Source organism: Saccharopolyspora galaxeae (assembly GCF_016526145.1).
GTDB lineage: Bacteria > Actinomycetota > Actinomycetes > Mycobacteriales > Pseudonocardiaceae > Saccharopolyspora_C > Saccharopolyspora_C galaxeae.
This window is the reverse complement of record NZ_JADDUE010000007.1, coordinates 283,648-384,845: the sequence shown is the minus strand read 5'-3', so window position 1 is coordinate 384,845 and position 101,198 is coordinate 283,648. Positions and strand designations below refer to the sequence as shown.

Here is a 101,198-nt window from a genome sequence, read left to right as displayed (position 1 = left end):
ACCGCGGCTCTGGCGGTCTGGAACGTGCACTACAACTACCATCGGCCACACACTGCCGCCGGAGATCAGCCACCAGCATCCCGGCTCTCCACCGGCGTCACCAACGTCATGGCCTCATACAACTAGCCCCGAGATTCAAACGTTCACACGTTCACCCCATGATGTGAACCGACGATTCGACGCGCTAAGTCGCCACTCACGCAGGTCCGCCATTGCACACCGTGACGCCATGACAAACAGAACAACACCCGCTCTTCCTGCTATCGACGCGCAGTCTCCCGGAGAACCGCGCCCGGAAACTCGAGCCGTGATTTACCTGCGGGTGTCATCGAACCGGCAGGTCGGACGGGACTACGACCCCGAAGGCATCTCGATCCCCGCCCAACGCGAAGCCTGTCATCGCAAGGCCGAACAACTCGGACTGGCAGTGGTGGACGAATACGTCGAGCCCGGCCGGTCGGCCACGGAGATGACCAAGCGCGCCGCATTCCAGCGGATGCTCGCCCGCATCCACGATGTCGGCGACATCGACCACGTGATCGTCTACAAGCTCTCCCGGCTGGCGCGTAACCGCGTTGACGACGCACTCGTCATGGCCGACCTACGACAACGCGGTATTGCGCTGATCTCGGCGACCGAGTCCGTCGACAACACCCCGGTCGGCCAACTGATGCACGGCATCCTCGCCACCTTCAACGAGTACCAGTCCCGCGAATCCGGCACCGACATCGCCTGCAAGATGGGCCAAAAAGCCCGCAATGGCGGCACCATCGGCCGTGCCCCGCTCGGCTACCTCAACCACACCGACCACACCCACGGCCGCGAAATCCGCACCATCATCCTCGACCCCGAACGCGCGCCCCTCGTCCGGCTGGGCTTTGAACTCTTCGCCACCGGCAGCCTCAGCCTCGACCAGCTCTCCCAACAGCTCTACCAGCAAGGTCTGCGCACCCGCCCCACAGCGCGATACCCGGCGCAGCGGATATCTATCAGCAAACTCTCCCGGATGCTGCGCGACCGCTACTACCTCGGCTACATCAGCTACCACGGCACGCAACTCCCCGGCCGTCACCAACCCCTAATCGACGAGCCCCTGTTCGACCGCGTTCAGGCCATCATCGACACCCGCGCCACGCCCGGAAAGCGGCGACGTATACACCACCACTACCTCAAAGGCACCCTCTACTGCGGACACTGCCACCAGGCAGGCACAGCAGGCCGGATGATCATTCAGCACACGATCACCCGACGCGGCGACCAATACACCTACTTCTTCTGCCGGAACCGACAACAAAGGACTTGCTCAGCCCCTTACGTGAAGGTCGCCGTCGCCGAACGCGCCGTCAAGCGCTACTACGCCACCATCACCCGACCCCAGCTCGACGACGCCCTGTCCGCGCCCGACAGCGTCGACGCCGACATCGACACGGCCCTTGCCCCTGTCCAGATCTACGAGCGCTGCACCACCGACGAGCGGCGACATCACCGGTTACGAACCACCAGACGGCGATACACCGGTGCGAGCCACACCAGCCACACCAGCCACAACACCTTAGGGGACTACAACACCGAAACAGGCCCTGACCAGCAAAAACCCTCCCGACCAGACACTGGCCGGGAGGGTTGCTCTGCCATCAAAAGTGCTGGTCAAAGCACCAAAATCGAATTTCCGGTGGAGCTGACGGGATTCGAACCCGTGACCCCTTGACTGCCAGTGGTGCATGCGCAAGCGCGCCACCTGCACAAACGGAGTAACCGCTGCTAGGACGGCGGAGTTCGCCGCAGCATCAAGCAGTCCAACCCAGTTCAATGCCACCACACTCCTCCCAATTTCCTCCCAAAGGACAGCGTCAAAACCCCACGATGCCAAGGAAAACGTGCACTACGTCCGTAGCCGGTGTTGCACCCCCTCGGACGCTCCTGCTCATCAGCTAGTGCGGGAGAAGCGGCGGGCGGCCAACAGCACTGTGGCTACTCCGATCAGGGCGATGATGGTGAGCGCCGAGGTGGTCCACCTGGGCCTGCGTCCTGGACAGAAGGAAACGCGACCACCTCGGTTGGCGGTGATGGTAATCCGGCGCAGGCCGCGCGCATCCGTGCAGCGCGGGAGCACCTCGTAGCTCATGCTGGAAGCGGTCCGGGCAGCGAGAGCACGGCGAGGTTTCGGCCGGTCCCACCAGTATCCGCCGGACGTAGGAGGGGTCTCCAGCGGGATGGGGCAGCACATGATCACGACGCTCGCCGAGCAGGACGAGTTGACGTTCGCGCCCGGCTTCTTCGAAGGCATCAGTCGCGGTGTCGGTGCGATCCTGCTCTACGCGTTCGTCGGCCTCGCGCTGATGATCATCGGCTTCTACGCCATCGACGTGACCACACCGGGCCGGTTGGGCCACTTGGTACGGGAAGGAGCGCCCAACGCGGTCGTGGTGACCGCGCTGGGGCTGGTGAGCATGGCGCTGATCGTCGTGGTGGCGATTTACTCCACCTCCGACCGCCTGCTCGAAGGACTGCTCACATCGATGATCTTCGGCCTGGTCGGAATCGCCGTGCAGGTCCTCGCAGTCCGGCTACTCGAAAAGATCATTGGCATCGACATCGGCCACGTCCTACAGGCCGAGCGGTTCTCCCCGGTCAGCCTGATCGTCGGAGCCGGACACTTCGCCCTGGGACTCGTAGTCGCCATCGCGGTGAGCTGAACGCCGGTAGAGCGCTCGACCAGCCTGTGACGAGCCAGTACGACTCGTCAGGCCCGAGGCCCGAGGCCCGAGACACTGACCGCGCCTTCGGTCACCAACTCGGTGAGCAGGTCAGGACGGAGCTCCTTCTCATGCTGACGCCGCTTACTGCGGCTGACACTCGGCCTTCGGCGAGGGAATGTTAGCCACGAGGTTGGCGGCCCGCGCGATCACGGACTCCTGGTGCGCTCGGGGTTCCGTCTGGCCCGGCCCCCAGCCGCTCGCCGTGCGTGGCCGGGCCGAAGTTCCTTAGCTATCCCATTCCGAGCCTCCTATCGTGGGCAGTACTCGCGTAAGGCAGGAGCTGAAGGGATCCGCCGAGCGCGTAGGGGCAGGTCACCGAGCCGACTAAAAGTCCGCATCGTTCTCTCACGCCTTGTTGAGGATGAACGTTACTGCCGGCCGATTTCAAGTATCCGCGCGAAAGAGGAAAATTATGCGCGTCAAGAGCATTTTCCGCTTCGGCTCCGGCGGCTGGGGCTGGGGCCACGGCGGCGGCTGGGGCTGGGGCTCTGGCTGGGGCTGGGGCTGGTACCGCGGCGGCTGGGGCCGCTGGGGTGGCTGGGGCTGGGGAAGATGGGGCAAGTAGCCCTAATACTTCCTTCGCCTAACCGGCATTAGGTCAAGCTACGGAATATTCTGCATTGCTGAGGTGGCTCTCATCCGCCTGGTTTCCCCCTTCCATTTGCGGATGAGAGCTACTCTGCGGACAGGCTGGTTCAAGTCGCTTAGCAACGTCGCCGCGGTGACCTGCCTGCATTGGGGCCAACTCCCCATACCAGATGCTCGGGAGGTCGCTGTATGCGAACTAAATGATGTCTCGTAACTGATCTTGTGGTTGGTGTGGTGCGGGGTTGCTTCAGCCGGTGAGGGCGAGGTTGCGGAGATGGGCGATTCCGGAGGCGGTGTCGGCGAGGGTGGCCGCGGCGAGTCGGTAGTCGCGGAGGATTTTCCAGGTCTTCATGCCTGCCAGGGCGTGCTCGACGCGGGCGCGGATCTGGCGGTGCTCGCCGTTGATTTTTTCCTGCCATGGCGGCAAATCGTGGTCGCCAGGGTGATTCCGGTAGGGCATGATCACCCCATGGTTGCCGCGGTAGCCGCCGTCGGCCATCACCGGGCGAGCAGCCAATTTCTGGTCCATGCCGGATTCCCGGTAGGCGGTGGTGTCGTTGCGGTTGCCGGGTTGCGGCTCGCTGGTGGCGATGACCAGGCGACTGTCAGCATCGATCGCGACCTGCAGGTTCGTGGAGTACCGGTAGTTCTTCGACGGCGCGGCCACTCGCCGGTCGCGGGTGGGTACCAGGGTGCCGTCCACGATCGCGACCTGATCGGTGCGGCGCTTGCGCACCGGGGCCAGCGCCAGCAACGGGCCGAGGGAGTCGATCACACGGTGGGCAGCCGCGTGCGAGATTCCGAACAGCGGGCCGATCTGGCGCATCGTCAGGTTCGTGCGCCAGTACACCGCCACCAGCAACACCCGGTCCTCCAGCCGCAGCCTCCACTGCCGACCCGGACGTCCATCCGCGATCGCCTCCCCACCACGGGCAGCGACCGTGCCCACCAGCTTCCGGAACTGCCGTGGTTCCAACCCCGTGAACGGGGCAATCCACTCCGACCCAGCCGCCGAGATCACCTGCATCCACCCATGATCAACGATCAGCACACGACCACAACCACCGGGTTACGAGACAACGTTTAGTCCACGGACGGCTCGGTCGAGCCAAGCCAACGAGATCCGGCTCGCTGGTGACTTCACCCAGTACGTGATCGCGGACCGAGCTTGCGGGAGCGTGTTCGCACCGGTGCCGGCAGGTGGGCCTACGCTGGACCTCGATGATGACTTCGCGCAGGATGACCCTGCTCATGATCCGAACGCTCGTGTTCTTCGTGGCGGCTCTCGTCGTCGCCAGCTGGTTCGGCTGGTCATGGGTGAGCGGGTTCGCGGTCATCCTCACCGGAGCGGCCACGGCAATCCAGGCGGTCGGCGCGGTGTGGTTGCGCAGGACTGAACAAGCAACGAGCCCGACTTCGGGAGCGTCCACCGAGAAGATGTGAGGCGATTCGGGACCTCGACCCGCGCTGCCGGGCCGGTAGATCAGCACATAGCTGCTTGGAACAGGCAAGCGTATCCGGAACCGAACTCTGTCGATATCGCTGCGAGAACGAATGGCATGACGACTCCGCCGATGGCCACAAGCAGGGGCACGCCGTTCCCGGCGCGATGCGCGTTCGGAGCCACATGCAGCAGTCGGGTAACGCGAGCTGAGGTGGCTGTTCCTGCAGCGCTGAGTGTTCGTGCGGGGCTCGTTGACGCGGGGGCGCCGAGCTCAAGAAGCGCTTCAGCGAGCGTGAGCGGATCGGTGCGCCGCGAGGCGGCGTCGTCGGCCAGAAATTCGACCAGACGGCCCACCGCATCAGCGGCCTGCCGGGCGGCGGGCAATCGCGGCAGCAACCGCGCAGGCACGGCCCCCAGCGCTACGAGCACGGCGTGTCGACCTCGCAGGTGCGCGCGTTCGTGGGCGAGTACCGCCTGATACTGCGACGGTGATAGCCGAGCAAGGGCCCCCTCGGTGAACACGATTCGCCCGTTTCGCCCCGGAACGCAGTACGCGACCGGACGGTCATCGTTGAGCACGACGATGCCATGACCGCGTTCGGTGGCGCCGAGCAGGCGCAACGCATGCGCGTGCTCGCAGCGGGTCCGGAAGACGCCCCACCACTGCCGGCCGAGCACGTAGGCCAGGCGGACAAAGCCGAGCAACGTTCCCGCGAGACTGAACCCAACCAGAACAGCTGCGGGAAAGCCGGCGGCTCCTGTCAGAGCACTCCGACACAGGGCGAGCGCACGGTAAAGCTCTTCGAACGAACCGGGCACATGCAGGCACAGGCTCACAACAGCGATCGCCACTGCCAGCACGAGCGACCACGACACGGACAGCCATGCAGCCACCCCCCACGACGGGACTCGTTCGGTCCACAGTGCGCGACGAAGCGCCGGCGCGACGAGCACGGCGAGCACCGCAGCGTAAGCCACCAGCAGCAGGGAGGTGATCATGCGGTGTCGTCCCGGTGCCGCTTCGCCTGCTCGATGACGTCTCGGAGCTGGTCGACCTCACCGGAATCCATGGTCTCGACGAAGCGCAGCAGCGCCGCCCCGCGATCCGAACTCGACGCAAGCGCTTGGTCCATGAGCTGGGCGGTGTAGGCGTCGCGGCTCAACGTCGGCGAGTAGCGGTAGGCGCGACCGTGCTTGGCGCGGTCCAGCCAGCCCTTGCGGTAGAGGATGTCCATCACCGTCTGCACGGTGGTGTAGGCCGCCGACCGGTCGCGCTGCAGGGCGTCGACGACCACTCGCACCGTCAATGGCTCCGTTGCCGACCAGACCTGATCCATGATCGCAGCTTCGAGCTCGCCGAAGCGATGCACTCGATCTCCTCCCGCTGGCCTTTCGAGTCCGAGACTAGCCCGCGCTCCGCAGTAACAGGCAGACCGGGGATCAGCCAGGTGGTTCGGCAGCAGTCCTGCGTGGTGGCCGTGAACCGGAGCGATCTGTTGCCGAAGCGAAGGACGCCGCCGGGTACGCCCACACGACGGGGTCCTGCATGCCGAACAACAGTCGCCGGGCTCCACTGCGGCCCACCCTCTCGGCTCGCCTGCCAACAGCGGGGTCCGCTTTCAGTATCCGTAGCGACATGGGCCACCCGTAGTCCCCATGACCATGCGCGGCACTGATCCGCGACGCCCCAACCCACCCTAGCAACGAATCTACTAAGTAGTTTAGGTTTTGGGTTGGATCTGCCGCCGCACGCTCCGGAGAAGCTACATGGCCAGCTCTGTTGTCGAAGTCGATGCGCAACCGTTGAGCAAGCATTGCGTGCAGCCGTGGGAACGACGGGAACACGCGTGCTTGGGGATCAGCCCGTTCAACAGCTACTTCTCGACAGCGCGCATCACCGCGTTGGTCGAGTGGGCACAGGCGCGCTTCGCGCGCGTGCATCTGTTCGTCCCGGATCAAGCCGCTGCATACACGCTGGAAGCGCTGGGCTACTCCCCGGAGCGGGCGGCGCACAAGGCCCACCGCCAGGCGCGGTATCTGCGCAACAAGATCGAGCGCGCGCTGGAGTCGGCAGGGGCACCCGCCGGGCACGACCTCGTGCTCGACACACAGGCCGTCGAGGGCAACGAGCGCTACCGCGCGCTGCGCGAGCAAGCCCGCACGTGGTTCGAGACCGATCCCGTGATCAGACGCGCCTGCCTCGACGCGTCTCACTGGGTGCTGGCATCACGAACCCGCACAACAGCGCCGACCGAGGACCAGCTCCACGCGGCGGCCCGCTATTTCCTCGCGGAGCTCCCGTTCTTCCTGGACACGCCCGGCATTGTCGGCACGGACTCCTCGGTGTTCTGCTACCACCAACCTCCGGAGTTCTTGCGCACCCTCTACGAACGCAAGCTTCCCTGCCCTGTCCACCCAGGCCAGGGCTTCGCCACTGTCATGACGACGCCCTGAGCTCCGCGGAAGCGCCGCCCCCGACGTATTCACCGCGGCCGTGGGCATCCGCGGCCCCTAATACAGCCCGCAGCTGGGTACGACCTAAGTGAGCACCGAATGAGAGGTGGATGACGATGATGGGTGACATGTATCCGGCGATGGGCCTGTGGATGGCGCTGTGGGGCCTGATTTCCTTGGCGATCCTGATCCTCATCGTGGTCGCGATCGTTTGGCTGGTCCGCGCGATGACCCGTCCGAACACTCGCGCGACAGAGCGTCAGGACCACGCCGAGGAGGTTCTCCGCCGCCGCTATGCCGCCGGCGAGATCGACGAAGAGGAATACGAGCGGCGCCGGAGCACGCTCCGCGGACAGTAGCCGACATGCGCTCCCAGCCGGAGATCGACCCGGTCAGCAGGTCCCGAACGGTTTCCCCCGGGTAAGGGTGCACCGGTAGTGGCGACACCCGACGTACCAGTCTGGGAGGCTAGCGCGAAGGCACGAGGATCTTGGTCGACGCCCTGTCGAAGGTTGCGTTGGCCTGGGCACGCAAGCCGGACAGAGCTCCCCCCTACGCGCTGACCTCGAACGAAATAGCGTCCACGAAACACACACTTTGCTAATTCAAGTTTTGCGCCCAGGCACTCCACAGCTGCAGCGATAGCGCCCGAAAGTCGGCGAGGTTAAGCTGCGTCCCCCACCGAGTGACAAAACTCGACCCCGAACCGGAGACGGTTACGAGTGGGCTACAGTGACAGCATGTTGAAGGCGCTGGCCCGGGTGCGCGTCACTCTTGTGCTGCTCGCGCTGTCGTCTTTCTTGGTGTGCGCGCTGCCGCCGCATCATTCACCGTTCCAGCAGGTGTCGAGCGTCGGTCAGGGCATCGAACACTCGTCCCACCCTTCGCCGGACGACCACATGCACGGCTCCGTCGAATCGACGGCCGTCGAGTTGGCGGGTTCAGGCGAACATGATCACGAGTCATACCCGGTTTGGGTGTGCGACGGTGAAAGTCCGCAGGTCATGGGGATGGGGCATGGCACGCTGACGAAACTCCACGCGGATGCCGCGTCCCTGTTCGCAGCCGCACTGGTCATACTTGCCGGGTTCGCCGGGATGCTCCCCGCGCTCCGTTTCTGTCACCGGCCAAGATCGCCTGTTCACCGCCTTTCCGGGTTTCCCCTTCTCCTCTTCCTCGGCGTGTCGCGGACCTGACAGCCCGATCAGGGTTATTCCTCGGACGATCTCTCCCTGAGATTTTCCTGAGAGTTCGGCCCTGACATTCTCAGCGTTATTTAACGCTGCGAGAAGCACGCGCCGCACGACACCGCAGCCTCGCGCGCAATTCGCTTCTCGTTCACTTGCCGCAATGGCGGCATCTCACACTTCCGCGAAACGACACGCTCTGACCCCCGCGCGCCCTTGCCGCGGAGAGCCGGGAGGTACTCATGACATACGACTCTGTCCTGAACTGCGTCGGTTCGACCCCGCTCGTGCGGTTGCAACGGTGCTTTCCACTGCCCGACGTCGAGGTCCTGGCCAAACTGGAGATGCTCAACCCGTGCGGGAGCATGAAGGACCGTCCCGCTCGCCACATCGTCGAGCAGGGCGTTCGGGAAGGCACCTTGCGACCCGGGATGCGCATCGTGGAAAGCACGTCGGGCAACCTCGGCGTCGCGCTCGCGGTCACCGCACGGATGCACAGCCTGTCGTTCACAGCCGTGGTCGACCCGAACACCTCGCCGACGAACCTGCGGCTGCTGGAACTGTTCGGGGCCGACATCGACATGGTCACCGAGCAGGACTCCGCGGGCGGCTACCTGCACACACGGGTGGACCGCGCGCGCGGCCACGCCGAGGCCGCCCCCGACGTGGTGTGGATCAACCAATACGCCAACGAGCGCAACTGGCGCGCCTACTACGAGACCGTCGGAGTCGAGATTCTCCGCGAGGTCGATGGCCCGATCGACTACCTGGTCGGGCCGGTCTCGACGACGGGATCCTTGCACGGCACGGCCCGCCGGCTGCGGGAGGTCCATCCCGAGCTGAAGACGGTGGCCGTGGACGCGGTGGGGTCGGTGATCTTCGGTACTCCACCGAGCAAGCGGCGGATCCCCGGTTTCGGCGCCAGCCGGGTTCCCGAGATCTTCAACGAGGCGGAGATCGACGAGGTCTTCCACATCGCCGATGCCGCCTCCGCCGCAGGCTGCCGTCGACTGGCCGAAACCGAGGGCATCCTGGCCGGCGGCTCCTCCGGTGCGGTCATCTCCGCGATGGGCGATTTCCTCAACGGGGTCGGCGGCCCGGCCAGGGTCGTCGCCCTGCTTCCCGATCGGGGCGAGCGCTACCTCGACTCCGTCTACGACGACTCGTGGGTGGACCAGGTCAAGAGCGACGACGACGCCCCCACTGACGTGGCGGCGGCCCCATGAGCACGGCCCCCGGTCTCCATCGCAGGAACCTGGCGCTGTTGTGGGCGAGCCAATTCATCAACACCGCCGGGTTGATGATGCTCGTTCCGATCATGCCGTTCTACGTCCAGAGCCTGGGCATGCAGGGCATGGCCGCCGTGCAAACCTGGTCCGGGGCCGCGATCGCCGCACCGGCGCTCGCGTTGACCGTGGCGACCCCGCTATGGGGCCGCCTCGGCGACCGGATCGGGCGCCACTGGATGGTGGTGCGCGCCCTGGCCGGGCTGGCCACCGCGATGGTCGTCATGGCTACGGCGGCGAATCCGATCGTGCTCATTCTCGGACGGCTGCTGCAGGGCGGCCTCGGTGGCGTGGTGGAAGCCGCTCAGGCTTTCGCCAGCGCGGCCGGACCACAAGGCAGGCGCGGCTCTTCGTTGGGCAAATCCTTCAGCGCGACCGCTGCCGGCTCGTTGACCGGACCGCTCTTGGGCGGACTGCTGGTCGGCGCCGGCCAGCTCAACGCCTTGATGCTCACCATCGCCGCGCTGGCCGTCCTCCTCGCCGTCGCGTGCGCTGCGGGGCTCCGCGAGGAACCCGCCATCAAGCACTCCACCCCGGCAACAACGCCGACGGCTTCCGACAACGGCGCGAGCCGAATCGGGTTCATGCATGTTCCGGGAGCGATTCCGCTGGCAGTAGCGGCGGTGGCCGTCTACCTCGGCGTCTACGGCTTGATCCCCGTCTTCGCTGCGCACGTGCAGCAGACCTTCGCCAACAGCCAAGCCGAGCTGTGGGTCGGCGTCTTCCACTCGCTCACCTGGGGTGCCACCCTGATCGCCTCGTTCTGGTGGGGTCGGCACAACGACCAGGCCGAGCGTCCGCTACGTGCCCTGGCCTGGGCGTCCGCCGGCTGCGCGGTCAGCATCGCCGCGCAAGCACTCCCGGTGGGCACCGCAGGATTGATCGGCCTGCGCCTGTTGCAAGGAGCCTGTTTCGCTGCACTGGCCCAGTCGTTGTTCTTCCACGTCAGCCGACACGCCCCGCCGCAACGTCGAAGCAGCTACGTCGGCACGGCCAACAGCTTCCTGCTCATCGGGCAATCCGCCGGACCGCTGCTGGCGGGGCCCATGGCCGTGGTCTTCCCGACACCGATCTCGATCGCACTGCTCGGGGCCTCCTGCGCAGTCGCCGGCGTGTGCTGCCTGCGCGCCAGCTCAGCCGAGTCCGCCGCCGTCCACAACGACGAACACACCCTCACCACCGACACCCTGCCTCGGCTGCCCACCAGCATGAGCGGAACTCTTGATCTGCCTTCCGAACAGACCCCTGCCCGACCTCGCGTATTCGGCTGACGGCGCGCAATCAGCCAGCACCCGCCCACGGTCACACAGCGACCGGCCGTGACCTGGCCTCGGCCCATCAAGACCGCCCAACCCCACACCCGAATCGGAGAACCACCATGGCAATCCCCCGCCGCCACCTGTTCGCCACCATGGGAGCACTGGCTTCAGTCGCAGGCGCAACCTCGGCCTGCGCCGCAACACCGCGGACCGAATTGGCCTCGATGACGCTTCCCCAAGGGAAAGATCCCGCTCAAACCGCCGCAGACGAAAGCTTCTGGAAGTCGGTCGCGCAGCAGTACACGCTCACTGACGACTTCGTCAACTTGGAAAACGGGTACTACGGCATCATGCCCGACCCTGTTCGGCGGGCTTTCCACAACAACGTTGACCGGTTGAACGAGCAGAACTCGCACCTGCTGCGCAAAACGTACAAACCCGAATCCGAACAGATCCGGGAACGGATCGCCTCGCTGGTCGGGGCCCGCACGGAAGAGATCGCACTCACGCAGAGCGGCACCGAAGCGCTGCAAAACCTCATCTCGGGCTACAACCAGCTTCACCCAGGAGACTCGGTCATGTACGCCGACCTGGACTACCCGGACATGGTCGATGCCATGGATTGGCTGCGCGACAGGCGCGGGGTCGAGGTCGTTCCCATCGCGCTGCCCGAACCGGCGACACAGCAAGCCGTTCTCGACACCTACGCCGCAGCGCTGCGCAACCACCCGACCGTCAAACTTCTTCTCTTGTCCCATGTCAACAACCGGACGGGACTCGCCACCCCCGCCCGCGAGATCATCGCCATGGCACGCGCCCATGGCGTGGACGTCATCCTCGACGCGGCGCACTCGTGGGGGCAATTGGACTTCACCATCAACGACCTCGACGCCGACTTCGCCGGATTTTCCCTGCACAAGTGGATCGGAGCCCCGTTGGGCACGGGGTTCCTCTACATCAGGCGGACACGACTCGACGCGATCGACCGCACATTCGCCGACGAATCCCATCCCGAAACCGACATCCGCTCAAGGGTCGTCTCAGGGACCCGCGACGTCGCAGGCATGTTATCGGTACCCACCGCATTGGACTTTCATCAGGCGCTGGGCAGTACGGTCAAGCAGGCGCGGCTGCGGTATCTTCGCGACCGCTGGGTCTCGGCCGTCGCCGACCGCACCGACATTCAGATCCTCACTCCCCAAGAGCCGTCGATGTACGGCGCCATCACCAGCTTCCGCATCGCCGGACGGACGAGCAAAGAAGACAACGAGGCCATCGCCAAGTACCTGTTCGACAAACACAGAATCTTCACCGTCGCGCGGGAAGGCCCCGCTCGCGGTAGTTGCGTGCGCGTGACCCCCGCGCTGTTCACCACGCTCGATCACGTCGACCGCTTCGGATCGGCCCTGCGCGAGACAGCCGACCGGTTCCGCACATGAACACGGGCGGCCCCGCCCCGGCGCTTGCCTGACCCGAGCCGTGCAGCCCCGCCTCCATGCGCGAAGCGGCGGGGCTGCACACATGCTGCTTCGACGGATGGTCGGCGGCACTGGGAATCGACTCGGGGCAGTGTTCTATCCGTGCGTTCGTTCGGCCAGTGGCATCCCGCTTCGTAGTTACGCGGTGTAGGCGCCAAGCTCGGCACCGCCCTCGCGCCCAGCGTGACGAGCATGACGGCACGCGCGCCGTTGCGATTTGTACCACCGCATCGCCGTTACCCGCGGTCGCTCGAACACATCGCGGAAGGAAGCTTGCACGACACGGTGGCGCGGTGAGCCGACCGAGCGCTTCTTTCCGAGAAGACGCCGTTCCACGCCGCTACTTCGCGGCGTGATGAGTCCCATGCCGGTAGCCGATCCCGAACCGGCTTTGGCTAGAGTGGGGGCCATGCGGAGAGCAATCAGCCCCCAACGCGGGCGCACCGCGTTCCTGGCGATGTTTGCTCTTTCAGCTTTCCTGCTGTGCATCCTTCCGCTGCACCACTCGCATGTGACGGCAGCGGCACTGTCGGGCCCGGAGAGCGTTTCTGCGGCCACGGCCCAGCCAATGGCGCCGGGACAAACCGGTGATTCCGCGTCGGCGTCGAGCACACCGCAGGATGGCCACTCCGAGCACCACCACCACTCGGCGCCGGTGTGTCACGCCACGAGCACGCACTTCGTGGACGTGGTGAAGCCGCTGCAGGGCATGTTCCCGGGGCTTCCTGCGGCACTGCTGGTCGCTGCGGTGGGCGCCACGCTTCTTGATAGGCAGGCACGTGCTCGGTGGTGGTCCACGCGACCACCTGGTCGCCTTTCCGGTTTTTCGTTGTTGCTCACCCTCGGTGTGTCGCGAACCTGATTCACGTTTCGCAGGCTGATGCCTTCCTGAACTCAGGCTGAACATTTCCTGATCGGCATCGTTTCCTGTTCTTCGGTCCGCCGACGTTTTCGCTGATAGCGGCCGCGTGCAGCGCGGTGTGCGGCGGAGTTCCTTCTTTGTTCACCGTCCGCCCGGCGATGGCGGTCGGTCTCGTTGACGTGGATACGGCGGCGCCCGTGCGTGGCGCGGCCGGGAGGTTGTTGTGGCATACGAATCTGTTCTGGACGCTGTCGGTTCGACCCCACTGGTGCGGTTGCGGCGCTGCTTTCCGCACCGCGACGTGGAGGTGTTGGCCAAGCTCGAGATGCTCAATCCGTGCGGAAGCATGAAGGATCGGCCTGCGCGCTACATCGTTGAGCAGGGCGTGCGCGACGGCGCACTGCGACCGGGGATGCGACTGGTGGAAAGCACCTCGGGCAACCTCGGAGTGGCCTTGGCCGTGGCCGCCCGGATGCACGGGCTGGCGTTCACCGCGGTGGTCGATCCCAACACCTCCGCGACGAACTTGCGGCTGTTGGATCTGTTCGGCGCCGACGTGGACATGGTGACCGAGCCCGACGAGGCGGGTGGCTACCTGCACACCCGCGTGCGTCGTGCCCAGAGCTACGCCGAAACCGACCCCGAGGTGGTCTGGATCAACCAGTACGCCAACGAGCGCAACTGGAAGGCGTACTACGACACGGTCGGCACCGAGCTGCTGCAGCAGGTGCACGGGCCGATCGACTACCTGGTCGGGCCGGTGTCCACGACCGGTTCGCTGCAAGGCACCGCCCGGCGACTGCGCGAGTCGCACCCCGAGCTGCGGGTCGTGGCCGTTGATGCGGTGGGCTCGGTGATCTTCGGTAGTCCGCCGCAGAAGCGGCGCATCCCCGGGTTCGGTGCCAGTCGCGTACCGGAGATCTTCAACCCGGCCGAGATCGACGAGGTCGTCCACGTCGCGGATCTGGCGTCGACCTCGGGCTGCCGGAGGTTGGTCGAAACCGAAGGAATCTTGGCCGGCGGCTCCTCCGGAGCGGTCATCTCAGCGCTCGACGGCCTCATCGAACGCCTGCCCGGCCCAGCGCGGGTGGTCACGCTGCTGCCCGACCGTGGCGAACGCTACCTCGACACGGTCTACGACGACGCGTGGGCCGAGAACCTGAAGGACGAGGTTACCCGAGGCGATCTGGCGGAGGCCCCGTGAGCACTCCGGACCGTGTGCAACAACGCAACCTCGTGCTGTTGTGGGCCAGCCAGTTCATCAACACCGCGGGGTTGATGATGCTGGTGCCGATCATGCCCTTCTACGTGCAGGGCATGGGCGTGCGCGGCACCGCCGAGATCCAAACGTGGGCGGGCGTGGCGATCGCGGCGCCTGCGCTGGCGCTGACCGTGGCGACCCCGCTGTGGGGTCGCCTCGGCGACCGGATCGGGCGGCACTGGATGGTCGTGCGCGCCCTTGTCGGACTCGCCTTGTCGATGCTGGTCATGGCGGTGGCGGGCAACCCGATCATGCTGGTCGTGGGACGATTGCTGCAAGGCAGTCTCGGCGGGGTCGTCGAAGCTGCCCAAGCCTTCGCCGGAGCAGCCGGGCCGGGCAACAAGCGGGGTTCCGCGCTCGGCAAATCGTTTAGCGCCACCGCCGCCGGCTCGCTGACCGGCCCCGTGCTCGGCGGTGCCCTCATCGGCGCAGGCCAGCTCACCGTGCTCATGATCGCCATCGCGGTCATCGCGGCTCTGCTCGCGGGTGCCTGCGCACTCGGGCTCCGCGATCCTCACGCGGGCCAGTCAGAGCCGACTCCCAAGCGCCGTGCGACCACACCGCACGGGCGCTCCCGGCCGGCAGGCTTCTGGGAGGTCCCCGGCGCGGCACCGCTGGCGGTGGCCGCGGTCGCGGCCTACTTCGGCGTCTACGGACTGATCCCGGTCTTCGCCGAGCACGTGCAGCAAGGCTTTCCGCCCGGACAGGCCGGCCTGTGGGTGGGGATCTTCCAGTCCCTGACGTGGGCAGCGACGCTGATCGCCTCGTTCTGGTGGGGACGGCACAACGACCGGGCCCAACAGCCCGTCCGTGCTCTGGCCATCGCCGCAGCAGTGTGCGCGGTGAGCATCGCCGCCCAAGCGCTGCCGCTCGGCATGGCCGGGTTGGTCGTGCTGCGACTCGCGCAAGGGGCCAGCTTCGCCGCCCTGGCCCAGTCGCTGTTCTTCCACTTCAGCCGGCACGCCCCGGAGGAACGCCGCAGCGGTTACGTGGGCATGGCCAACAGCTTCCTGCTCGCGGGCCAATCAGCCGGCCCACTGCTCGCAGGCCCCATGGCCATCGTCTTGCCCACCCCAGCCTCGATCGCGTTGATGGGGACGGTGTGTGCGGTGGCGAGCCTGTGCTGCCTGCGCGCACTCCGGAACGAGCACGCTCACCGGCACCGGGACGAAGCCAGGCCGCACCATCGCGACCAACCCGAAATCCGCTGTCGGATGAGCGGCGAACTCGAACCCCCGGCCGCGCGCACCCTCCCCCTCCACCCCTTACCGAGAACGCTCAGCGGCCAGCTGCCGAGTCCCACCCAACCCGCGAGTACGGCACACAGGGCTGAAAGGACCTTCGCGACTCACCCGGATCCTGGCAACCGCGCTTAGCACCACGCCGGGCCCTCAGTTCGGGACCGGTTGGCTGCTGCGGGCTTGGCCACCGCACGCGGCGAACCGCATCCTGCGCCGACGCTTGACCGCCACCTCCGGGCCCGCGCACGGACACCGTGATCGTGCTGCCGCATCAGCGTCCGGCCGTGGACGTTGACCTCCCGGGTAGTGGTTCATGCACGGCTTGCAACGAGTACCACCAGGCTGGCTGGGATCGACTCGACCGAGACTGCCGACCTCCGCTCCGCTGTCCCGCCGAACCGACCAAGGTTCGGCGGGACAGCCGCCAAAAGCCGAAGTCCTCGTCGCGTTTGCCTACGGCAGCAAGGGTCCGGCACCGAGGGGGAGCACGAGTCCTCCTGCGAGGCCGAGGGCGAGGGAGGCTGTTCCGGCGGTGTAGGCGCCGAGCGCTGCGAACCGTCCGGCCGGAACGAGCGTGTCGTGCTCGCGGTCGGGGGCGGTGAACAGAGCTGGGGCGATCCAGCGCAGGTAGTAGAAGAGGCTGGCGACGGTGTTGATGACCGCGACGACCGCCAGCCACGCGAGGTCACCGTTGATCGTGGCGGTGAACACGACGAGTTTGCCGAGGAACACCGCGGTGGGCGGGGTTCCGACCAGGCCGAGCAGGCACACGACGAGGACGGCGGCTAATCCGGGATGCCGCCTGGCCAAGCCGCGGTAGTCGGCGAGTCGTCTCGCGTCGGGGAGTTCGGCGACGACGGCGAACGCGCCGAGGTTGGTCACGGTGTAGGCGGCTAGGTAGAACAGCAGGGCGGGCAGGGCGAGACTGCTGCGGGTGGCGACCGCAACGGCCATGAGAACGTAGCCGACTTGGCTGATCGTGGAGTAGGCCAGCAGGCGGCGGACATTCTCCTGGAAGAACGCGGCGAGGTTTCCCAGTGTCATCGATGCGGTGGCCAGGATCGCGATCAACAGGGGCCAGTCGAGGCTCACCGCGGGCAGTGCCTCGACGACGAGCCGGTAGGCGGCGGCTAGGCCACCGATCTTGGGCACTGTGGTGACGAACGCGGCGACGGGTGTCGTGGCGCCGTCGGTGACGTCGGGAACCCAGAAGTGCGCGGGCACGCCGCCGATTTTGAACAGCAGCCCGGCGAGGACGGCGAGCACGCCGATCGCGACCGCGGCACGGGAGGTGTCGGGCAGTGTGCGGGCGAGCGTGGCGTAGTCGGTGGCTCCGCCGGTGCCGTAGAGGACGGTGGTCCCGGCGAGCATGAGGACGCCGAACAAGACGCCCATGAGATAGTACTTCAATGCAGCCTCGGTGCCCGGCGCATCCTTGCCGAACCCGGCCAGCGCGTACAGCGGCAAGGAAGCGAGGAGGTAGGCGGCCACGAGCAGCAGCAGGTCGAGTGCGCCGACGAGCATGATCGTGCCGAGTGCGCCCAGTTGCACCAAGGCGTAGAACTCGGTTTCCCGATGGTGGGAGTCGACGGTGTCGATCGACAAACACAGCGTGAGCAGGGTGGCGGCCAGCACGATGAATCGGGCCGCGTTGGTGGCGGTGTCGACGGCGAAGCTGTCACCGAAGACCGTTTCGGGGGCTGTGCGCATTGCGATGACGGTGGCAACCAGGCCGACGACGCACGCGGTGCCCGCAAGCACGCGCACGAGCCACTGCCGATGCCGTGGCAGCCAGGAGCCCAGCAGCAGACCCAGCACGGCTCCGGCGACGAGCGCGAGTTCGGGGATCAGCGCGGCGGGGTTCTCGTTCATGGTCATCGGCTGACCAGACCGATCAGCGTCGTCGAGGCGGGTTCGATCACGTCGAGGAGAAACCGCGGCAGCACGCCGATGACAACGGCCAGCGCCAGCAGAGGCACGATCGCCGTGGTTTCGCTGACTCGCAGATCGGTGAACTCGCGGGCCGCGCCAGGGGAATCGGGCACCCGCAGCTCCCCGAGGAAGATCCGGTGCACGACCCGCAGGAACAGTCCGGCCGTGATCAGGATGCCGAGCAGCGCCAACGCGGTGGCCACGGTGGCTGAAGCGAGGCTTCCGGTGAAGATCTGGAACTCAGCGATGAACCCGGAGAAGCCGGGCAGGCCGAAAGAGGCGAAGGCGACCAGCGCGGTGACACCCGCGAAGACCGGTGCTGGAGCGGCCAAACCGGAGTAGGCGCCCATGTCGTAGGTGCGGCTGCGGTCGTAGAAGACCCCGGCGAGCAGGAACAGCGCGGCGGTGAGCAGACCGTGGCTGACCATCTGGGTCACCGCCCCGGTCACGGCCAACGAGCGGGCTTGCCCGTCACTCCCGGCGAGAATGCCGGCGGCACCGACAGCGAGAACGATGTAGCCCATGTGGTTGACCGAGGTGTAGGCCACCATCCGCTTGAAGTTTTCTTGGGCCAGTGCGACGAGCGCGCCGTAGAGCACCGAGACCACGCCGATGATGACGACGACCGCCGCGTAGTGCCGCCATGTTCCGGGCAGCAGCGGCATTGCGATGCGGACGAAACCGTAGGTGCCCATCTTCAGCAACACCCCGGCCAGGATCGCTGACCCGGCAGCCGGAGCGTCAGTGTGGGCCGGCGGGAGCCAGGTGTGCAGCGGCACGGTCGGGGTTTTGACCGCGAGACCGATGCTGATCGCGAGCAGCACCAGCCCGCCGAAGACACCCCTGCCCGCCAACGGGTTCGCACGGGCGAGGGCGACGAGGTCGAAGGTGTGCGGCTCGGCGGCCAGGTACAGGCCGATGAACCCCAGCAACAGCGCCAGCGAGCCGATGAAGGTGTAGAGGAAGAACTTCAACGCCGACTCGCGGGCGTTGCCGTGCCCCCACCCGGCGATGACGAAGTACATGCCCACAATGGACAGATCGAAGTAGACGAAGAACAGGATCAAATCGAGCGCGGTGAACAATCCCATGCTCACCGTCTGCAGGAAAAGGAACAGCAGCGCGAAGCTCTTGATCCGCTGCGTGTGCCGCAGCGAATGGACCGCGCAGGCCAAGAACAGCAGTGCGGTCATCGCCACCAGCGGCAGCGAGAGCCCGTCGAGACCGACGTGGTAACCGACTCCGGCGCTGGGAATCCACCGCAGATTCTCCTCATACGCGAGTCCGGTCCCGGCTTCGTAGCCGATCCAGGCCGCCACGACCAAGGCGAAATCGGCTGCGGTGATCCCGATCCAGCTCCACACGAACACCCGCCGCCCGGCCGAGGCGGGCACCGCGGCGAGGATCGCCGCGGCCGCCAGCGGCAGGAACACGATCAGCGACAGCACGGGCTACCTCACGAGGATGATCAGCAGGGCGAGCACGGCCAGCACCGTGACGGCTTGGGCGTAGTACTGGTGCAGTTGCCCGGTTTGCGGGCGCCGGGCGAGCCTTCCGAGCCGTCGGGCACCGTGGGCGAGGCCGTGCACGAGACCGTCGACGGGGATTTCCGTGCGCCGGTTGGCGAGCTCGGCCAGCCACATACCGAGTGCGGGCACGGACCGCACAGCCCGGTCGAGGATGCGGTCGTCGAAGACCGCCAGTGCGCGAGCGAGCACCATCGTGGGCCGCACGAGCAGCACCGTGGCAGCGCGCTCGAACCCGAGCCAGTCCCGTGACCATCGCCGTACTGATGCGGTGAGCGGCACCGGTCGATCTCCCCACCACCAAGCCAAAGCCGACCCGCCGACGGCGAGTGCCGCCGACAGCGCAAGCTCCCACACGCGGGGTGCGGCGGCAGGTCCCGCACCCAGCAGACCTCGCGCGCTCTCGGCCACCGACGGCAGGCCGAACACCCCCAAGACCGCAGCCAGGCCGGCCAGCACCACCAGTACCGGCCAGGCAAAGGCGGACACCTCGCGGGAGCCGGGCTGCTCCGTGTCCCACCTGGTCGCGGCGTCGGCGGGTACTGGTTGCCAGACGAACCAGACCGCTTTGACGCTGTACCCGGCGGAAACCACCGCGGCGGCCAGTCCCACCACGTACAAGCCGATCGCGTGTTCTGCCGTCGCGGCCAGCACGGCGTCCTTGGTCACCCACAGCGACAGCGGAGGCAACCCGGCCAGCGTCGCGGCAGCCAGCGCGAACGTCACGCCCACCACCGGATGGCGCCGCGCGGCACCCCGCAAGGAGGGCAGTGCCTTCGTGCCGAGCGCGGTCAGCCACGCTCCGGCGGCCAGGAACAGCGCGGACTTGGTCGCCGCGTGCGCCACCAGTTGCATCGTGCCGGCGGTGATTCCGCCGGTGCCCGCGGCCAGCACCATGAACCCGATCTGCGCACACGTCGAGGCCGCGAGCAACTGCTTGAGGTCGGTTTGCGCGACCGCGACCAGGCCCAGCGCCAGCGCGGTGCTCGCACCGCACCAGGCGACCAAGGGGCCGCCCCAACCGGAGGCGGCCAGTACCGGGTGCAGGCGGAGAAGCAGGTACGCACCAGCGGCGACCATGGTGGCCGAGTGCAGCAGCGCCGAGACCGGGCTCGGACCTTCCATGGCACGCGAAAGCCAGAAGTGGAACGGCACCTGGGCCGATTTGCCCAACGCGGCCAGCACGATCCCCACGGTGAGCACGGTCAGCCAGGGTGACCTCACCGCGGGCAGCTCCGCGAGGGCGAGCGTGCCGACACCTCCGGCGAGCGCCGCCCCGGCCGCGAGGTAGAGACCAAGATCCGCGGCGCGGGTAGTCAGAAACGCAACGTTGGCCGCGTGCACCCGGCGAGGGTCGCGCCACCAGAACCCGATCAAAGCCCAGCTCGTTGCACCCATGACCTCCCAGCCCATAAGCAGCAGGGCGAGGCCGGTGGCGGTGACCGTGACGAGCATGGCTCCCGCGAACAGCAACATCAGCCCGAAAAACCGAGCCCGCGACTCATCCCGGCCGAACTCGCCCACGGCGAAGACCAGCACCGCCAGAGTGACCACCGCGACCGTGACCACCAGGACCGCCGAAAGCCCTTCAACGGCCACACCCGCGTCCATCCCCTGCAGAAAGGGCGCGGTCGCCGCAGGGCGCACCACCGCTGCCAGCACGGCGAGCACGACCGTGATCCCCGCGCCGGCGATTCCGACTACGGGCGCGATCCGATCGCCTCGCCTACCGGTGCACGCCAGCACTGCCCCGGTGCCCAGCGGCACCGCGACCAGCAGCCATGCCAGCGCGCCCATCGGCTACTCCTTGAGATCCGCGGCCATGTCGGTCATGTCCACATCCCGGGCGCGGAAAATCGCCGTCACCACGGCGAAACCGACCGCCATCTCCACCGCCATCGCGGTGATCACCACGATGATCAGAACCTGACCGTCCGAATTGGACGGAGCGACGTAGTGCCAGAATGCCGCCGCCGCAACGGTGATGCCATTGAGCATCAGCTCCAGGCCCATCATCAGCATCACGATCGACTGCTGCGACAACGCTCCGTAGAGGCCGATGGCGAACAGCCCGGCACCGAGCAGCAGGAACAGCTCCAGGCTCACCGCCCGATCCCCCCACGCACCGGATCGTCGGCGCGGACGACGCGCAGGTCGTCGCCCCACCGGTCGTAGCGCCCCCGGTGGGTGGCCAGAACGACGGTGGCGACGATGGTGGCGAACAGCGCCACCCCCAGGGTCATCATGGTCAGCATGTGCGGGCCCATCAGCGCTTCCCCGAGCGCGACCGTCGGGTCCGGCGGCGGCATCCCAGCCCGCTGCGGCCAGTCGACGAGCACGATGCCCACCGCGAGCACGACGAAAGTCCCGACCGAGATCGCCGCGGCGCCGGTCTTGTTGTGTTCCATCGCCATCGGCATCAGCCCGGCGGGATTCATCATGTACATGACCATGAACAAGGCCATGATCACCATTTCCATGACCATCATCAACACGATCACCACGCCGAGGTAGGCCAACCCGAGCAGCACCACTTCCGCGGCCACGAACACGAACGAGGCCAGCAACGCGAACGTCACCCGCGCCATCGAGTTCAACCGAAACACCAAGAACCCGGACACCAGAGCGCCGACCGCGAACAGCCAGAACAACGCAACCGTCACCACGCACCCCTTTTCACCGCACCAGCACCACCAGCGCGACGACCAGCGCCTGCAGGACCGTCAGCGGGACCAGCACCACCCAGGCGAACTCGGCGAACCGCTCCATCCGCACCGTGGGAAACCGGCGACCGACCCACACGACCACGCCCAGCACCGCGGCAGTCTTGAGCACCGTCCACACCCAGCCCGGCAGCCAGGGCCCACCGCCTCCTCCGAGGAACAGCGGCACCGCCATCGCCACCGCGACCACCAGCAGCAACCACCGCCCACCGAGGAACACCAGCCGGTCCACACCGGAGGACTCCCCCGCCGCTCCGCCGGCGAGGTCATGCCCCAGCGGCGCGTCGAACGGGCCCCAGAACGCCATCGCCATCGCACTGAGCAGATAGACGACGAAGGCGACCGGCATCCACACCACGAACCACAACCCGGACTGGGCCTCGACGATCCCGCCCACCCGCAACGTGCCCGCACCGGTGGCCGCCGTGATCAACGCGAACATGTGCGGCAACTCGTAAGCCAACCCCTGGGCCACGAACCGGTACCCACCGACCAGGGACAGCGCCGCATTCGGGCCCCAGCCGGCCATCCACACCGCCGCCCAGGTCAGGATCTCCATCGCGTTGAACCACACGACCCCCACCGCGAGATCCGACACGGCCACCCCGCCCAGCGGCAGCACCGATCCGGCCAGCACCGCCAGGACCGGAACAAGCACCACGCCGGTGCGCCACAGCACCGCGTCAGCTGCCGCGGTCGTCCGCCTTTGCGTGATCAGCAGCCGCACCACCGCACGCAGCGGTGCGCTCAACGCCGCTGACGCCGACACCGGTCGTCCAGCCGCGCGTGCCGCCAAAGACGCATCGAAGACGAGCGCCGCGACCGCACCCGCCCCCAACAACACGGGCAGCACGAGCACGTTCCACACTGGAGCTTCAGCCATCCACCGCTCCCACGTCGACGTGGTCGAGCTCGGCGATATCCGGATCCAAACTGGCCACGATCAACCGCGCCCCGGCCAGCTCGGCCCCCTCCACCAGCCCGGAAAGCACCCCCAGAGCCGCCGCCGAACACCCGCCGGCACCGAGCCGTCCTCGTGGCCCGGAATCGGTGATGGTCAATGGCGCGCCGTCGTCGAATGCGGGCACCGATCGCTCGATCTCGGCCAGCCACGCCTGCCACCGCGCACGCACGTCACCCCCGGCACGAGATGCCATCAAGGTAGGCCCGGTCACCCCTGCGGCCTCGGCCGCCTCCGCGGGCAAGACCCCCAACCCACCGGTGAGCCACCGCAGCGTTCGCGACCGACGCAGCCACCGGACCAACCGGTGCACCAGGCGAGCGACCACCTCGGCAGGCACGCCCGCAAGCACGTCGTCGCGGGCTCGCCGCCCCCGCAGCGCCGCGTCACGCCAGCCCGCCACAGCCAGCAACCTCGCCAGGCTGTCCAGGTGCGCCGCAGCGCGGCGCCGCGCGGCCTCGCCCGCCGTGACGGCCTCACCAGAGGCTGACCGGCGCCATGGCTCGTTCCAGAAATCCGGCACGTCGCCGTAATCGCGAATCACCTCGAGCCGGGCTCTCTGCACGACATCGCCCTGCAGCGTGGTGTGCAGCACGAGACCGGCGGGCCAGTCCGGCAGCACCGGGCCGAGCGGCACATGGAGCTGATCGAGCATCAGTCCATCCCGATCCGGACCACGATCGGCCATGGGCACACCGCCCGGCATGTCCATCCCGCCGCCACCGTGCTGCTCGTGGCCCTGGGACTGGTCATCAGAACGACCGTGCTCAGCGTGGCCCGCACCATCCCGCCCACGCCGCGCCGACATTCCTTCACCAACGGGAGGCGCCTCGCCCTGGTCGGTTAGCAGGCTCGCCGCACGCTGAAGCGCGATGTCGGCCTCGGCCGCGTTGCCGACCTGCACGCGAACCCGGGGCTGCGGAACCTGGTCCCACAGCTGATCGGCGAAGCTCGTCCACTGCGGCCCCGCAGGCCCGACGACGGCCAGGACATCAGCATCCGCCGGATGGGACACCTGCACCCATCCCCATCGGCGCAGCAGTTGCTCAACCGCCAACCGAGACGCGGTACCTCCTGGAGCCTCGGCGACGAGCACCTGGGGCACCCCGGCGGCGAAGCGCCGCAACAGGGCGGTCACGCCCATCGCAACGCCCCTTCCCGCCACGCATACGCCACCCCAGCCAGCAAAATCCCCAGAAACACGAACATTTCGACGACCGCGCTCGTACCCACCGACGAGACGACCAGCGCCCACGGATACATGAACAGCATCTCCATCTCGAACGCCAGATAAATCATCGTCAGCGCATACCACCGCACGTGGAAACGCGAAAACGCATGTTCGGACGGTGCATGACCGGCCAGAAACGGCCTCACTCGGATGCTGCCCGGTCCGATCTGCACCAGCGAGGCCACGCCGTACACGCCGCTGACCACCACCACGACCACGACCAGGACCAACAGCGCCATCGCGAACCCGCTCATGCTCCACGCAGCACAAGCACGTTCGAGCCCACAGACCTCGCGCACCGCGCTTGAAGCGTCAGTGCATCACCCATCGCCACCCCCGAACAGCGAGATCACGGCTTTCCCAGCCTGACCGACTACCCAGCGGAACGCTCGCCGACGCCGACTGCCACCGCGATCGAGAGCGCCGGATCCTAGATCGACACAAGGATGTGTCTCGGCTGCCGGAATACCCCTAGGGGGTAGGGGTGTTAGCGCAAGTGTCAGCTGGTCGAACAATCAAGGACGTGAGAGGACAGCATGATCAACCTTCGCCGCACCGCAGCCGCGTCCGTTCTCGCGCTGGGCCTGGCCGGCGTTGCGGCCTGCTCCCCGGAAGGGCCAGCGCCCCAGGCACCGTCTGCGAGTCCGCCACCACCGCCGGCCGCGAGCGCGCCCGCGCAACCCGGCACCGCGGTGAGCCCGGCACACAACCAGGCCGACGTGCAGTTCGTGAAGATGATGATTCCGCACCACCAGCAAGCGCTGCGGATGGCCGAGATCGTGCTGCCGAAGCAGGGACCGGACCCGCAGGTGCGCCAAATGACCGAGAAGATCCAGCGCGAGCAACGCCTGGAGATCGCCACGATGCAGTCGTGGCTGGGTGCCTGGAACGCCGGGTCCGCGATGTCGCTCGAACAAGCACAGGGCATGCAGGGACTGCTTTCCCCCGACGACCTCGCCGCGCTCGAGCACGCCGACGGCGCGGCTGCCTCCAAGCTGTTCCTGCACCAGATGATCGCCCACCACGAGGGCGCTGTGTCCATGTCGCAGCCCGAGATCCAGGGCGGGGAGAACCCGCAGGCGAAGCAGCTGGCGCACTCGATCGTGCAGTCCCAAAACCAACAGATCCAGCACATGCAGTCGATGCTCAACCACCTGTAAGCACCGCAGATCCCCTTCAGCGCCCCAGCCCGCGAAATCTTGACATACCCCTACCCCCTAATAGTCCCGAGGAGGCTCGCCATGCATGGCTACGCCCAGGACAAGGACGCCTACGCCAAGCGGCTGCGTCGCATCGAAGGCCAGGTCCGCGGGTTGGCAAAGATGATCGACGACGACCAGTACTGCATCGACGTGCTCACCCAGATCGGCGCGACCCCCAAAGCCCTGCAGTCGGTCGCGCTGGGACTGATGGACGAGCACCTCAAACACTGCCTGGCCGAAGCCATGGCCGAAGGCGGCGAGGCCGCCGACGAGAAGGTCCGCGAAGCCAGCGACGCCATCGCCCGCCTGGTGCGCTCCTGACCAAACGCGACGAGCACCGACGCACGGTTCACATCGAGAAGGAAAGAATCGCTATGACCGAGACGACCTACATCGTGACCGGCATGACCTGCGAGCACTGCGCCCGGTCGGTGACCGAAGAGCTCACCGAGATCGACGGCGTGTCCGACGTCGCGGTGAACCTCGCCACCGGTGCGGTGACGGTGACCAGCGCTGAACCGGTCAGCAACGACGACGTGCAAGCCGCCGTCGAAGAAGCCGGCTACCAACTGGCAGCCCGCTAACCACCATCACTGCTCGCCAGCAGGAGCAGTCGACCCCTCCGACGTCCGTGAGCACCGGAGGGACACAGGAGGGCTCCATGACTACCACCACAAATCAGTCCACGGCCTCGCCCAGTCAGGACGTCGAGCTCGCTATCGGCGGCATGACCTGTGCCTCGTGCGCGGCGCGGGTCGAGAAGAAACTGGGCAAGCTCGACGGGGTGGCCGCCACGGTCAACTACGCCACCGAAAAGGCCAAGGTCACCTACCCCGAGGGGCTGGACCCGCAGCAGCTGATCGACCAGGTCGAAGCCGCCGGCTACACCGCCACCCTGCCCCAACCCGCTCGCACGAACACACCGTCCACCAGCGACGGTGACTCCGACGACCCGACGCGGTCGCTGCGGGAACGCCTGATCATTTCCGCCGTGCTGTCCGTGCCGGTCATCGCACTGGCGATGATCCCGCTGTTGCAGTTCACCTACTGGCAGTGGATCTCGCTGACCCTGGCCGCTCCCGTGGTCGTGTGGGGCGCGTGGCCGTTCCACCGCGCCGCGGCCACGAACCTGCGCCACGGCGCGGCCACCATGGACACCCTGATCTCGATGGGCACCCTGGCCGCATTCACGTGGTCGCTGTACGCGCTGCTGTTCGGCACCGCCGGCATGCCCGGCATGACCCACCCGTTCGCCCTGACCGTCCAACCGGGCAGCGGCGACGGGAACATCTACCTCGAAGTCGCCGCCGGGGTCACCACGTTCATCCTCGCCGGCCGCTACTTCGAAGCCCGATCCAAACGACGCTCGGGCGCAGCGTTGCGCGCCCTGCTCGAACTCGGCGCCAAGGACGTCACGGTCCTGCGCAACGGCCACGAACAGCGCATCCCCACCGACCAGCTCGCCGTCGGAGACCACTTTATCGTCCGCCCCGGCGAAAAGATCGCCACCGACGGCGTGATCGAAGACGGCTCCTCGGCGGTCGATGCCAGCATGCTCACCGGCGAATCCGTCCCGGTCGAGGTCGCCCGAGGCGACCTCGTGACCGGCGCGACGGTCAACGCCGGTGGTCGGCTCGTCGTCCGCGCCACCCGAATCGGCTCGGACACCCAGCTGGCCCAGATGGCCAAGCTCGTCGAAGACGCCCAGACCGGCAAGGCCGCCGTCCAGCGCCTGGCCGACCGCATCTCCGCGGTCTTCGTCCCGATCGTCATCGCCCTGGCGCTGGCCACCCTGATCTTCTGGCTCGTCACCGGAGCCGGAGCCACAGCGGCGTTCACCGCCGCCGTCGCCGTACTGATCATCGCCTGCCCCTGCGCACTCGGACTGGCCACCCCCACCGCGCTGCTGGTCGGCACCGGCCGCGGCGCCCAGCTGGGCATCCTGCTCAAGGGCCCCGAGGTCCTCGAATCCACCCGCCGCATCGACACCGTCGTGCTCGACAAGACCGGCACCATCACCAGCGGACAGATGTCCCTAACCGCAGTGCACACCCTCGACAGCGTCGACAAGAACGAAGTACTCCGACTGGCCGGAGCCGCCGAGCACGCCTCGGAGCACCCCATCGCTCAAGCGATCGCGCGCGGCGCGGCCGACCGCGTCGGCGATCTCCCTGAAGTCGAGGAGTTCACCAACATCGAAGGACTCGGCGTGCAAGCCGTCGTCGACGGCCACGCCATCCTGGTCGGCCGGGCGCAGCTGTTGGAGCAATGGAGTATCCGGGTCCCCGAGACGCTGGCGCAGGCCAAACTGGACGCCGAGCGGGACGGCAGTACCGCCGTCGTCGCCGCCGTCGACGGGCAAACCCGCGCTGCGCTGGTGATCGCCGACACCATCAAACCCACCTCGCCGGAGGCGATCCACGGCCTGCGCGGCCTGGGGCTGCGGCCGGTGCTGCTGACCGGCGACAACGAGGCCGTCGCCCAGGCGATCGCCGTGCAGGTCGGCATCGACGAGGTCATCGCCGAGGTCCTGCCCGCCGACAAGGTCGACGTCGTCGCCCGGCTGCAACGAGAGGGCCGCGTGGTGGCCATGGTCGGCGACGGCATCAACGACGCCGCCGCACTGGCCCAAGCCGACCTCGGACTGGCCATGGGCACCGGCACCGACGTTGCCATCGAGGCATCCGATCTCACCCTCGTCCGCGGCGACCTGCGTGCGGCCGTCGACGCGATCCGGCTCGCCCGCCGAACCCTCGGCACCATCAAGGGCAACCTGTTCTGGGCCTTCGCCTACAACGTCGCCGCCCTGCCGCTGGCAGCAGCCGGACTCCTCAACCCCATGATCGCCGGGGCCGCCATGGCGTTCAGCTCCGTGTTCGTCGTCGCCAACAGCCTGCGCCTGCGCCGCTTCCACAGCACCACTACCAACCCACGCCAGCTGGGCACCGAAACACACGACGTGTCCTCACCGCGGCCCAGCGCGACGCGCTCCTAACGGCCGGTACGGCGGGTAGGACCACTGTTCAAGCACGACTTTCCCCTCCCGGTCGGTAAGGCGGAAAGCACATTCCCGGTTGGCGCTGGGCGACAGCACCGTCTCCCCAAGCAGAACGAGTCACGAACTAGGGTGGAATCCGTGGGGTATCGGTCCACGAACGGTTACGGGTGGCTGCTGGCGCTGCTCGCCTTCGGCGTCATGGTCATGCACCATGCGCCGCTGGCCCACGCCAGCGACTCCGCGCCGATGCCGATGCCGCCAGCCCTGGTGCAGCTGCACGGCACGCACGCCGCACAGGCAGCTGACGTCCCCCACGCCCAGGTCGGCCGCTCCGCAGAACCGGCTGCCCATTCGTCACCCGACAGGCAGCCTGCTCATGAGCACGGGTGGCTCCACCTGTGTCTGGCGATCCTGGCCGCAGCGATCGTCCTGTTCGCCGCACACGCCCTCCGCGCCTCGGCACTCCTCCCGAAAGCACCGTTCCGGGCGGCCGCACTCGGCCCAGGTCGAAGCCGGAGTCGCCCCCCGCCCCCGTTACCTCGAAGACTGGCGCAGCTGTGCGTGCTCCGGTTGTGATCTTTCGCCGTTCCGAACGATCCGACGGATCGTTCCTTTTCCTGCAGCAACCAATTCGGAACGACGAAAGTGAATAAACCATGAACACGATGCGCACAGTCGGCGTTGCGTTGGCCATCGCCACCGCAGGTGGCGTCCTTGCCGCGTGTACCGGTTCCGAGCAGGGCATGCCGGGCATGAACCACGCCACCCCGCCGGCAAGCACCTCCCAGCCGCCCGCCGCAGCCGGGCAGCACAATAACGCTGACGTGGCGTTCGCCCAGGGCATGATTCCCCACCACAGCCAGGCCATCGACATGTCCCGACTGGCCGCCGAACGCGCCCAGTCCGACCAGGTCAAGAACCTCGCGCGTCAGATCGAGGTGGCCCAAGGCCCCGAAATCGAGACGCTCAACGGCTGGCTGCGCAGCTGGGGTGTCCCCACACCCCAGCCCGGCATGCCCATGAACCACGGCACCATGCCGGGCATGGAGCGCGAGAATATGCCCGGCATGAACCACGGGAACATGCCCGGCATGATGACCGCCGACGACATGCAAAAGCTGCAGCAGGTCAACGGGCCCGAGTTCGACCGAATGTTCCTCACCATGATGATCAAGCACCACGAAGGAGCGGTGGGCATGGCTCAAACCGAGCTCGCACAGGGCCAGTTCCCCGCCGCCAAGCAGATGGCCCAGCGGATCATCAGTTCCCAACAAGCTGAGATCAACACCATGCACCAGATGCTCAAGCACGGCTGACAGACCACGGCGGCGCTGTTGCCGAACTCGAGCAGCGCCGCCGCAGCCAAACCGGGAAGAAAGCAGCGAGGGGCGGCCCCGCGCTCGGCGGGGCCGCCCTTGGTGATCAGCCGCAGCGGCCGACCCCGGCGGCGGTCAACCCTTCCCTGGTCGGGCCCTGCCCACTCCGGCAGCACTCGGCCAGCTCGCCATCCACGACCACAGCAGGAATCCGGGCAAGGCCATATTCGGCCGCCCGGTCCGCGGCATTCGCGTCGCTGCGCAGGTCGCGCACCGCGACCTCGCAACCAGGTCCGGCCATGTCCTCCACCAGCTCCACCACGGGCGCGCAGCCCGGGCACCCAGTCGTGAACACTTCAACGTGGCGGTTTGCCATCGTCATCACCTCCGAGGCGGCACGCTAAGGTTTCCAGTCGAGTGGAAGGTCAAGTCCGCGGTTCGCTCTCTCGCCGCATGTGGTCGATCAGCGGGCAGGAGGCGGCATCGGCCTCCTCCGTGGCCAACCGATCGGCACGCGCGTCCAACTCCAGCAGCTGCTGCCGCATCCGCTGCAACTCCGCGATCCGCTCATCGATGTCGCCGACATGCTCGTGCAGGACCTGTCGGACATAGCCGCACGGACGCTTGTCCGCGTCCCTGAGCGCCAGTACTTCGCTGATCTCGTCCAACCGCATGCCCAGCCGCTGCGCGGCCTTGATGAAACCCACCCGGTCGGCATCGCTTTCGCTGTACACCCGATAGCCAGCAGCGTTGCGCTCGGCCGCAGGCAGCAGACCGATGCTCTCGTAATAGCGGACGGTCTTGGGATTTACCCGCACCGTCCGGGCCAGTTGCCCGATGTGCACCGCAGCTCCCTGCCGATCGAATCCCTAGTGTTCCCTCAAGAGTGCACCCTCCAGCCGACTGGAAGGTCCAGCCCAAGCCTGCCAACCGAATAGCACGACTGCTGCACACCGCGATCACCACGGCGACCTGCTCCACAGCTGCGCCGGTGTCACACCCCCGCACCAGCAGGGCGGGCGACTCCCGACGGTCGCCCGCCCCGAGTCCCAGCAGGACCTCCAACGTCGCACAGGCATACGCATCTGTGCACGTTCGCGTGAGCACTCGTGCGAACCCGGTTGCTGAGTCAAGCGTTGACCAAACCCGTTGTACCCGGACCGCGATGTGAAGTTCTTTCGGGTGCGGGTTCGGCTACAGTTGCGATCGCCACGATCCCCCTCCGTGGCCTTGGTGGCGCCCGGCCTGTATCTCCCTCCCCCTCGCAGGCCGGGCGTCCGGACGAAACCGGCCCGCCATCCTTTCGGTGAACCCACGCGGCGAGTTCCGGGAGAAAGAGCCCCTGGACGCAGAAGCTGTTCTCATCTCTTCTCGGCAACGACGGACAGCTCGATGCCGGAGACAGGGGACGGCAGGTTGAGAGGTCCGAGGTAGCGTTCGGCGTACTCGCGTGGCCCAGCCCGGTCGATTTCCAGCCAGCCGTATTCGGCCAGGAAGGTCGCGACGTTCTCTGGGTGAATCCCGAAGTGCCACAGCCCGCGTTCGAGGACGTATTCGCGGTAGACTTGCTCGGCTCCATACAAGGCGACGCCATCGAGGAAGTCTTTGCGCACGTAAGTGAATACGAGGCGACTTCCCGGCGGGACGCTCGCGAGCGAGCTGAACATCCATCGTACGGCGTCTTCCGACAAGTATTGGGTCACGGCCTCGCACACGAAGACGGTTCGCCGCGCCGGGTCGAAACCACACGCGACGAGCGCCTTGATCGGACCTCGGGTTTCCAGGTCCGCTGCGACCAGCGTGACGTGATCGGGAACTTCGCCGTACAGCCTGCGGAGGCACTCACGTTTCCCGTCGCAGCTCTCGGCCAGGTCGACCTCGTAGAAGTGGACCGCGGTCGGGTCGGGAACCCGGTAGGCCCGGGTGTCCAGTCCCGCCCCGAGCACGACCGCGACGTCGATGCCGTCGCGCCATGCCGCGCGCAGTTGATCGTCGATATAGCGTTTGCGACACAAGATGCTCGCCCACAGGCCCGGGATCTTCTTCTCCGTAGCTGCGATCAGCTGCCTGCGCACCAGCGCGACGGCGGTGGCAGCGACGGCTGCTTTGCCGGTGGCCGGCAGCATCCGGCACGCGAGCTTGTCGCGAACCACGGGAACGTCCTCGTGCTGGTCAACCGCGACGATCGTCATCGGCCCGAGGGCGGTGTGCTCAGCAGCGTCGTGACGCCGACTCGACATGGCAGTTCCTTCGCACGAGCGAGTGTTCTGTCACGCCGACCAGACTTCCCGGCACACCATCGACTCCCCGGGGGAGCGATACCGCCTACGCTATCCCATCCGCGAGAGCTTATAAAGATCACTACCCGAATGCCGGGGCATCGTCGACGCACGGTTCAACTTGAGGACAACCGTCAAACCCGGTCGCCGCCTGCGGCATCGACCGCCTCGATGCGTCGGTAAGCCCGGTTGCGCAGGGTCAACACCACCGACGCCAGAACGGCAGCGGTCACCGAGCCGACCAGCACCGCCGTCTTCACGTGTTCGTCCCGCGGGCTGCCGACGCCGTAGGCGAGTTCGCCGATCAGCAGCGACACGGTGAATCCGATCCCCGCCAGCAACGACACGCCGAACAGGTCCCACCACGACAGCTCCTCGTCGAGCCGTGCACGTGTGCATGTCGACAGCACGAAACTCGATCCGAATATTGTCCGTGGCGGTAGGGATCGCCCAACCACGCAGCGCATCGCCACCGGCGCCGAGGTTGATCGCCACGAACAGCAGCGCAGGCGCGATCATCCCGCACACCGCCGGCACCACCGGAACCACCGCCCGACTTGGATGGCGTAGATTCCCAACGACGAATTCGCGTTTGAGCTCCAACCCCACGACGAAGAAAAAGATCGCCAACAAGCCGTCAGCGGTCCAGTGCGCCAGGTCCAGGTTCAAGCCGACGATAGCGCCACCCCGCCACGGCACGTACGAACTTATCGATCCATAAGAGCCCCTACACGGCGAATTCACCCACACCAACGCGACGATCGCGGCGAGCACCAGCAGGCCCCCACCCACCGTCTCCGTACACAACAGCTCGGCAAGAGCGCGAGATTCCGCCCGAGACGGACGCTGACACCAACTCCTCTTGTGGCTGCACACCGAGCCTGCGCAGGACGCAATTCGCCGACCCGTTCAATCCCACAATCAATGGGCGCGCAACGGTGGTGAAACCGCGCTGTGCGCCCGCTACTGCCCTACCGACCTGCAACGGGCGTGCGATCGCCAGATTCTTCGGCACCAGCTCACCCAGAACCATCTGCAACACCGTCGCCACCACGAACGCGACCGTGAACGCCGCCGGGGTCGTCGCCTCGCCCGGTCGTGATCCCCAACTGAGCACCCGATAGCTGGGTCGACAGCGAGGTCAGTGCCCCAGCAGCCGTTGCGAACCGCGATCACTGCGCTCGGCTTCTCGCTCCACGGTGGCCCGATCCACTGCCACGAGGCTGAACTGCCCGACCACGCCCAACGGACCACGCAACAGGGCACCCAAAGAGGGCTCCACGATGTAGCCGACAACGAGACTCGTACCCCCGCCGCAGCGCTCGACCACTGCACGACCGTTCATCGAGACGTCCTTGCGACATCAAAGCCGACTCGACCGGTCGCGGCATCCTCACTCTTGACGTGTGCCTTCGTCTCCAGGCGCCTGCTCGTCGGGACCGTTATCGGCACGCGCGTCTCCTTTTCCCAGCCGGTAGCTCTCGCGCATCAGCTCGGCAGGGCTGGGCTCGCGCGGGATCATCAGCGCCATCCGTTCCGCTGCGAGCCCGCGCACCAGCCCGGCACACATGGCGAACAGCACGATGCAGAACGGCAGGCCGGCCAGGATCGAGGCGGTCTGCAACGCGCTCAACGCATCCTCACCGCTGACCACCCCGACCACGAGCAGGACGGCCGCGACCACACCCTCCAGCACGGCCCAGAACAGGCGTTGCTGCCAGCGCGGATGCGGATCGCCGCCGTTGGTGAGGATGTCGACCACCAGCGAGCCCGAATCCGACGACGTGGCGAAGAACAACACCACCACGATGATCGCCAGCACCGACGACAGGGTCGTGAGCACTCCCGGCACCGGCAGTTGGTCGAGCAGGAAGAACATCGCGGTTTCCGAACTCGCCGTGGCCAACGGGTTCGTGGGATCGCTGACCAGCAGGTTTAGTGATGAGTTACCGAACACCGTCAGCCACACCATCGACGCGCCGACCGGTGCGAACAGCGCCCCGGCAATGAACTGTCGGATCGTGCGTCCGTATGAGATCCGTGCGATGAACATCCCCACGAACGGCGACCACGAGATCCACCAGCCCCAGTAAAACAGCGTCCACGAGCTCTGCCATTCCTGAGCAGCACTGTCGCCTGGGTAGGTCTCGAAGCTCGTCAACGGCAGATTCTGCAGATAAAAGCCAACGTTGGCCGCCAGCGCATTGAGCAGATCACGCGAAGACGCCAGGAAGAACACGAACAGCATCAACACCAGAGCAAGCCAGAGGTTGATCAACGACAAGTTGCGGATGCCCTTGTCGATACCCAGCATCACCGAGACCACCGCGACCGCTGTGATCGCCAGGATCAGCACCACCTGCAACGTCCCGCTGTTCGGGATGCCGAACAACGTCTCAAGTCCCGCTCCGACCTGCTGGCCGCCGAGCCCGAGCGAGGTCGCCAGCCCGAACAAGGTCCCGAACACCGCCAAGATGTCGACGAGGTGCCCGAGCCACCCGTAGATGCGGTCTCCGATCAGTGGGTAAAAGGCGGCGTCGGGCCGCAGGGGTAGTCCCCTGCGGAAGGTGAAGTACCCCAGCGACAGTCCGAGCACGATGTAGATCGCCCACGGGTGCAACCCCCAGTGGAAGAAGGTCAGATTCATCGCGTTCGACGCGGCCGCATCCGTTCCCCCAGGCCCCACCGGGGGTTCGAGGAAGTGCGCCACCGGCTCGCTCACCGCGAAGTACACCAACCCGATTCCCATCCCGGCCGTGAACAACATCGCGAACCACGCCAGGTTGCCGTACTCCGGCCGGGAATCCGAAGGGCCGAGACGCACGTTTCCGTACCTGCTCACCATCAGCGCGATCACGAAAACCAGGAAGAACGTGGCCGCGATGATGTAGAGCCACTCGAAGTTCGTGGTGATGAAAGTGTTCACCGAACTGGCTACGGCGGCGACGTTTCCGGGCGCGATGACTCCCCACAGCACGAAGCCCACGATCACGATCGCCGAGACGACGAACACGGGTGGATTCGTATGCTTCTTCAAGTACCGCTGCATCATCACGCCCACCTCCCCTCCTGCGGATCCCTTAGCTACCGGGCGGCGTCCACTCGCCTCGCCAAGGCCGGAGCTAGAGTCGCGACCAAAGAACTTGGTTCGCGTTAGCGTGGCGGGAATACCGAGAGCTCATCAAGTTGCGCCTCAAGGGTTTGCCAGAAAACCGTAGAATCAGGCAGGCGCACCACAGCGCCCGCGGATTCGGTAGCGGTCAAACCCTGTTCCTGTTTTTGTAGTTCAAAACGTCCTACCCTGCCATTCAGCAACCGCTGGAATGGTCGCGCAACGGTCCGTGACGGCACGGTAGGACCCCAGCCCCACCGCTCGAGTTCGGCAGAACACCTGGCATCGTCACACGGGGCAGGCAGTCCGGCCAGAGCTACCGCAGCAGCGGCGCCTGGACATCGCCGCTACGAGAGCACCCCCGCTTCCCAGGCGCGCTCAGCTGTGTTGGTTCGGGCGGGCATCGCGAGCCGGGACACCGGAATTGCGCTCCTGAGTAGAGCCGTCGGTGGTAAGCCGTTCGATCGCGCCGCAAGGTAACTGACGACCGCCCGGCGCACGCCCCCGGAAGTAGGCGCCGCCATCTCGCCCGCCCGACTCCTGTTGCAGGCCAGCGTTGATGTAGCGATCGCGGGTCCGGTAGACCCAGATCAACAAGGCGACCACGATGATCAAAATTAGCTCGCCCATCACCACCCCACCCCCGGTCGAAGATCGAATCTTTACCGTCGACACGTTCTCGCAGTATCGGCCGAGCGTTCGGTGGTCACCAGTTCGCGCCGCAGCACGAATCAGCTGAACACCGCAACCCCACAGTGCACGCCTGCAACAGACGAAATAGCAGTAGATCCATCGGTTAGTTAATGCACGGGACGCCGTCGGCGGTGATGGCGTCGTCGCTGGGTGCAGGGGGTTGCTCACGTTGTGCGCCGTCGAGTTGGAGCGGTTTTTGGGAGGCGAAGTTTTGTTCGTTTCCTGGACCGTCGTAATCGTCGGCGAGCAGTACGTTCAGTTGTCCACTCCCGAGTTCGGGATCGCGTCGTACGGGCAGGCCGTTAAGCTGCTCGGCGATATAGCGGGCGATCTCACCGTGGCCGGGCGCGTAACTCACCCTTGAGGTATTGCGGGGAGTGGCATTCTCCGCTGTGCCGGTCGGGATGTCGTCGGAAGCCAGTTCATCGAGCACACCGGACGCAAGTCCGCTGGTGTCAGTCGCGTTGCGTACGTCAACAGTGGTTGACGCGAGACCGGGCGGCTGCGGTGGCTCGGGCGGCAAGCCCTGGTTGACTCTTTGGATGGTGGTCCGCACCTCGTAGGGATCGACTTGAATGGCTTCGCCGTCGGGAGTGTCGTAGGCGGGATCTTCCACGGGAATCGTGTCGAACGCGAGGTTGCCGCCGGCCAGGTTTTGCATTTGCCCGGCGAAGGTCAGAACATCCCAGTCCTGGTCGAGCACCACGGACTTTTGCAGCGAATCGAACAGCCCGCTGAGCTTGCTCGGAGACGCGAGTGTTCCGGTGGACAGGATCGAACGGGCGAGTCCGGCGAGGAAAGCTTGCTGGCGGACCACCCGGTCAAGATCGCCGCGCGGCAAGCCGTGGCGTTGCCGGACGAATGCGAGCGCGTCTGAACCGGAAATGGTTTGCGGCCCGGCGGAGAAATCGGCTCCGGAGTACGAGTCGTCGACGGCATCGTTCAGGCAGACGTCAACACCACCGACGGCTTTCGTGAGCTGGTAGAAGCCGAGGAGGTTCACCTCGGCGTAATGGTCGATACCCACACCGGTGAGGTCTTCGACGGTGCTCAGCAAGAGTTTGCGCCCCGCCTCGGACGAACGGCGCTCCAGCTCAGCGGAACCGGACACACCTTGTTGTTGTAGCTCGCTTTCGGCTTCGGACTTGCCCCGACCGAAGGCGGAATTGATCTTATGTTTGCCATGGCCATCGGGGATTCTGGTATAGGTGTCCCGCGGCAGCGAGTAGGCGACCGCACGTGACCGATCCTTCGGGATGTGCAGCAAGATCAGGGTGTCGGTCAGGTTGGCTTCGTTGTCGCCAGCGCCGAGACGTTCCAGGACGTCATCAGGAAGCGGATTGCCTTGTGCGTCGGTGCGGCTGTCCATGCCGACGAGCAGTACATCGAGGGAACCGTCGGCGCTCGCACCGGCGGTGACATCGCTGGTCGACAAGCCGCTTTCGAGGTCGCTCACGGTCATCCAGCCATACCCCGTCAAGGCGAATACGAGAGCGGAGACCGCAGCCGTGGCGGTGCGGGCCGCGGATCGCCACGGACGTCGCTGCGCTTGCTGCGGCACCGGCGCAGGAGGGGCGGCTGGAATCGGGACCGTGCGATCGACACGCTCGCTTTGTCGCGGCTGACGGGAATCCAGACGTCTGGACGGACGCTGATGCGATCCCGGACTCTCGCCTCGACCCACGCGAACTCCTTCCTGCTTGCGATGTCTCGGTCGCGGTCGCTGTGCCAGCGTCAGGATACGCAAATACCTGGCGTGGCTGGTGCCTGTGCCCACCGTGCGACCGCACGAATGCTCGGTCGGCTAGGTATCGTCGTGTCGTTCGTGCGTACATACCGATCCAGCACGAGGATGTGCTGGTGAGGAGGCTGGTTGATGCTCATCGAGGAGCCGCTGTCCGCATTGGCGCAACTGCCGACGCCTTTGGTCATCGCGGCTGCAGGCGGGCTCGCTCTCGCGGAGTGCACCCTCGGCCTGGGCTTTGTTGTCCCCGGTGAGAGCGGCTTGCTCATCGCTGCAGCCGCGGTCACCAATCCCGCGATTTTCGTCATCATGGTCAGCGTCGTCGCCGCCTGCGCCACTGTCGGCGACACCCTCGGATTCTGGCTCGGGCACCGGTTCGGCCACCGGCTGCGCGAGACCCGAATCGTGGAGAAGATCGGCAGCCAGCACTGGGACCGTGCTGCCGACCTTCTTCACAGACGCGGCGTCGGCGCGGTTTTCGTCGGGCGCTTCCTGCCCGTTGTCCGCACTTTGACACCTGCTGCGGCCGGCGCCTCGGACCTCGAATTCAAGCGATTCTTGCCGGCTTCGGCACTCGGTGCGTTGTGCTGGTCAACGTTGCACGTGGGCATCGGCGCCAGTGCGGGCGCATCGGCGCGCTACATCGAAGACGTCCTCGGGCGCGCAAGCTGGATCGTTCTCACCGTCGCCGTCATGGTTGTCGGCGGCGTCATCCTGTGGCGGCGCTTCCGCACGCGCGACTCCAGCCCGCAGAAGCCGTTAGAACGCGCTCGCTGAGCCGATGTCTCAAGGACCTATCGCACACGGTGCTCGCTTTCAGCATCCGACGATCTAGTCGACGTGGGTGGTGTCGCGCACGGTGCCGACGTATTCCTCGACGAGGTCCTCCAGCGCGACGACGCCGACTGGGCGGCCGGTGCTGTCGACGGCTGTGGCGAGATGGCTGCCCGCCCGCCGCAGGACCGCGAGGGCGTCGTGCAGCCGGGAGTCCGCGCGAACCGTGGGCAGTGCGCGTACTCGCGAAGAGGCGATCAGCGTGGACGGTTCGTTGCCAACGAGATCGAGCACGTCCTTGAGGTGCAGGTAACCGGGAAGATTTCCGTCGGCGGCGCGGATCGGGAAGCGCGAGAAGCCGGTATCGGCGACGACGCGTTCGACGTCTCGGAGCGCGGGTTCGGCCGGCAGCGTCGTCAACTCCGGCAGAGGGACGTACACGTCGCCAACGGTGTTCTCCACCGAGGACAGCGTTTGGGCGAGCCTGCGGTGCTCGGACTGCTCCAGCAACCCTTCCCGGCGGGATTCCACCAGCAGCTCCGCGAGCTCGGCTGAGGTGTAGGCGGTGTCGAGTTCGTCTTTGGGCTCCACCCGCAGCAGCCGCAGCACGCCGTTGGCCATCATGTTGAACAGCGCGATCAACGGCCGCGCCAGTTTGACGAATCCGACCAGGGCCGGGACCAGCCACAGCGCGAGTCGTTCCGGCTCGGCGATGGCCAGATTCTTCGGCACCATCTCGCCGACCAGCACGTGCAGCGCCACCACGATGGCCAACGCCAGTGTGAATGCCACGACGTGCAGCACCGCCTCGGGGATTCCCAGCGCGGCGAAGGGGATTTCCAGCTGATGCGCCACGGCGGGCTCGCCAAGACGACCGAGGCCCAGCGAGCACAGGGTGATGCCCAGCTGGGCGCTGGTGAGCATCAACGAGCCTTCCTGACTCGCCTTGATAACCACTCTTGCTCGCGTCTTACCTTGTGCCAGCAACGCTTCCAGGCGGTCCCGGCGCGAGGACAGCAGTGCGAACTCCGCGCCGACGAAGAACGCGTTGAGCACGAGCAGGACGATGCCGAGCAGCATCGCGACACCGTCACTCATCAGGACACCTCTCCATCGCCGTCGGCGCTATCGGATTGCTGAGTGACGCGGAGTTCGTCAACGCGTTTGCGATCCATGCGTGTCACCGTCAGGACCCAACCGTCCACGGCCACCTGGTCGCCAGCTTCAGGGATGCGGCTGAGCCGGGACAGCACGAACCCGGCGGCGGTCTCGTAGTCGCCCTCGGTCAAGGTGAGCCCGGTGGCTTCGGCCAGCTCATCCAGGCGCAGCAGTCCGGAGATCAACCACGAGGTGTCGTCGACCTGCCGCACGGCGATGGATTCGCCGCGATCGTGTTCGTCGCGAACGTCGCCGATGATCTCTTCGACGAGGTCTTCGAGCGTGACGATCCCGGCGGTGCCGCCGTACTCGTCGATGACCATGGCCAGTTGCAGTCCTGACCGGCGCAACTGCTCCAACAGGGCGTCGCCGTCCAAGGTCTCCGGCACCGTCGGCACCGGCTGGATCAGCGAGCGCACGGGGATGCGCTCCCGTTCCTCCGCAGCGATTCCGAATGCCTGCTTGATGTGCACGACACCCTGCACATCATCGAGATCACCCCCGTGCACCAAGAACCGCGAGTGCCCGCTTCGCCGGGCGAGGTCGACCACCTCCGCCACCGTCGCCCCTGACAACAGGGATTCCACCTGCACCCGCGGTGTCATCAGCTCGTCGGCGGTGCGATCACCGAACCGCAGCGAACGATCCAGCAGCTGCGCGGTCGCGGTGTCCAACGTGCCGTGTTCGGCACTGGAACGCACGATCATGCCGAGCTCGTCGGCCGACCGGGCCGAGCGCAGCTCCTCCTGAGGTTCGATCCCGAAGCGGCGCACCACCCAGTTCGCGCTGTTGTTCATCGCATCGATCAACCAGCGGAATGTCTGTGAGAATCCCGAGTGGTAGCCCGACACCGTCCGCGCCGTCGGCAACGGACGCGCGATCGCCAAGTTCTTCGGCACCATCTCGCCGAACACCATCGACACCGTCGTGGCCAGCAGGATCGCCAACGTCAACGACGCCGCGGCGGCAGCCGCTCCGGGCAGCCCCACACCCGCCAAGCCCGGCCGAATCAACTCACCGATCAGCGGCTCGGCCACGTAACCAGTCACCAGTGTGGTCAGGGTGATGGCGACCTGAGCACCGGACAGCTGGAATGACAGCGAACGATGCGCCTTCTGCACCGACCGAGCACGACGATCACCGACCTGACGCACATGCGCATCAACGGTGCTGCGCTCCAGAGAAGTCAGGGAAAACTCCGCAGCGACCGCGAGACCGGTGCCTAGCGTGAGGACTCCGACGAACAGCAGGCCGGCAACGGCGATCAGGATGTCCATCACCGATCACCTCGTCGCAAGATGTCGGCCGAATGGCGCAGCGGGCCCGAGCCCCGATCGGGCTCCGCAGGGTCGCCCGGGGACAGTGTTTCAAGCACGAACGGGTTCACCCCTCGTCACAAAGCGGAAAAATCGGACGCACATCGTATCTCCAACGGCGGAGCGCCAAGCCGATCGGCGCCCCTCCGTGGACACCGTGCTCCACCCCCCACGTCCGCCCAAGCACAACCTCGTCGGCGAGGTCCGGATCACCGGCGGATCGCCTTTCGCACAGCAACCGACGCGAAACTGGGTCCACCTGGTGCGAAGCAAAGCTGGAGACCGGGAGGTCGAAGGAGACATCGGCGAACCGAATGACTCCGGGGCGGGCGACCCGGAACCGGCACCGGTCGGCAACGACGTGCCGCGCACGATGCACCATCGACGCGGGCGGGTCGATGTCGACGATCGCGCCACAGGTCCTCCCGGCGCGGGCGCCGCTGACCGCGACGATCCGGTCGAAGATGCGTAGCTGCCCGAAGAAGTTCCCTACGGACACGGCTTCGTAAAGCCCGTGGGCAGCCGATAAGGTCACCACCGCCTTATGGTGCGGGTTCCGATAGGTCGCTTGCCCAGTCCATGGCGCTGCCTCCTCGATGCGCTAGCGGTGATGGGACAGTTGGGCGTGCGGGTCCTCGCCGGAGGTGACTGCGGGATCGATGTGCACGGTCGCGCGCCCGAGTCTCGGCAAGACGTGCAGCAGGTGGTGTTCGGCGTCCGCGGCGATCGAATGCGCCTCGATGACGGACAGGGCCGAATCGACGACGAGATCGGTCTCGGCCTGTAGGTCGTGCCCGACCCAGCGCATCCGCAACGAGTCGACACGCAACACACCAGGGGTGACCCGCAACGCGGTCTCGGCTTGCTCGACCAGGCACGGGTCGACGGCGTCGAGCATCCGGGCAAAAACCTCCTTGGCCGCGCCGACGAGCACGGACAGGATCGCCGCGGTAATCAGTATTCCCGCCAGCGGGTCGACCCACCACCAGCCTAGCCACGCGCCACCGGCGGCAAGCAGCACTCCCAGCGACGTGAACCCGTCGGTGCGCGCGTGCAGCCCGTCGGCGACCAACGCCGCCGAACCGATACGGCGACCGACCGTGGTGCGGTAGCGAGCTACTACCTCGTTGCCGGCGAAACCGACAAGGCCCGCGGCCGCCACCCACCCGACATGGCTGATGTCCTGCGGATGAAGCAACCGATCGATCGCCGTCCACGCAGCCAGCACCGCCGAAGCCGACATAACCAGCAAGATCACCAGACCTGCCAGGTCCTCGCCGCGTCCGAGCCCGTAGGTGAACCGTCGCGAAGCCGCCCGCCGACCGAGTACGAACGCGATCGCCAGCGGCACCGCAGTGAGGGCATCGGCGAAGTTGTGCAGAGTGTCGCCCAACAACGCCACCGAGTCGGTGAACGACACCAAAACCAACTGAGCCAAAGCCGTCGCCATCAACACCGCGAACGAGATCCACAAAGCTCGCATCCCGGCACGGCTGGCACGCAACGTCGAATCCACAAGCTCATTGCTGTCATGGCTGTGTGGAGTCAGCGCGTGCTTGATCTGCGACCACAGGCCCGCCCACGCGCTGCCACCGTGGCCGTGGGGATGCTGCACGTCAGACATCGGTCCGAGACAGTGCGAATCGGGTGCGGACTCGTCGTTCATGCGACCTCGCTCCCGGTGGTGGACAGCGGCACCGAAGTAGCACGACCATATGTGCTCATGTACGCACGCGACAACGTTGCAGCTGCCAACGAGGAGCAACAACAACTGCCCAGCGAGGGCCAGGTGGAGACGGCAGTAACCGCGCTGCGCATGTTGGCCGACCCCACACGGCTGCGGATCGTGTGGCTGCTACGCGACACCGAAATGGACGTGGCCAGTCTCGCGACGGCCGTCGGCGCAGCACGCCCCGCGGTCTCGCAGCACTTGGCCAAGCTCCGCCTGGCCGGATTGGTGCGAACGCGCCGCCACGGGCGCCATGCCGTGTCCGCCGCCCGCGGCGGCCATGTGCGACACCTGGTCGAAGAGGTGTTCTCTGCCGCCGAACACCACCGCACCGGGGCACCCGACCACGACTGAACCGACCCCGGCGAAGTTCCACGCACCGGGCCTCAGCGGGATGCCGATACACCGCCACTCGCGCCAACGGCAGTTCACTGTGGCACCGCTGCCGACGGGCAGCCTTTCGCCCGGCACTGAGCGGGCGAGCTCGAACACGACGCCCGCCCTCAGCGACGAGTGTCGGCCGCAATGCCCTGGCGGAGGCGCCCGGACGAGAACTCTTCGGACAGCCACCGACGCACGCCCGCACCATCGGCAGGCTCGTGGAAACGCTGGTGTATCAAGCGCCGATCACCGGCAAGGCGCTGCCCATCGTGTCTCCGGACCGGACCATTCTGGAGAGCCGGAGCCGTATCACCAGTGAGGCGCGGGCGACGAGCCCGCCCGAACTCCGCTGCACGTCGGCGACTGCGACCACGGCATGGGGCCATGTTCGCGAGGCAGCATTGCCGAACCCGGCCACCAAGGGGGACGCCGACGAGGACATCGACCTGGTGGGGATGGTGGGACCAAGACGGTGACCTCTGAGCCTGCCGCCACTCCACAACCACCCGGCACGGCGAGCCCTCCCGGACTCCCACGGCGGTACTGTCGATGAGATCATCGAAACCGCGCGTTATCGACGGGAAGGGACGCCGATGGCCGAACGGAAGCCACCCGAAGTTCTCGCCGGGGTGGACTTGGAGCGCCCCAACCCGGGACGGATCTACGACTGGTTCCTCGGCGGCAACTCCAACTGGGCCATCGACCGCGTCTTCGGCGAACGCCTGCTGGGCATGTGGCCGCAGATCGCAGGCGTGGCCCGGCAGAACCGCGCCTTCCTGCAACGCGTCGTCGTGGACGCTCTGGACGCGGGCATCCGCCAATTCCTCGATCTCGGTTCGGGTATCCCGACCGTGGGCAACGTGCACGAAATCGTCCAACAGCACACCAACGACCCGGCCAGCGTCGTCTACGTCGACTGCGAACCGGTCGCCACCGCCCACTCGCGCGTGAAACTGGAGCACACCGACTGGGCAGGGGTCGTCCAAGCCGACCTCATGCACTCCCACGAGGTCCTCACCCACGCCACGACCAAGCACCTCCTCGACCGCAACGAACCGGTGTGCCTGCTCGCCGTCGCCGCCCTCCAGTTCGTCGCTCCCGACCGCGGCATCCCGGCGGTGCTGCGCCGCTACGGCACGAAACTCGCCACCGGCTCCCGGGTAGCCGTGTCGCACTTCGCCTCCGACGTGCCCGACCCGGATGCACGCGCCGCCATGGAACGGTTCCGCACCGAATGCGACGTCACCCCTAACCCGCTGTATCTCCGCGACCGCGACACGATCATTAGCTGGCTGGACGGACTCGGGCACGACTGGACACTGCTGTCCCCGGGAGTAACCCAGTTACCGGACTGGCGACCCGAGCAGATCGCCCCGAATGCCAAAGCTGAAGCCGAGAAGATGCGGCCCTTCGCATGGTGCGGCGTCGCCGAGAAACACTAACGAGCAGTCGGCGATGCGCGGCGTCGGCGAAGGGACTAAATTTCCTCTCTTCTTGCCTCTCTCATCGCCCGCGTTGGTTTCTCGCCTTCTCCCCTGTTATCGCCTTCTTGTCCAGCGTGGGGCACTCGATGCCACCATCGCTTTAGGGTTACCCCAAGCATAAAGGGAAGCGCATGAAGCGGACCATCGGAATCATCTCGGCTACGACGGCCATTGCTCTGTCCTTGGCAGGGTGCGGCCCCGGAGCGTCATCTTCTGAAGAACAATGGACTGACGAGATTAAGGCCGCCGGCGTCGAAGCGCAGAACGGGGCTTCCTACCAAGGATTGTACGACCGGACACGACTACTCTGCGAGAGCGGCAGCAAGGAATCGATCACGTCTCTCCTTCGCCTCTCGTTGTCAGGGAGCAATAGTACCCAGCCGGACGCGGAACTGGCCGCTCCCGATAGAAATCCGAAACGGGCAGCGGAAACGTATGCGGACGCTACATGGAAATACGTTTGCGCCAGGTAGTTGAGATAATCTCACTGCGGCGAGCGCACGGAAGCCAGCCGGCTTTTGGAGGGTCCCTTGCTTCTTCGAAGTGCAGCCCGATGCGCTGACCATGAACCTTCGCTGCTAAAGATTTTCTACCGCACGGGGAAGAATGCGTCAGAGGGCCACCCAAAGGATACGTCTACAAACCTTGCGGCGTGCCGCGCACTCAGCGCTGTAGTCCGTGCTCCACCCACACGATAGGTCACAGTATGATCACGGAAAGTGACGCCGGCAACCATGCGTGATGCGGGAGCGTCTGTACCAGTGGATCGCACACCGTTTTTACGGAGGTTGGGTATGCACTCAGGACGGTCGACGCTCCACGCGGGGAGCTTGGGCTTGGCGGTCACGGCGCTCGTGGTTTCGTTGGTAGGTATGCCTGCTACGGCAGTAGCGGAGACGAAAGCAGAACCTTCCCTCGCACCTCCCGGGTGCGGAAGCAGATGTGAACAAGTCTTCAGCAAACAATTGGGATATGACGCGCATGTTGAGGGCTGGCGGAACACTCCCGACCCGTCGGGACACAGCGTGCTTGCGTACTACATTGACGGCCAGTTGCGGGATACCGCCACGCTTGACTACGAGTACGTGGAACAGGCGTCGTGTGGGTGGGAAGGCGACGCACAACGGTGCGCCGTGTCGTACTTCACCGGAGCCCACAGCAGCGGCGCCAAGTCTGTGTTCTTCAGCGCTGATGCCGGCATCGAGATTACCGACGACATTCTCGGCGGGGCACCGGGCACCATGCCGACCTACCTGGACGGCAACGGACGCGCTGATGTAGCGCTTCGCCAAAGCACCTATGATCCCAACTACGCTGAAGCGCCTCAATACTGGGAAACCTACCTCGAGTTCGGAGGCGAGTTCGTGCGGACGGGCTGCACCGCTCCGGAATATACAAACTCGCCTGCCCCGACCGAACCCGCGTACAGGAGCTGCGACTACATCTGACCACGAGCTCCACGGTGAGCGGGGCTGTAGTTAGTCGGCTCCCGTTCCCATCGAACGCTCGTGTCCTGCCGCCGTCGGGGTGTGCGCCGCGGGCTGGCGCGGCGCACACCGCGGTCATATCTCGAGATCGTCCATGCCGCGGCCGCCGCCACCTGAGCCGAGGGCGCGTTCCATCGTGCCGGGCTGGCGCGTCTCGCTTCGGGTCGCCATTCGCGCCATCGCCTGCGGATCATCAGACGAGGCACGTTCGGACGCGGGCACAGTCTGGCTCATTTCGTCGAGCACACGGCGACGCTGCTCGGGGGTGAGCTTGGCGAAGGCCTCGACATGCGCCTGCTCGACGGTCCCTGGTGGCGCGGTGCGCTGCATGTAGCGGTACCGCTCGACCGCCACCTCGTCGCGTAGGTCGCCTTCCCGCACCTGCGGCACTCAACGCGACAACATAGGTTCCGCCTCTACGTTTAAGAAATTGTCGATCTGGGCCGACCTCAGGTGTCATCCCAATGCCGAAGGGCTGACGATGGCGGCGACGGCGACGAAGACCGCAACAGCGAGGACGATGTAGGAGAACCAGCGGCGCACGGTGGGCGAGCGCAGCCTCGTCGACATCCGAGCGGCCACAATGGACACCACCAGTGATGTGCCAGCGAACAGTAGTAGCACTGGGTAGTCGATGCTCCTTGCCGCGCCAGCGTGGGCAACAAGCCCTGCCGCCGAGTTGATCAGCACCACCACCAGGGAGGTGGCGACTGCCTGCTGCGCTCCCAGGCCCAGCAACAGGCTCAGAGCAGGAACGATCACGAAGCCGCCGCCTACGCCGAACAAGCCGGTGAGCAATCCGACGAGTGCACCAGCGACCACTGACTTGGGCAGGCAGGTGCGCCAGTTGACCCCGCCCTCCTGGGTACGGCAGGCGCCGGCGTGGCTGTCCCCGCCGCGAAGCATCCGCACCGCGACGACGACCATGAGCGCGGCGAAAGCCAGCAGCAGCCAGCGTTGCGGGAAGAGCTTCCCGAGCGCGGCGCCGCCGAAGGCGGCCGGGGTGCCGGCCATGCCGAAGACCAGCGCGACCGGCCACCGCACCGCGGTGCGCCGCTCGCGGGGCACCAGGCCCCCCAGCGAGGACAGTGCGACTACGGCCAGCGAGGTGGGGATCGCTGTCTGCAAGGGCTGCCCAACGCCGTAGACCAGGGCCGGCACGGCGAGGATCGAGCCACCCGCACCGAGCAAGCCCAGTGCCAGGCCGATCACTGCACCGAACACCACTGCCAAGTACAACGAAACCACCTATCCCGGCAGCGGGCGCACCGTGCGCCACCGCTGTCGTTGGTCGTGCCCGTGCTCAGTGGGGCTTACTGCCCCTGATCTTTTGCGCTGGTAAGGGCATCGAGAAGGGTTCGACCATCCGTGGTGGATGTGCGGTTGTGCGGCAGCAGCCCAAGCGCCCGGGACATGGCGCAGGTGTTGGTCACCGCAGCGAAGGTCAGGCCCGCGCCGACGAACCCGGCGATCCACTTCAGCGGGTCGAAGACCGTGCTGGCCACCACGCCGGTGAGCACGAGCAGGCCGGCCACCAGCCGCACTTGCCGTTCCATGGCCCAAGTGCCTCGACCCCGGTTGAGCTCGCCGTTTTCCTGTTCCCAGCCGGTGATGCCGCCGCGGAGCACGCTGAGCCGGTCCAACCCGGCGGTCTCCAGCAGGGTGCGGGCTTGCTCGGCACGAGCGCCCGAGGCACACACCAGCACCACCGGGTCGCCGTGCTGCGCGGTGAGCTCGTCGCGGTGTTCACGCAGCAGGTTCAGCGGGACATTGTCGGAGCCGGGGATGTGGGCCGAGGCGAACTCGCCGGGCATGCGCACGTCGATCAACCTGACTTGCGGGTCGGCCTCGCGGAACTCGCGGACCTGAGCGGTGTCGACAATCTTGGGCAGGGTCTTTGGCATTCTTCGCGTTCCTCCGCGATCGCTTCCGGATGTGGCGTCAGGTTCCATCGGTCATCGGCACGCCGGCCCCGGCGGCGACTCCGAAGTGGTCGTCGATGAGCACGACCGTGCGACCGACTGCTTGCAGCAGTGAGGCCGCTGCGGTCGCGCGGTAGCCACTGCCGCAGTGCACCCACACCACACCGGCCGGGATCTCGCCGAGCCGGTCTTTGACCTCGTAGAGCGGGATGTGCACCGCGTCGGTGACGTGGGAGGCGGCGAACTCGTTGTGGGTGCGCACGTCGAGCACCACCTCCGGCGCGGGCCGCTCGTTGGTGTTGCCGTCCAGCGCCGCGGCCAGGTCCACGAACGTGGCAGTCGGAGTGCTGCGCAGCTGGGCTGCGTCGGCGGCCAGCTCCGCTGGGCTGCCCACGGCCGCCGCCGCGAACTTGTCGATGCCGATCCGGGCGAGCTCGCGTTGGGCCTCGCCGACCTGTTCCCGGGACTCGCCCAGCAGCGTGATGGGAGCGCCCCAGTCGATCATCCAACCGAGCCAGGTCACCATCGGACCGTCCAGACCGAGGCTGACCGTGCCGGCCAGGTGCGAGACCACGTAGGCCTTCCGGGAACGCAGGTCCACCACCCACTCCCCGTGCTCCAGGCGGCGCCGCAGCTCCTCCGGCGAGGCTCGGACCGGCTCGCGCAGGTCGAGCGGTTCCGGCCCCGTCGTGTTCTGCACACCCATGTGCGCGTAGTAGGCCGGGTAGGCATCCAGCCCCGCCAGCGTCTGCTCGACGAAGTCACCCTCGGCCAGCGTCAGCGCCGGATTGATTTTCTTCTGCTCGCCCAGTGTGGCCGAGTCGCCCGAGGCCTGGGTGGCCGAGCAGAAACTGCCGAACCCGTGGGTGGGCCAAATCTGCGCACCGTCCGGCAAGATCGCCGCCAGCTTCTGCGCGGAAGCGTGCTGGTGGCGAGCCAGCTGCTTGCTGTGTTGCTCACCCACCAGGTCGGTGCGCCCGGTAGTGCCAAACAGCAGCGAACCCCCAGTGAACACCCCTACCGGTCCCTGCTCCCCTTCCAGCACGTAGGACAGGTGGTGGTAGGTGTGCCCGGGAGTGGCCACCGACCGCACCTGCATCCGCGCCGACAGCTCCCCCACGTCGCCGTCGGACAACGGGCGCCGGTCGAAGGGCACCTCGTCCGCGGCCGCCAACCCGTACTCCGCCCCGGTCAACCGGGCCAATTCCAGACCACCGGACACGTAATCGTTGTGCACATGCGTTTCCAGCACTAAGGCGATCCGCACGCCGAACCGCCCGGCGGCCGCAATCACTCGATCCACATCCCGCTGCGGATCGACCACCACCGCCACGTCACCGTCACTGGCCATGTAGCTGCGGTCTCCCAGCGAGGACGTCTCGATCACCTCGACCGACAAACCACCGGGCAACCGCTCTTCCTGCTTCACCGCGTTCACTGCCGTCACTGCGCCACACCCCTTTCAATCTCATGCCCGACGTCGATCCACTCCGATGTCCCACCGGACACCGAGACCGCTCGCGCACCGGCTACGTTCATCGCTTCCTCCGCTTTCAGGCTGCGTCCGCCAGACCGGCAGATGACAAGCCACTCCTCTCCCACGAACTGCTGGGGCGAGGCCAACACGTCTTCCAACGGCACGTTCATTGCTCCCGGCACGTGGCCCGACGCGTATTCCTCCTGGAAACGCACATCGACCAGCCGACTTCCGGCGTCTGTTCAGGCAAGAATCCTCCTAATACCCGCGGTGGTATCGATGATTTACACGACCCCGGCAGACGAGGGAGAGACCGCCCTCAGGCGAGCGCGAGGAACAGCCGCTCCAACTCCTGTTCGGTCATCGGCGGCTCGTCACCGTCCTCGCGAGCCTGCTGGCAGTAGCGCATCCCACTGGCCACGACCTTGAACCCTGCACGGTCCAGAGCACGGGAAACAGCGGCCAACTGGGTCAACACCTCGGCGCAGTCGCGCCCTTCCTCCATGGCCTCGATCACACCGCTCAGCTGGCCCCGCGCCCGGCGCAGCCGCGCCAGCGCGTCGCCCACCATCTCCGGCTTCATCTCCACGACGACCATCTCCCTTCGTCCGGACCAACGTAACAAACCCCCGGGGGTATTCCAAGCGAAGCGATTCCGCCGAAGTAGGAGCCGATGTTGCAGCCGTGGGCGAGACGGACGCCGTAGCTCATGAGCAGGCCGTACTGCTGTGGCGAGCACCGTGCGCAGGGGCGTCGTGAGGGCGAAAGATCCGAACGCCACCGCGACGGCCCCAGCACCGGCGGGGATACCGAGGTCGGCACCGTCGTCGTGTCGGCGAGCAGCGGGGCGCGCAAGGACGGCGCGGGAACCCTGCCAGTAGGGCCGAGTCCCCGCGTCCACACCGAAGTCTTGCAGCGCTCTCGCGCACCACAGGGCGACCCCGGAGCTCACACCCAAGGCTTGCCGCGCACGAGCAGCGTCGCGGCGTTGAGCACGGGCGAGGGCAGCGGCGCAGACCAGCAGCGGCCACGAGCCCAGCACCACGACGGACTGGTCATGAGCACCGATCTTTCGACTCCGCTGCCGGGTGCAGGGTGACAGCGACGCGGAGGCAGGTGCCCGCCGACGAGCACAAAGCGGCGCAGGCCTACAGCACCGGCGTCATCGGTAATGGCATTCGCCGGAAAGCGCTGCGCGAGGTCATCATTGTGGACCTCCTTTCCTGTCGGGTTTCTTGCCGACTAGGCGGTGTCAGCTCAGCAGTTGCGGGAGTGCCCTCCACAGCAGGTTCACCGCGGTGGCGAGCAGCAGCGCAGTGATGACGGCGTCCAACCGACGCTTGTCGATGGCGAAGCGGCGGCGGATGACCGTGCCGAGCGCGAGACCGAGCAGCGTGACCAGCGCAATGGTCGAGCCCAGCCAGATCCGGTACTCGGTGAGGACTCCCTGCACCCACATCTGCACGATGCGCTCGCCGATAACCACGGCGAAGAACAGGGACATGCCGCCTATGTAGCGCTGGGCGTTGCGTTCGAAGGTCTGCAGGTAGGCGGGCAGGACAGGCCCCAGATTCACGGCTCCGAGCAGGAATCCCTGCACTAGGCCCACCAGGCTTAGCAGGGCAGGGTGGCCGGCCCGTGGTGTGGTGGCGAAACGGCGGGTGAGCTGGAAGGTGATGTGGGCGAGCAGGATGACCGCGACCAGCACCGACAGCAGCGCCTGGTCCGGTTTAGTGCTCAGCAGTGCTACACCGACCACGGAGCCGAGCAGGCCGAAGGCGAACAGGCTCCAATTCTGCCGCACGTAGGTCCGTCCGGTGCCGGTTTCCCCGACTTGGAACACGTTGAGCATCAACGGTGGGATGGCAAGCACGATCACGGCTAACGTCGGATCGATGATCAGCGCGGCGACCGGGGTCACCAGCAGCGAGTAGCCGAACCCAGAGATCCCTTTCAGGGCCGCGCCAATCACGGCGACCGCTGCGAAAGCCAGTAGGCTCAAGGCGGTGACGTCGTCGCGCAACCCATCCGCGAGGTGATCCACCCCGGGAAATAGCGCGACCGCGGGGACGGCGACCAACAAGACGGCCAAGATCATGGTCAGGTGGCGGTAGCTCAGCCACGGATGGTGCAGGGCTTGCGTGGGGGCAGTGGGCATCGCAGGTTCCGCTCCTTCCGGCGTTTGTGGTTTCAGAACCTGTCTTTCGTCTCGTTCCGCGTTGCTTGCCAAGCGCGCGGAACCTCAGCCGCCGTCTCACTGGAGCATCCCTGGCGAAGTAAGCCGCTCCGCGACATCGGACTCTCCTCGACAGAAAGGGCGCGTCGATGCGAGTTGCTTAAGCGGCGAAAACAGCTGCACGGATCGAAGAGGACGGAGTCGGTCAGGCGCCAGTGCCTCCGGTGGTCCAAAGACACGCTCGGCAACTCAATGTGTCGCGCGTCGCGGGAGCGTTCACGGGTGAATGTAGGCCCAGCCGTTGTGTTGCAGCCGCACCAGTTCGGCCAGCCCAGCTCGCACTAACCGCACGCCGGGTAGCACCTCGACTTCCGGAATCTCCTTGCGGCGCAGGGTGTTCTGACACGCCACTACCTCTACACCGGACTCCAGCGCGGCGCGCACGCCGACGCTGGCGGCAGTCCGGCCGGTGGCGAACTCGATCCCGTCACCATGGGCGATGATGCAGATGGCGACGTCGTCGAGCTCCGCCGTTACATTGCGCACGTTGCGCACGACGGTCTCGTGGAAGCCGGTATCTTCCCGGGGAACCTGAAAAACGACCTGATAAGCGCTCACTTTTAGCTCCTTTTCCTGGTTGGGTCTCTTCACCCGGTGACTGGCCCGAACAACGCTCGCGGTGGGCCAATAACTGCGTGTTTTCAAGACTGCGTACGGATTGCACGCCTGCCGATCAGCCAGCCATCCGGCGAATGGAGTGGGTATCACCGATGTCCTGGTAGTTCTCGACCTTGACGTCCTGGCCCTCGGTCGGTGCGTGCACGATCTTGCCGCCACTGATGTAGATCCCGTTGTGGCTGGCCGAGCTGTAAAAAGAAGATCACGTTCCCGGGTCAGAGCTCGTCCTTGGACACACTGCTGCCCGTCGACACCTGCGACCGGGTGGAGCCGGGCAGGGACTTTGCCCGCCTGCTGGTAAGACCACTGCACCAGGCCGGAGCAGTCGAACTCGTCGAGACCCTTGGCGCCGAACACGTAGGGCGAGCCCTGCTTTCCCAGCGCCGCGTTGACCGCGGCGATCGCCATCCCGCTCCCGGCAATAGGCCCGACGTCGCTGCCGCCACCGGACAACGCGTCCTGCTCGACGGAACTGAGCTGGCTGTACTGCTGCTTGACCTGGGCGATTTGGGCGTCCATCGCTTCCTTGCGGGCGGCGATATCGTGCTGCAACCGGGCGGCGTCGGCCTCGGCCCGAGAGGCACGTGACGTGCCCGCTCGTCCGTCGCTCGCTGTTGGGCGGATTCGGCCTGCCGAGGTGGCGGTGGCCAGTGCGCGCACCGCCTCGTGGCTGTCGTTGGCGAGCGCCTCCGCCGCCGCCGTCGCCCGATCGGAGAAGGACCCGGGCGATTCGCTAGTGAGCAACGTCGGGAGGTGTTCACCCGCGCACCCTGGCAGGAAGCTGCGGTGAGCTCGTCGACCCGGCTGCGGAAGCGCTCTTCCTCGCCGCGGGCCCGCTTGGCGACCAGGTCGGACTGGTGTGCCGCCGCGGTGGACTCGTCGAGTTCTCGCTGCCGCGCGGCGTGGTCGTCCTGGGACTTCTTGACGGTCTCGGTGAGCACCTCCGCTGCCGGGACAGCTCGCGCAGGCGCTTCGCGGCATCGGACGCGGATCCCGGTGGCCGGGCCACGGCGGACACCCCACCGATGAACACAGTGGACAGTGCGGTAGTGGCCACCAGCGCGCTGCGTATCGCGTGCTTGCGGTTGATCGGCATGGTCCCGGCATCACTCCTTCGGTCGGTCCTGCGGGGTGTCGGCCGCCCGAGCGCTCTCCCGGCCACCGGCCGACGACGAGGCGGGGGCGTGGGTGGTCTCCGCGGGTGCTCGCCGGACCGAGCGGCGTGCTGTGATCAGCGCCCAGCCCAGTCCGGCGGCCGTGGCGACGGCCACGACTAGCAGCACAGCTCGGTCCGACACCGAGCCGGCCGCCTGCTGGACCTGTGCCTGCGCGGCGAACTGGGCGTCGAGACCGATAAGACCGCCCAGCGATCCGGTTCCGTCGGTTGCCAGGAACATCGCCCCCAATGCGATGAAGACGAGCCCCGATAGCAGCGTGGTGCTGTGCACCCGGAGCGCTCCTAGACGCACGGGCCGGCCCCGCAGCCACCGACGCCGACCGAGGTCGAACCGATCCCACAACGCGGCGATCAAGAACAGCGGCAGCGCCATGCCCAGGGCATAGATGGCTAGCAGGAGCCCGCCGTAAGCCGGGCTGGCCCCGGTCATCGCCATCGCCAGGACACTGCCCAGGAGCGGACCGGCGCAGAACCCGGCCAGCCCGTACACGCTGCCCAGCAGGTAAACCGACAGCGCTGAGGAGACCCGGATCCGGCCGCTCACCCGTTGCGCCGCACCTGAGCCGAATCCGACCCCGAGGATCTGGGCCGCGCCCAGCGTGATCATGAGCAGCCCGCCCGCCAAGACCACGACGCCGCGGTGCTGGTTGAGCACGGCGCCGAAGGAGCCGGCCGCCACGCCCATCGGCACCAGCGTCGTCGCCAGCCCGAGGTAGAAGATGCCGGTCCGCAGCAGCAAACGCACTCGATCGACGAAGGCGTAGGCGAAGAAGGCCGGGATGAGCAGCGCAGAGCAGGGACTCAGCAGCGACAGCACGCCACCGAGGAAGGCGCCCAGGTAGCCGATGTTCATACTTTGACCCGTTCCGCTTCGATCACCGAAACGAACGACTCCAGCGGTTGGGCCCCCAGAATCGGTTCGGTGTTGACGATGAAAGCGGGCGTGCTGGAGACCCCGAGTTGCTGCCCCTCGGTCGCATCGGCCTGGATCGCCTGCTGGATGGTCGGGTCGGCGCGGTCGGCGTTGAACTTCGCCAGGTCCGGCACACCGGCCTCGCGCGCGACCTCCTGGATGCGTTCCTCGGGGAAGCTGGCCTTCTTTGTCCCGCCGCCCATCGCGTACGCGATGTCGTGGAACTGCCAGAACCTGCCCTGGTGCGCGGCGGCGCGACCCGCCTTGGCCATCTCCACCGACTCCGCGCCGAAGATCGGGAAGTCACGCCACTCGATGCGCAGCACACCGGTCCTGACATACCGCTCGATCAACTGGGGCTCGACGTCGGCGGTGAATTTCGAGCAGAACGGGCAGCGGAAGTCCTCATATTTGATCAACACGACCGGCGCGTCCGTGCGTCCCATCGCGAACGGGTCCCCGGGCTGCCGCCGTTGCAGAGCCCTCAGCTGCTGGGCCATGCCGCTGTCCGGCGCTGCCGCCTGATGCTGCTGACCGCCTTCCGAACCGGTCGGACGGCCGCCGTACGTGCCCCACGCCAGCGCGGCGACCACAACGACCGCCAACGCCACGGCGAACCACAGCACCCGAGCCGAGCCCTTCCCTTCTTTCCTTGCCATCCCCATCACTCCCACCCGTCGGACTGTCTTCTATCGACTATAGTAGACCTTTTATGTTTGATAGTAGGATGGTCTCGTCATCGACAGCACGCCCCTTCCAGGAAGCGAGACGCCGTGCGCAGCTGGACAACACGCCACTGGCTGTGGGCCGCCGCGGCGGCCGTGGTCACGGCAGTGGTCACCGGAACTACGCCCGTTCTCATTCCGAACCCGGTCTTCACGCGCATGGTCGAAGCACCGTGGTGGACCTACCCGGTCTGGATCGCTTCCGCAGTCCTGTCCGGATTGCTGATCGCGACCTACGCGGCCGACCGGTCCTCAGCCGAGCACCGGCAGAGCGAGCGCCGGAGCATCACCGGGGCTGTGCTGTCGTTCCTGGCTGTCGGCTCCCGACGTGCAACAAGCTGGTGGTCCTCGCACTGGGCACCAATGGCGCGCTCGCCTGGTTCGGCCCCTTGCAGCCAGTACTAGCGATTGGATCGCTCGCGCTGCTCGGCTTCGCGCTGCGGGACCGGTTGCGCGTCCCCACCAGCTGCCCAGCCCCCGCCGCAGCGGGACGACCATGACCTACGCTGCTGGCAGAAGGGGGATCAGCTCGATGCGCAATCTCGGTCCGCTGGAATCAGCGGTCATGTCCCTGCTGTGGGACGCCGATGACGTCCTGAGCGTGCGGCAGGTGCTCGACAACCTGCGCGACCGCGACCTCGCCTACACCACGGTGGCCACGGTCCTGGAGAACCTCCACCGCAAGGAATGGGTCGAGCGGCAACGACTCGGCCGGGTGTGGTTCTACCACCCACGCGTGCAATCCAGCGAGCACGCGGCCTCGCAGATGCGGGAGGCACTGGCGGCCAGCAACAGCCCCCGCGCCACGTTCCTCAAGTTTGTCGACGAGATCAGCGACGAAGAGGCCGCGCTGCTGCGCGAGCTACTCTCCGACGCCACGCCATCGGAGGAAAATTGACGCCGCTGTTGCTCGGGTTATCCGCCTACACCGTGGCATTCGCAGTGTTCGGCCCACGGTTGATGCACGCGTGCGAGCTTCGGCAACGCGCCGCGCCGCGGTTCGGCCTCGTGCTGTGGACCGCCCTGCCCACGTCATGGATCATCGCCGTGCTCGCTGTCGGGCTCGCCGCCACAGCGCAGCTCTCCGGCGGTCTTGGTCTCGCCGGACTGCTGCACGCGTGCCTGCGCGCGGTGCAAGTGATCCTCGGCGTGCACCATCCGGCGGACGTCCCGGCCGCCGTCGCCCTGCTCGGATCCCTGACCATCCTGCTACGCCTCGGCGGGGTTGCCACACGGCAGGCCCACCACGACCGGAAGCAGCGGAGGACACACCAGCGCGGAGTGTGCGGTCCGATGAGGACCGCACACCGTGCTGGACAGCGGGTCTCGATCGTCGACAGTCCCACACCGGCCGCATACTGCGTTCCCGGGCGCCGTTCGGCGATCGTCCTGACCACGGGCGCCCTCTGGGGACTGCCGCCGCGGCAACTCGACGCGGTCATCGCCCACGAGCAAGCCCATCTGCGAGGCAGACACCACCTCTACGTGGCATGGGGCTCGATCCTGGCGAAGGCGTTCCCGTTCATCCCCCTGCTGCGCAGCGCCCCGCACGAGCTCGCGCGCCTCGTCGAATGGCTCGCCGACGACTACGCCGGCCGTCGACACGGCAGGCACTCGGTTGCCCGCGCCGTCGCCACAATGGCAACCGGCGTCCCCTCGCCGACCAGCCCGCGGCCCGATGCCGCCCTGACGGCCACCGGATCCGACGTCCTCGACCGCGTCCGACGTCTCATCGAACCTCACACGACTGCGCGAGGCGCCCGCTGGCCGGTCAGCACGGCGATCACGGCACCCGTCCTCGTCCTCGCCGCCGCAACAGCCGTGCTGATACCGGCCGCCACCGCAGATCCCACACCGCTGTGCCAGGACCAACAGCCACCGACCCACGCCCAGCACACGAGAACCTGACCCCGAACAAGCCGGACCGACCGAGCCAAGCTGGATAACAGACTGAGCACGCGCATGCGATCAGCCGCGGCCGCCAAATGGCCGCGCTCTTACCACCGGATCAATCTCGCTGCACGACACCTTAGGTGAACTAGAACCCAAACACAGCTCTGACCAGCGTATTCGCAGGCGCCACGCAGAGGCGCACTGTCTCAACAAGAACCCGCATGGCCGCCTTCTTCACAGGTCAAACCTACTACAAGGGATTCTTGAATGCCTTCCTGAGTGGAGGTTGCGGGAACTTACTCGAACACAAATGCCCAGGTCAGTGCCCTGGAAACACTGCGGACGAAGTTGCCGGACCTGGCTACACAGCCCCAACCGTCACCGAAGCGGGCAAAGCCCGGCCGCACCCGGCGCCTCCCCCTCGACCAAGTGCAGCAACTGATCGAGGGCTACAAGTCCGGCGCCACCGTCTACGAGCTGGGTGATCAGTTCGGCATCGAGCGCCGCACCGTCAGCACGATCCTGCACCGCCACGGTGTCCCGATGCGGCGACGCGGTCTGTCCGAGGAGCAGATCGACGACGCGTCCCGGCTCTACCAACAGGGGTGGTCGCTTGCCCAGATCGCCGGGCGTATGGATGTCGCCGCGGGCACCGTGCGCCAGCGCTTGTATGAGCGTGGCGTCCCGATCCGCGACACCCAGGGACAGCGCCGGGCAGGTGACGCCCGATGACCAGCACACCATCCACATCAAGCGCACCTCCCGATCGATCGCTGCACCTGCAATGATCTGGAACTGGCACAGGTTCGGTTCGGCCGGTGTTGGCTGCTAGCTGCGGCAATCCCGGTCGTGGACTTGGCAGCGATCTTCAAGGTGCAAGTCCATCAGTTTAGGTGACACCTTGATTCTCGCGGTTGATCTAACGTGTGCGACGTGGATCACAGTCTGCGGATCATTCAGGGGCAGTCGGTGGCGGATGCCGAGCTGCCGAGCGATCCAGTGCGGTTCCAGGTCGAGTGCCTGGACGCCTTCGTCGCCTCGTGGACAGCGCGGGGGTTTAGCCCGGTCACGATCACCAACGAGACGGGCGTGCTGGAACGAATGCTGACCGCGCTGGGCAAGCCGGTGTGGGAGGCGAGTCCGGACGATGTCGATCGGGTGCTTGGCGCATTGGCTGCCGAAGGGGTGGGGGCGTCGACTCGGCGCAACTATGTTCAGGCGTTGAAGGCGTTCCATCGGTTCCTGGTGGCCCGGAAATCCGCCGACATCGAGGCCGCGTTTGGCGTGCGCCTGTCCTCTCCGGTGGATGAGTTCAACGCCGCTCGCCATGTCGCCGATGACTCGCCGCGTGAACTGCCGCCTCCCGAGGCCGAACGGGTCGAGGCGTTCTTCGCGTTCTTGCGCAACCGGATCGCCACGGCCCGCAAGTACGCACCAGCAGCCCGGGACTACGCCCTGTTCCGCACGGTGTATCACGTGGGGCTGCGTTCGGAGGAAGCCTCACTGCTGGAGGTCTCGGATGTCCACTTCGGGCGGGGGCCGTTCGGGAAGTTGCATGTGCGCTTCGGCAAAGGAGCGCGAACCTCGGGACCCCGTCCGCGGTGGGTGCCGATGCTCGACGGGCTGGACTTGATCCTGCGCTGGTATTTGGCCGATGTTCGGCCGAAACTGCCGGACTCGCCGGTGCTGTTCTGCGATCAAAGCGGCGGGCCGCTGAGCCGGGGAACGATCCGCAACAGGCTGTCCTATCTGCAAACCGTGGAAGGCTGCGCGACTGGCGACCGGTTCAGCCCGCACGGGCTGCGGAGGGCGTGTGCCACGCACAACTACGAACGCGGTGTCGATCTCGTCGCCATCCAGCAATTGCTCGGTCACTGGACGGTGGGCTCAACGATGCGGTATGTCCGACCGTCGGCGACGTTCATCGAGGACGCCTACCGCAACGCCGTGTCCACGACATTGACCGCACTGCAGCACGAGGATGGGAAGGAGTGAGCATGCGGATTCGGTGGAAGCTGCGGATGGCCGCAGCACAGCGGGAAATCTGGACCGGCACCCAGCTGCGGAGGCTGCTGGCCGAACGCGCCGGACTGCAGCTGTCCTCGGCCTCCGTATCGGCTCTATTCACCAAAGAACCCAGCCAGATCAAGCTGTCCACGCTCATCGCGTTGTGCACCGCACTGGAATGCACGCCCAACGATCTGTTCGAAGTGGACACAACACCGGTAGCGCAACCGGCCACCGCCGAAGGCCAGCACGCGAGGGAGCCACGAGCCGTCAACGCCCAGGGCCGCTCAATGCCCCCGCTGTGACGGGTGTCGGCGAGTGCCATGGGCTACAAACGGTGCGATTGCCTTCGCTGCGGCAAACCGGTCGGGCTTCTCGGCCGGCAGCACTGCACCCGATGCGCCCAGCGGCTCCGCAAGGCCGCCGCCAAGCAACCATGCCCGGACTGCGGCCACGCTCGGCTCCTGGTCACCAAGACCGGGCGGTGCGTGACCTGCTCGCGCCGCTGCACCGAGTGCGGCAAGCCGGTGCGTGCCCGCGGCGCGTCCATCTGCCGTCCCTGCCAGCATCGGGCCGGCCGAGAAGCCGCGAAAGCACCATGCCCACGGTGCGGCAAGCGATACCTCCTACGCGCAGAAACGGGCAGGTGCGGGCGTTGTTCCCACCCAGGCCCAGCCCGGAAACCACCACGCGCCTGCGTGACCTGTGGCCAGGTGCGACGACACGAAGCGCACGGCATGTGCCGGCTTTGCTTCCAACGCGATCCCGACCGCCCCTTCGTCCGTGGCGACAACCTCATCGCCCGGCTCACCGATCCGCCCCGGTGGCTACCTGACTGCGTGGCCTACCTCGCCGAGCACCATTCCGTCGATCGTGCCTGCGACCTGATCACCACGCTCGGCCAGCTGCTCACCGATGGTCACAGCTGCCACCCCCAGCAGCTCTTGGAACGTGCTCGTCAGCCGGGCCGGTCGATGGGGACGCTGGCACGAGCCCTGGAAGACTTCTTCGTCGAGCGCCACCTCGCGCTGCCCACCGATCACGCCGCCCGGCTCGCGGCGGGACGGCGCCAGCGCCGGATCGCCGAGACACCCAAATCGTTGCGCGCGGCCGTCGCGGCCTTCGAGACTGCACTACTGCGGGCGCGACAACGGTCGAGCCGAGCCCGCACCCGCCCCCGAGCCGACAGCACCCTCGACTCCCTGCTGTCCACCGTCCGCGACCTGGCTCGTTTCCTGTTCACACAGCGCGGAAAGCCAGATTGGGCCACAGTGGACATCCATGACATCGAGGCATTCCTGGCCCAGGATTCACAACTGCCCAGACGACGATTGCCCGCGCTGCGGCAGTTCTTCCGTTTCGCTCGCACCCATCGACTCGTGCTCATCGATCCCACCGCTGGGCTATCTACGAAAGCGCCGAACGGATTCATCGGCCAGACGCTGACCATGCAGCAGCAACGCGACCTGTTCCGCCGATGGACCACCGACACCAGTACCCATCCCCATGAGGCTCTGATCGGAATCCTCGCGCTGCTGCACGGCGCTTCCAGCCGCGAAGTCCAGCACCTGCAATGCACCGACATCGACCCCGCCGACCGCACAATCCGGACGGGTCAGCGCCCTCACCCCGTCCCGCTGGACCCAGCAAGCTGGGCCATCCTGCAGCGCTGCCTGACCCACCGGCAGGCCCAGCACACCAGCAATCCCCACCTCGTGGTCAACCACATCACCAGAACCAGGTCGAACCCGGCGTCCGCGAACTACCTCAACTCCCGGCTCCCCGACGGCGTCACCCCACGCACACTTCGCGGCACCCGCCTGCTCGACCTCGTCAACGGCATGGACCCCAAACTCGTGGCCGTCGCCTTCGGGATGCACCCCCAGGCCGCCATGCGCTACCTCGCAGACCACGCCGACGCCGATCACCTCACGTCGACCACCCCGCCGAACCCGTGACGTTTCAGGCACCACCTCGCACACGTCGCCGCGAACCTGTGCGCTTTCGCGTGCACGCTGCTGGTGGCCGTCGGCGCGGCCTACGTCTCCTACCGGCACGGCCGGGAGTTCGCCTTGCGGTTCGGCGCCGACGAGACCACCGCCACCCTCTGGCCTCTTATTGTCGACGGATTGTTGACGATGGCCACCATCGAACTGTGGAAGACCGGCCACCGCCCTCGTGCCACCGGACAGTGGAAGGCGTGGCTGTCGTTCGCCCTCGGAATCGGGTTGTCGCTGTGCGCCAACATCGCCTCCGCACCCGAGCTGAACGCCTTCTCCATCGCCGTGGCTGCCTGCCCACCTCTGGCGCTGCTGCTGTCCGTCGAACTGCTCAACCAGGCTCTCAAGCGGCGCCGCGCGGAGACGGCAGGTGGGGCGGTTCACGAGTCCGACGAGGCCAAATCAGCGCAGCCGCACTCGACGGACTCGGGCGAGTCCAGCCCATCACTGGAGGCTCCCGAGGAGGCTGAGGATGTACCAGCGCTGCGCACGATGGTGAACAACGCGCCTGGTCACAGCGCTAACAGCACGGATGCTGCCCCGGAGGCACCGCACGGTGAGGATGATGATCCGCTGCGCGAGGACGCGTACCGACTCGACGCCGAACACTGGAACCTGCACCAACGTCCGATCTCAGCCGACACACTCCGCCGAAAGCTCAGCATCGGCTCGACCCGAGCCCGTGCCCTCACCCGCCACATCCGCCAGCACCGCCAGCCCGGAGCGGTCCTGGCGGCGGTGGAATAGACTGCCGTGGCCCTTACCCGCGCATCGACGAACTTGCGCGAGTGAGGGCCACGGTTTCGGGTGTGAAGTCAGCGCGCGGTGGCTCCGATCTCGGCGGCGTATCCGCCGCCTGTGTGCTCGGGTGCGACGTGTGCGGCGCTGGTCGCTTCGTGCTCGGCCAGCCAGCGTTCCGCGTCGATGGCTGCCGCACAACCGGTCCCGGCCGCGGTGACCGCCTGGCGGTAAGTCTTGTCCACCAGATCGCCAGCGGCGAAGACGCCGGGGATTCTCGTGTGCGTGGTGGGCTGTTGCACGAGGACGTAGCCCTCGGAGTCGACCTGGAGCTGGTCGCGGACGAGCTGGCTGCGCGGGTCGTGCCCGATGGCGACGAACATGGCGGTCACCGGAAGCTCGGATTCGACGCCGGTGACCGTGTCCTGAAGCTTCAGTCCGGTGACTGCGGTGTCGCCGACGACCTCGGTGACGACGGCGTTGGTGCGCCACTTGATCTTCTCGTTCGCGCGGGCGCGTTCGAGCATGATCTTGGAGGCGCGGAATTCCTCGCGGCGGTGGATGATCGTGACCGAGCGGGCGAAGCGGGTGAGGAAGGTCGCTTCCTCCATCGCCGAATCCCCGCCGCCGACGACGGCGATGTCCTGGTCGCGGAAGAAGAACCCGTCGCAGGTCGCGCAGGAGGACACGCCGCGTCCGAGCAGGCGGTCTTCTCCGGGCACGCCGACGTAGCGGGCGGCGGCGCCCATCGCGAGGATGATGGCCTTGGCGCGGTACTCGACGCCGTTGGCGAGGACTGTTTTCGTCTCGCCACTGAGGGCGATGTTCTCGACGTCCTCGGCCCGGAGGTCGGCGCCGAAGCGCTGGGCTTGGTTGCGCATCTGCTCCATGAGGTCGGGACCCATGATGCCGTCGCGGAAGCCCGGGTAGTTCTCGACCTCGGTGGTGGTCATCAGCGCACCACCGAACTGAGTGCCCTCAAAAACGAGCGGTTCGAGTTCCGCGCGAGCCGCATACACCGCAGCGGTGTATCCGGCCGGGCCAGAGCCCACGATGATCAGGTTGCGGACCTCGCCCGTCACCGCGCGGCCTCCGGTGCCAGCTCGGCCAGCAGTCCGGTGACGCGGCGGTCGATCTCGTCGCGGACGGCGCGGACCTCCTCGACCGACTTACCGGCGGGGTCGTCGAGTTCCCAGTCGAGGTAGCGCTTGCCGGGAAAGACCGGGCACGCGTCCCCGCAGCCCATCGTGATCACGACGTCGGCGGCTTCGACCGCCTCGGTGGTCAGAGGCTTGGGGAATTCCTGGGACAGGTCGAGGTCGAGTTCGGCCATCGCGAGCACCACCGCTGGGTTGATGGTCTCGGCCGGCGCGGAGCCGGCCGAACGGACGGTGACTCGGCCTTGGGCGCGGTGGTGCAGCAGTGCGGCGGCCATCTGGGATCGGCCGGCGTTGTGCACGCAGACGAACAGCACTTCGGGGGTCGAGGACACGAGGGCTCCTTGGTTCTTGGCAATCGAGGTGAGACGTTCGCGGGCGAATCGCGTCGCGAGTGTGGCGAGGTGGGTGTGCACCCGGGCTGTGGCGTTGAGTTGCGTGTAGGTCTCGTCCAATACCGCGCGGATGGTTTCCGGGCCGAAGATCCCCTGGAACTGGGGTTGCAGGTCGGCGGTGGCGCGGTCGAGGAGTTCGGTGACGTGTGGGTCGGTCAGCCGGTATTCCTCGGCGTCGTGGTGGTGCTGGGGTGACGTGGACATGGTCGGCCGCCTGGAGTTCGGTAGGACGATTCTTGGCGCGGGACGCTTCGGCTGGGGCTCGGATCTCCTATCGAGGGATGTTGATGGGACGTCGCGATCGGGTCAGGCACAGGGGCGGCGGATGGCCTGGGCGTGGTGTGCCTGCGCGGCAAGGTTCGCGATACCGACGGTCAGCAGACTCAGCGCTTCCGGGCGCAGCCGATAGTAGGTGTACCGGCCACGCGCCTCGGCGGCCACGAAGCCCGCTTCGCGCAGAACGCGCAGGTGGTGGCTGATGGTGGACTGCCGTGCGCCGGTGTCGTCCACCAGGTGACAGGTACACATCTGCTCACGGGCAAGCAGGCGCACGATCTCCGCGCGGAGCGGATCTCCGAAGAGCTTCACGGCGGCCTCGGCGAGGTCCGGTTGCGCGTCCGCAGCGTTCCCGGAAGCGTCTTCGTCTTCCCCAGCAACGGGTGACATCAACATGGTTCGATGAAAGCATCGATGGACACATCCCGTCAAGTGATGTTCCAGGCGGCGCAAGATACCTGTGCGCTGCTGTTTTGATCCTCGCCTTCGAGGGCAAGACCCTGTCGAAGTCGGCATTCGAATCAGCTTGGTTTGATTCATCAGCGTGAGTCGATGTAACGTCGGCTGCGTAGTGCTCCCAGCGGGAAGGGGTCCGTGATGACGTCTGTCGAGATTTATGACCCGGCGATGTGCTGTTCGACCGGGGTGTGTGGGCCGTCGGTGGACCCGGCGTTGACGCAGTTCGCTGCTGATGTGGAGTGGCTGGGCTCGGCTGGCGTGGAGGTCCACAGGTTCGGCTTGTCGACCGAGCCCGGCAAGTTCGTGGAGAACGCCGAGGTCGGCGCGCTACTGAAGGACAAGAGCGAGGAAGCCCTGCCTGCCGTGTTCGTCGATGGTGCGCTGCGCACCTCGGGGCGGTATCCGACACGGGTGGAACTGGCCGAGTGGACGGGGGTGTCCACCGAGCGCCCCGGACTGCCGGTGGTCGAGCAGTCCGAGTCCGGTGGGTGCTGCGGCGGCGGGGAGTGCTGAACGTGGCCACCGTGCCCACCGATCAGGTCCTCGGCGGTCTACTCCGGGTGCGCACGCCGTTCGTGTTCTTCACCGGCAAGGGCGGCGTGGGCAAGACCTCAACAGCTTCGGCGACGGCGATCGGGCTGGCCGATGCCGGACGCAGCGTCCTGGTGGTCAGCACCGATCCCGCCTCGAACCTCGATGAAGTCCTGGAGACCAGCGCAGGTCGGGATCCGCAGCCGGTACCCGGGGTCGCTGGGTTGTCTGTGATGAACATCGATCCGGGCGTCGCGGCGGCACAGTACCGGGAGAAGGTCCTCGGCCCGTACCGGGACAGCCTGCCCGCCTCGGCCGTGGAGCAGATCGAGGAACAGCTCTCCGGCGCCTGCACGGTTGAGATCGCCGCGTTCAACGAGTTCGTCGCGTTGCTGACCGACCCGGAGATCCGCGAGCGATTCGACCACGTCGTGTTCGACACCGCGCCCACCGGGCACACCCTGCGGTTGCTGAGCCTGCCCAGCGCGTGGTCGGACTTCCTGGCCACCAACCCCGGCGGCGCCTCGTGTCTCGGCCCGCTGGCGGAGATGGGGGCACAGCAGCAGCGCTACGCCGAGGCGATGCACGCGCTGGCCGACGGCGACCAGACCACGCTGGTTCTGGTGACCCGCCCCGAGCAGGGAGCACTGGCAGAGGCCGGACGGGCGTCTGCTGAGCTCCGGGAACTCGGCGTCGACAACCAGCGCTTGATCGTCAACGGCGTGTTCACCGCCACCCGCAACGACGATCCCCTGGCACAAGCGTGGCAGCAGCGCGCCGAGGACGCGCTAGAGCAGATGCCCGAGTCGTTGGCGGAAGTGACCGAGGTCGAGTCCGTGCCCCTGCTGCCGGAGCTGCCACTGGGTGTGCCGGGCTTGCGCGCCATGCTCCGTCCCACGCTGCCAGCACAATCGGTCTCGACAGCCGACACCGTGGTGCCCGCCGGGACGGCTACCGACCTGCGGGAGCTGGTCGACGAGGTCGCCGCCAACGGCCGCGGGCTGGTGATGACGCTGGGCAAGGGCGGCGTCGGCAAGACTACGGTCGCCTCAGCCGTGGCCGTGGCGCTGGCCCAACGGGGGCTTCCGGTCACGCTGACCACGACCGACCCGGCCGCGCACCTCGACACCGCCCTGGGCGACGGGCTTGGTGACCTGGAGGTCACGCGTATCGACCCGGTGGCCGAGACGGCGTCGTATACCGAGGCAGTACTTGCCGAGGCCGGCGCGGAACTGGATGAGCAGGGCCGGGCCTTGCTGGTTGAGGACCTACGGTCGCCCTGCACCGAGGAGATCGCGGTCTTCCACGCGTTCGCCCGCACCGTGGCCGCCGCTCGGGATCGGATCGTGGTAGTCGACACCGCCCCGACCGGGCACACCCTGTTGCTGCTGGATGCCTCCCGTAGCTACCAGCGCCAGTTGTCCCAGCAGACCGGCCAGGCTCCACCGGCCGAAGCCGTGGAACTCCTCGACCGGCTGACCGATCCGGATTACACCCGCGTCGTGCTGGTGAGCCTCCCGGAGGCGACACCCGTGCATGAGGCCGCCGCGCTGCAGGGCGACCTCGCTCGGGCGGGAATCAAGCCGTTCGCCTGGGTGGTCAACCAAAGCTTGGCCGCGGCCTCCCCAGTCGACCCCCTGCTGGTGGCACGCGCCGCCTCAGAACGCCGCTACCTCGCCGAAGTCGCCACTGACCACGCCGAGCGCACTGTGGTGCTGCCCTGGCAGGCCGCAGCACCGGTCGGAGCCGAGCACTTGGTGCGGCTCGCCCACGGCGACTACTTACCCCAACCGGTGGTCACACACGTCCCGGCCACCGACCCCGACTCAGGCTCGACAGGAGAGACGACGACGCCATGACTGTGGCAGCCATTCTGATCTTCCTCGCCACGCTCACCCTGGTGATCTGGCAACCCAAGGGCCTGGGCATCGGCTGGAGCGCGCTCGGCGGTGCGGTCGTCGCCCTGGCCACCACGGTGGTGCACCTCTCCGACGTGCCCACCGTGGTGGGCATCGTCTGGAACGCGACGCTGGCCTTCGTCGCCGTGATCATCATTTCCCTGATCCTCGACGAGTGCGGCTTCTTCGAGTGGGCCGCACTCCACGTCGCCCGCTGGGGGCGCGGCCACGGTCGGGCGCTGTTCGTGTTGATCGTGCTGCTCGGTGCCGCGATCGCCGCGGTGTTCGCCAACGACGGCGCCGCGCTGATCCTGACCCCGATCGTCATGCAGATCATGCTCGCGCTGCGGTTCTCCGCGAAAGCGTCGCTGGGCTTCGTGATGGCCACCGGATTCATCGCCGACACCGGCAGCCTGCCGCTGGTCGTGTCAAACCTGGTCAACATCGTCTCCGCCGACTTCTTCCACATCAGCTTCGCCCGCTTCGCCGCCGTCATGGTCCCGGTCGGGATTGTCTCGGTCGCCGCCAGCCTGGGCGTGCTGCTGCTGTACTTCCGCCGCTCGATCCCCCAGACCTACGACGTCACCGCCCTGCGCCGACCGGCGGAGGCCATCAGCGATCAGGTGACCTTCCGCGCCGGGTGGGTCGTGCTCGCGTTGCTGCTCGTCGGCTACTTCGGCGCCGACCCCGTCGGCGTGCCACTGTCGGTCGTAGCCGGAGCCGGCGCGCTGATCCTCATCGCCGTCGCCGCCCGCAAACCCGCCTTCGCCTTCCCCCAGGCAGTCCGCCCACCGCTTCCCGCGATCGTGGGCGCAGGCAGCACGGAAACCGCAGAACAGCACTCAATGGGCCATCCGCGCAGCACCGCCGACGCGGGCGACCCCGCCGGAGCCTCGGCCACGCCCGACGACGACCGTCCCACCGGACCGCGACGGATTCCGGTCGGCAAGGTCATCCGGGAAGCGCCCTGGCAGATCGTGCTGTTTTCGATCGGCATGTACCTCGTCGTCTACGGCCTGCGCAACCAGGGACTGACCGGTGAACTGGCCAAGCTGTTCGGATTCTTCGCCGACCACGGAGTGCTGGCCGCCGCACTCGGCACCGGCGTCGTGGTCGCGGTGCTGTCCTCGATCATGAACAACATGCCCACGGTGCTCATCGCCGCGCTGGCCATCGGCGCCGTCGGCGCAACCGGGCTCTCCCACGAAGCGATGGTCTACGCCAACGTCATCGGCTCCGACCTCGGACCCAAGATCACCCCGATTGGCAGCCTGGCCACCCTGCTGTGGCTGCACGTGCTCGACCGCAAGGGAATGCACATCGGCTGGGGCCGCTACTTCCGCACCGGCATCGTGCTCACCATCCCCGTCCTGCTCATCACGCTCGCCGCGCTGGCCGGGTGGCTCACCGTCATCGGCACCTAAACCCGGAGTTCCGGGCCGGTTGTCCCGGGCACGCACGGAAGGAGACCGTCATGCACTGCTTCGACTGCGCCGAGCAAAACGTCGACCGGCCGGCCGTGGGGACCTGTATGGACTGCGGCGCGGGGGTGTGCGCCGAGCACGCACGCCCCGAGAGGCGCCCTGTCACCTGTCGGGTGGTCGGTCTGACCGTCGTGAACCACCCGGCACGAGTGGCAGCTCGTATCCTGCGCTGCTCCGCCTGCACCCAGGTCCGTACGACCGTCGCGGCCTGCGAAACACAGGGCGGCCGAGATTGCTAATGATCCCCAGGGCGTTCGAGGGCACGGGAAGCGAGCGGAGGTAGGACATGGCCGACACAGCGGACGTGGTCGTGATCGGTGGCGGGCAAGCCGGCTTGGCCGCCGGGTACTTCCTCCGCCGTGCCCGGCTGAACTTCGTCATCCTGGATGCGCAAGACCGGCCGGGAGGCGCATGGCGGTACGGGTGGGACTCGCTGCGGCTGTTCTCCCCGGCCGAGTACAGCCCGCTGCCCGGCTGGTGGATGCCTCACCAAGAAGGCGAAACCTTCCCCACCGCAGGCCACGTCGCCAGTTACCTGCGCAACTATGAGCAGCGATACGAGCTGCCCGTTCACCGCCCCGTTCACGTGCAGGGTGTCCACGACGCGGGTGCGTGGCTGGCCGTCGACACCGACCACGGGACCTGGCGCACCTCGATCGTCATCAGCGCGACCGGCACCTGGGACTCGCCGTACCTGCCGGACTATCCGGGCGACGACGAGTTCGCGGGAGAACAACTGCACACCGTCGCCTACCGCTCCCCCGAGCAGTTCCGAGGCCAACGGGTAGTGGTCGTGGGAGGCGGCAACTCCGCGGCCCAGATCCTGGCCGAAGTCTCCACCATCGCTGACGCGACCTGGGTAACCCAGAGCCCTCCGCGGTTCATGCCCGACGACGTGGACGGGCGCGTCCTGTTCGACGTGGCCACCCAGCGCGAAGCCGCCCGGCGGGCCGGTACCGACACCGAGGGCGTCTCCGGGTTGGGCGACATCGTGATGGTGCCCAGCGTGCGCGAAGCCCGTGACCGCGGCGTGCTGCACGCCCACCCCATGTTCGACCGCCTCACCCGCGAGGGCATCGCTTGGAACGACGGAACCCACCAGCATTGTGACGCGATCATCTGGTGCACCGGGTTCCGTCCCAGCCTGCACCACCTCGATCCCTTGGGATTGGAGTACCAGAACGGCGTGCCGAAAACCGTAGGCACGCGGTCGGTCGACGAGCCACGGCTATACCTGCTGGGATACGGAGACTGGACCGGCTCCGCCTCGGCCACCCTGATCGGCGCCGGCCGCACCGCGAAGTCGACCATCGCAGACCTCGCCGACCGCCTGCACCCACACGAGAAGACGACGTGACACCACGCGAGCCTCGGTAGGTGTGAACCCGCAAATCGACGCTCCTGAACCATCCGAGCCGTCGTCTTCACGTTGCACAGGTCCTGCCCAGCGATCAGGGAGCCAGGCTCCTGTTCGCCAGATCGCCGAGATCGCGGTGGGTCAACGTCGCGGGCACCCATCGCACGGTGCACATCCGATGGACTGCGGCGTCCACGCTGCGCTGGGATCGTTGATGTGCCAATGCGATGCGATGGTGCCCGTCGTCGACGAAGTACAGCTCACCCAGTTGGATCAAGCGAATAGGGGTCCACGCCCGCGCGTCATGATGCGTCCGGGCAAGCCGGTCGCGGCGTGCCCGCACCTCCGGGTTCAACGGCCGGAAAGCGCGATCGAAGTCGGCAGCCAGAGCGAGCGTTCCCGCGATCCTGGCGAGAGGAACCACATCCGATTGGCTCCGCTTGTCGTTGCAGGCAGCGTCGGGATCGTGCCCGAGGACGGCAAGGGCATCCGCGAGAACCAACAGCGGAGCACGGTTCGCCCGCGAACGAAACCTCGACAAGCCCGCCGTGAACGCACGAAGCCAGGACATCGTCAGGTCTATCAGTTGATCCACCACTACAAAAGCCGATCAGGCGCGGGCTCGGATGAGTCTCGCGGTGACATAGCGGGCATCGCGGCCGACTCCGCGCAGGGTGGCGGAGGCGAAGCTGCGTTGCCATTCCAGCCCGACATAGCCCAGTCCGGGCACGGTGGTCGACAGCCCGCGCTTGTGTCGGGGCAAGCCGTCGGCGGTCAGCGCGCCAGTTCCGTCCAGGTAGGAGAGTTCGGGGCGGTAGCCGGTGGCGAGGATGAGCGTGTCGACGTGTTCGCGGGTGCCGTCCGACCAGATGAGCCGGGTGCCGTCGATGGCGGTGAACATGCGCCGCTGGTCGGGGTTACCCGCCTCGACGGCTCGACGGTAGCGACCGTCATCGTTGACCGGCATCGGCGGCGGATTGCGCACCAGGTGCCCGATCGGCAGGTGGTCAAATCCACTGACCACGGACCAGAAATGCACGTCCCGGCCAAGAAGAAGCTGCGGTGCGAACTTGATCGGATGCCGGGTGGCCAAGGTGACCCGGGCGTGCTCGGCGAGTTCGGCCCCGATCTGCACCGCTGAATTCGCTGCGCCCACCACGACGACCCGCTGCCCGGCGTACTGAGTGGGTTCGCGGTAGTCGGCGGCGTGCAGCACGGTCCCGCTGAAGGAATCCAGGCCGGGGAGATCCGGTTGATAGGGGCGGCCAAAGGCACCGCTCGCCGCGATCACGACCGGCGCCGTCAACACCTCCCCGCCGTGGACGTGTGCCACGAATCGCCTGCCCTCGCAACGAAGGTGCTCGACGCGGTGGTCGGTGCGGATGTCGGCGTCGAGGTTCTTGGCGTAGCGGCGGAGATAGTCGATGACCTCGTCGCGATGCGGGTAGTGCCACGGATCGCCGGGAAAGGCCATACCGGGCAACGTGCTATAGCGGGCCGGGGAGAACAGGGTGAGGCTGTCGTAGTACGACGGCCACGACCCCACCGGTTCGGCACCGGCTTCCAGCAACACCGGCGCGCGGCCGACCTTCCGAAGGGCATGGGCGGCGGCGAGCCCGGACTGCCCACCGCCAATCACCAGAGCATCAACATCAGTCACGGCACGTTCCTTCCAGGGTTCGTGACCAGGGAGAGCAGGGCAGCGGCCACGGTGACCGCCCCCAGGACGAGAAAGGTGGTCGCGTAGCCACCGAGCAGGCCGGCCAGCGCGGCACCGGCGAAGGGGGCCAGCGCCATCGTGATCGTCAACGGCGCGGACAGCAGGCCGGTGAGCTGCCCGTAATACCGGGGTCCCCACCGGTCGGTGACCGCTGTGGCCTGCAACAGCGTGAACACCCCGCGCGCCATGCCCGCCAGGATCGCGGCGACGATCAACGAGGCCATCGAAGTGAGCATCCCGAGCAGCGCGGTGGTCACCGCCATCGCCAGCAGAATCAGCGCGGTACGTGCCCGCACGGTGGTGCGGCGGGTCAGAGTGGTGTAGCCGAGCCGTCCGAGGACCTGGCCCGCCCCACCGAGACCGAGCGCGATCGCGGCGGTACCAGTGCCGATGCCGTGTTCGGCCAGCAACGGCACGAGGTTGATCACGACGGCGAAGGTCGCGAAGGCGGCCACGCTCAACGCGACCGTGAGCGTGACAAACGCCCGACTGCGCGCCACCGTCCCCGGGTCGGCTCGCTCATGCTGGGCTTCGGCATCCGGGCGTTCGGGCCACGGGAGTGCGAGTCCGAACCAGTGTCCAGGAATCGTGATCAGCGCGAGGATGCCTGCCAGCACGAGGTAAGTCGCCCGCCAGTCCAGAACGGCGGCGAGGGCGGCGGTCAGCGGGGCGAACACGGTGCTGGCCAGCCCAGCGGCCAAGGTCAGGATGGTCAGCGCCCGGACCCGGTCGGGGCCGTGCCAGCGGGTCAAGGCTGCGAACGCGGGCGGATACAGCACCGCCCCCATCGCCACCCCGACCAGCAGCCACGCCGCGAGAAACCATGCCAGGTTCTGCGCGGTAGCCACCGCCACCAGGGCTGGCACCGCCAGCACCGAGCCCGCGGTCATCACCCCGCGCGGACCATGGTGATCGAGCCACCGGCCGACCGGGATGCCGACCAGTGCGGCGACGAGTTGGCTGGCCGACAACGCCGCGGTGATCGCCGTGGTCGGCCAGCCCGTCGCCTCCGTGATATCCCCGGCTAGGACGGGAAAGGCGTAGTAGAGCACGCCCCAACTGGTGACCTCAGTGACGCACAAAGTCATCAACGCCCGCCGCAACCCCGCCCGACTCACGACATCCGACTGCGCGAGCGCTTTGAACGCCACCCCGTTGCCCCGCTCAGTGCGCGGCCGGCGTGGACACGGTCAGCGTCTCCGGTTTGCCGGATGCACCGCAGCACCCCTCCGCCTGCTCCTCGGCAGGAGCGTCGAATACCCCGGCACCACCGCACACGCCCGTTTCCGGCAACACCAACTCGACCCGCTCGGCGGACTCCTGGTCACCAGCCAGTGCCGCGGCGATCGAGCGCACCTGCTCGTAGCCGGTCAGGGCCAAAAACGTCGGCGCACGGCCGTAGCTCTTCATCCCAGCCAGGAACACCCCCGGCTCCGGATGAGACAACTCGGTGACCCCGTGGGGGTAAACCGTGCCGCAGGAGTGCACATTCGGGTCGATCAACGGCGCCAACGCCACCGGCGCCTGCAACGTCGCGTCCAGGCCAAGCCGGACTTCTGACAACCAGGACAGGTCCGGGCGGAACCCGGTCAGCACCACCACCTCGTCGACCGACTCAACCCGCGCGCCCGCATCGGATACCAAGGCCAGGCGCTGGTGCTCGTCGCTTTCAACCTCGGCGGTGCGGAACCCGGTGACGACCGCGATCCGCCCAGCCTCGACCGCGGCCTTGGCCCGCTGGCCCAGCGCACCGCGGGCGGGCAACTGATCGGCTTGGCCGCCGCCGAAGGTGTCCCCCACCTCCCCGCGCCGCAGCAGCCACGTGATCCGCGTATCCGGTCGAGGGGTGGCCAGCTCGTCGAAGGCGACCAGGGCCGTCAACGCCGAATGCCCGCTCCCGGCGATCACCACGTGCCGACCCACATACCCCTCCCGCACAGCGGGATCGGTCAGATCGGGCACCTGGTAGGCGATCTTCTCGGCCACGGCCCGCTCGCCCGCAGCCGGCAGCCCGTCCCCACCGAGCGGGTTCGGGTTGTCCCAGGTTCCCGAGGCATCGATCACGGCGCTGGCTGTCACCCGTTCCTCGACGCCCGAATCGGTGCGCAGGTGAACGGTCAACGGCTCGCTGTCGCGCCCGGCGTCGACGACCCGGCCCCGGCCCCGTCGAGCCACCCCAACGACCTCGGCACCGAGCCGCACCCGCGTGCCCAACGCTTCGGCCAGCGGGCGCAGATAGTGCTCGGTCCACTCCCGCCCCGTCGGATAGCTGTCCTCGTCCGGGGACTGCCAACCACGCGTGTCCAACAGCCGACGGGCGGCCGGGTCGATCAGCTCGACCCAACGCGAGAACAAACGCACGTGATGCCACTGCGCCACCGCAGCCCCAGCTCGATCGGCGCGCTCCAGCACGAGCGGTTCCACACCTCGCTCGGCCAACTCGGCAGCCGCTGCCAACCCCACCGGCCCAGCACCGATCACTACCACAGGCGACTCGCTCATCCCTCACTCCATTCCATCGATATAGCTCGATTGAGTTGAGGTGAATGTATCGAGCACACTCGATAGACGCAACCATCGATTCCGGTCGATACACTGACGGTATGGCGATCGCGCTCCGGCAAGCCCAGGTCCTGCCCACCTCCGACGCAGCCACCTACGCCGACTGGTTCGCCTGCCTCGGCGAACCCGTCCGGGTGCGACTGCTGCACGCCGTGGCCACCAGCCCGAATGGCATCACCGTGGGCGCGTTGACCAAGATCCTCGGAACCAGCCAGTCGACTTGCTCATTCCACGTGCGCAAGCTCGCCGACGCGGGCTTCATCCGCCAGGCCAAGGAAGGCACCGCCACGATCGTCACCATCAACGAAGCCTGCTGCACCGGCCTGCCCCATGCCGCCGACGCCGTGATGGGCCTGCTCGGGCCGCAGCCCTGCTGCCCGGACAACCTCCCGCCCGATGTCACCGTCCGCGCCCTCAGCAGCGAGGACTGGATCGCCGTGCGCCGCGTCTACGCCGAAGGCATCGACACCGGCATCGCCACCTTCGAGACCACCGTGCCCAGCAAAGCCAGCCTCGACGCCAAGTGGCTGCCCGACCACCGCTGGGTCGCCGAACTCGACGGCGAGGTCGTCGGCTGGACCGCCGCCAGCCCCGTCTCACCACGCGAGTGCTACGCCGGAGTCGCCGAGACCGCCGTCTACGTCGCTGACGGACACCGCGGACGCGGAGTCGGAAAAGCACTGCTGCATAAGCAAGTCACCGAAGCCGACGCCGCCGGTCTCTGGACCCTGCAAACCGCGATCTTCACCAACAACCGCGCGAGCATCGCCCTGCACCACGCAGCCGGCTACCGCACCGTCGGCATCCGCGAACGCATCGCCCAACGTGACGGCGTCTGGCACGACACCGTGCTCCTGGAACGCCGCTCACCCGTCAACTGACCGACGCGGCAACATCAACGTGAACCGAGCAAGATCCAGGAAGGATTGCTTGCGTGGGTTGCCGCTCTGTCGGGTCAACGGACCTGTCCGAGCCGTCGATGTCGACCGCGGGAGGGTATCCCTCCCGGCAACACCGACGTGACGCAGCCGCACCTCAGCGGCCCGTGGACTCCGCAGGGCCACAGCAGTCCTCGCCCACGCCAGCGGTCGCGCTGCCCTGGCGAGCGAGGCGTCGGATGCTCCACCACCCGTGGAGCAAGAAGAATCCGAGGGTTGCCGTGAGGATCACGGTGGCATACGGGGCGATGGTTTTCATGGTGGCGGTAGCGCCGCTGGCGCCGACACCGAACAGCGCCAGGACGGCAGGGAGCACGGGACTGCAGCACAGGCTGGGCACGAGGCTGGCAAGGAATCCGAGTCCACCGAGTGCGGCCCGGCCTCCGGCAGTGCAGCGTGCCGCGACAGCTTGGCGCAGGGCATAGACCTGCACGGTCAACACGGCGGCCAGCCCCAGGGCCAGCACGATGGCAAAGCCCAGTAGCAGCCCGGTCAGGTACGTCCAGTTGGACAGGCTGAGTTGTCCGCCGGCCTGTTCAGACGGCAACACGGTGGCGTAGACGGCGAAGGTGATGACCGTCAGAGTCGCGAACACGACGCGGGAGGGACGGTCACGGGCCAGTTGAGCCAGCACGGCGCCGCAGGTGGCCGGACGGGGATGGGCGAGGGTGGTCGTGTGAATCGAGGCAGGCATGAACGCTCCTGGTCACAGCGGTGTACGGGCGCGAGGGGCTACGAGGGCCGATCCTCGTCGCGATGCTCGGGTCGCCTGGGCGCATCACAGGTGCTGGAGTGCCTGCTCCGAAGCCGTGTCCCGACCTGCCAGGCCACGACGAGCGCGGCGGCCACGGCGGCACCGATCACCCAGGGGTTGCCCAGCCAGGCGGCGAGAGCGCCGAGTACGCCCGCGGCGATCAGGGCGGGAGCGGCGCAGCACAGCACCAGCAACGCGCCGACGCCGAGCGTGGCTAGCGCTGGCCGCTTGTCCGTGGTGGCCATCGATCCTCCCTCCCCTATGTCCGCCTCGGGGCGCTCTCGGGTGCGTCGATGCGCTCGCAGGCGTCCAGCGCAGTGCAGTTGTCGGCGGCCAGCGCACGGGCGAGCATGACCAACTCGGCCACCCTCGGATCGGTGACCCGGTAGTAGCACCAGCGGCCCTCACGACGAGCCTGGACGTAGCCACAGTCGGCCAGGCACGCCAGGTGGGTGGAGATCCGGCCCTGCGAGAGGCCGATGTGGGCGACGCAGTCGCTCACCGAGTGCTCACCGTCGAGCAGGAACTCCAACAGCCGCAGGCGGCTGGGGTCACCCAAGGCGCGGAAGAACTTCGCCACCGTGCCGACCTCGTCCCCGTCGCCAAGCAACCCGTCGACCGGGGCGATGTTCGCGGCCTCACTCATGCGGGACCACCACCTGCACATATTCGCTAAGGCGGATACTATGACACCAGCATACATCCGGCCAGGCAAATACGATTAGGCGGGCGCGGCGGCTCGCCAGGAAGGGTGCGGAGATGGCCTTCGATCTGGCGATCACCGGCTCCGGGGGTGCGGCGTTCGCGGCGGCGATCGCTGCGCGGCGGGAGAACCACTCGGTGGTGATGATCGAGCGCGGCACCGTCGGGGGTACCTGTGTGAACACCGGCTGCGTGCCCTCGAAAGCGCTGCTGGCTGCCGCCGAGGCGCGGCATATGGCCCTGTCCGCGGAGCGGTTCCCGGGGGTGCGGGCTAGCGTCGAGGAGGTCGCGTTCGCCGAGTTGATCGGCGGGAAGAGCGACCTTGTGACTGCGATGCGGCAGGACAAGTACACGGGATTGGCCGCCGAGTACGGCTGGGAGATCATCGCCGGCCAGGCGCGGTTCGTGGACGGCCCCGCGGTGGAGGTCGACCTCGCCGGGGGTGGGAGCCGCCGGATCGAGGCCGAGCACTATCTCGTCGCCACCGGCTCGGCCCCGCGGATACCCCGGGTGGACGGGCTGGACGAGGTGGACTACCTGACCTCGACCACGGCGATGGAACTCACGGTCCTGCCCGAATCGATGCTGGTCATCGGGGGCAACTATGTCGGCCTGGAACAGGCTCAACTGTTCTCTCGCCTCGGGGTGCGCGTTGAGGTGGTCGAGATGCTGGACCGGCTGGCCCCGGCCGAGGAACCCGAGGTCTCCGACGCACTCGCGCGGGTCTTCGCCGAGGAGGGCATCGGCGTGCGCTCCGGCACCGTCCTGGCGCGGGTGCGACGCGAGAGCGGGCGGGTCGTCGCCGAGCTGCGCGACCCGCAGGGGCACGCTCGCGAGCTGCGGGTCGATGCCCTGTTGATGGCCACCGGGCGCGCACCGGTCACCGACGGATTGGGACTGGACGCCGTCGGCGTACGAACGGGGCAGCACGGCCAGGTCGTCACCGATGAACACCTGCGCACCGACAACCCCCGGATCTGGGCCGCGGGTGACGTGACCGGGCACCCCCAGTTCGTCTACGTCGCGGGCGCGCACGGCGCAGTCGTGGTCGACAACGCCTTCCACCAAGCAGGCCGAACGCTGGAATACCACCACCTGCCGCGGGTGACCTTCACCAGCCCCCAGGTCGCCGCCGCGGGCCTCACCGACGCCGAGGCCCAGCAGCGGGGCTACGACTGCGAATGCCGGGTCCTGTCGCTGGAACACGTGCCGCGCGCCCTGATCAACCGCGACACGCGCGGGCTGATCAAGCTGGTCGCCGAACGCAACACCGGTCGGCTTCTCGGTGCGCACGTGCTCGCCGACGGCGCCGGCGAGGTGATCGCCACCGCCGTCTACGCGCTGCACAACCAGATGAGCGTCTACGAGATGGGCGAGCTGTGGTGCCCGTACCTGACGATGGCCGAAGCCCTCAAACTCGCCGCCCAAACCTTCACCCGCGACATCACCAAACTCTCCTGCTGCGCCGCCTGAGCGAAAAGGAGACGCCAACGATGACTGACAGCACGGGACAGTCCCGGCCGATGACCGTGGGGGAACTGTCCCGCCGTACCGGCGTCCCGATCAAAACGCTGCGCCAGTACACCGACTCCGGCTTGATCTACACCATCGGTCGCAGCGCGGCGAACTACCGACTCTTCGGTGCCGACGCCCTGTGGTGCGTCCACCTGATCGGCCAGCTCCGCAGCCTCGGGCTCACCGTGGCCGAGATCCGCGAGCTGACCGGCACCGCCGATCCGATCGGCCCGCGTCTGGCCTGGTTGCTTCAGCGGTCACGGCAGCGCCTGTCCGCACGGATCGACGAGTTGCATCAGACACTGCGGCGCATCGACGAGTTCGAGGACGCCCACCGCACCGAACTGGCCGGGCGGGGTGGGGTGTGTTGGCCGGGTGACCCCCGCTGCGTCGCGCACGCTTGACCCTCACCCCGGGGTCAGACCCTACGGTCGCGGCAATCCAGCAACTACGCCGTCACCGTGGGAGGTAAGGACCGTGACCAGCGCACATCCCACCCAGACCGTCGCCGAACTCAGCCAGCCAGGCGGCGCCCTCGATCTCGGCCAAGGCCCGGCCCGTCTGCTGATCCGGATGCTCCGCCTGCTCGCCCAAGAGGACCATCCCATCCGCCGTGACCGGGTCCTGGACTCGATCGCGGACCTGGGCATCGAGCACGCGCACGCGGCTGCCCTGCTCGACTCCTGGACCGAACGCGACGACGAGGGCCGAATCGTTGGACTCGGCCTGACCCACAACCCGACCGCTCACCAGGTCATCATCGGCGGCGCCCGGAAATGGACGTGGTGCGCGATGGACACCCTGATCTTCACGATCGTGTTGAACGCTCCGATCACGGTGTCCTCAACCGCCCCCGAATCCGGCACGGTCGTGCGGCTCCAGGTCAGTCCCTCCGGCATCACCGTGGCCGATCCGGTCGAAGCTGCCGTGACGCAGCGCGTGCCCGCTCGTGGCCAATCCGACTTCAGTACGAAGACTGCGATCTGGGGCTCCTTCTGCCATCACAGCTTCTTCTTCCTCAACCGCATTGAGGCCGAGCACTGGGCAGCCGGTCGCGACGACATCGCCACCTTGTCCATTGAGGACGGATTCGACGCAGCGCGGGACATGGCCGCGGCGTTGACGCGATACGAGAAGGACCATGCCGACGAGTGAGCTTGCCGGGCCGAAGACAAATCGAGGACTGATCGACATGACCGAAGAACAGATCCATGCCGGCGCGCGGAAGCTGATTGGCGTCGTCAACGCGAATCTGGCTATGCCTGACCTACTGCCGCACCTGTGGCGGCTGCTCGTTGACCACGGCGAACCCGTTTCTGCAGAGGAGTTGGCCGCCGCTGGCGGCTGGCCGATCGAGGAGGTTCACGCCGAGCTGAGCAGGCAGCCAGGGGTGGACTGGGACGAGCGCGACAAGGTCGCCGGATTCGGGCTGACCCTGCGCCCCACACCGCACGCGTTCACCTTCGACCGCAGGACCGTCTACGGGTGGTGCGCCACCGATACGCTCCAGTTCCCGCGCGGCCTCGGCCGCCCCGGCGTGGTGGACTCCACCTGCCCAGCCACCGGCCAGCACATTCGCATCGAACTCACCCCCAACGGCATCGTCCGCGTCGACCCGCCAGAAGCCGTGGTATCGAAGATGCACCTCACCCGGGCCGTGGCCAACGTGCGCGATCTCTGCGATCTCGGACACTTCTTCAGCTCACGCGAGGTCGCCGCCGACTGGCTAACCGCGCACCCGCAAGGCGAAGTCATCCCGGTCGCCGAGGAATTCGAGGTGGTACGGCGAGCATCAACAGAACTGGGCTGGACGGCGCTGTCGGCACCGAGCCCTCCTGCTTGCTGAGCCGACCGTGAAGGGCCGGGTCGACCTAGCCGGTGATTGGCTGACTGACGAGGCTCTCTATCCAGGTGGCCCGTCGAACTTCCGCTGCACCGGCCGGACGCGCGTCACACCGTGGACGACCTTTTTGGTCGTTCATGGCGGAATGCCGGGAGGGCGACTCCCGCAGCAACCAGCGCGGCGGCCCCGAAAAGGCTGAGAGCCGCGGTGAATCCGGCAGGCAGGAGGACGGCTTGGAAAGCGAGGCTGCCCAGTCCCATACCGGTGAACAAGGTGAAGACGTTGAGGCCCATAGCCAACCCACCGTGGCCAGGCAGGTCTGTGACGATGCCGCCCAGCGGTGGTTGGGTCATGTCGTAGCCCAGCGAGAGGGCGACGATGGTGGCTTGCACGGCCAGCAGCGGCAGTGGGGTGGCCAGTAACAAGGCGCAGACAGCGCCGAGGGCCACGCCTGCGGGGATGATGCGGGCGCGGCCGTAGCGGTCGGCTAGGCGTCCGATGACCGGGCCGAGGAGCAGGCCGGGGATGCCGTAGCCGAGCAGGGTCAGCCCGATGCCGAACTCGCCGAGGCCGAAGCGTTGGGTCAGGTAGACGCTGAGCCAGGTGTAGATGCCGGAGTGCAGCAGCGCGTTGATGAGCACGTAGGTGTAGGTGCGGCGCCCACGGGTCTGGCGCAGCAGGTTCAGGTACCCGGCGGCCACGGTCCGCGGCGCGGGCGGTGCCGCCGACCGCGGGGTCTTCGGTAGGAGTGCCAGTGCCGTGACGAATAGAACCAGCCCGGCCGCGGCGGCGGCCAGGAACAGTCCGGGCCAGCCGACCAGCGGCTCGCCCAGGGCGCCGGTGGTGGCGCCGACGGCGATGCCCCCGGCCATGCCACCGAACAGCCAGCCCAGGGCGTGGCCGCGCCGCTGGTAGGGCACCAGGTCGCCGATGAGTGCCAGGGAGATCGGTACGACGCCGCTGGCGCCGATCGCGGTGGCCAGCCGCATCCCGATGAACGCCCCGGCGCTGACGGCCAACGCGGTTGCGGCGGCCAGCACGGTGAGGGCGGCCAGGGAGCCGAGGATGACCGGGCGGCGCCCGAGGTGTTCGGAGACTGGTCCCCACACCAGCACCATCGCTCCGTAGGGGATCAGGTAGGCGGGCACGGCCAGTCCAACAAGGTCGGGCGAGGTGTGGAAGACCTCGGCCAGCCGCGGGATCAGCGGCGCGACCATGAAGATCTGCGCGAAGATCACAAACGCCGCGGCGGTCAGTAGCGCCAGCATCCCGCGCGGAGCAGCGGGCTTTGTCAGTTGATCAGACACGTCATTTCCTGTGCGACAGGTCCAGGGCGCTGCCCCCGAACCGGTGATGTGCGGTCAAATCCGGTGGTGCCGTGGCCGATCAGGTCACGGTTTGCTCGGAGAACTCCTGGCCTGCTGCGCTGCGGGCGCGACCGACGCTGGCGATGGCGCTGATCAGCAGCGAGGGGCGCGTGCCGAAGGAGTTGAGGAAGATCGTGGTCACGCTGGCGGCCATGGCCACCATGGCCCACACCGGGGAGATCAGCCCGGTGGAGGCCAGCGGGATGCCCAGGCCGTTGAAGGTGAACGCCAAGCCCACGTTGGTGCGGGTGCGCCGGTAGGCCCGGGCACTGATCTCACGAGCATCGAGCACCGCGGTGACCTCGTCGCGCAGCAGGACGATGTCGGCGGATTCCACAGCGATGTCGGTGCCGCCGCCGGCGGCCAGGCCCACGTCGGCCTGCATCAGCGCGGGGGCGTCGTTGATCCCGTCGCCGACCATCGCCACCCGGGTGCCGTCTGCCTGCAACTCGCGCACGATCGCGGCCTTGCCCTCCGGGCGCACCCCGGCATGAACTTCGGTGATGCCGATCTGATCGGCGACGTGGCGTGCGGCGCGCTGGTTGTCGCCGGTGACCAACACCGGCTCCATCCCCGCTCGGCGCATGGCCGTGACCGCCTCGGCGGCGTCGGGCCTTACCTGGTCGCCCAGTGCGATCGCACCCCGCAGCACCTGCTCGGCGGCGACCGCGATCACGGTGTGCCCGGTGGCTTCCTGCTCGGCGATCCAGTCCGACAACCCCGCCAGGTCCACACCGCTGTCGGTGAGCAATCCGGGGCGGCCCACTACGACGTGCTGGCCGTCGACGGTGGCGCGCACGCCGGAGCCGGTCATCGACTCGAAATCGTGCGCCTGCGCCACGGTCACTCCCGCGTCCTCGGCGGCGGCCACGACGGCGCGGGCGAGGGGATGTTCGGAGTGGTGCTCTGCTGCGGCGGCCAGCCCTAGTACGGCGGCCGTGTCGCCGTCGGTGGAGGCGACGGCCCGCACGGTGGGGCGGCCTTCGGTGACGGTGCCCGTCTTGTCCAGCACGATGCGGCGTACCAGCCGGAAGGTCTGGAATGCCTCGCCGGTGCGCATAACGATGCCCCGGTCGGCGGCCAGCCCGGTGCCGCGCACGATCGCCAGCGGCGCGGCGATGCCGACCGCACAGGGGTAGCCCATCACCAGCACCCCGAGTGCGGCGAACACCGCCCGGTGCACGTCCGGTTGCCCGGAGAGCACCCAGCTCGCGCCGAGCCAGGCCAGCAGCGCCACGGCGGCGACGATGAGCACGGCGGGGGTGTAAACGCGCAGCACCCTGTCAACGAGGTGCAGGATGCCGGGCTTGAGCGCCCGGGAGTCCTCCACGTGGCGCACCACCTGAGCCAGGAAGCCTTCCGCTCCAGTAGCGGTGACCTCGATCAGCAGGCTGCCGGTGCCGTTGATCGCCCCGCCCACGACTTCCTCGCCCGGTCCGCGCTCGGCCGGGACCGGTTCCCCGGTGACCAGCGAGAAATCAACCGCTGAGGAGCCGGAGCGGACGCGCCCGTCCAGGGGGATGCGCTCACCCGGCCGCACCCGCACCAGCTGGCCGGTCTCGACCTGCTCGACCGGAACCTCTGACTCGCCGTCGTCGGTGATCAGCCGGGCCAGGTCGGGCTGCAGGTCCAGCAGTTTCTTGATCGACTGACTGGAGCGGGTCTTGACCAGCAGCGACAGCCACTCCGAGAAGATGTGGTAGGTCGCCACGATCGCCGCCACCGCGAAGAACTCCGCGGTCGGATAGTTCGCCAGGACGCCGGTGAGCCCGATGATGCCGCCGGTGATGCCGGCGAACGCGCCGATCTCCAGCAGCACGTGCTGGTTGAGGATGCCGCGGCGCGCGGACTGATACGCCATGGCCAGGATGTGCGGGGCCACCCCGAACACCATCACCCCCGCCAGCACGGCGGCGATCCAGCCATTGACCGGGGGCGCCAGCCACCCGGCGAAGCGGGCGGCCAGGGCCAGCGCACCGGGGGTGGCGACCGCAGCCGCCCAACCGGCAGCCCGGCCCCGCCCGGTGGGGCGCAGGATCGAGAACACCAGCGCCAGCGCCCCGACTAGCAGGGTGGCGCACGCGATCGTCCACCAGCCCTCGGCGATCTGCACCATCGCGGCCAGGCTCACGCCGATCGCGGTGAACAGCCGTTTGCCCTCGCGCAGCAGATCGCGTTCTTCGTCCTCGAAGGCACGCAGCTTGCGTGGGTCGTAGAGTTCGTAGCCGATATCGCGCAGCGTGCCCAGGATCTGTTCGGGCTCAACAATGTCGGGGTCGTAGTCAACGAGGGCCTGCTCGTGGGTCAAGCTCACCGATACAGTGCCGACCCCGTCCATGCGGCCCAGGGCCTTTTCGATCGTGCCTGTGCACAGCGAGCAATGCAGACCCGAGATCCGCGCCCGAATCCGCTGCTGGCCCGGCGTCGTACTCGGCTCCGAGGCCCACAATTGCAGGCGTTCCTCAACGGCGGTACTCACCGGCTCGCCCCGTCGATGACCTCGAAGCCCGCCGCCTCGATCCGCTCAGCCAGCAGCGCACGATCGGCAAGTTCCGGGCCGATACTCACTTCCACGTGGCCGGTGCTGTGGTCTGCGGTCACTTCTCGAACGCCGTCTACACGGTGTAGCACCTTGGCGATGCGCTGTTCGCACCCCGAGCACGACATGCCCGTGACCTGCAACATAACCATGTCCATGGTCGTTGAACTCCCCTGTCCCTGCGGTTGTCCTCGTCTACGTAGACGCTAGAACCTTGCCCCTGGGGTAAGGTCAAGGATGAAAGTTCCGGCCACCGCAGGAGGCTCTGATGGGCATGACCGTGGGCGCGGCGGCCAAGGCCGCCGGGGTCAGCGCCAAGGCGGTGCGACTGTGGGAGTCCAAGGGGTTGCTGCCCCCGGCCGAGCGCACCGAGGCCGGGTACCGCGTCTTCACCGAAGACGATCTCGACGTGCTGCGCTTCATCCGCCAAGCGAAGACTTTGGGCCTGACCCTGCCCGAGATCAAAAAAATCATCGACCTGCAGCGTGACGGTGCCACCCCTTGTGGCCGAGTCACCGAACTGCTCGATACCCACATCGCCGAGATCGACCGCACACTGACCGAACTCCGTCAGCTCCGCCACTCACTGACCACCGCCCGCCAGGCCGCCCGCGACAGCCAACGCCGCGGCGAAGACGCGGTCGTCTGCCACATCATCGAAAACCACACCACCCGTTAACCGATGGCGCTGACAGCCGAAAGCAGCAGACACTGCACGAATGGACAAGCAAGCCGTGCACGATGACATGGAGCGCGCACGCGTCAGCTCCCATCGGCTCCTCAGCGCTGCTACCGATGCCGATCTGCACAAGCCATCGAACGGAACCCGCTGGAACAACAGGCAATTGCTGTTCCACATGCTGCTCGGCTACCTGATCATCCGTGCCTTGGTGATCCTGGTGAAGGTGTTCGACCGGCTACCCTCTGGTGCCGGACGGGGTTTCGCGCGGGCGCTCAATGCTGCGACCACGCCGTTCGACCTTGTGAACTACGCCGGTGCCTACCTCGACGGAACCGTCCTCAACCGCAAGCAGATGGCGTCCCGGGTCGATCGCGTGATCGCGGCACTGCACCGTCGACTGGACGCCGAAACCGAGGCTGACCTCGCCTGCGGCACGCACTATCCCACCCGGTGGGATCCGTGTTTCCAGGAGTTCATGACCCTGGCTGATGTCTACCGCTTTCCCACACAGCACTTCGATTTCCACCGGCGTCAGCTCACACTTGATAACGCAAGCTGACACCGAGTCGCAGGGAAGCCAACCGCGGCGGTCGAGGTAGCTCGGCGGCTCAGTCCCGCACGGTCGCACTGGCCGGGCCGTATCAGCCGCCGACGACAACCGCTCCGTGTCACAAGATCAGTGTCGGTTGGGGTCGTGGCTATCCGTTCGGCTGCCCCAGGCGCCACTCTCCCGAGGAGTAGCCAGCACCCGCCAAGCACCAAGTCCGCCGTGCTGGACCGCGTAGTGCTCCGCCGTCGCTCGATCACCGAACCGCACCTCTTGCGGCCGTGTGGTGTGCACGATCTTGACCGCCACCAAGACCCCCAACCGTATCGAAGTTCACACCTGACCAGATGTTCGCACATCCGTTCGATCAATGCTCGGCGACATCCCCCACCGACATGCCAACAGCATGAGCGTGACCCCCGACAGCCGGTGACCAGCCATGTGTTGTGAGGTGAGCGGCCCGAAGCGAAAGACGGATGGTGCAGGTCTCGACAGCCTCAGCGGTCGTCGCGACTTCCGCTGCCCTGGACGAGAGGGACGGTTAGGCGCACACGGCCATGTCCGTGATGGTGTCCTGGTCGAACTCACCTCGGGCGATGCCATCTAGGAAGGCGACGACCTCGGCTTCGGTGAACTGCAGCTCCGGGTCCGCCCCAGAGGGCTGCGGCACGGTGCTGCGGAAGACGTACGTCCGGCCCGTCCGCCGCGTCATCTCCAGGCAGAGGCCGGTGGTGTTCCCGGAGCGCACCCCAACCAGGAAGGCGTCGAACTGTACATCGGTGAACACGAGACGGTGATCGTTGCGTGCTCCGAAGGCAGTCTTGTCGTCGCGGAGTTCAACCCGGTGGCCTCGACGGGCCACCCGCACACACTGTTTGTCCGGGTTGCTGGCGCTCGCCTTGCGGAAGTCGCGCTCGGCAAAGGCGGGCGGTGAGCTGGTCATCAGCGGTTCTCTCCTCGGGGAACAGTCACTTCGTGAAGTCTTGAAGGACCGTCTTTAGGAACTTTCGGGTCTCATCGAACCGTAGCGCAGCATTCGACAGACGAGCCCACGCTGCCTCGTATGCCTTCAGAGCCTTCTTGTCGTCCAGGTAGCGCACCTCGGCCTCGCCTTCGACGTAGGCCAGCTCCAGTGGCCCGGCTGCACCAGGTGAAGGCACTCGAAGCAGCGTGAACGTGTTCGCGATCGGGGACCGCCGACCTGCTGGCTGATCGAACGGCATGACCTGGAGATGCACGTTTGGCCGGTTGGAGAGCTTGATCAGGTAGTCGATCTGCTCCCGCATGATGTCGGCGTCGCCCCAGACACGCCGGACGCAGGACTCGGAGAGCACGTACTGAACGACCGGCGGTTCGGGCTTGTCAAGGATGTCTTGTCGTGCCAGCCGAGCCTTGATCCGATCTTCCAGCGGTACGCCGTGGTTGTCTGGCTGGTCAGCGTGCATTGCGCGGACGTATGCCTCGCACTGCAGCAAGCCCGGAACAACCTCGACCTCGGCCGCTTGCATCTGGTCGGCGTGCTTCTCCAGATCCACCAGCAGCCGAAAGTCCTCGCCGTAGGCCCTGTTGTAGCCAGTCGTCCAAAAGCCGCGCTTGTGGTTGTCGCGTCGCAGCTCACGCAGCGCCTCCTGGTAACCCTCGTCGTCGAAGCCGAGCTTTGCGGCAAGCAAGACCAGATCACCAGGCGAAATGCTGCTACCACCGTTAATCAGACTCCCGATACGGGATGGACTCGTCTCGATCAGCTGCGCGGCATCCGCCTGGGACAGTCCCGCGCTCTCGATCATGTGGGCGATCTCGTGCCCGAGCAACATCTTCTTAGCTGTACGGACCGTGGCCGGCATGGATACGGGACCTCTCCGTCAACAGGGGCGCGTGTCAAGCGAAGCGACTGTTGCTCCATCCGAAGGATATCGACGGGTTCCAGTCGAATATAGCGCGCCTAAAACTTGTGTTCCAAGCAAACCTGGTCCATGCTTGCCATAGTAAGCTGCCATCGCAAGTTTCATGACGGCAGCTTGAACATAGAAGATGCATCCTGGCGAGGTGAGCACGATGGCCACTCCCATCCACGCCCTGAATAGGCCCGCAGCCAGCAACAATGTCCCTGCCGCCGACGCCGTCGACCGCCCCCGGAGGGTGTCGACCTACCACCGCAGCGACCGCGTTGTGCTGGTAACCCCACCTGGAGAGGCGGCGGTAATGCAGCCCGACGACGCTCGAACCTTGGCCGACCGCCTGTACGAGCACGCGGACGCCGTCGACTCCCGGCCGTCCGGCCGCGTCCTTCGCTTCCCAAGCCGCTAAGACCAGCCCGGCCGGCCCCCGAACCGGCTCGGGCGCATGAGGGCGGGCGGCGCCGCGTCGAGTCACCCCCAGCCGCCGACTCCGCGCGCCGCCCGCTTCCTCACCGAGAGGTGATCCAATGACCACGCCGAGCGAACGGCTGTTCTTCACTTGGTTCCTCAGCGGTACCGACAACCAGGACCACGCCGTCGTCGACGAGGAGTTCGCGCGGGCACTCCATACCGATTCCGGCCTGCGCGAAGCCCTCTGCGGGCACCTCGTTGTACCGCGGTCGCTCACTGTGCCGCCGGGGCCGCGCTGCACCCGATGCCTGATCTTCGTGAGAGCCCGCGCCACGCTGCCCGGCCCCGATCTTCGGATGGCGGACCGACCCCGCCACCGCCATCGCACGCCGACTTTCCTTCGTCGGCTGTTCCGCCGCCCTGTCCGATCCGCCGCGTGCACGGCTGTCCCCCGGGCGGATCGGGCAAGGCCAGACCGCGGCGGCCCCGCCGCTGAAACCCCTCCTTCCGGCGGGGCCGCCGCGCACCACCCCCGACCTCGGACACCGCAACAGACGCCCTCCACCGCCGAAGGGCGCCACAAGCACGGAACGGAGTAACAACATGGCGACCCCGACTTCCGCCGCAACCCGATCCGATTTCGATGAGCCCGACCTCGCCATCGAGGCGAACTTCTTCTCCGAACACATGGACTGGCCCGTCAGCATCGACGTCACACACCAGCGACTAGTTGTGCATACCGGCGACGTACTCGACGCGCTCGTTCTCCCGCGATCCCTGGCCGAGCCGGTAGCGCTGGACCTCTCCTCCAGCTTGATGGCAGGTCCTGTGAGCAGGGACAACCGTGACCGCTGGTGGACCTTCATCACCGAGCCCTGCCAGCGGCAGAACGTCGAGCTTCCCCACGACCTGCGCGCCACACGCGTGCACGCCGTCCCACCCGGAGGCGAACTCGTCATTCCTCCGATCGCTGAGACCACGTCGTGGTGGCAGCAACCCCAGCCCGGCCGGCTGCTGCCGCCGTGGTCAGCAGTCGTGGCTATCGCCCGTCGGGTCATCAATCGCGGCAGGTAACCCCCGATCGTCCTGTCCGATCCGCTGCCCTCACGGCAGTCCCCGAACGGATCGGTCAGGACTCAGCCACGGCGGCCTTGTCGAGGCCCCGACCGTGACCGGGCCGCCGTGGCACCTGAGTCCCCCGGTGAGCGCGCGGTACCCCCTTCCGCCGCCTGCTCCAAGACGACATACTCGAAGGAAGATTGGAGTTGATCGGCCGTGTCGACGGCTGTCGATCCCCCACCCACCTGCCACCCCGATTCCGATTACACCGCGCTGACCTCCCCCTCGGGACACACGTGCACCACGTGGGAACTCGTCCCGAACACCGGCGGTTGGTCCGAGTGCAACTGCGGCCACGTCTGGCCGCCGGCTAACCGCAAGCAGGGAAGTAGTCGGCGGTGACGGCCCCATGCGCACGCCGTCTGCGCCGACTCCGGCTGTCCGTCGCCGGCAGCGAGCCACGGTGAACGCCCCGATCTTCTACGTGGCCAACCCAGGGCAAGACTGGAAGCGCCACTACGCCCAGCTGCGTAACAACCGCATGGTTCAGCTCTGGGACGGAGGCCGCCCGGTGGTATTGACCATGTGTGGCCGGCTGGGCCAGACCTGCACGGAAGTTCGCCACGCCGAGGATTGTGAAGGCTGCAAGCGCGCCCGCGCCGAAGAACAGTCCGCCACCGTCGAGATGCAGCGACCACTGCTGGTTCCCGGAGCGGAACACCTTTCCGACGCCCCCTGTCCGGACGAACAAGAGCCGCACGCCCCTGGTAGGCCACGCGGTTCTGAGTCAGTGGCCTCGTGACCACCCAGTACGGCGAACTGCCCCAGGAAAGCGAGAGCGAAACCACTGGGGTGCTTATTTGCACTGGAAGACGCCTGGAACAACGAAGGGAATCGCGGATGGCGGACCGAGAACTACACCCCATGCCGGTCTCCGAAACCTGCGTGCTCCGCGGCGACCTGGGGCTCGGCGAGTACGCCCGCGGTCAGCTCCTGGTGCTGTACCTGATGTACCTGCGCCGCGTACACGACGCACTGCGCCGCGAACAAGTGGAAGAGAAAGGAACTTCCATGCCCGACGAGCTGCCAGACCTGGACGGTCTCGCTGCCCGCGATGCGCACGACAACATTGTCCATCGCTACATCGGCGTTGCCGTCGACAACGGCGGCCGGGTGCTGTTCGTGCAGCGTCGATCTGACGACGAGTTCCACCCAGGCCGGTGGGAGGTCCCGGTCGCCCGAATCGCTGTCGACGAGCACCCCATGCACGCCATCGACCACGCGCTCACCGAAGCGACCGGCCTGGAGATCGACGAGATCACCGCCTACCTCGGCCACTTCGACTTCATCGACCGCGACGGCCACCTTGCCCGACAACACACCTACGCCGTCTCGGTCTCCAACGTTATGCAACTCGGCGTCGGCGGGAATTACGGCGACCACCGCTGGGAGCTGGCCAACGGAACCACCGAAGTTGTCGATGAATCCGTGGCCGCGCTCGTGGGCAATCAACTCGACGCCCAGCCTCGGCGCGAAATCGAAAGCGAAGAGACGTCGAGGTGACCGACCTGACCGTGCCTGGCGATTTCTGCTCGGAGTGATCGTCGTCCGGAAGATAAGGAATGATACGGCTAAGGACGGAGTGCTGACCATGATCACCAGCACCAACAGACGAGTTGCCGATCACAGTCGTTCGACAGTTGATCTTTCGATCGTCAACTACGCGCATGGTGGCAGCGACTGCGATGCCGACCGTGCCTGCGGAACCTGGGATTACGACGGTCTACGCCGCATCATGCGCGGCCCACGCTGGCCGGACATCCTCATCGTCTTCGAAGGCGAGCGGTGGGCGCTCACCGGAGGCGATGGAGGATGGGGCGCCGCGGTGGCGCTACGCCGTGAACAACGCGAGCTGGGGTTAACCGAACGCCCGTACGTGCCGCTGTTCGGCACTGACCCAGGGGCCGAGGAGCTCGGCGGCACGGACACTGATCACCAATGCGCTCGACCGGCTCTACACGCAGCAGAGCCCGGATGAGCAGTCGAGAACATGAAGACCGATGGTCAGTGCCTACCTCCAGCTCGAACCTCTGCCGGAACACGAGGTATTCCGAACCCGCCTCGGACTGTGCGTGATGGACCACGCCGCAGGCGTTGACCGTGCAGCCGCGCCGAGGTTATTGAGCGGATGGTCCAGGAAGCCGTCGGTACGGTCGACGCCCACCTCGCTTGGGACGTGCTCGCGCACGAGCTGTGCCGGTCCGCTCTCTCGGGGCACGACTTGGACACATTGGTCGAGACCGTGGAGTCCTCCGGACTGCGGAGGGGGACAATGCCATCTCACCTGCTAGACGCGCTCGTTACCTCGGTGAAGGTCGGTGAGGAGCAGTTGAGCGATGCCTTGGCGCAAGAGGTGCACCACGTTCCGGATGTACCTCGTTAACCGGACGACCGTGCCAAGGGGTGACATTTGGAGGATCAACGTTGATCGGATCTATTGACGTTATTGCTAACGGAATCGTCTGCTACGACCAATCCCTGCTCCTAAGCCGCAGAGGAGGGTGGGATTTTTGGACACTCCCTGGAGATTCGGTCAAACCGGGAGAACCGATCGAAGAAGCACTGAAACGCACGCTGCAGACCGCTCTGCGAACTCCCCTTCACAGTCACGATCTTTCCTCCGTCGTAGAGAGCATGGAGTCCGCCGACGGACGCCCGAACCACGAGCTTCACTTCCTCTTTGACGTCGAGCTGGACGAGCCCGTCCAGGACAACGCCGGCAGCGACATCGAGACGAGATGGTTTTGGTGGGGAGACATCGACAGTGTCGATATCCGCCCCTCGGCGCTTGCCAACCAGGTACGTGACCCGGCTTTTGAACAGCGCGTATGGATACCGGCGACCTGTTCGGTAAACGAAGAAGCGGTGAGGTCAGGATGATCTTCGACCTCGCCCCTTGTCGACATGGGGCCTCCGACCTCGGGGCGAGTACAGATCACACGACGATGATCGTTCAGGAGGGGATGAGGATCGCGGCCACAGTGCCGAGCAGCACGGCGGGGCCGTGGGGTAGACCGCTCATTGATCGCTTATGCCCCACCGCGGTTTCGCTCGCGTACAGGAGAGACCCGACCAGCCAGATCGCTAGCAACCCGCCAACGATGGTCGGCCAGCCCTGCCAGCCCAAGACAACGCCGGACACGCCCGCCAGCTTGACGTCACCCCCGCCGAGCTGGCCGCGCAAGAACATGTACAGCGCCCCGTAGAAGAGCAAGAACAACGCCGCTCCCAGCAGCGACCGAACGAGGCGTTCGGGATGCGCGCTCCACAGCGTCGCCGCGAGCAGAGCGCCCAAGGTCACCGCGTAGCTCAGGACCACAAGCCAGTTGGGCAGTTTGCCCATTCGCAGGTCGATCAAGGCAAGCGGCGTGGCGATCACGGCGAACGCGGACAGCACCAGTGCTTCCGGGGTCGCTCCTAATCGCCATACGTCCAGCGCAACGAGGCCGCCCGCACCAAGAACGCCTGTCGCCACATGCGCCGACGGGATCTCCGGTTCGTGCCTTCGGACGAGCATGGCGAACAGCGCGCCGACGACCAGCGCGATCGAGGGCCAGACCAGGATGGCAAGATCCGGAACCGGGATGGCGATCACTCCAACCGTGTTGTCGCTTTCGGGTATCCGTGGCAGTCGCACACACCGTGTGTCTACATGATCACCTGTTGTTACTGCAGGCGTCGTCTACTGCTGCGCCAAATGGGTGATTTTTTCGTTTCGAAGCTATTCGCGGTGATTCTGCCCCAGGTCAGGTTGATGTGACCGCGGCAACCCGGGGTACATGTGGTGGCTCGATCACGCAGTGGATCAGCGACCAGCCCGGGGGAGTTGTATGCGTAGTCCTCTCGTCCCATCGATCTTCCGCCGCGGCGGAGCCCTGCCGGGTGCAGTAATCGTTTGCGCCGTTGGAGTACTCGCGGCGGCTTGCGGTTCGCAAGGACCGGCTCCGGCTCCGCAGGCACACCAACGGCCGAGCGGTGAGTCCACGCCGCCGCCGACCTCGAAAGCGCCCTCTCCGGCCGATGCGGCAGGCCAGCAGGCCAAGACGGCGTACCTCGGCATGTGGGAAGCGATGGCCAAGGCAGGCGAAACATCCGATTGGAAGTCGCCGGAGTTAGGAAAGTTCGCCACCGACAATGCGCTGACCACGATCACGCGAAGCCTGTACACCGACCACTTCAACCGCGTCGTGACTCAGGGGATGCCCAAGAACAATCCGCAGGTCACCTCGGTTGAGCCCCCGAATGCGCCGGCGACGGTGATGCTGTCGGACTGCGGTGACTCCAGCGGCACCGTGAAGGTGTTCGCGGATTCGCGCAAGCCCATCAACGACGAGCCCGGGGGCCGCCGGGCGATCGTCGCTGAGGTGAAGAAGCAGCCCGACGGTGCCTGGCGGGTGACCAGGTTCGCAGTGCAGGGGGTTGGCACATGTTAAGACGTGCAGCGTTCGTTCTTGGCTCAGTGTCCACTTTGGTCCTTGCTGGTTCCTGGACCTCGTCGGCAGACGACATGTGGGGGAATACCACCTGCGGTGAGACGTCCTACGTCGGGTGCGATCTGGGAGCCGGTCAGGGTGGTCAGCCAGGGCGGCCCTCCCCACCGGACAATCCGGGTTCCGGCGACAGCGGAGACTCGGACTCCGGAAGTTCCAACCCTCCGCCACCGCAAGGTGATCAGATCGTGGGTGACGCCAACTTGGCGGACTGTCGCTACGTGCGCAGCGACTACCAGCCACCGGCTGAAGGTACGACGACGATCGCCTACCACCCGCCGAGCGACAGTGGGGCGATCACGGTCACCCCAGCGCTGTACAGGCCGTCTTCGTCGACGCCGAAGGTCCGGTTCGCCCAGCAACAACCGCCGCCGGGGCCATCCGGAGCGTGGTACATGTACCAGTGCTCGGGCGAAGGGTGGCGTGATGCCTTGTACCGGCCGCCGATCTGGATTCCGGACGGACAGCAGCCGGCGCTGTCGCCGGAGCAGTTGGCTCAGCAGGCGTACAGCCAGTTGCGGCTGCCTTCGCCCCAGATTCACGCCTCGCCTGCGGAGACCCAGTTGGTGAATCTGCCGACGTGGTTGTGGATGGACCCTGCGCAGTGGCGTCCGCAGTCGGCGACATCGCAAGGCAAGCCGGGTAACTCGTATCCGGTCGCGGCCGAGGTGAGTTGGACGGTGACCTGGTCGGGAGCGGGAACAGGCGGAACCTTCCCGAACCTGACGACAACCTCGTCCGCCACGTTCGCGGTCGCGGAATCGCAGGCGCTCAACAACGCTCCCAACTAGAAATAGATCGTCCACTGTAGACCAGTAAATCAGCCGAATTCATTCGATCAACGGACACCCCGTCGTTCCGCATGGAATGGGGTGCGGGTACCGCATCTCTTGGAGGCGCCCGATGTCTACATCCACATCGACCACTGAACCCTCTCAGGGGTCACCGGCCCCGTCTCGTTCCTGGGTCGGGCGCAAGCCTGGCGAGCCCGCGCGGATCGCACGGGGAACTGGGAGGCGGCGCAGGGTGCCGTATTTGGTGCTCGGGGTGCTGCTGGTCGTGATCTGTGTGGCGGGTGCGGTGATCACCGTGCTGCAGGTTGGCAATCGGGAGCCGATGCTGAGCCTGGCGCGGCCGGTGCACGTCGGCGATGTGCTGACGCCACAGGACCTGCGGCAAGTTCCGTTGTCCTCGGATTCGGGGGCGGATCTGGTGCCGGCCAGCCAGGCGGCGACGGTGCTGGGGCGTCCGGTCGCGTACTCGCTGCCGGCGGGGACTCTGCTTCCTCGCTCGGCCTTCGGTCGTCCGCAGGTGCCGCCGACGGGCCAGGCGATCGTGGCTGTCGCGGCGAAGCCGGGACAGTTTCCTCCCGACCTGGCGCCGGGCGCCACGGTGTCGGTGATCGTGGTTCCGGGTTCAGGCAGTAGCAGTACGTCTTCGACCCAGAGCCCGGCTTCCGGTGGTCCGTGGTCGGCGGTGGTCACCAGTGTCGGGGCGCCGAGTAGTGATCAGTCCACGGTGGTCTCGTTGCAGTTGCCGGTGACCAGTGCCCGGCAGGTGGCCGCGGTGCCGCCAGGACAGTTGTCGTTGGTCGCCGTTCCGGCTGGGGGTCAGTGATGCTGGTCGGGTTGTGTTCGGTGAAGGGCTCGCCGGGGGTGACCACGGCGGCGTTGGCGATGGCCGCGCGGTGGCCCGACGGTGATCCGGTCGTGGTGGAAGCGGACCCGGCGGGCGGTGATCTCACCGCCCGGTTCCGGCTTCCGGCCACGCCCGGGGTGGTGTCGCTGGCCGCGGCGGCGCGGCGGCAATCGTCGGCAGAGCTGCTGGCGGAGCACTGCCAGCGCCTTCCCGGAGGGCTGCGGGTGGTCGTCGGTCCCGTGGCGGCCGAGCAGGCACGGGCCGCGTTGGGGGTGCTGACTACCCGCGGGCTTCGCGCGCTGCGGGCCGCCGCCCGGTCTCCGGAATCCGCGGTGTTGGTGGATGTCGGACGGTTGGACGCGGCCTCCCCCGCACTGCCGCTGGTGCGCGGGGCGGACGCGCTGATGGTGATGACGCGGCCCCGAGCCGACGAGTTGTCCCACGTCGCGACCCTGCTGGAGTCGGTGTCGACGTGGACCCGCACGCCGGGCCTGGTCTTGATCGGCGATGGCTACAGCCGCGCCGAGGTGGAACGGGAACTGGGAGTCCCGGTCATGGCCTCACTTCCGGACGATCCGCAGGGCGCGGCGGTCCTGTGCGGACAGCCTCGGGGACGAACCCCGGATCGGTCCGCGTTGGGCCGCACCGCTGCTCGCCTAGGCCGCACTCTGCTCCGCCACGTTCAGACGTCGGACACCAGCAGCGACGAACTGGTGACCGCCACGACACCGGCGACAGGGAATGGGGAGGTGCCGTGATGACGACCGACGCGCACCGCTTTCTCGGTGGAACTGGCGAGCCTGGCTGGTCGTCACAGCCGATCAGTCCGGAGACCGGGCACGGGGAGAGCAACGATAGCCACCCCGGAGCGGCGGCGCTGCGGGCACGGGTACGTCAGGCGGTCTCGGAGGGACTGGCCGAACGCATCCGCGCCGATGAACAAGACGGCCGCCCCGCGATGGACTACCCGACCCGGCGCAACCTGGCTGAACAGCTCGCCGCGGACGCCGCCGACGCCTACGCCAACGAGGAGCTGACCCGTCCGAGCGGGGCAGGGTTGGTGCCGGATGAGGTGGAACGCCGGGTCGTGGCGTCGGTGTTGGACGAGATTTTCGGCATGGGTGGCCTGCAGCCGCTGCTGGCCAACGAGGACATCGAGAACATCAACGTCAACGGAGCCGACCGCGTCTTCGTACGGTATGCCGACGGACGACGGGCGCAGATGCCGCCTGTGGCCGACTCCGACGAGGAACTGATCGACCTGGTGCGCTCGCTGGCCGCGCGCTCCGGCGTGGAAGAGCGCCGCTTCGATCGCGGCTCCCCCGGCGTCAACGTGGAGCTGCCGGACGGGTCGCGGATGTTCGCGGTCATGGCCGTCACCGGCCGGCCCAGCGTGTCCATCCGGCGACACCGCTTTCAGCAGGTCACCCTGGCCCAGCTCCGCTCGCTGGGCACGATCGACGCCGGGTTGGAAGCGCTGCTGTCAGCGATGGTGCGCGCCCGGTTCAACGTGCTCGTCGTCGGCGGCACCGCAATCGGGAAGACGACGATGCTGCGCGGATTGGCCTCGGCAATCCCGCCAGCCGAGCGGCTGATCACCATCGAGGACAACTTCGAGCTGGCGCTCGACCGCGACCCGGCCCACCCCGATGTGATCGCCATGCAGGCCCGGGAAGCCAACGTCGAGGGCGAGGGCGCAATCTCGCAGGCCGAGCTGGTGCGGTGGGCTCTGCGCATGTCCCCGGACCGGGTCATCGTCGGCGAGGTCCGCGGCGCCGAGCTGGTGCCGATGGCCAACGCCATGTCCCAGGGCAACGACGGGTCAATGGCCACCTTGCACGCCTCCACCTCGCGCGGGGCGTTCACCAAGCTCGCCACCTACGCCGCCCAAAGCCCGGAACGGCTCGGACTGGAGGCGACCAACCTGCTGATGGCCTCCGCGCTGCACTTCGTGGTGCACCTGGCCGAAGCCCGAGACGACAAGACCCGCGTCGTCAGCTCGATCCGCGAAGTCGTCGACGCCGACGAGAAACAGATCATCTCCAACGAGGTCTACCGCCCCGACCCCACCGGCCGCGCGGTCCCCGGGGTGCCGTTGCGCACCGAAACCGTGGAGCGGCTGGCCGAGGTCGGTTTCGACCCGGACGTGTTGGAGCGCACCGAAGGGTGGTGGCGGCCATGACCGGAACTGTCCTGCTGGCCGCGTTGTGCGGGCTCGGCGTGGCCCTCGGGGGGCTGTTGCTCGTTCTCGGGTTCCGTGGACAGGCTCCCGAGTCGGCCGCCACGCCGTCGCGCTGGCGGGAACATCTTCGTCAGCTCCGGGAAGGTGCCTCGGCGCGGAGAGCAGTGATCAGCCTCGCGGCCGGCCTGCTGGCCGCTCTCGTCACCGGCTGGGTGATCGGGGGTGTGCTGACGGCGGCGGCCGTGTGGGCGCTGCCCCAAGTGCTGGGGCGGGATTCCGAGCAGGCGCGTCGGGTCGCCCGGATTGAAGCAGTGGCCGCGTGGACCGAGATGTTGCGCGACACCCTGTCCGCCGCGGCCGGTTTGGAACAAGCGATCCAGGCCACGGTCGATACCGCCCCGGCAGCGATCCGCGACGACGTCCGCGAGCTGTCGATGCGCATCGAGCGCGGGGACAAGCTCCCCGACGCATTGGCGGGGCTGGCCGACGACCTGGCCGACCCCACCGCGGACCTGGTGATCTCCGCGTTGGTGCTGGCCTCTCAGCATCAGGCTCGCCAGCTCGCGGACCTGCTCGGGGAGCTGGCGATCGAGGCCCGCGAGCAGGTGTCCATGAGGTTGCGGGTCGAAGCCGGACGGGCGCGCACTCGCACCAGCGTTCGTGTGATCGTCGCGACCACGCTGATCTTCGCGGCAGGGCTTGTCGCGCTCAATCGCGGTTACCTCGACCCCTACGACGGGGCATTCGGCCAGATCATGCTGCTGGCCGTTGGCGGGCTGTTCGCCATCGCGTTCTGGTGGCTGGACCGCATCGCTCGGATGCAGGAGCCCGAACGCTTCCTCACCCGACCGACGGCGGCCAGTGCGCGGATGGAGGTGCGCTCGTGATCACCACGGTCGTTCTCCTCGGAGCGGGACTCGGCGTCGGCCTGTGGGCGCTGGTCGTCTGGCTGCTCCCACCAGGCCCGTCGTTGGCCAGTGCGCTGGCCGCCAGCCGCACTACCCCATCGCGCAAGCCCACGATCACCGATACCGACGCCGGCGGATGGGCTGCACGGTGGGGCCGCCCCGCGGTGCGGCCGTTGGCCGCGCTCGGCTTGCCCAGCCCTCGTCAACAGCGTGATCTGCTGGTGCTCGGGCGGGCGCCGGAAGCGCTGCTGGCGGAAAAGGGCGTGCTGGCTGTCGCCGGTGTGCTGCTGCCCAGCCTGGTCCCACTGCTGCTGTGGGCTGTCGGCGTCGGGTTGCCGTGGCAGGTGCCGGCCGTCGTCGGCCTCGCGTGTGCGGCTGGCGGGTTCTTCCTGCCTGACCTGGATCTGCGGCAGCAGGCCGAACGCAGGCGCACGTCGTTTCGCCATGCCCTCGGGGCCTACCTGAACTTGGTCCGGGTCTCGCTGGCCGGGGGAGCCGGGGTCGACGGAGCGCTCACCGACGCCGCCGAGATCGGCCAAGGGTGGGCCTTCGCCCGGATTCGCCGTGCGCTGACCACAGCACGGATGACCCGGGCGACGCCGTGGGAGACGTTGCGGCAGCTCGGCGAGGAACTGGATGTACGCGAGCTGATCGAGTTGTCGTCCTCGGTGTCGCTGGCCGGCACCGAAGGCGCGAAGGTGCGGGCGAGCTTGGCGGCCAAGGCCGCGGCGATGCGCACGCACGAACTCACCGAGGCCGAGGGTGAGGCGCAGGCCGCGACCGAGCGGATGTCGTTGCCGGTGATCTGCCTGTTCGCCGGATTCTTGTTGTTCATCGCCTATCCGGCCGTCGCCACGGTGCTCGGCTCCTTGTAGATCGCGAAGGGAACCGCTGATGCTGAACTACATCCAGCTTGTCATTGCCACCACGCGGGCTCGGATCGACGCGATCCGGGCTGACGAACGTGGGTATTCCACGGAAACCGTTCTCGTGACCGCCCTGTTGGTCGCCGCGGCGATCGCGGTGCTCGCGATCATCGTCGCCGCAGTCACCCGCAAGGCCAACGAGATCGGGGGCAACATGTGATGACCGCACGCCTTGCCCGCCGGTTTCGCGCATCGATACGGCGGTTCCGCCGAGACGAGCGCGGGGCGGTCACCGCCGAGCTGGTGCTGGCGGTCCCGGCGTTGCTGCTGCTGATCCTGCTGATCGCGCAGTTCGCGATCTGGGCGCACGCCACTCACATCGCCCAGGCCGCAGCATCCCAGGCGCTGTCGGCGGCACGTGTTCAGGGAGCCAGCAGTGCCGATGGCCACGCCGAAGCCGCGGCGGTGCTGAGCCAGCTCGGCACCGGGCCACTGAAGAATCCACACGCCACCGTGAATCGGGAATCGGAACAGTCCACTGTGGAGATAACGGGGCAAGCTGCTCCGGTCGTGCCGTTCCTGGACTTGCCGGTGCGGGGCCGCGCGGCCGGCCCGAGCGAACGGTTCGTCGTCCCGGGAGGAAACGGATGAGGTCCCTGCTGCGCCGACTGCATTGCGACGAACGGGGTTCGGTGGCCACCGAACTGACCCTGCTGGTGCCCGTGTTGATTGTCCTGCTGTTGTTCGTGGTCTTCTGCGGGCGGCTGGCTGACTCGCGGCTGCGCGTCGACGACGCCGCACACCAAGCCGTCCGCGCGGCGACCTTGGCCCGGAGCAGTAGCCAGGCCAGCAGTGATGCGCACGCCACTGCGCAGGCCGCACTTGCTCAGGCCGGGGTGCGCTGCCAGAACCTGGGCGTGTCCGCTCACCTCGCTGGTCTGCAGCCCGGCAGCACCGTGACCGTGACCGTGACCTGCGATATCGGGCTGTCGGATTTGGCGATGTTGGGGGTTCCGGGGAGTACCACGGCGGAGTCCACCGCGTCGTCGGTTGTGGACCAGTGGCGCGGGACCGACCCCGGAGGCACGTGATGTTGGAGCGGTGGAAAGCGTTCGCACGCGACGAGCACGGCCGGGTGACGGCGTTCGTGGTCGTGATCACCACGGCCTGTCTGCTGTTCGCTGGTCTCGTTCTGGACGGCGGGCTCGCGTTGGCCGCGAAGACACAGGCGATCGGCCACGCCCAAGAAGCCGCCCGCGCCGGAGCCCAGGAGCTGGATCTCGCCTCCTACCGCGCCGGCGGCGATGCTCGGCTGGACCCGAGCGCGGCCCAGGCCGCCGCGCAGCGCTATCTCGGAGCCGTGGGCGCCACGGGCACCGTCACCGCCGATGCCACCACCGTTCGCGTGCACGTCGATGCACAGCAACGCACCCAAATCCTGGGAGTGATCGGGCTCGGCGAGATCGCCGTGTCCGCCGAGGGCCAAGCCCGCCCCGACCAAGGGGCGTTGGGAGGTGCTGGATGAGGCTGCTCGCCCGCATCACCACCCGACTGCTGCGGCTGGTCGGCGCGCTGGCCGCACTCGCGGCACTAGCCACGCTGCTGGTCGGCGTGCCCTGGGGATTGGTCACGTTCATCGGCTGGCCGTTGCCGGACCATCTGCCGACCGCCGATGAGATCGAAGCCGCCCTGCTCAACCCGCTGTCGGTCACCATGCTGCTGGACCTGTTGGCCTGCATCGCCTGGCCGGTCTGGCTCACCTTCGCCCTCGACGTGGCCCGCTGCGTCCCCGACGCGGTGCGCGGAGTGCGCCCGCCCGCGATCGGGCCGGTCCACGCCCTGGCCGGCCTGCTCGTCGCCGCCGCGGTCTTCGGGCTGCTCCCACCGCGAGCCCCGGTCGCCGCCGCGGGACCTGTTCCTCCGGTTCAGCCTGTCGCGGCGGTCACGGTTGAGCAGCCCGCACCCACTCTGTACTCCACGACACACCAGGTACGGCACACGAACGCGACGAGTGAACCTGGCACCGTGATCGTGCAGCCCCCGCGCGCTGGGGTCTACGACAGCCTGTGGCGAATCGCCGAACGCGAACTCGGCGACGGCCACCGCTGGCCCGACCTCTTCGCCCTCAACCACGGGCGCCCGCAACCCGACGGCGACACGCTCACCGATCCTCACCTCGTCCGCCCCGGATGGGTCCTGCACCTGCCCGAAACAGTCGAGGACGACGCCCCGCCACTACCACCGCCGCAGGAACCCCTGCCGCCACCGGCACCCTCAGTCGATCCTTCGCCGTCCGTACCGGCGCCTCCACCGGCGGAGTCCGTCCCGGACCAGCACCATGCCCCGGCGGACGCCGTCGCTCCGACTTCGGGCACCGCCATCACGCTCACCAGCGGCGGCCTCGTCGCCGCCACGCTGGCCGCCGCGGTGACCCTGGGGATGCTCATCCGGCGGCGACGGCGGATGCGGACCTACCAGCCCGGCAGCGGAGACCGCACCCCACCACCAGCACCCGCACCCGCGGTCCACGCGCTCCGACTGGCCTACGACGAAGCGCACCTGGACAACACCAGCGAACCTGACGAGGCCGACCCGATCGCGCTTCCCTCTGCCGGTATCGACCTGCCCGACGCAGCAGCCGACGAGTCCGAGCCTGATCCGGCCGTGCAGGTCGGCATCCGTGACGACCGCGCCCACGCTCTCGACCTCGCCGCACTCCACGGGCTCGGGCTCACCGGGGCGGGCGCGGAAGCCACCGCCCGGTCGCTGCTGGTGCACCTGCTGGCGACCACCAACGCCACGGTGCTCATCCCCAGCGAGGACGGCCGCGCCTTGCTCGGAGACGAGCCTCCCACCTCGCCCAGGCTGCGCGTCACGACCGGCCTGGACGAGGCCATCACCGTGCTCGCCGACCGCCAGGACCCGGACAGCACCGATGGCCAGGACTCCGCACTGGATATCGTTCTCGTGGCCACCATCGACCGGCCCCACGAACGTCTGCAAGCCGTCCTCGACACCGGGGCCGCCCGCGGGACCGGGGCCATCCTGCTCGGTCACTGGCCCGCCGGCGCCACCGTCCGCGTCCGCGCCGACGGGATCGTCACCGCCGCCAGCCCCACCATCAGCGACCTCCGCGGCGCTCGGCTGTTCCACCTCGATGCCTCCGACACCCGCGACCTCCTCGACCTGCTCACCGACACCACGAGCGGGCCGCCGACAGACACCGTCGAGCCCGCCGAGCACGCCGAGCCGATCCCTGCCAACGACCTCGACGACGAACAGGTCCTCGCTGTCGACCCGCCCGACAGCGACCACTCCGAGCTGGACGAACACGACGTCGACGACGAGCAGGAGCGCGAAGCCACTGCCGGAGACGAAGTCCCGGACGA

At 67.2% G+C, this 101,198-nt stretch carries 109 protein-coding genes and 2 pseudogenes (1 of these 111 running past the window's edge); 59 read left to right on the top strand and 52 right to left on the bottom strand.

The window, feature by feature from the left end:
- The 4 genes and pseudogenes from INP57_RS18580 to INP57_RS18565 form a co-directional block, all read left to right on the top strand.
- Positions 1-126 (top strand): annotated as a pseudogene (locus INP57_RS18580) (IS481 family transposase); the annotation flags it as partial.
- Positions 127-307: 181 nt separating this feature from the next.
- Entirely contained in the window at positions 308-1,708 is a 1,401-nt protein-coding gene (locus tag INP57_RS18575; protein WP_307850156.1) for a recombinase family protein, read from the top strand.
- 517 nt (positions 1,709-2,225) lie between these two features.
- Positions 2,226-2,696 carry a DUF350 domain-containing protein gene (locus INP57_RS18570; protein WP_200071544.1) on the top strand — a complete coding sequence of 157 codons (471 nt, stop codon included), beginning with the start codon at positions 2,226-2,228 and terminating at the stop codon, positions 2,694-2,696.
- A 475-nt stretch (positions 2,697-3,171) separates the two neighbouring features.
- A complete protein-coding gene (locus tag INP57_RS18565; protein WP_200071485.1) occupies positions 3,172-3,324 on the top strand; it encodes a hypothetical protein in 153 nt (50 codons plus the stop codon).
- Between the two features lie 270 nt (positions 3,325-3,594).
- Here INP57_RS18565 and INP57_RS18560 read toward each other — a convergent pair whose 3' ends face one another.
- A complete protein-coding gene (locus INP57_RS18560) occupies positions 3,595-4,374 on the bottom strand; it encodes a transposase family protein (RefSeq protein ID WP_200071484.1) in 780 nt (259 codons plus the stop codon).
- Between the two features lie 224 nt (positions 4,375-4,598).
- Here INP57_RS18560 and INP57_RS18555 point away from each other — a divergent pair, with 224 nt between their 5' ends.
- On the top strand, positions 4,599-4,790 hold the full coding sequence (locus INP57_RS18555) for a hypothetical protein (protein ID WP_200071483.1): 192 nt from the start codon (positions 4,599-4,601) through the stop codon (positions 4,788-4,790).
- 40 nt (positions 4,791-4,830) lie between these two features.
- Here the strand turns inward: INP57_RS18555 and INP57_RS18550 are convergent, their stop codons facing one another.
- Complete coding sequence (locus tag INP57_RS18550) at positions 4,831-5,790, bottom strand: M56 family metallopeptidase (protein ID WP_200071482.1); 960 nt, start codon at positions 5,788-5,790, stop codon at positions 4,831-4,833.
- Positions 5,787-6,161: a BlaI/MecI/CopY family transcriptional regulator gene (locus INP57_RS30375; RefSeq protein WP_200071481.1), complete on the bottom strand. Its 375-nt coding sequence runs from the start codon at positions 6,159-6,161 to the stop codon at positions 5,787-5,789. The genes INP57_RS18550 and INP57_RS30375 overlap by 4 nt, the downstream gene beginning before the upstream one ends.
- A 397-nt stretch (positions 6,162-6,558) precedes the next feature.
- Here INP57_RS30375 and INP57_RS18540 point away from each other — a divergent pair, with 397 nt between their 5' ends.
- The 8 genes from INP57_RS18540 to INP57_RS18505 all read left to right on the top strand — a co-directional run bounded on the left by INP57_RS18540 (position 6,559) and on the right by INP57_RS18505 (position 15,954).
- Positions 6,559-7,245: a tRNA-dependent cyclodipeptide synthase gene (locus tag INP57_RS18540; protein ID WP_200071480.1), complete on the top strand. Its 687-nt coding sequence runs from the start codon at positions 6,559-6,561 to the stop codon at positions 7,243-7,245.
- A gap of 110 nt (positions 7,246-7,355) precedes the next feature.
- Positions 7,356-7,604: an SHOCT domain-containing protein gene (locus tag INP57_RS18535; protein WP_200071479.1), complete on the top strand. Its 249-nt coding sequence runs from the start codon at positions 7,356-7,358 to the stop codon at positions 7,602-7,604.
- 381 nt (positions 7,605-7,985) lie between these two features.
- The gene (locus tag INP57_RS18530) at positions 7,986-8,441 is read left to right on the top strand and encodes a hypothetical protein (protein ID WP_200071478.1); all 456 of its coding nucleotides are present in this window, start codon (positions 7,986-7,988) and stop codon (positions 8,439-8,441) included.
- Positions 8,442-8,674: 233 nt separating this feature from the next.
- A complete protein-coding gene (gene sbnA / locus INP57_RS18525) occupies positions 8,675-9,658 on the top strand; it encodes a 2,3-diaminopropionate biosynthesis protein SbnA (RefSeq protein ID WP_200071477.1) in 984 nt (327 codons plus the stop codon).
- Positions 9,655-10,989, top strand: a complete 1,335-nt coding sequence (locus tag INP57_RS18520; RefSeq protein ID WP_200071476.1) for an MFS transporter — start codon at positions 9,655-9,657, stop codon at positions 10,987-10,989. Before sbnA (INP57_RS18525) ends, INP57_RS18520 begins: the two co-directional genes overlap by 4 nt.
- A 107-nt stretch (positions 10,990-11,096) precedes the next feature.
- On the top strand, positions 11,097-12,416 hold the full coding sequence (locus INP57_RS18515) for an aminotransferase class V-fold PLP-dependent enzyme (RefSeq protein ID WP_200071475.1): 1,320 nt from the start codon (positions 11,097-11,099) through the stop codon (positions 12,414-12,416).
- Between the two features lie 1,124 nt (positions 12,417-13,540).
- Positions 13,541-14,521, top strand: a complete 981-nt coding sequence (gene sbnA, locus INP57_RS18510; protein WP_200071474.1) for a 2,3-diaminopropionate biosynthesis protein SbnA — start codon at positions 13,541-13,543, stop codon at positions 14,519-14,521.
- Positions 14,518-15,954, top strand: a complete 1,437-nt coding sequence (locus INP57_RS18505) for an MFS transporter (protein WP_200071473.1) — start codon at positions 14,518-14,520, stop codon at positions 15,952-15,954. Before sbnA (INP57_RS18510) ends, INP57_RS18505 begins: the two co-directional genes overlap by 4 nt.
- Positions 15,955-16,272: 318 nt before the next feature.
- Here INP57_RS18505 and INP57_RS18500 read toward each other — a convergent pair whose 3' ends face one another.
- The 8 genes from INP57_RS18500 to INP57_RS18465 are packed head-to-tail and all read right to left on the bottom strand — an operon-like array spanning position 16,273 to position 24,446.
- Entirely contained in the window at positions 16,273-17,691 is a 1,419-nt protein-coding gene (locus tag INP57_RS18500; protein WP_200071543.1) for an NADH-quinone oxidoreductase subunit N, read from the bottom strand.
- A gap of 2 nt (positions 17,692-17,693) precedes the next feature.
- Positions 17,694-19,199 carry a complex I subunit 4 family protein gene (locus INP57_RS18495; protein WP_200071472.1) on the bottom strand — a complete coding sequence of 502 codons (1,506 nt, stop codon included), beginning with the start codon at positions 19,197-19,199 and terminating at the stop codon, positions 17,694-17,696.
- Between the two features lie 3 nt (positions 19,200-19,202).
- Complete coding sequence (locus INP57_RS18490; RefSeq protein WP_200071471.1) at positions 19,203-21,074, bottom strand: NADH-quinone oxidoreductase subunit 5 family protein; 1,872 nt, start codon at positions 21,072-21,074, stop codon at positions 19,203-19,205.
- A gap of 3 nt (positions 21,075-21,077) precedes the next feature.
- A complete protein-coding gene (nuoK, locus tag INP57_RS18485) occupies positions 21,078-21,383 on the bottom strand; it encodes an NADH-quinone oxidoreductase subunit NuoK (RefSeq protein WP_200071470.1) in 306 nt (101 codons plus the stop codon).
- On the bottom strand, positions 21,380-21,943 hold the full coding sequence (locus INP57_RS18480) for an NADH-quinone oxidoreductase subunit J (protein WP_200071469.1): 564 nt from the start codon (positions 21,941-21,943) through the stop codon (positions 21,380-21,382). Before INP57_RS18480 ends, nuoK begins: the two co-directional genes overlap by 4 nt.
- 10 nt (positions 21,944-21,953) lie before the next feature.
- Positions 21,954-22,883: an NADH-quinone oxidoreductase subunit H gene (locus tag INP57_RS18475; RefSeq protein ID WP_200071468.1), complete on the bottom strand. Its 930-nt coding sequence runs from the start codon at positions 22,881-22,883 to the stop codon at positions 21,954-21,956.
- Positions 22,876-24,105 (bottom strand): hypothetical protein, encoded by a 1,230-nt coding sequence (locus tag INP57_RS18470; RefSeq protein WP_200071467.1) that lies wholly within the window; start codon positions 24,103-24,105, stop codon positions 22,876-22,878. The genes INP57_RS18475 and INP57_RS18470 overlap by 8 nt, the downstream gene beginning before the upstream one ends.
- Positions 24,096-24,446, bottom strand: coding sequence for an NADH-quinone oxidoreductase subunit A (locus INP57_RS18465; protein ID WP_200071466.1), 351 nt, complete (start codon positions 24,444-24,446; stop codon positions 24,096-24,098). The genes INP57_RS18470 and INP57_RS18465 overlap by 10 nt, the downstream gene beginning before the upstream one ends.
- A gap of 438 nt (positions 24,447-24,884) precedes the next feature.
- Between INP57_RS18465 and INP57_RS30075 the strand changes: the two genes are divergently transcribed.
- The 5 genes from INP57_RS30075 to INP57_RS18440 all read left to right on the top strand — a co-directional run bounded on the left by INP57_RS30075 (position 24,885) and on the right by INP57_RS18440 (position 29,708).
- On the top strand, positions 24,885-25,352 hold the full coding sequence (locus INP57_RS30075; RefSeq protein WP_200071465.1) for a DUF305 domain-containing protein: 468 nt from the start codon (positions 24,885-24,887) through the stop codon (positions 25,350-25,352).
- 81 nt (positions 25,353-25,433) lie between these two features.
- Positions 25,434-25,715 carry a metal-sensitive transcriptional regulator gene (locus INP57_RS18455; protein WP_200071464.1) on the top strand — a complete coding sequence of 94 codons (282 nt, stop codon included), beginning with the start codon at positions 25,434-25,436 and terminating at the stop codon, positions 25,713-25,715.
- A gap of 53 nt (positions 25,716-25,768) precedes the next feature.
- Positions 25,769-25,978 carry a heavy-metal-associated domain-containing protein gene (locus INP57_RS18450; protein ID WP_200071463.1) on the top strand — a complete coding sequence of 70 codons (210 nt, stop codon included), beginning with the start codon at positions 25,769-25,771 and terminating at the stop codon, positions 25,976-25,978.
- Positions 25,979-26,055: 77 nt separating this feature from the next.
- Positions 26,056-28,389 carry a heavy metal translocating P-type ATPase gene (locus INP57_RS18445; RefSeq protein WP_200071462.1) on the top strand — a complete coding sequence of 778 codons (2,334 nt, stop codon included), beginning with the start codon at positions 26,056-26,058 and terminating at the stop codon, positions 28,387-28,389.
- A 659-nt stretch (positions 28,390-29,048) separates the two neighbouring features.
- Positions 29,049-29,708, top strand: coding sequence for a DUF305 domain-containing protein (locus INP57_RS18440; protein WP_233627774.1), 660 nt, complete (start codon positions 29,049-29,051; stop codon positions 29,706-29,708).
- Between the two features lie 106 nt (positions 29,709-29,814).
- Here the strand turns inward: INP57_RS18440 and INP57_RS18435 are convergent, their stop codons facing one another.
- The 10 genes and pseudogenes from INP57_RS18435 to INP57_RS18400 form a co-directional block, all read right to left on the bottom strand.
- Entirely contained in the window at positions 29,815-30,084 is a 270-nt protein-coding gene (locus INP57_RS18435; protein WP_200071461.1) for a thioredoxin family protein, read from the bottom strand.
- Positions 30,085-30,133: 49 nt separating this feature from the next.
- Entirely contained in the window at positions 30,134-30,553 is a 420-nt protein-coding gene (locus tag INP57_RS18430) for a heavy metal-responsive transcriptional regulator (protein ID WP_200071460.1), read from the bottom strand.
- 516 nt (positions 30,554-31,069) lie between these two features.
- Positions 31,070-31,948, bottom strand: a complete 879-nt coding sequence (locus tag INP57_RS18425; RefSeq protein ID WP_200071459.1) for an SAM-dependent methyltransferase — start codon at positions 31,946-31,948, stop codon at positions 31,070-31,072.
- Positions 31,949-32,121: 173 nt separating this feature from the next.
- Positions 32,122-32,454, bottom strand: coding sequence for a Na+/H+ antiporter NhaA (locus tag INP57_RS30635; RefSeq protein ID WP_233627864.1), 333 nt, complete (start codon positions 32,452-32,454; stop codon positions 32,122-32,124).
- Positions 32,417-32,797: pseudogene (locus INP57_RS30630) on the bottom strand (Na+/H+ antiporter NhaA); the annotation flags it as partial. The pseudogene INP57_RS30630 and the gene INP57_RS30635, both read right to left, overlap by 38 nt.
- The gene (locus tag INP57_RS29655; RefSeq protein WP_233627863.1) at positions 32,715-33,020 is read right to left on the bottom strand and encodes a CNNM domain-containing protein; all 306 of its coding nucleotides are present in this window, start codon (positions 33,018-33,020) and stop codon (positions 32,715-32,717) included. The gene INP57_RS29655 and the pseudogene INP57_RS30630, both read right to left, overlap by 83 nt.
- Positions 33,021-33,128: 108 nt before the next feature.
- Positions 33,129-33,332 carry a hypothetical protein gene (locus tag INP57_RS18415; protein ID WP_200071545.1) on the bottom strand — a complete coding sequence of 68 codons (204 nt, stop codon included), beginning with the start codon at positions 33,330-33,332 and terminating at the stop codon, positions 33,129-33,131.
- A gap of 48 nt (positions 33,333-33,380) precedes the next feature.
- Positions 33,381-35,039, bottom strand: coding sequence for a BCCT family transporter (locus tag INP57_RS18410; protein ID WP_200071541.1), 1,659 nt, complete (start codon positions 35,037-35,039; stop codon positions 33,381-33,383).
- Between the two features lie 438 nt (positions 35,040-35,477).
- On the bottom strand, positions 35,478-35,729 hold the full coding sequence (locus INP57_RS18405; protein WP_200071458.1) for a hypothetical protein: 252 nt from the start codon (positions 35,727-35,729) through the stop codon (positions 35,478-35,480).
- A gap of 166 nt (positions 35,730-35,895) precedes the next feature.
- Complete coding sequence (locus INP57_RS18400) at positions 35,896-37,254, bottom strand: LCP family protein (RefSeq protein WP_200071457.1); 1,359 nt, start codon at positions 37,252-37,254, stop codon at positions 35,896-35,898.
- Positions 37,255-37,668: 414 nt separating this feature from the next.
- On the opposite strand from INP57_RS18400, the gene INP57_RS18395 reads away from it, so the two are divergent.
- Positions 37,669-38,313, top strand: a complete 645-nt coding sequence (locus INP57_RS18395) for a DedA family protein (protein WP_200071456.1) — start codon at positions 37,669-37,671, stop codon at positions 38,311-38,313.
- 54 nt (positions 38,314-38,367) lie between these two features.
- On the opposite strand, the gene INP57_RS18390 is transcribed toward INP57_RS18395, so the two are convergent.
- The 4 genes from INP57_RS18390 to INP57_RS18375 form a co-directional block, all read right to left on the bottom strand.
- A complete protein-coding gene (locus INP57_RS18390) occupies positions 38,368-39,408 on the bottom strand; it encodes a hemolysin family protein (protein ID WP_200071455.1) in 1,041 nt (346 codons plus the stop codon).
- Positions 39,408-40,745: a hemolysin family protein gene (locus tag INP57_RS18385; RefSeq protein WP_200071454.1), complete on the bottom strand. Its 1,338-nt coding sequence runs from the start codon at positions 40,743-40,745 to the stop codon at positions 39,408-39,410. The genes INP57_RS18390 and INP57_RS18385 overlap by 1 nt, the downstream gene beginning before the upstream one ends.
- A gap of 106 nt (positions 40,746-40,851) precedes the next feature.
- A complete protein-coding gene (locus INP57_RS18380) occupies positions 40,852-41,322 on the bottom strand; it encodes a hypothetical protein (protein ID WP_200071453.1) in 471 nt (156 codons plus the stop codon).
- 63 nt (positions 41,323-41,385) lie between these two features.
- Complete coding sequence (locus INP57_RS18375) at positions 41,386-42,450, bottom strand: cation diffusion facilitator family transporter (RefSeq protein ID WP_233627772.1); 1,065 nt, start codon at positions 42,448-42,450, stop codon at positions 41,386-41,388.
- A gap of 57 nt (positions 42,451-42,507) precedes the next feature.
- Between INP57_RS18375 and INP57_RS18370 the strand changes: the two genes are divergently transcribed.
- The 4 genes from INP57_RS18370 to INP57_RS18355 all read left to right on the top strand — a co-directional run bounded on the left by INP57_RS18370 (position 42,508) and on the right by INP57_RS18355 (position 45,826).
- Positions 42,508-42,867 (top strand): ArsR/SmtB family transcription factor, encoded by a 360-nt coding sequence (locus INP57_RS18370; protein ID WP_200071452.1) that lies wholly within the window; start codon positions 42,508-42,510, stop codon positions 42,865-42,867.
- 245 nt (positions 42,868-43,112) lie between these two features.
- On the top strand, positions 43,113-43,370 hold the full coding sequence (locus INP57_RS18365) for a hypothetical protein (protein ID WP_200071451.1): 258 nt from the start codon (positions 43,113-43,115) through the stop codon (positions 43,368-43,370).
- Positions 43,371-43,487: 117 nt separating this feature from the next.
- Positions 43,488-44,336 carry an SAM-dependent methyltransferase gene (locus tag INP57_RS18360; RefSeq protein ID WP_200071450.1) on the top strand — a complete coding sequence of 283 codons (849 nt, stop codon included), beginning with the start codon at positions 43,488-43,490 and terminating at the stop codon, positions 44,334-44,336.
- Positions 44,337-45,403: 1,067 nt separating this feature from the next.
- Entirely contained in the window at positions 45,404-45,826 is a 423-nt protein-coding gene (locus INP57_RS18355; protein WP_200071449.1) for a hypothetical protein, read from the top strand.
- A 114-nt stretch (positions 45,827-45,940) separates the two neighbouring features.
- On the opposite strand, the gene INP57_RS18350 is transcribed toward INP57_RS18355, so the two are convergent.
- From INP57_RS18350 to INP57_RS18295, 11 genes are all read right to left on the bottom strand, one after another.
- Positions 45,941-46,255 carry a hypothetical protein gene (locus INP57_RS18350; protein ID WP_200071448.1) on the bottom strand — a complete coding sequence of 105 codons (315 nt, stop codon included), beginning with the start codon at positions 46,253-46,255 and terminating at the stop codon, positions 45,941-45,943.
- 66 nt (positions 46,256-46,321) lie between these two features.
- Complete coding sequence (locus INP57_RS18345) at positions 46,322-47,104, bottom strand: sulfite exporter TauE/SafE family protein (RefSeq protein ID WP_200071447.1); 783 nt, start codon at positions 47,102-47,104, stop codon at positions 46,322-46,324.
- A gap of 74 nt (positions 47,105-47,178) precedes the next feature.
- Positions 47,179-47,769, bottom strand: a complete 591-nt coding sequence (locus tag INP57_RS18340; RefSeq protein WP_200071446.1) for a rhodanese-like domain-containing protein — start codon at positions 47,767-47,769, stop codon at positions 47,179-47,181.
- Between the two features lie 37 nt (positions 47,770-47,806).
- Positions 47,807-49,234, bottom strand: a complete 1,428-nt coding sequence (locus INP57_RS18335) for an MBL fold metallo-hydrolase (RefSeq protein ID WP_200071445.1) — start codon at positions 49,232-49,234, stop codon at positions 47,807-47,809.
- A complete protein-coding gene (locus INP57_RS18330) occupies positions 49,231-49,488 on the bottom strand; it encodes a rhodanese-like domain-containing protein (protein ID WP_200071539.1) in 258 nt (85 codons plus the stop codon). Before INP57_RS18330 ends, INP57_RS18335 begins: the two co-directional genes overlap by 4 nt.
- Positions 49,489-49,583: 95 nt before the next feature.
- Positions 49,584-49,853 (bottom strand): metal-sensitive transcriptional regulator, encoded by a 270-nt coding sequence (locus INP57_RS18325; RefSeq protein ID WP_445326514.1) that lies wholly within the window; start codon positions 49,851-49,853, stop codon positions 49,584-49,586.
- Positions 49,844-49,975: a YeeE/YedE thiosulfate transporter family protein gene (locus tag INP57_RS30530; RefSeq protein ID WP_200071444.1), complete on the bottom strand. Its 132-nt coding sequence runs from the start codon at positions 49,973-49,975 to the stop codon at positions 49,844-49,846. Before INP57_RS30530 ends, INP57_RS18325 begins: the two co-directional genes overlap by 10 nt.
- Positions 49,976-50,516: 541 nt before the next feature.
- Positions 50,517-51,422 carry a sulfite exporter TauE/SafE family protein gene (locus INP57_RS18315; RefSeq protein WP_200071443.1) on the bottom strand — a complete coding sequence of 302 codons (906 nt, stop codon included), beginning with the start codon at positions 51,420-51,422 and terminating at the stop codon, positions 50,517-50,519.
- Positions 51,423-51,716: 294 nt separating this feature from the next.
- Complete coding sequence (locus INP57_RS29650; protein ID WP_307850160.1) at positions 51,717-52,475, bottom strand: DsrE family protein; 759 nt, start codon at positions 52,473-52,475, stop codon at positions 51,717-51,719.
- Between the two features lie 749 nt (positions 52,476-53,224).
- Positions 53,225-54,148 carry a cytochrome c biogenesis CcdA family protein gene (locus INP57_RS18300; RefSeq protein ID WP_200071441.1) on the bottom strand — a complete coding sequence of 308 codons (924 nt, stop codon included), beginning with the start codon at positions 54,146-54,148 and terminating at the stop codon, positions 53,225-53,227.
- Positions 54,145-54,801: a DsbA family protein gene (locus INP57_RS18295; RefSeq protein WP_307850151.1), complete on the bottom strand. Its 657-nt coding sequence runs from the start codon at positions 54,799-54,801 to the stop codon at positions 54,145-54,147. The genes INP57_RS18300 and INP57_RS18295 overlap by 4 nt, the downstream gene beginning before the upstream one ends.
- A 180-nt stretch (positions 54,802-54,981) precedes the next feature.
- Here INP57_RS18295 and INP57_RS18290 point away from each other — a divergent pair, with 180 nt between their 5' ends.
- The 8 genes from INP57_RS18290 (at position 54,982) to INP57_RS18255 (ending at position 61,580) form a co-directional block, all read left to right on the top strand.
- Complete coding sequence (locus tag INP57_RS18290) at positions 54,982-55,338, top strand: hypothetical protein (RefSeq protein ID WP_200071439.1); 357 nt, start codon at positions 54,982-54,984, stop codon at positions 55,336-55,338.
- Positions 55,339-55,465: 127 nt separating this feature from the next.
- Positions 55,466-55,831: a BlaI/MecI/CopY family transcriptional regulator gene (locus tag INP57_RS18285; RefSeq protein ID WP_200071438.1), complete on the top strand. Its 366-nt coding sequence runs from the start codon at positions 55,466-55,468 to the stop codon at positions 55,829-55,831.
- Entirely contained in the window at positions 55,828-56,841 is a 1,014-nt protein-coding gene (locus tag INP57_RS18280) for a M56 family metallopeptidase (protein ID WP_200071437.1), read from the top strand. Before INP57_RS18285 ends, INP57_RS18280 begins: the two co-directional genes overlap by 4 nt.
- A 414-nt stretch (positions 56,842-57,255) precedes the next feature.
- On the top strand, positions 57,256-57,558 hold the full coding sequence (locus INP57_RS29645; protein WP_307850150.1) for a helix-turn-helix domain-containing protein: 303 nt from the start codon (positions 57,256-57,258) through the stop codon (positions 57,556-57,558).
- A 192-nt stretch (positions 57,559-57,750) separates the two neighbouring features.
- Positions 57,751-58,821 (top strand): tyrosine-type recombinase/integrase, encoded by a 1,071-nt coding sequence (locus INP57_RS18270; protein WP_307850149.1) that lies wholly within the window; start codon positions 57,751-57,753, stop codon positions 58,819-58,821.
- Positions 58,822-58,823: 2 nt separating this feature from the next.
- Positions 58,824-59,138: a helix-turn-helix domain-containing protein gene (locus INP57_RS18265; protein ID WP_200071435.1), complete on the top strand. Its 315-nt coding sequence runs from the start codon at positions 58,824-58,826 to the stop codon at positions 59,136-59,138.
- 408 nt (positions 59,139-59,546) lie between these two features.
- Positions 59,547-60,791 (top strand): tyrosine-type recombinase/integrase, encoded by a 1,245-nt coding sequence (locus INP57_RS18260; RefSeq protein ID WP_233627771.1) that lies wholly within the window; start codon positions 59,547-59,549, stop codon positions 60,789-60,791.
- A gap of 36 nt (positions 60,792-60,827) precedes the next feature.
- Complete coding sequence (locus tag INP57_RS18255) at positions 60,828-61,580, top strand: DUF2637 domain-containing protein (RefSeq protein WP_200071536.1); 753 nt, start codon at positions 60,828-60,830, stop codon at positions 61,578-61,580.
- Positions 61,581-61,648: 68 nt separating this feature from the next.
- On the opposite strand, the gene trxB is transcribed toward INP57_RS18255, so the two are convergent.
- The 3 genes from trxB to INP57_RS18240 form a co-directional block, all read right to left on the bottom strand.
- Positions 61,649-62,653: a thioredoxin-disulfide reductase gene (gene trxB / locus INP57_RS18250; RefSeq protein WP_200071433.1), complete on the bottom strand. Its 1,005-nt coding sequence runs from the start codon at positions 62,651-62,653 to the stop codon at positions 61,649-61,651.
- Positions 62,650-63,327, bottom strand: a complete 678-nt coding sequence (locus INP57_RS29640) for an arsenate reductase ArsC (RefSeq protein WP_233627770.1) — start codon at positions 63,325-63,327, stop codon at positions 62,650-62,652. The genes trxB and INP57_RS29640 overlap by 4 nt, the downstream gene beginning before the upstream one ends.
- A 102-nt stretch (positions 63,328-63,429) precedes the next feature.
- Entirely contained in the window at positions 63,430-63,795 is a 366-nt protein-coding gene (locus INP57_RS18240) for an ArsR/SmtB family transcription factor (protein WP_233627769.1), read from the bottom strand.
- A 201-nt stretch (positions 63,796-63,996) separates the two neighbouring features.
- Between INP57_RS18240 and arsD the strand changes: the two genes are divergently transcribed.
- Genes arsD through INP57_RS18215 form a run of 5 tightly spaced genes read left to right on the top strand, consistent with a single transcriptional unit; the run spans position 63,997 to position 69,128 of the window.
- The gene (arsD, locus tag INP57_RS18235; RefSeq protein WP_200071432.1) at positions 63,997-64,371 is read left to right on the top strand and encodes an arsenite efflux transporter metallochaperone ArsD; all 375 of its coding nucleotides are present in this window, start codon (positions 63,997-63,999) and stop codon (positions 64,369-64,371) included.
- A 2-nt stretch (positions 64,372-64,373) separates the two neighbouring features.
- Entirely contained in the window at positions 64,374-66,248 is a 1,875-nt protein-coding gene (gene arsA / locus INP57_RS18230) for an arsenical pump-driving ATPase (protein WP_307850148.1), read from the top strand.
- Positions 66,245-67,711, top strand: coding sequence for an arsenic transporter (locus tag INP57_RS18225; RefSeq protein WP_200071431.1), 1,467 nt, complete (start codon positions 66,245-66,247; stop codon positions 67,709-67,711). The genes arsA and INP57_RS18225 overlap by 4 nt, the downstream gene beginning before the upstream one ends.
- Positions 67,712-67,761: 50 nt before the next feature.
- Complete coding sequence (locus INP57_RS30070; protein WP_200071430.1) at positions 67,762-68,010, top strand: DUF2180 family protein; 249 nt, start codon at positions 67,762-67,764, stop codon at positions 68,008-68,010.
- Between the two features lie 47 nt (positions 68,011-68,057).
- Positions 68,058-69,128 carry an ArsO family NAD(P)H-dependent flavin-containing monooxygenase gene (locus INP57_RS18215; RefSeq protein WP_200071429.1) on the top strand — a complete coding sequence of 357 codons (1,071 nt, stop codon included), beginning with the start codon at positions 68,058-68,060 and terminating at the stop codon, positions 69,126-69,128.
- A gap of 94 nt (positions 69,129-69,222) precedes the next feature.
- On the opposite strand, the gene INP57_RS18210 is transcribed toward INP57_RS18215, so the two are convergent.
- From INP57_RS18210 to INP57_RS18195, 4 genes are read right to left on the bottom strand one after another with little or no spacing between them, the layout of a single operon-like run.
- On the bottom strand, positions 69,223-69,726 hold the full coding sequence (locus INP57_RS18210) for a hypothetical protein (RefSeq protein WP_200071428.1): 504 nt from the start codon (positions 69,724-69,726) through the stop codon (positions 69,223-69,225).
- Positions 69,727-69,738: 12 nt separating this feature from the next.
- Positions 69,739-70,788, bottom strand: a complete 1,050-nt coding sequence (locus INP57_RS18205) for a flavin-containing monooxygenase (protein ID WP_200071427.1) — start codon at positions 70,786-70,788, stop codon at positions 69,739-69,741.
- The gene (locus tag INP57_RS18200) at positions 70,785-71,999 is read right to left on the bottom strand and encodes an MFS transporter (RefSeq protein WP_200071426.1); all 1,215 of its coding nucleotides are present in this window, start codon (positions 71,997-71,999) and stop codon (positions 70,785-70,787) included. Before INP57_RS18200 ends, INP57_RS18205 begins: the two co-directional genes overlap by 4 nt.
- A 13-nt stretch (positions 72,000-72,012) precedes the next feature.
- On the bottom strand, positions 72,013-73,350 hold the full coding sequence (locus tag INP57_RS18195) for an FAD-dependent oxidoreductase (protein WP_200071425.1): 1,338 nt from the start codon (positions 73,348-73,350) through the stop codon (positions 72,013-72,015).
- Positions 73,351-73,451: 101 nt separating this feature from the next.
- Between INP57_RS18195 and INP57_RS18190 the strand changes: the two genes are divergently transcribed.
- Positions 73,452-74,291, top strand: coding sequence for a helix-turn-helix domain-containing GNAT family N-acetyltransferase (locus INP57_RS18190; protein ID WP_200071424.1), 840 nt, complete (start codon positions 73,452-73,454; stop codon positions 74,289-74,291).
- A gap of 154 nt (positions 74,292-74,445) precedes the next feature.
- Here INP57_RS18190 and INP57_RS18185 read toward each other — a convergent pair whose 3' ends face one another.
- Genes INP57_RS18185 through INP57_RS18175 form a run of 3 tightly spaced genes read right to left on the bottom strand, consistent with a single transcriptional unit; the run spans position 74,446 to position 75,748 of the window.
- On the bottom strand, positions 74,446-75,042 hold the full coding sequence (locus tag INP57_RS18185; RefSeq protein WP_200071423.1) for a hypothetical protein: 597 nt from the start codon (positions 75,040-75,042) through the stop codon (positions 74,446-74,448).
- Between the two features lie 38 nt (positions 75,043-75,080).
- Complete coding sequence (merT, locus tag INP57_RS18180; RefSeq protein WP_200071422.1) at positions 75,081-75,347, bottom strand: mercuric ion transporter MerT; 267 nt, start codon at positions 75,345-75,347, stop codon at positions 75,081-75,083.
- A gap of 14 nt (positions 75,348-75,361) precedes the next feature.
- Positions 75,362-75,748: an ArsR/SmtB family transcription factor gene (locus INP57_RS18175; protein WP_200071421.1), complete on the bottom strand. Its 387-nt coding sequence runs from the start codon at positions 75,746-75,748 to the stop codon at positions 75,362-75,364.
- A 113-nt stretch (positions 75,749-75,861) separates the two neighbouring features.
- Here INP57_RS18175 and merA point away from each other — a divergent pair, with 113 nt between their 5' ends.
- The 4 genes from merA (at position 75,862) to merB (INP57_RS18155) (ending at position 79,165) form a co-directional block, all read left to right on the top strand.
- The gene (gene merA, locus INP57_RS18170) at positions 75,862-77,277 is read left to right on the top strand and encodes a mercury(II) reductase (RefSeq protein WP_200071420.1); all 1,416 of its coding nucleotides are present in this window, start codon (positions 75,862-75,864) and stop codon (positions 77,275-77,277) included.
- A gap of 50 nt (positions 77,278-77,327) precedes the next feature.
- Positions 77,328-77,723: a MerR family transcriptional regulator gene (locus tag INP57_RS18165; RefSeq protein ID WP_200071419.1), complete on the top strand. Its 396-nt coding sequence runs from the start codon at positions 77,328-77,330 to the stop codon at positions 77,721-77,723.
- 73 nt (positions 77,724-77,796) lie between these two features.
- Entirely contained in the window at positions 77,797-78,474 is a 678-nt protein-coding gene (gene merB / locus INP57_RS18160) for an organomercurial lyase (protein ID WP_200071418.1), read from the top strand.
- Positions 78,475-78,511: 37 nt separating this feature from the next.
- Positions 78,512-79,165 carry an organomercurial lyase MerB gene (gene merB / locus INP57_RS18155; RefSeq protein WP_200071417.1) on the top strand — a complete coding sequence of 218 codons (654 nt, stop codon included), beginning with the start codon at positions 78,512-78,514 and terminating at the stop codon, positions 79,163-79,165.
- 104 nt (positions 79,166-79,269) lie between these two features.
- On the opposite strand, the gene INP57_RS18150 is transcribed toward merB (INP57_RS18155), so the two are convergent.
- The 3 genes from INP57_RS18150 to INP57_RS18140 form a co-directional block, all read right to left on the bottom strand.
- A complete protein-coding gene (locus tag INP57_RS18150) occupies positions 79,270-80,469 on the bottom strand; it encodes an MFS transporter (RefSeq protein ID WP_307850147.1) in 1,200 nt (399 codons plus the stop codon).
- Positions 80,470-80,548: 79 nt separating this feature from the next.
- Positions 80,549-83,008, bottom strand: a complete 2,460-nt coding sequence (locus INP57_RS18145) for a heavy metal translocating P-type ATPase (protein ID WP_200071416.1) — start codon at positions 83,006-83,008, stop codon at positions 80,549-80,551.
- On the bottom strand, positions 83,005-83,226 hold the full coding sequence (locus INP57_RS18140; RefSeq protein WP_200071415.1) for a heavy-metal-associated domain-containing protein: 222 nt from the start codon (positions 83,224-83,226) through the stop codon (positions 83,005-83,007). Before INP57_RS18140 ends, INP57_RS18145 begins: the two co-directional genes overlap by 4 nt.
- Positions 83,227-83,336: 110 nt before the next feature.
- Here INP57_RS18140 and INP57_RS18135 point away from each other — a divergent pair, with 110 nt between their 5' ends.
- Together INP57_RS18135 and INP57_RS18130 are read left to right on the top strand one after the other, a co-directional pair.
- A complete protein-coding gene (locus INP57_RS18135) occupies positions 83,337-83,747 on the top strand; it encodes a MerR family transcriptional regulator (protein ID WP_200071414.1) in 411 nt (136 codons plus the stop codon).
- A gap of 40 nt (positions 83,748-83,787) precedes the next feature.
- The gene (locus INP57_RS18130; protein ID WP_200071413.1) at positions 83,788-84,309 is read left to right on the top strand and encodes a DinB family protein; all 522 of its coding nucleotides are present in this window, start codon (positions 83,788-83,790) and stop codon (positions 84,307-84,309) included.
- A 529-nt stretch (positions 84,310-84,838) separates the two neighbouring features.
- Here INP57_RS18130 and INP57_RS18125 read toward each other — a convergent pair.
- Positions 84,839-85,240, bottom strand: coding sequence for a DUF397 domain-containing protein (locus INP57_RS18125; protein ID WP_200071412.1), 402 nt, complete (start codon positions 85,238-85,240; stop codon positions 84,839-84,841).
- Positions 85,241-85,265: 25 nt separating this feature from the next.
- Complete coding sequence (locus INP57_RS18120) at positions 85,266-86,141, bottom strand: helix-turn-helix domain-containing protein (RefSeq protein ID WP_200071411.1); 876 nt, start codon at positions 86,139-86,141, stop codon at positions 85,266-85,268.
- A 1,068-nt stretch (positions 86,142-87,209) separates the two neighbouring features.
- On the opposite strand from INP57_RS18120, the gene INP57_RS18115 reads away from it, so the two are divergent.
- The 4 genes from INP57_RS18115 to INP57_RS18100 all read left to right on the top strand — a co-directional run bounded on the left by INP57_RS18115 (position 87,210) and on the right by INP57_RS18100 (position 90,605).
- Positions 87,210-87,680 (top strand): hypothetical protein, encoded by a 471-nt coding sequence (locus tag INP57_RS18115; RefSeq protein WP_200071410.1) that lies wholly within the window; start codon positions 87,210-87,212, stop codon positions 87,678-87,680.
- Positions 87,681-88,463: 783 nt separating this feature from the next.
- Positions 88,464-89,228 carry an NUDIX hydrolase gene (locus INP57_RS18110; protein ID WP_200071409.1) on the top strand — a complete coding sequence of 255 codons (765 nt, stop codon included), beginning with the start codon at positions 88,464-88,466 and terminating at the stop codon, positions 89,226-89,228.
- 88 nt (positions 89,229-89,316) lie between these two features.
- Positions 89,317-89,703 carry a hypothetical protein gene (locus tag INP57_RS18105; protein WP_200071408.1) on the top strand — a complete coding sequence of 129 codons (387 nt, stop codon included), beginning with the start codon at positions 89,317-89,319 and terminating at the stop codon, positions 89,701-89,703.
- Between the two features lie 446 nt (positions 89,704-90,149).
- Positions 90,150-90,605 carry an NUDIX domain-containing protein gene (locus tag INP57_RS18100; RefSeq protein ID WP_200071407.1) on the top strand — a complete coding sequence of 152 codons (456 nt, stop codon included), beginning with the start codon at positions 90,150-90,152 and terminating at the stop codon, positions 90,603-90,605.
- Between the two features lie 73 nt (positions 90,606-90,678).
- Here the strand turns inward: INP57_RS18100 and INP57_RS29635 are convergent, their stop codons facing one another.
- Entirely contained in the window at positions 90,679-91,320 is a 642-nt protein-coding gene (locus INP57_RS29635) for a prepilin peptidase (RefSeq protein ID WP_200071406.1), read from the bottom strand.
- A gap of 475 nt (positions 91,321-91,795) precedes the next feature.
- On the opposite strand from INP57_RS29635, the gene INP57_RS18090 reads away from it, so the two are divergent.
- The 12 genes from INP57_RS18090 to INP57_RS18035 all read left to right on the top strand — a co-directional run.
- A complete protein-coding gene (locus INP57_RS18090; protein ID WP_233627767.1) occupies positions 91,796-92,158 on the top strand; it encodes a hypothetical protein in 363 nt (120 codons plus the stop codon).
- A 245-nt stretch (positions 92,159-92,403) separates the two neighbouring features.
- Entirely contained in the window at positions 92,404-93,006 is a 603-nt protein-coding gene (locus INP57_RS18085) for a hypothetical protein (RefSeq protein WP_233627766.1), read from the top strand.
- A gap of 247 nt (positions 93,007-93,253) precedes the next feature.
- A complete protein-coding gene (locus INP57_RS18080; RefSeq protein WP_307850146.1) occupies positions 93,254-93,832 on the top strand; it encodes a hypothetical protein in 579 nt (192 codons plus the stop codon).
- A gap of 20 nt (positions 93,833-93,852) precedes the next feature.
- Positions 93,853-94,611, top strand: a complete 759-nt coding sequence (locus tag INP57_RS18075; protein ID WP_307850145.1) for a MinD/ParA family ATP-binding protein — start codon at positions 93,853-93,855, stop codon at positions 94,609-94,611.
- Positions 94,611-96,035: a TadA family conjugal transfer-associated ATPase gene (locus INP57_RS18070; protein WP_200071402.1), complete on the top strand. Its 1,425-nt coding sequence runs from the start codon at positions 94,611-94,613 to the stop codon at positions 96,033-96,035. Before INP57_RS18075 ends, INP57_RS18070 begins: the two co-directional genes overlap by 1 nt.
- Positions 96,032-96,922, top strand: a complete 891-nt coding sequence (locus INP57_RS18065) for a type II secretion system F family protein (RefSeq protein ID WP_200071401.1) — start codon at positions 96,032-96,034, stop codon at positions 96,920-96,922. The genes INP57_RS18070 and INP57_RS18065 overlap by 4 nt, the downstream gene beginning before the upstream one ends.
- Positions 96,922-97,818 (top strand): type II secretion system F family protein, encoded by an 897-nt coding sequence (locus tag INP57_RS18060; RefSeq protein WP_200071531.1) that lies wholly within the window; start codon positions 96,922-96,924, stop codon positions 97,816-97,818. Before INP57_RS18065 ends, INP57_RS18060 begins: the two co-directional genes overlap by 1 nt.
- Before the next feature lie 19 nt (positions 97,819-97,837).
- A complete protein-coding gene (locus tag INP57_RS18055; protein WP_200071400.1) occupies positions 97,838-98,029 on the top strand; it encodes a hypothetical protein in 192 nt (63 codons plus the stop codon).
- Positions 98,029-98,460, top strand: a complete 432-nt coding sequence (locus tag INP57_RS18050; RefSeq protein ID WP_200071399.1) for a TadE/TadG family type IV pilus assembly protein — start codon at positions 98,029-98,031, stop codon at positions 98,458-98,460. The genes INP57_RS18055 and INP57_RS18050 overlap by 1 nt, the downstream gene beginning before the upstream one ends.
- The gene (locus INP57_RS18045; RefSeq protein WP_200071398.1) at positions 98,457-98,900 is read left to right on the top strand and encodes a TadE/TadG family type IV pilus assembly protein; all 444 of its coding nucleotides are present in this window, start codon (positions 98,457-98,459) and stop codon (positions 98,898-98,900) included. The genes INP57_RS18050 and INP57_RS18045 overlap by 4 nt, the downstream gene beginning before the upstream one ends.
- Positions 98,900-99,334, top strand: a complete 435-nt coding sequence (locus INP57_RS18040) for a pilus assembly protein TadG-related protein (RefSeq protein WP_200071397.1) — start codon at positions 98,900-98,902, stop codon at positions 99,332-99,334. Before INP57_RS18045 ends, INP57_RS18040 begins: the two co-directional genes overlap by 1 nt.
- Positions 99,331-101,198, top strand: partial view of an AfsR/SARP family transcriptional regulator gene (locus tag INP57_RS18035; RefSeq protein WP_200071396.1) — the 5' portion only. The gene runs 886 nt beyond the window's last position; 1,868 of the gene's 2,754 nt are visible here — the first part of the coding sequence; the start codon lies at positions 99,331-99,333; its stop codon lies beyond the right edge, outside the window. Before INP57_RS18040 ends, INP57_RS18035 begins: the two co-directional genes overlap by 4 nt.

Coding starts and splice junctions, on each gene's coding strand:
- INP57_RS18520 (WP_200071476.1), top strand. CDS start 9,655: ATGAGCACGGCCCCCGGTCTCCATCGCAGGAACCTGGCGCTGTTGTGG.
- arsD (WP_200071432.1), top strand. CDS start 63,997: ATGACGTCTGTCGAGATTTATGACCCGGCGATGTGCTGTTCGACCGGG.
- INP57_RS18040 (WP_200071397.1), top strand. CDS start 98,900: ATGTTGGAGCGGTGGAAAGCGTTCGCACGCGACGAGCACGGCCGGGTG.
- INP57_RS18410 (WP_200071541.1), bottom strand. CDS start 35,039: ATGATGCAGCGGTACTTGAAGAAGCATACGAATCCACCCGTGTTCGTC.
- INP57_RS18315 (WP_200071443.1), bottom strand. CDS start 51,422: ATGCCCACTGCCCCCACGCAAGCCCTGCACCATCCGTGGCTGAGCTAC.
- INP57_RS18425 (WP_200071459.1), bottom strand. CDS start 31,948: ATGTCGAGTCGGCGTCACGACGCTGCTGAGCACACCGCCCTCGGGCCG.
- INP57_RS18140 (WP_200071415.1), bottom strand. CDS start 83,226: ATGGACATGGTTATGTTGCAGGTCACGGGCATGTCGTGCTCGGGGTGC.
- INP57_RS18470 (WP_200071467.1), bottom strand. CDS start 24,105: ATGGGCGTGACCGCCCTGTTGCGGCGCTTCGCCGCCGGGGTGCCCCAG.
- INP57_RS18240 (WP_233627769.1), bottom strand. CDS start 63,795: ATGTTGATGTCACCCGTTGCTGGGGAAGACGAAGACGCTTCCGGGAAC.
- INP57_RS18530 (WP_200071478.1), top strand. CDS start 7,986: ATGTTGAAGGCGCTGGCCCGGGTGCGCGTCACTCTTGTGCTGCTCGCG.
- INP57_RS18090 (WP_233627767.1), top strand. CDS start 91,796: ATGGCCAAGGCAGGCGAAACATCCGATTGGAAGTCGCCGGAGTTAGGA.
- INP57_RS18555 (WP_200071483.1), top strand. CDS start 4,599: ATGATCCGAACGCTCGTGTTCTTCGTGGCGGCTCTCGTCGTCGCCAGC.
- INP57_RS18135 (WP_200071414.1), top strand. CDS start 83,337: ATGGGCATGACCGTGGGCGCGGCGGCCAAGGCCGCCGGGGTCAGCGCC.
- INP57_RS18450 (WP_200071463.1), top strand. CDS start 25,769: ATGACCGAGACGACCTACATCGTGACCGGCATGACCTGCGAGCACTGC.
- INP57_RS18535 (WP_200071479.1), top strand. CDS start 7,356: ATGACGATGATGGGTGACATGTATCCGGCGATGGGCCTGTGGATGGCG.
- INP57_RS18055 (WP_200071400.1), top strand. CDS start 97,838: ATGCTGAACTACATCCAGCTTGTCATTGCCACCACGCGGGCTCGGATC.
- INP57_RS18550 (WP_200071482.1), bottom strand. CDS start 5,790: ATGATCACCTCCCTGCTGCTGGTGGCTTACGCTGCGGTGCTCGCCGTG.
- INP57_RS18400 (WP_200071457.1), bottom strand. CDS start 37,254: ATGACCGTGAGCGACCTCGAAAGCGGCTTGTCGACCAGCGATGTCACC.
- INP57_RS18195 (WP_200071425.1), bottom strand. CDS start 73,350: ATGAGCGAGTCGCCTGTGGTAGTGATCGGTGCTGGGCCGGTGGGGTTG.
- INP57_RS30530 (WP_200071444.1), bottom strand. CDS start 49,975: ATGAGCTACGGCGTCCGTCTCGCCCACGGCTGCAACATCGGCTCCTAC.
- INP57_RS29655 (WP_233627863.1), bottom strand. CDS start 33,020: ATGGTTCTGGGTGAGCTGGTGCCGAAGAATCTGGCGATCGCACGCCCG.
- INP57_RS18190 (WP_200071424.1), top strand. CDS start 73,452: ATGGCGATCGCGCTCCGGCAAGCCCAGGTCCTGCCCACCTCCGACGCA.
- INP57_RS18120 (WP_200071411.1), bottom strand. CDS start 86,141: ATGCCGGCCACGGTCCGTACAGCTAAGAAGATGTTGCTCGGGCACGAG.
- INP57_RS30635 (WP_233627864.1), bottom strand. CDS start 32,454: ATGCGCTGCGTGGTTGGGCGATCCCTACCGCCACGGACAATATTCGGA.
- INP57_RS18570 (WP_200071544.1), top strand. CDS start 2,226: ATGATCACGACGCTCGCCGAGCAGGACGAGTTGACGTTCGCGCCCGGC.
- INP57_RS18115 (WP_200071410.1), top strand. CDS start 87,210: ATGGCGACCCCGACTTCCGCCGCAACCCGATCCGATTTCGATGAGCCC.
- INP57_RS18475 (WP_200071468.1), bottom strand. CDS start 22,883: ATGGCTGAAGCTCCAGTGTGGAACGTGCTCGTGCTGCCCGTGTTGTTG.
- INP57_RS29640 (WP_233627770.1), bottom strand. CDS start 63,327: ATGTCCACGTCACCCCAGCACCACCACGACGCCGAGGAATACCGGCTG.
- INP57_RS18435 (WP_200071461.1), bottom strand. CDS start 30,084: ATGGCAAACCGCCACGTTGAAGTGTTCACGACTGGGTGCCCGGGCTGC.
- INP57_RS18185 (WP_200071423.1), bottom strand. CDS start 75,042: ATGCCTGCCTCGATTCACACGACCACCCTCGCCCATCCCCGTCCGGCC.
- INP57_RS18390 (WP_200071455.1), bottom strand. CDS start 39,408: ATGAGTGACGGTGTCGCGATGCTGCTCGGCATCGTCCTGCTCGTGCTC.
- sbnA (WP_200071477.1), top strand. CDS start 8,675: ATGACATACGACTCTGTCCTGAACTGCGTCGGTTCGACCCCGCTCGTG.
- INP57_RS18565 (WP_200071485.1), top strand. CDS start 3,172: ATGCGCGTCAAGAGCATTTTCCGCTTCGGCTCCGGCGGCTGGGGCTGG.
- INP57_RS18515 (WP_200071475.1), top strand. CDS start 11,097: ATGGCAATCCCCCGCCGCCACCTGTTCGCCACCATGGGAGCACTGGCT.
- INP57_RS18465 (WP_200071466.1), bottom strand. CDS start 24,446: ATGAGCGGGTTCGCGATGGCGCTGTTGGTCCTGGTCGTGGTCGTGGTG.
- INP57_RS18165 (WP_200071419.1), top strand. CDS start 77,328: ATGACCGTGGGGGAACTGTCCCGCCGTACCGGCGTCCCGATCAAAACG.
- INP57_RS18440 (WP_233627774.1), top strand. CDS start 29,049: ATGAACACGATGCGCACAGTCGGCGTTGCGTTGGCCATCGCCACCGCA.
- INP57_RS18070 (WP_200071402.1), top strand. CDS start 94,611: ATGACGACCGACGCGCACCGCTTTCTCGGTGGAACTGGCGAGCCTGGC.
- INP57_RS18395 (WP_200071456.1), top strand. CDS start 37,669: ATGCTCATCGAGGAGCCGCTGTCCGCATTGGCGCAACTGCCGACGCCT.
- INP57_RS18490 (WP_200071471.1), bottom strand. CDS start 21,074: ATGGGCGCGCTGGCATGGCTGCTGGTCGCGGTGCCGCTGGGCACCGGG.
- INP57_RS18540 (WP_200071480.1), top strand. CDS start 6,559: ATGGCCAGCTCTGTTGTCGAAGTCGATGCGCAACCGTTGAGCAAGCAT.
- INP57_RS18225 (WP_200071431.1), top strand. CDS start 66,245: ATGACTGTGGCAGCCATTCTGATCTTCCTCGCCACGCTCACCCTGGTG.
- INP57_RS18285 (WP_200071438.1), top strand. CDS start 55,466: ATGCGCAATCTCGGTCCGCTGGAATCAGCGGTCATGTCCCTGCTGTGG.
- merA (WP_200071420.1), top strand. CDS start 75,862: ATGGCCTTCGATCTGGCGATCACCGGCTCCGGGGGTGCGGCGTTCGCG.
- INP57_RS18360 (WP_200071450.1), top strand. CDS start 43,488: ATGGCCGAACGGAAGCCACCCGAAGTTCTCGCCGGGGTGGACTTGGAG.
- INP57_RS18105 (WP_200071408.1), top strand. CDS start 89,317: ATGATCACCAGCACCAACAGACGAGTTGCCGATCACAGTCGTTCGACA.
- INP57_RS18300 (WP_200071441.1), bottom strand. CDS start 54,148: ATGAACATCGGCTACCTGGGCGCCTTCCTCGGTGGCGTGCTGTCGCTG.
- INP57_RS18265 (WP_200071435.1), top strand. CDS start 58,824: ATGCGGATTCGGTGGAAGCTGCGGATGGCCGCAGCACAGCGGGAAATC.
- INP57_RS18560 (WP_200071484.1), bottom strand. CDS start 4,374: ATGCAGGTGATCTCGGCGGCTGGGTCGGAGTGGATTGCCCCGTTCACG.
- INP57_RS18415 (WP_200071545.1), bottom strand. CDS start 33,332: ATGAACGGTCGTGCAGTGGTCGAGCGCTGCGGCGGGGGTACGAGTCTC.
- INP57_RS18215 (WP_200071429.1), top strand. CDS start 68,058: ATGGCCGACACAGCGGACGTGGTCGTGATCGGTGGCGGGCAAGCCGGC.
- INP57_RS18045 (WP_200071398.1), top strand. CDS start 98,457: ATGAGGTCCCTGCTGCGCCGACTGCATTGCGACGAACGGGGTTCGGTG.
- INP57_RS18370 (WP_200071452.1), top strand. CDS start 42,508: ATGTACGCACGCGACAACGTTGCAGCTGCCAACGAGGAGCAACAACAA.
- INP57_RS18050 (WP_200071399.1), top strand. CDS start 98,029: ATGACCGCACGCCTTGCCCGCCGGTTTCGCGCATCGATACGGCGGTTC.
- INP57_RS18065 (WP_200071401.1), top strand. CDS start 96,032: ATGACCGGAACTGTCCTGCTGGCCGCGTTGTGCGGGCTCGGCGTGGCC.
- INP57_RS18385 (WP_200071454.1), bottom strand. CDS start 40,745: ATGGACATCCTGATCGCCGTTGCCGGCCTGCTGTTCGTCGGAGTCCTC.
- INP57_RS18130 (WP_200071413.1), top strand. CDS start 83,788: ATGGACAAGCAAGCCGTGCACGATGACATGGAGCGCGCACGCGTCAGC.
- INP57_RS18175 (WP_200071421.1), bottom strand. CDS start 75,748: ATGAGTGAGGCCGCGAACATCGCCCCGGTCGACGGGTTGCTTGGCGAC.
- INP57_RS18405 (WP_200071458.1), bottom strand. CDS start 35,729: ATGGGCGAGCTAATTTTGATCATCGTGGTCGCCTTGTTGATCTGGGTC.
- merT (WP_200071422.1), bottom strand. CDS start 75,347: ATGGCCACCACGGACAAGCGGCCAGCGCTAGCCACGCTCGGCGTCGGC.
- INP57_RS18375 (WP_233627772.1), bottom strand. CDS start 42,450: ATGAACGACGAGTCCGCACCCGATTCGCACTGTCTCGGACCGATGTCT.
- INP57_RS30070 (WP_200071430.1), top strand. CDS start 67,762: ATGCACTGCTTCGACTGCGCCGAGCAAAACGTCGACCGGCCGGCCGTG.
- INP57_RS18125 (WP_200071412.1), bottom strand. CDS start 85,240: ATGACCAGCTCACCGCCCGCCTTTGCCGAGCGCGACTTCCGCAAGGCG.
- INP57_RS18500 (WP_200071543.1), bottom strand. CDS start 17,691: ATGAACGAGAACCCCGCCGCGCTGATCCCCGAACTCGCGCTCGTCGCC.
- merB (WP_200071417.1), top strand. CDS start 78,512: ATGACCGAAGAACAGATCCATGCCGGCGCGCGGAAGCTGATTGGCGTC.
- INP57_RS18445 (WP_200071462.1), top strand. CDS start 26,056: ATGACTACCACCACAAATCAGTCCACGGCCTCGCCCAGTCAGGACGTC.
- INP57_RS18340 (WP_200071446.1), bottom strand. CDS start 47,769: ATGCCAAAGACCCTGCCCAAGATTGTCGACACCGCTCAGGTCCGCGAG.
- INP57_RS18455 (WP_200071464.1), top strand. CDS start 25,434: ATGCATGGCTACGCCCAGGACAAGGACGCCTACGCCAAGCGGCTGCGT.